Source organism: Neobacillus sp. plas4 (genome assembly GCF_057221695.1).
This window is the reverse complement of the sequence record NZ_CM170152.1, coordinates 545,343-660,685: the sequence shown is the minus strand read 5'-3', so window position 1 is coordinate 660,685 and position 115,343 is coordinate 545,343. Positions and strand designations below refer to the sequence as shown.

The window sequence follows — 115,343 nt, the reverse complement described above, 5'->3', positions numbered from 1 at the left end:
ACAAACGATGTCATCAAGCAAATCTTCCACCATCGTAAGCCGCGGCACCTTAAAGCTGATATCGTTTCAAACCCTGAATTTCTGCGTGAAGGTTCAGCCATTATGGACTTTTATTTAGGAGACAGAATTATCGTTGGTACTGATAACCCTGAAGCTGCAAACATTATGGAACAGCTCTATCTTCCATTAAAAATACCAATCATTATAACGGACATTAGGAGCGCAGAGATGATTAAATATGCCTCCAATGCATTTCTTGCAACGAAAATCAGTTTTATCAATGAAATTGCCAACCTCTGTGAAAAGGTTGGAGCGAATATTGACGAGGTGGTATACGGAATTGGAAGGGATAAACGGATTGGGACATCTTTTCTCCAAGCCGGGATTGGATATGGGGGTTCTTGTTTTCCTAAAGACACAAAAGCATTGGTCCAGCTTGCCGGCAATGTCAAACATCCTTTTGAATTACTCGAGTCGGTCATCAAGGTAAATCAGTCCCAGCATTCCCTTCTAGTAAGAAAGGCAAAGGAAATAATGGGCTCGTTAAAAGGAAAAAAAGCTGCCTTACTCGGACTCGCCTTTAAACCAGAAACAGATGATATCCGTGAAGCAGCCTCAATCACCATTATTAAGGACTTACTTGAAGAAGGGGCTATCATCACAGCCTTTGATCCGATTGCCATTCCAAAAGCACATCAACTGTTAGGAAATTCTATTGAATACAGTACGGATATTCGACAAGCGCTTAAAGACGCAGACTTTGCTGTCATTGCCACCGAGTGGGAGCAAATAAAGCATCTGCCCTTGAATACGTTCGCTGCCTATATGAAAGAACCGATTGTGCTGGATGGACGAAATTGCTATGCACTACGAGAAGTTCAACGATACCCCATTACTTACGTATCGATTGGCAGACCTGTTATTTCAAATGTAAAGCCTATATCTTTAAAATAGAGGGAGAATCCTACCATGAGAATAATTCAATCCTTTTATCACCTCGAATGCAAAGTATTTCAAGGGATTAATAGCCATTTTGATAAGAAGTTTTTTAATCTCTTTTTTCGCACGATAACGCATATAGGAGGAGCATTCTTTATCAGTGTAACGGCCTTGTTGCTTATTATCTTTTCTTCTGGCCAAACTAGACTCGCAGCAATTTCTAGCGCTGTGTCCTTGGCTCTGAGTCATATACCGGTGCAGCTGGTAAAGAAGCTTTTCCCTCGGAAGAGGCCATATTTATCTTTGGAAACCACGAAGATTTTGCCTAATCCATTAAAGGATCATTCTTTTCCATCTGGTCATACCACAGCGGTTTTCTCAGTTATTGTCCCATTTGTCCTGCTTAACCCCTTATTAGCCTTTTGTCTAATTCCTTTAGGGCTATGTGTTGGGATTTCGAGAATCTATTTGGGTCTTCATTATCCATCTGATGTCATTGCAGGAGCTATTCTTGGTGCAAGCTTTGGAAGTCTTTGTTTTTCTTTCTTAATCAACTAAGATGCAGGACTTGTAGAGGAGGGTTTTTATGAAAATTGCTATTTTCACTGATACCTTTTTTCCAGATGTAAATGGGGTTGCACGGACACTCAATCGATTTACTCACTATCTTGAAAATCAAGGGCATTCCTATAAGGTATTCGCTCCTAATTCTGTTCCAAATGAATATGTTTCAGACAATATTCACAGGTTAAAAAGCTTGCCCTTGTTCCTGTATCCCGAATGCCGGGTAGCTTTCCCAAACTTTTTGCAAATAAAGTCAGATATAGAGCAATTCTCCCCAGATTTGATTCATGTTGCAACACCATTTACTGTCGGTCTTTCTGGTGTTTATTTTGCTAAAAAATTAGATATTCCGGTTGTCGGTTCCTATCACACTGATTTCAGTGACTATTTACGGTTTTATGACCTAGAATTCCTTTCTAAACCTCTTTGGAAGTACATGAAATGGTTTCATAGCCCATTTAAAAAACTCTTCGTCCCATCTATGGATACGCTAGAAAAGCTAAATATCCGCGGATTTTCAAACCTGGAAATCTGGCCAAGGGGTGTCGATTGCCAGCTTTATCATCCCAATTATGATAAGGCGAGTGTTCGTCACCGGTACGGTATTTCTAAAAAATTCACCCTTACTTTTGTAGGAAGGTTGGCCCCAGAAAAGGATTTACACACTCTTATGAAAATCGCAAACTCTTTACCTGCTGGGATAAATGAACAGGTACACTGGATAATTGCCGGGGATGGCCCGCTCCTTGAAGAACTTAAAATGATTGCGCCAGCCAATATGACCTTTACAGGTTATTTAAAAGGTGAAGGATTAGCAGAAGTTTATTCAGCTTCAGACTTATTTATTTTTCCATCGCCAACTGAAACCTTTGGCAATGTTGTTCTAGAAGCACTTGCAAGCGGGACACCGGTCATTGGGGCAAATTCTGGCGGAGTGAAAAATATCGTTACACATGGCGGTACGGGGCATTTATGTGAGCCAGGCAATGCAGAGGATTTTCTCCAGCGTATTGTTCTTTTGTTAACGAATGATTCACTAAGGGCTCAAATTGCGCTTAATGCTAGGAGATATGCACTTACTCAAAAGTGGGACCAGATATTCGAAAACTTAGTGAACCATTATTACTCTGTGATCGATGAGCCTGTAAAAAAGATATATGCTTGAAGGTGAGGAGGAGTAGGATATGGATACAGTTTCTCATATTATGATCGGCTTCGGCCTAGGTGCCCTTGCTCAAATGGACCCGATGATTTCAACCGACAGCACCTTATCAACGGCTGTCCTGATTGGAACCGTAGTTGGTTCTAATGCTCCTGATTTCGATTTCATGTATCGTCTCAAAGGGAAAAGCTGTTATTACCGAAATCATCGCGGGTTGTCACATTCTCTGCCGGCCATCTCAATTTGGTCATTACTCATTTCAACCTGTTTACTCATTCCGTTCACTGGCACCTCCTTTTCCCACTTATTTTTCTGGACATTACTTGCTGTATCTATCCACGTCCTTTTTGATTTATTTAACGTAAATGGGACACAAGCATTTCGCCCATTTTCGTCAAAATGGTTTTCCTTAGACTTCCTTCCCTTGGTCGACCCCTATATAATAATGTTTCATATTCTTGGATTCAGCCTGCTGCCTTTCTATGCTCCAGGCAGTGTGTTTTCTGTTATTTACCTAGTAATCGTCTTTTACCTTTTGATCCGTTTGACAGCAGCCCTGCTCTTAAAAAGGAAACTAACACTGCATTTTCAAAATGCCCTGCAAATAAAATTGATTCCTAAAACTTCACCTTTCCAGTGGAGCATTCTGATTGAAACGGACTTGGACTTTTTATTTGGAACTTATTCGCAAAGCCAATTATGGATTGAGCATACGTTTTCCAAAAAAATAGAATACCCGGAGTTAGTTTTATATAGCTGTAAAGATCAGCAGGTAGATAACTTTCTTAGAAGTACTCATTATGCCTTCCCGTTTGTTCAAAAAAGGAAAAGCGGCTATTTCATTTATTGGAAAGATCTTCGTTTTCGCTCAAAGAAATTTTTCCCTAAGCTTGCTATTGTGTTTATTTCATTAGGTAACGAAAAACAGGTTTCTTATTCTGGGAAACTAGTGTCTATTAAACATTACAAAAGGGTAATTAAGAACTTGGCAGCGTCAATAAAGTAAAAATCCTGAGCCACTTTGCGTTTTACTCAAAACGCCGGGTGGTTTAGGATTTTTTGTTATGGAAGCTCTGGTTTTTTAAATACCGGCGGCTCCCCACCTAAGGTTTTTAAAAACGCTAATAAGTCAGCCTTCTCTTGTTCTGTTAAGCCTAGGGGACTCATGAATTTTTGCATAAAAAAGCTCTTATTCGGGTGGTTATCTCCCCCGCGGTTATAGTAGTCTATTACTTCTTCTAACGTGGCTAGACTGCCATCCCGCATGTATGGTGCCGTGTGAGTAATTCCATAAAGGCCAGGTGTACGGATTCTCCCCAGGTCAGTTTCTTGTCCCGTCACAGCTTGTCTGCCTTTATCCTGGGTATTGATACCAATATTGTAAAAATTGTTATCTGAAAGGTTCGGCCCATTATGGCAGGTCACACAAAATGCTTTTCCTGTAAATAATCTCAAGCCGTTGATTTCTTGGCTTGTCAGCGCCTCTGTTTCACCTTCAAGAAACCTATCGTAGGGTGTGTCCTTTACAACGATTTGCCTTTGAAAGGCAGCAAGCGCTTTTGCGATATTTTGTTCAGTGATTCCATCGTTAAATGCCGCTTGGAACTTTTCTTGATAGCCTTGGATCGCAGATAGTTCTTGGATGAGTTCATCTAGCTGTTGGTTCATCTCATTAGGATTTTCAATTGGTCCAAGTGCTTGCTCCTCTAACGAAGCAGCGCGGCCATCCCAAAAATTTGTACTGTAATAGCCTGCGTTTATAACCGTAGGGCTGTTTCTTGCCCCATATCCGCCAGTATACGTATTAAAGGTAGCCTGATTTTCTCCATAGCCCATTCCAGGGTCATGACACGTTTGACAACTAACCTCGTTGTTCCCAGAAAGCCGTGGGTCGAAAAATAGCATCTGCCCCAGTTCAAGTACCTCCGGCTTCATCGGATTGTCCTCAGGAACCGGTACCTCCCCAATTGGAACAAGTGTTGTATGATTGCGGAGACTAGTTAGAAGCTTCTTTGGATCAAGATCACTCGCTTGCGCTGCGGCTTGCTCCTTTACAGGCTGCTTTATTGGTGCCTTAACCTCTTCCTGCCCTCCGCACGCTGATAAACCGATACAAATTAAGGTTGTTAAAACCGTGCCCTTCACTAACCTATTCATAGTAAGAAAGCTCCTCATGTTTTTTATCTTATCACCATTATAAAATTGGGCTTATTAAAAAGGAGCTCCACATTGTGAAGAAATTAGTAAAGTTGTTCCAGGTGTCCGCCTGAGGTGGACACTGTCCACGAGCGGTGCCTGTCACCGTCGGTGACAGGCACCGCATTATTTCAAGATATCAAAGATGATTTTCGCATGGTCAGTGTTATCAATTTGACCCGCGAAGCGTTCGCTTCCCGGTCCGTACGCATAGACGTTTACGTCTTCGCCTGTGTGTCCTTTGGTTGTCCATCCTGTTAAGGAACGCAAGTTTATTATTTCTTTAATGGCGCTGTCTATGGTACTGACATTCATGGTTCTTGCTGCTCTTTCTACTGATTTTATTTCATTCTTTGTTAAAGGCAGGTCGATATACTTCGTTAAGGTTTCTTTGACAGATGCTCCTTCGGCTATTTCCGCGGCCATGTAATTAGGTGTGCGCTTAACCGCTTTTATCACAGAACTTAACCAATTATATTGATCCTGTGCTCCTATCGATAACCCCCCTGTTGAATGGTCAGCCGTTGCAATCACCAATGTGTGTCCGTCCTTTTTTGCAAATTCAATGGCGGCTTTGAATGCTTTCTCGAAATCTTCAATTTCACTCATAGCACCCACAATATCATTGTCATGTGCGGCCCAGTCAATTTGACTTCCTTCAATCATAAGAAAAAAACCATTTTTGTTCTGATTTAATCGTTCTATTGCAGAAGTGGTCATATCATCCAGAGATGGTATGCTTTTAGAACGATCAATCATCTTTGGCAGCCCTTTCGGTGCAAAGAGCCCTAGTACCTGAGGATTATGATCTTTTTCCATTTCTTCAAGGTTCGTAACATAGCTGAATCCGTCTTTGACAAACTCTCTCACAAGGTTCCTATCTTTACGGATAAAAAAATCGGAGCCTCCTCCAAGCATTACGTCAATTTTATGTTTGCCATTTATTAAATCCTGATAATACTCGTCCGCAATGGCATCCATGCTATTCCGGTTGAATACATGAGCACCAAAAGCGGCAGGGGTCCCATGGGTGATGGGGGCAGTAACAACGATCCCTGTTCCTTTTCCTTTTTCCTTTGCTGTTTCTAGGACAGATTTCAATTTTGCGTGATCGCTCCCTATGCCGATTGCCCCATTGTAGGTTTTTACACCAGTTGCCATTGCGGTTGCTGCAGCTGCTGAATCTGTTATATTATAACTTGGGTCATTCGGAAAGGTTGTCTGCTGGCCCACGAGATACGGTCCAAACTCTGTTGATTCAAGCTCGATAGTAGCCGGGTCATCTTTTAAATAGCGATATCCTGAAGTAAATGATACACCCATCCCATCACCAATTAGAAAAATAATATTTCTAATTCCACTACTATTCTCATTTGCTTTACCTATCTCCGGATAGTAGGTTCCTGTGATTAATAAGCTGATAGCAACTAAAAAAATCCATTTACCATGACGTTTCATGAACATAAAATCCCCCCTATATTATCCTGAATCAAATATAATTATTATGGATATAGGGAGTACAAATTATCCACAAAAACACAACTACCGACATAATAGAAAAAAAGGGATTGAGCATGATATGCCCAATCCCTTTTTTGATACAACTGTCCGCCTGAGGTGGAAAGTGTCCACGAGTGGTGCCTGTCACCAAATTTTTTTCGTCATTTTTTACACCAAATCTTATCACTTAAACTCTCTACAAAAACCTTCTATATCTTCAGGTGATGTGACTGTTTTTTCATGTTCTTCTTCATGTGAGAATCTGCAGAAGTAGAACATTTTGTCACGATACTCATTTTCAAATTGATTTATATCTGAGGGGGAGGCAGCTAATTTGCCATAAAGCTCTTTTGGATAATAATTGATTTCAATATTATTGTTTTTAAATTGCCTATCTTTGACCAGTTCCCACAGCTCGTAAATTTTCTGTAACTCTTTCTCTTTTTCAAAAGGCTCTGCAAAATTTACTACATGGATACGTTCGAAGCTCTGAAGAGGATTTTCATTATAAATAGTTTGATAGCTGTCTTCAAATCGATACTTCTTCCCAATCTCATCAGGAAAAGAACCATAAGCATAGATTTTTCCTGCGTCTTGAAAAATAGCTGCAACCGGAGGCAGCATTTCTTTTTTAAACTGTTCTCCCCAATTTTCCTCTTTATAATTGTCTTCTGTTACTTGATAATTCTCAGAAACATTCACCGTGATAGTCATTTCTGCATTAGCCAAAGGATGAATCTGAAGGGTAAAATCACCCTCATCATCGCCTAATATTTTTGTATATTCGACATCATCGATTTCAAACTGCCCGCCATATTTTTCCTTCAGATATTCTAATGCAGCTTTTTCAGCTTTTGGTTCATTTGCTCCATAGTAGACAAAGTCTAAAGCATATACTCCTAACAGTAAAAATGGTGATAAAACGATTAACCCCACTAGTATCCCAATAATCAAAAATACTTTTTTCATATTTTCTCCATAAATAGTTATTTTTTGGAATCCTGTTCTATCATATCTAAATCTTTAAAAAAGTCAAAATAAAATACTTTCTAACAGAAAAAAATCCCTAAGGATACCACTCCTTGGGATTTTTCATTACTTATTTAATCAGAGATAAATCCAAACCGAATGGATTATCCTGAAGATTGCGAATCTCATTTGGAACCGTAACCTTTGTCCTTTTTTCACGTTCAATGGTTGCCAGCACTACCACAACAGAAGCAGCTAGTTCATCCTTTTGATTCAGCACTAGTTGCTTCAGAGTATAACTAGTACTCCCTACCCGTTCAAGCGAAGTTCGAATTTGCAGCCTATCCTTTGAAAAGATTTCCTTCTTAAAATCCACCCTGATATGTACTAATACAGGTTCAACTCCTGCAATACGAATATATTTATACCAATCTGTACGTGCCTCATCCAAATATTCATAGAGTTGCACATTACTAACATGAAATTGGTTTGTTTCCACAACAACTTCTTTTTCAGTATAATCCATGAACCCCATCCCCTCCAATTGTTATCATAATATGTATTTCACTGCACCCAACTGGAATACCTGCAAAAGCCCGACACAGCAGGGAAAAGAATTCTTGTGATAGCCTTTAAAATCTCTTCTCCCCCTTAGCATAACAAACCTAAAACAACTAACTATAAACTAGTTTTGAAACTCTAAATATATATTTCCCTATTAAAAAATGAAGCTCCTAAGGAAACTCCTTAGGAACAACGTCTAGTATTTTTTTAGCCGGCAGTTTTTGCATACTTTAATGGTTTGATTAGACTCATTCTTTTGCGGATATAACAGCTTAATTCTTGTCCTCCCGCACAACGGACAAGTCCCGCGGCCTTTTGATGGCAGATAATTAATCGTTTTGCCCCTATTCCTCTTCGCCATTTCAATCCCCTATTCGTAATTAATCTTGTTTCTTTATCTAATGATGGACTGGCATAAAAATTGTTAGGCATTTGATTGTTTTTGAGACAATTTCTATAAAAGTGTATGCCGAGTGTCCACCTGGGGTTGAAAGTGTCCACGAGTGGTGCCTGTCACCATTTTTTATCACCACTTTTTGTAACCACTTTTTATCACCATTCTATTCTTAATACATAGTGGACTTCCGGTGGTTCATATAATGTTGGGTGGAGGTGGTGTGATGGTGAAGCGAGTGTTGGCCGTGGCGGTGTTTGGGTGTTTGCTTGTTTTGGCTGGTTGTGGCGGGCCTGTTCAGGATGACATTTTGAATTATATAAATGAGGAGTTGAAGACTGCTCAGACACTGGAGGAGAAGGCGGTTTCTGCGTATGTGGGTGTGGCTGGTGCAAACTATACAGATGATCAAACCATGTATGATGCGCTTGTAAATGAAGTAATTCCCACGTATACCGATTTGTTGAACGAATTAGAGACTGTAAGCATTGAAAGTGATGAACTGAAGGAGATACATGCGATTTACCTGTCAGGTGCACAGAAACAATATAGTGCCTTTGAAAAAATCATTGAGGCAATTGAAAAACAAGATTCCGGAATCATTGATGAAGCCAATCAACTTTTAGAAGAGGGGAGCCTTGAAATCGAGGACTATAATGATCAACTAGACGCTCTGGCTGAAGAACACAACGTGGAGATTGAAAAAAAATAACCAAAAAGAGGCTGACACAAAGGGAAAAACCTCTCCCCTCTCGGTGTCAACCTCTTTCAATCACTATCACGGTCTATTACCCTTTAACATAGTATAGATCCATGCTTGATTCAACAATATACTCGGGTTTTTCTGCCCCGCGCTTTGCTTTATGCCCAGCGATATGCTCCGGACTCTTCTCCCAGTTTTTCCAGGATTCTTCAGATTCCCATTGAACCATCACCATAACTTCTTCTTCGCCGCGACGAACCTTTTTTACCAGAATCTGTCTCCCCAGGTATCCAGGCTGCTGTGCTAACAAGCCGCCCCGGTTAGAAAAGCTCTCAACTACCTGCTCACCAAAACCTTCTTTAACAATGATTCTTCTAATTTGATAAAACATTAACTCCCTCATTTCAATAATGGTGACAGGCACCGTACCTCTACTTCAGCAACTTATAATGCTGCTTCGATTTCTTCCGCCATCATTTTTACAGATTGTAATCCGCCTCCGCTTAAGTACCAAGCGTCTGGGTCAAGGTAGATAACTTTGTCTTCTTTATAGGCTGTTGTCTTTTTGACTAGTTCATTTTCGATTACTTTTTCTGCACCAGCTTCTCCGCCTACAGCTGAGTTACGGTCAATAACAAACAATACGTCTGGGTTTGTCTCCATAATGTATTCGAAGGTAATGCTTTGACCATGCGTGGATACTTCAATTTTCTCATCCGCTGCTCCGAATCCAAACACATCATGGATGACTCCAAAACGAGAACTTGGACCATACGCGCTCACTTTTCCTTCATTTGCTAAGACGATTAACGCTTTTTTATCAAGTTGTGAAGCTTTTTTGTTTAACTCCTCTACGCTTGTGTTGATCTCTTCAACAGCGCTTGCGACTTCGTCTTTTTTATCAAAAATTTCACCAACAAGGTTCATATTTTTCTCAAACGACTCCATGTATTTTGTATAATCTAATTCCACATATACAGTTGGAGCAATCTCTGCAAACTGTTCGTATAATTCAGCTTGTCGTGTAGAAATAAAGATAACATCCGGCTGCATAGCATGAATGGCTTCAAAATCTGGCTCTTTCAAGCTTCCAACGTTTGTATATTTTTCACCAGCGTATTTTTCTAAATAAGAAGGAATAGTCGTCTGTGGAACTCCCGTTACTTCTACACCTAATTCATCTAATGTATCTAAAATTCCAAAATCAAATACCACTACTTTTTCTGGATTTTTATTAATTTCAACTTCTCCATACTTATGTTCAATCGTTAATTTCTCCGCTGCTGCTGTTTTTCCATCACTTGTATTTGACTTACTTTCTTCCTTCGCACCGCCACAAGCGGCCAATACAAAAATCATAGAAATCATAACAACTAAAAAACTCCACTTTTTCATATCGTGATCTCTCCTTTTTGCTGTTTTCGCAATGATTGTTAAAAAAGCCTTTAATTATGAACTAAAATATACACAGATACGGCAGCCGCCCATTTGCTGAATCGGAATATCCATATCGTAAATTTCTTTTAATGCAGCAGATTGGATAATCTCCTCTGTTGGTCCGTCCTTCACGACCTTACCGTCCTTCATCGCAACAATTCGATCTGAATAAACGGACGCAAAGTTAATATCATGGAGCACGATGACCACTGTTTTTCCAAGCTCATCCACAAGGCGGCGCAATATTTTCATGATTTGCACGGAATGCTTCATATCTAAGTTGTTTAACGGTTCATCAAGTAAGATGTACTCCGTATCTTGTGCGATAACCATGGCGATAAATGCCCGCTGCCTTTGACCTCCGGATAACTCATCTAAAAAGCTATTCTGCATTTCAGTCAGGTGCATGTATTCAAGTGATTGATCTACAATCCGTACATCTTCCTCCGTTAACCTTCCCTTCGAATAGGGAAAACGTCCAAAAGAAACAAGTTCACGAATTGTAAGACGAACATTCATATAGTTAGACTGTTTTAAAATTGATACCTTCTTAGCAAACTCATTCGACTTCATCTTTTTTACATCGGATTTATCTATTAGCACTTCACCTGTATCCGAATCAAGAAGCCGGCTGACCATGGATAATAAGGTTGATTTACCTGCTCCATTCGGTCCGATGAAGCTCGTGATTTTCCGAGGCTGGATATCAACAGTCACATCTTCTACAACTGTCTTTTTCCCATAAAACTTTGACAATGACTGGACACTAATCATGCAGCTTTTCTCTCCTTTAACAGTAAGTAGATGAAGTAGACTCCACCAATAAAGTTAATAATCACACTTAACGTGGTTGAAAATGTAAAGACACGTTCAACCACCCATTGTCCGCCAACAAGGGCGATCACACTCATGAAAATCGCACCCATTATTAGGACAGTGTGTTTGTATGTTTTGAAAAATTGATAAGATAGATTGGCAACAATTAACCCAAAAAAAGTAATCGGTCCTACTAAAGCAGTTGAGATTGAAATGAAAACCGCCACAATCACAAGCATTTTTTTAACAATCGAATCATATGGAACACCTAAATTAATAGCTGTGTCCCGCCCTAGTGATAACACATCCAAATACTTTAAAAAACGCCAAGCATAAATCATCACAAGCAAGACTATGATAATTGCCAGCCAGACCAAGTCAGAATTGATATTGTTGAAGCTTGCAAACATACGGTCTTGAACAATCTGAAACTCATTCGGGTCAATTAATACTTGAAAGAAAGTTGAGATACTTGAAAAAAACGTTCCAACAATGATTCCGACTAGCAGTAAAAAGTAGATTGGCTGATTGCCCTTTTTAAATAAAAACTTATATAAAAGAAGTGCAAAAATAATCATTACCACAACGGAAATTAAAAAGTTCACCTGTTTATTGACCATAATCATGTGACCAGAACCTAAAAAGAATATGATCAATGTCTGCAAGAGCAGATAAAGTGAATCTAGACCCATTATGCTTGGGGTTAAGATTTTATTATGAGTAATCGTCTGGAAAACAACGGTTGCATAGGCAATCGTGACACCCGTTAACACCATTGCTAACACTTTAATGGTTCGTTTCGGAAGAGCATACCCAAAACTTCCATTTAATTCATGAAATAAATAGATAGCACAAACTCCCGCAGCGATCAACGCGAGAACAACCAATTTTAGTGAATTACGCATATGCCTTCCTCCGGAACAATAGGTATAAGAAAATTCCGCTTCCGATTACACCAACCATGAGACTGATCGAAATCTCATAGGGATAAATTAGAATTCTGCCCAATATATCACAAATCAGAAGGAAGATAGCCCCAAGAAGTGCTGTATGCGGTAAGGTTTTTTGCAAATGATCACCTTTAAAAATCGAGATGATGTTTGGAATAATCAAACCTAGAAAAGGAATGATCCCAACGGTTAAAACAACTGTGGTGGTTACGAGTGCTACTAGGATTAAGCCAATATTGACAACACGCCGATAGGCAAGCCCAAGGTTTTTCGAAAAATCCTCACCCATGCCTGCTACAGTAAAACGATTGGCATAAAAGTAGGCAATGATAAGGATGGGGATACTTATGTAAAGAAGTTCGTATCTCCCCTTCATAATCATGGAAAAATCACCTTGCAGCCAAGCAGACATGTTTTGAATGACGTCAGCTCGATAGGCGAAAAAAGTAGTCACAGAGGACAAGATATTTCCGAACATCATACCAACCAGCGGTATAAAAATAGCGTCTTTAAACTTAATTTTGTCTAGTATTTTCATAAACACAAACGTCCCGGCAAGTGCAAAAGCAAAGGCTACTGCCATTTTTTCAAGCATGGTAGCATTCGCAAACAACAGCATGGAAACAAGAATTCCAAGTCGGGTTGCATCCAGCGTTCCAGCCGTGGTCGGTGAAACAAATTTGTTCCTGCTGAGCTGCTGCATAATTAATCCTGCAATACTCATTCCAGCTCCTGCAAGTAAAATTGCCACAAGCCTAGGCAGCCTGCTTATCAGGAAAATCTGGGTTTCTTCTGATTGAACATCAAACAGGTCCATTGGTGTTATACTGCTTACTCCCACAAATAAGGAGGCAGCAGATAAGACTATTAATGCTAGTAGTAAGTATCGTTTCTTCATAGTAGTCTCCAACATTCTTTTTTCTATGATTCTCACATAAATGAGAATTATTATCATCAATAGACAAAATAAGAATAGTTATAACTGATAACCATCACAACTCTAAATGAGAATCATTTTCACCTATTTACAAAAAAATATCATTGAGAATCATTATCACTCATTATCAAAAAAGTATCCATTGAGAATTGTTTTCACTTAATCTCAAAAATAAACGGCATTGAAAATCATTATCAACGCCCCTTACATTTGATTATAAACAGTGATAATTTTCAAGTCAACAGGTTAGTGAGAACTATTTTCATTAATTTCTGACTAATTTGTGACATAAACAGGTTGATAACCTCGTAAACCTCAAATAGCCGCTTTATGAAATATTCCAATAAATCCTTCATTAATAAAGGTAAATCTATCTAGATGAAGAATTAGTAAATAGGGATATAGTTGCAGGTAATCTACGTAAAGCGTGGACTCTAAATCTAAGAGATTACAAAATGCAGAAAAAGGAGTAGATTTTATGATTAAGAGCCGGCCTAGAGTATTAATCGTCAGTCTCCTTTTAACTTTCCCAATCTATCAAGCTTCTATATCCCCTATTAAAACCAATGCTGAATTTAAATCAAATATTCATATTAATCGAACTGTAGTCGTTTACCATAAGCAGCCTCCCCTCAAGGAAAGTGTCCTCCTTAATGTTCCAGCAATACAACAATTCCCTGAACTGCCTAGAGGCTGTGAAGTAACGAGTTTGGCGATGTTATTAAATTTTGCTGGTGTGCTTGTTGATAAGCTTACCCTCGCTGACGAAGTTCCTAAGGTTTCATATTTAAGCGAAGGATTTTATGGGAATCCCCATCATGGATTTGTGGGAAATATGTATACATATAATGAACCTGGTTTAGCCGTCTACCATGAAGTAATAGAAGACCTCGCAAATCAATACCTGCCAAACCAAATCGATAATATGACCGGAGAACAATTTTCTGCAGTACAAAAGAAACTCAACGAGGGGAAACCGGTTTGGGTGATTGTTGGCAGCAGGTACACTTTTTTACCTGAAGAACATTGGGAAACCTGGAATACAAGTGATGGGGAAATTAAAATCACCTTCAAAACCCATTCCGTTCTCGTAACAGGGTATGACGAAAATAACATCTATTTTAATGACCCCTTCTACCGTGACCAAAACAGATCAGCCAATTTCGAAAACTTTGTAGCCAGCTGGACCCAATTCGGGAGTCAGGCTATAGCGATTAAATAAAATGTGGTGCCTGGCACCCTCTTTTTTTTGTCTAATTTTTCATGAACCGGGAAACCTAGGTAAGAGAATTGGTTTAATAAGGCTGATTTCGTAGAGATTGTTGTTAAAATCTCAAAGCTGATTTTTTAGCGCAGCCTTAAAAGAAAGGAGGAGTTATTTTGGAAGCAAGTTTGAAGGTTGGGGATACTGCACCTGATTTCTCATTGCCTGCAACAACAAAGGACCCGCTGTCACTTTCTGATTATCGAGGAAAGATGAACGTGGTTGTTGCCTTTTATGGGATGGATTTCACACCTGGCTGAATTAAAGAAATTTCCTCTTGGAAAGAGGATTATAAAAGATTTGAACAGCTAAATGCAGAAGTCCTGGGAATTAGTGCGGACCATGTTCATTCACATAGAGTTTTTGCCGCCAGCATGGGGACATTACCCTATCCCTTAGTGTCCGATTGGAAGAGACAAACGATAAAAGATTACAAGGTGTTTAACGAAAAAGGTGAAGTCGCGATTCGTTCTGTCTTTGTTATCAATAAAGATGGAATGATCACCTACATCAACACCTCCTTTAAGGCGGATAAAAAAGACGATTATGAAGCTGTTTTTTCAGAATTGGAAAAGCTGTCAACTCATTAAACAGAAAACATCTCCCGAAAAATTCGAGAGATGTTTTTCCTTTTAGTGAACGAGCTTTAAACCCACCACAGAAAAAACATTGCATATGCTACCATTTGAACGTATCATGCTTATTGATAAATTCTTTTTACAAGGATTGGAGTATGCAAATGAACACGAATAAAGACGGTCTTAAGCCATTCATCTCCCTGATATTATCAACAAAAATCCCTAAGCTTGCATTAGGAATCGGATTAACTGCGAGCCTGATAACCACACTCGCAGGTCTTCTTGTTCCTGTATTGACGAAAAACTTAGTGGATGGCTTCTCACTTTCAACCTTAAGCATTCCGCTCATGATAGGAATTGGTGCAGCGTTTATTTTTCAAGCGGTCATCAACGGGGTATCCATTTATCTGCTTAGTTTTGTCGGACAGAAAATTGTTGCCCGGCTGCGTGAACGAATGTGGGTAAAAATGATTCGATTACCCGTCCATTATTTTGATAAACAATCCAGCGGAGAAACAGTCAGCAGGATTATTAATGATACGAGTGTCGTAAGGGATTTAATCTCTAACCATTTTCCGCAATTCATTACAGGGATCATCTCGATTATTGGAGCGATTATTATTCTCCTTATCATGGATTGGAAAATGACATTATTAATGCTAATATCTGTTCCTCTTACCTTTATGATTATGATGCCCCTTGGCAGAAGAATGGCCAAAATCTCTCGTGGTTTACAAGATGAAACGGCAGCTTTTACGGGGAACATCCAACAGACACTCAGTGAGATCCGTTTAATGAAGGCCTCCACAGCGGAGCAGCATGAAGAAACAAAAGGATTATCGGGAATTGAAAGATTACTCAGGTTTGGTCTTAAAGAAGCACGGATTACAGCTTTAATTGCTCCCACCATGTACCTGGTTGTCATGATCGTGATTGTGATGATTATCGGGTACGGCGGAATGAGGGTTGCCAATGGAACGATGTCAACCGGCTCGCTAGTTGCATTCTTACTTTACCTTTTCCAAATTATTTTTCCCATTACTAGTTTTGCGATGTTTTTTACCCAGTTACAAAAAGCAAAAGGGGCAACCGAGAGAATCATTGATATATTGGAGCTTCCATTAGAAGAAGGACAGGAAGGGGTGGAAATCGACATTACCAATAAGCCCATCCAAGTACAAAATGTTTCGTTTGCCTACAGTGAAGATGAACCTGTCCTTGAAAATGTTACATTTGAAGCACTGCCTGGGGAAATGATCGCCTTTGCCGGTCCCAGCGGCGGCGGAAAAACAACCATGTTTGGCTTGCTTGAACGCTATTACGAGCCAACTTCGGGACAAATACTGGTTGGTGATACCCCTATCACAGAACTGTCAATAAAAACATGGCGCAGTCAAATTGGATATGTTTCACAAGAAAGTGCCATGATGGCAGGAACCATTCGTGAAAATTTATGTTACGGTTTACCGATCGGTAACGCCATTGCAGATGATCGGCTTTGGGAAGTAGCGGAAATGGCGTATGCTGATGAATTTATTCGATCTTTTTCAAATGGATTGGACACAGAAGTTGGCGAACGCGGGGTAAAACTTTCCGGCGGACAAAGGCAGCGAATCGCGATTGCACGTGCCTTTTTACGTAATCCCAAAATATTAATGATGGATGAAGCGACAGCTAGCTTAGACAGCCAATCTGAAGGAATCGTCCAGCAGGCATTATCACGATTAATGGAAGGCCGAACAACCTTTGTGATTGCCCATCGCTTATCCACCATTGTGGATGCGGACAAAATTATTTTTATTGAAAAAGGTCAAGTCACCGGAATTGGAACCCATCACGAATTAATACAATCCCATGATTTATATCGGGAATTCGCTGAACAGCAATTAACGAGCGGAGACCTAGAGCATAATAAAGGTGCGGTAAGCTAAGCTTACTGCACCTTTTTCATCTTAATTCTGGGGTTGGTTCTCAGTTATCTGGACATGCGGGCCTTTATCTTTTTCTTTGAAGAGTGGAACCACCAATAAAGTTCCAATTAGAAACAACACACCAGATACGGTATAAACACCGGATATCGTCAGCGGTATTTTGACAACACCTGAAATTGACATTCCAATCACCATCATTCCCATGAACAGCGGATTAAGTACTCCATTCACACGACCGATAAATGCCTCTTCTGTATATTTTAGTATAATCGTGTTAATTCCAATATGGATACATGGGAAGAACATTCCATTCAAGACCTGCAAAATAATCGTTATCACAAAGCTTGTTGACCAGCCGATCCCCACCGTAAACACCATACTTGCAAAGATCCCAAGGGCTAGGAGCTTTTGCGGAGAGATTTTTTTAGCAAAAGCCATCACGATTCCGCCGCCGGCCAGCATCCCAATCCCATTCGCCATTAACAGCCATTGCATATATTCCTTAGGCAGGCCTAGGTTTTCCATTGTCACAAAAATCATTAATGGTGAAAGCAGCCCAACAGCTAATCCGCATACAGCAAAAATACTGCCCATGGATTTCAAAATCTTATTTGACATCACATAACGGAATCCATCTGCTAGTTCTTTCTTAAAGTTATTTTCAACACCTGCTTTTTCCTTTTCTACATCACGCGGAAGAAACATGAGTACGAGGCCTGAAAGTAAAAACATTGTTCCCATCACACCAATCGATACATAAATTCCATACCTTTGATAGACAAGTGTTCCGATAACGGGGCCAATCACCATGAAGATGGCCATCAACGATTGAAACATTGCCATAACGGATTGCAATTGTTCACCTGGAACATGCTGCTTCAATAGTTTCATGGCAGAAGGCATAGAAAACTGTGATAGAATGGCTGAAACAAGGGTTGCTAAGAAGATCGCCTGCCAGGAACCAAATAAAAGTGCTAACAGCACCAATCCAATCGATACCGCAGATAACATGTCACACCAAACCATTGTAAGTTTTGGCTTCCATCGGTCTGCAAATGTACCTCCAATAAACGAAAAAATAAAGATCGGTGTAAATTCAACAACCGAAATCAACGAAACGTACAGCGGGTCATTATTTGTAATATCAGTAACATATAATAAAATAGCAAAATTTCTAATCCAAATCCCTAACTGAAGCAAAAAGTTCGAACTCATAATGGCCAATACAATTCGATTTGCAAAGATATTTCCTGTTGAAATGGCTGACGAACCATCATTGTTATGCTGCATTGTATTCCTCCCCAAAACTTTAATATAGTTATTTTTGCCAAAATTCTGCATAATCATATCATACTGGAAAATTTATTTCACCAATACCATTGGGCATTTATAGAAAATTTACAATCTATTTACCATTTTAGTTGATAGTACTGTAGAAGATTTGATAAGTTTATGAGAGAAGAGCTTTTTAGAGGTGTTGTCTTATGAAAAAACATTGGGGGATTTCTATAAAAGACTATTTCCTCCACCCCCTCGTATTAATTTTTGCAGTTTTATTTATTAAGATTTATGCTTTTCAGGTTGTCGTTTTTGAGAATAAATCGTTTTTCCATGTGTTATTTGTTGAATTTCCAATGTGGGCACTCTTACTAACTTTTTTAATTGTCTTTTGTAAAAAAAGGACCTGGCTGGCTATTTGGTTTTACAACCTTATCCTATCGGTGCTTTTTATCGTTGTCGTCTACTACACCAGGTATTTTTCAACGGTGCCTTCCTATTATGATGTCAAACAAATTTATCAATCCAATTCCGTTGGCGGTACCGTGGCACTACTCGGTACACCATATGACTATTTATTTTTCTTTGATGTCGTCATCGTTCTCCCGCTGATTTGGTTGCTCAAGAAGAATAGTGCATCGTTTGCTTCTGTAAAAAGATGGGGAATTGGCTTTGGCTGTATCGGGCTAATTATGACGGTTATTGCTTTTCGCTATCCCTTAATTGATGTGTCGTACTTTGCCAAAAAGCATGGCTATATTCAATCACAGTTCGTTCAAGCATATGAAAACAGCCTGGGAACGGCCTTGGCCAGCCAGGAGCGCTTGTCAGAAAAAGAGATTGAAAAACTTAAAGGCAATACGTTTGTCCCTGCTGCACAACACGAAAGCTTTGGTATCGCAAGCAATCGCCATGTATTTATTATCCAGGTGGAATCCTTACAGGAATTTACCATCAATCAAAAAATCAATGGTCAAGAAATTACGCCAAATTTAAATGCACTTTTAAAAGACAGTGCCTATTTCAATAATGTTTACCAGCAAATCGGTGCAGGGAATACATCAGATGCAGAATGGTTAATGCACACTTCCCTTTATCCTGAAGGCATGGATCCAACCGTTAACACAATTGAAGAAACGGAGATCCCTTCTCTTGTAAGGACATTACAAAAGAATGGCTACGGGACTGCGACGTATCACGCTGATGATATTACGTATTGGAGCCGTGATAAATTATATCCAGCACTAGGATTTGACTATATTTACACGAGCAGCGAAATTCCGAATGAGAAAGAAATTGGTTTTGGACCCGCAGATGAAGTGCTATTTACCTTTGTCGAAGAACAACTACCTAAACAGTTGAAAACACACGATAGAATGTATTCCAATATTATTACACTCACAAGTCATACACCGTTTGAAATGCCCGAGGAATATGCGTTTCTGGACTTACCTGAACACTTTAAAGAGACCTATGTCGGAAACTATTTTCAATCTGTTCGATATACAGATGAACAAATCGGGATTTTTATTGACCACCTAAAGAAACTTGGAATCTATGATGAATCAATTATTCTCATTTATGGGGACCATTCAGGGCTGCATGGAGCACCGGTTACAGAAAATGATAAACTCCTTTTAAAAGAAGTATTAGGCCATGAATATACTATGCAGGATCGTTTTATTGTACCTGTTATCTTTGCTGTTCCGGAGCTGTTTAAGGGGGAAACGTACTCCCACCTCGGCGGCCAAATTGACCTTATGCCTACCCTTTTAAACATGCTGGGCATTGAGCATGATACCCAAATGATCGGGCATAACTTGTTTCAATACAAAAAGAACCTGCTTGGTATGCGGTATTACCTCCCAGGGGGATCATTTATTAGTGATAAAACGTTTTACATGGCACCTAGCGCCAAGCTGCCTGCCTCCATCTATGACCGAAAAACAATGAAGAAAACAAAGAATACCAAAGACCTGCAAAAAAGTATCGATAATACGTTAAAACTTATGGAATACTCGGATTATATTCGTAAGGAACAAACAGAAGAATAGCAAAAAGAAGGGCCTAATTGTTATGAGATTAGCCCTTCTTTTTTTCGTTTTCTCATTGGGGGCATGTCCAAGTATGTGAGCCCTCTCCATATCCATTCCAGCGGTCCAAATTGGTAGAATCGAAGCCATACAACACTGAAGACAAGCTGAACCGCATAAACGATTAAACAGACAACAAGAGACTCGAGATAGGTTAGTGCGTCAAACAAGTTAAAAACATAACCTGCTAGATAGATAAAAACTGTCTGAAAGATATAGTTCGTCAATGCCATCCGTCCATAGCTTTTGAGAGGTGCTAACAGCCTTTGAACAATCGGGATATGTAAAAGCAAAATAAGAATACCTGCATATAAAGCCGAAACAGCTGGCCCAATCGTAATTCCAATACTTAAAAACATGTAGGTAGTTTCATCTATTCCCCCCTCAAAAAAACCAATGGGGGTGGATGGAGCATGTTGAATTTGATTAATCATGCCAGCCAAACTCACTAAAAACATAACACCAGTAAACATGGCTACTTTTTTCAACTTCCCTCCAAGTTCTTCAAATATCCGATATTGACCGGCAGCAATCCCCAGCAGTATTAACGGTACCACCATAAACAGTTTAAATGCCATGATACTTAAACCAACGAGGAGGATTAGGCCAATTCCAAGATTCAACTCTTTCTTTATCTTGTAAAATGGGAGTAACAGAAGCCCAGTAACCGCATAAACACTTAAGGCTTCACCTGGATGAAACTTTACATGAAACCATCCCAGGATAAATAACACTGCCATTCTGCGCAAAAACAAAACATAACCATTTTTCCCCTTCGCATTGGCTCTAGAAATAAACAAGTAAAACCCAACACCGAACAGGAATGAAAAAAGCGTATAAAATCTGCCCTCGACAAATAAAAATAGAAACCGTTGATAGCCCGCATTCCAGGATCCAGGCTCCGGAAGTTTAACCGCCATGAGCGGCAGGATATTGACTAGAATGATCCCCAAGAGCGCAAAGCCCCGTAAGTAATCCAAAATATCAATTCGTTTATGACTGTCAGTTGGCTGCATTTTCCCCACCCCGATTAAATTGGTATGAACATATGTATAAGAAAAACAATGAAAAATACCATTGCTGTTGTCAGATGGAATTTCCGCCGAAATCCTGAAGATTTTTTATGGCGTAAATAGCCTGCTGCTAATGTAACGAATAGTATGGCAATCGCTAAATAACCGCTGACTAATTTCAGATTATCATACCCAACAGCCGGCGCAATTTCATATAGGTTAATCGCAGCATGACCAATAATGATTGTTGTCGCTGTGACTGCTATTGAAATATGCCATTTCATCATGGACCTTGAAAACTTCGCAAGCCGTATCTTTACCTGCCTTACGGATGTTTTACGAATAACGAGAAAAATGAAATACATATTGATATTAATCAAAAACAGCAGCATAGCAATTTGTGCTAAAAATTGGGCCGTTACCACTAAACTGCTGTCATGCGGCCGGAAAAACCAGATATAGATCATTGAAAAAACAATTAAACAACTATTTACTGCAATCCAAAGTTTATGGTGCACGCTTATCCCCCTTTTTTCGAGTCAATTTCTTACCTTAGGATGTTATATCTGCGAAAAGTTCATTTTATCTGCGGTAATTCAATTTTATCTGCGTTAATGGAGATTTATCTGCGTTAATCAAAATTTATCTGCGATTGTCTAAAACTCCATTTAATATCTCAATAAACCCATATCTTCATTTCCCCTTGGAAAGTAAAAATCGATAAGTTGTAAATCTTCTTCTAATAAAGTAAGATCAAGCGCTTGAAGGTTGTGTTTTATATGATTAAGATTTTTTGCTTTTGGAATCGTGATAACTCCCTCATGTCTAATAACCCAGTTTAAAGCAACCTGGTATGCAGTTGCACCATATTTTTCAGCTATCTCATCCAATACACTGCGTGCCTTCGTTCCGGATTCAGGGAATCCATTACCTCCAAAAATCTGTGGAGCATAGCCAAATGGAGAGTATACCATTACCGTTATGCCGTGAGTATTACAATATGGAATTACATTATTCTCCACACGCCGGTCATTCAAATGGTAACCCACTTGATTGCATGAAAGAACGTGATTACCCAAAACACTTTGTGCCTCATTCATCAACTTTTGAGTGAAATTACTAACCCCCATATATTTCACTAATCCTTTTTCAACTAACTCCACCATAGCACTCATGGTTTCTTCTATTTGATAATCTCTACTTGGCCAATGTTGTAAATAAAGATCAATATATGTAGTTTTCAGCCTATCTAGACTTCTCTCTGCTGCTTCCATCACACCTCTATAGGAACAGTTCTTTGCTGAGACCTTTGTAGTCAAAAAAATATCTTTCTGGCAATCTTTTATTGCTTCTGCTACTATTCTTTCAGCACCTCCTTTGCCGTATTCCTCGGCTGTATCAATTAATGTGAGTCCATTTTCAATTCCAAATCTTAATGCCTTTATTTCTTCTAAACTTTCACTTTTATTTTCTCCATAGGTCCAGGTACCCTGACCCAGGACTGGTATTTTTTTAATTGTTTTCCCTAAGCTTTTATAGATCATTTTAATCCCCCTCAGCAATAATTTTATCTTTAAACTTGAACAAATTTGATGACCATATCATATTTTATTACTACAATAAGTATAACAAAAAGAAACCGTGGACCACCTACTGTCACGGTCAATATCATCGCGCTTTGTGAAAGAGTAATCCATCCTTGTCAGCCATACAAGCTTGGATTATTTTTTATGTTCCTCTCCACTTGATACCCCTCTTTTCAAAAAATCTATTCACGCGAAATGGATTGTTTTGATATGTTCTAAATTTCGATATACCATATCCCTTTCTGCCGTAATGACTGTTAATTGGTAATTTGATACCTTCTGAAGCAGTCCTATTTTCTCGCTGCTATCGCCTCCATCTATTACCACAAGCTGATTTTCTAACTTTTTACACTGATCTTCAAAACTTCTTGCTAATGGTATCGAGGCCGGGGAGGCAGGGAGTGTCTGGTTGTTGATGGAATAGGGTGCACTATGTTCCGGATAGGGAACTAGCCATTTGACATGATCCATCGAAATAAATACTGTTTTATATATAGGAGAGTAAAAGACAAAGTAATCGTTCATGATACTCGTCAAATAACCATGAATTGTTTTATTCCCAGTTACGTATACCTCGACAAACCTCCCTCTAGCATTATTTAATATTCCACGAAATGAAATTGTAAGTGAATCCGGTTTAAGCGGCTTTTCTTCAGGAAGCTCATACACAAATGAATTTTGGTCCATTTTTGCCTCTTTCACCCTCTGAATATGAACGGTTGGAATATAATAAAACCTTTGACTTCTCCCCACATATAAAACAAGTATATCTAACCCGGAATCGATTAAAGTACCAGTGTAAAAATTCTTCCCGGAAAGCTCAATTTCAATGTTTTTTCCAATTAAATCCTTAAATACACTCATATTACATTCTCCTTTTGATCATTTACTTCTCATTACTGAAGTGCTCCGCCGAATAACCATGAAACCCAATAATATAAGACAACTAAAGTAAACAATGTGGCTGGGGGAATAACAACAAAGGTGATTTTTACATATTCCCACCATGTAATCATGACTTTTCCCTTTCTAACGATGTGCATCCACATTAGCGTTGCAAGTGTTCCCATTGGCAGTAATAATGACCCCATATCACTTCCAATGACATTTGCTAAATAGGAGACTTTTAAGGCTAGCGGGCTAAGATCCATATTCATTAACGTAAGCGTTCCGACCATAAGTGCCGGGTGATTATTAAAGATATTAGAGAGGACCGTTAATAGTGCTCCCATCATCACACTGGCATTGAGCAGGCTTCCTGATACCATTGGACGCATATACTCAATAAGCAAATCTGTCAATCCAATATTATGCAGGCCATAAATAATGACATACATACTAAAGGCGAATACAAGAATATACCAGGGGGTTTTTTTCAGCATATCGACCGGTGATACTTTCAAATAGGCCCATCTCCAGCCTAAAAGGACAAGTGATCCAATCACGGCCATTACCGATACAGGTATGGCAAAATATGATGCGGCAAATAGACTGAGACGTACTGCAAATACAAATAGTAGGACATTTCTCATAAAGCGAGACCGATCCTTTTCGGTGGCATACGTTGGACCAGGTTTAAGCGGATGATATGAGCTTCTCGTCAAGCCGGTTACTTTAACAGGAACAGTTTTTGGTATAACCTTTTTAAAGCGAAGAAACAGAAGCCAAACAAGTAACAAAAGACCAAGCGTTGCTGGCACAAACATCATTGCCGTGTGCAGCCACAAGTCCATTTCCACTATTTTCAGAGCAATCAGGTTGACGATATTGCTGACCCCAATAGGTGCACTAGAAGCAGTAGCAATTAATCCGCCAGATAATAAATACGGTATTTTTTGATGATTTTTTAACCCCATATTGTTCAATAACATTACAAGAATGGGGGTGGTGATTAGAATACTTCCATCATTATTGAAGAAAAGTGTCATGAGAAAGCATAAAAGGTTGACATACCAGAATAACCTTATACCTGACCCATTTGCTTTAGCAGCGAGTTTCTCCGCTACCCAATTAAAAAATCCAAAGCTTTCTAATACAATAGCCATGACAATCGTTGCCATTATGGTAATCGCTGCACCCGAGATTGTTTCCGTAATAATTCCAAGGTCTGTCAGCGAAACACTTCCACTGATTAACACAAAAATCGCACCTATTGTGGCAGGAATGGCTTCGTTAATTCCTCTAGGTCTCCACAGAATAAAGATGAGTGTGGCCACAAATGCTAAAATGGTCATCCAAACCATAGGTTGAATCATATTTACTCGCCTTCCAATCTAGTTAGTTTTTCATGAAGTTTCATGAGATGACTCTACCTCCTCGATGGCCCAAGTCCGCTCTTGTCCCCCCCTTCCATCTATCTCTGTTGTCTGAGTGTACTTTATTTATATGTACTATGAACTGCACCCGCTTTGGGTTTGTACCCTTTTCCGGAATAAATCCACTAGAATCTATGGACAACTATCTTTAATGAATCAACCCAAACCATAGAAATTTACACAAAAATAGACAGACACGAGGATCTCTCATGTCTGTCTAAAAGTAAAAAGGGTAAACACCTATCATGACTAGGTATTTACCCTCTTAAAATAAGCGATTATAAACTTCTATTTATAAGTGATAAAATATTCCGTAATTCAGCGACAGGAACCTGCCCTGGAGCAGAGGCTTTCTTAGCTGATCCAAAAGTCAGTGCTGAACCAAATATTTCTCCAGCTACGCGGCTGATGATACCCCTTCCAGCCATTGACATGGTAATAATCGGTCTGTCAGCATATTGTTCAACCATTGTATTGGTTGCATCTAATAGTAATAATACGTCAGCTGCGGTTTTCGGCATTACTGCGATTTTTGGTAAATCTGCTCCCAATTCCTGTGCCTTTCTTAAACGAGAGATAATCTCTTCCTTTGCCGGCGTCTTGTCAAAATCATGATTCGAAACAATTACATAAACATCATTCTGATGCGCTGTATGTATCAATGATTTAATGTCATGTTCATCGTTAAATAACTCTACATCCACCATTTCAACCTGTCCAGATTCAGCGATTGTCTGATTTAATTGAAAATAGTAATGGGTGCTGACTTCCTTTTTTCCACCCTCTTTGGCGCTGCGGAAGGTAAAAATAAGCGGTATATCTTTTAGTATCGTTCGAATGGCAGCTAGCGCTTCTGTTACCTTCTCTATATCTTCCACTTGTTCAAAAAAATCCACACGCCATTCCACGACATCCAAGTCTACGGTTCTTAAAAATACCGCCTCTTCCTTTAATTGCTCTAGATTTCCCCCTACGATTGGAACACATATCTTTGGTTCCCCTTCTCCAAGCGTAACACCCTTTACCGTTATCGTTTTTCTCATTAAATACTCCCCTCCGCTCCAGCCTTATTTGGTTTCATGTAACTCCCAAGTTAATTTTAGGCTTTCGACAATACTTTCAGCCAATTCCTCCATATCTTGATGACTAATTTCAATGGTTGAGTGAAAATTATTTTTATAGATTTCTTGTCGTTTGTAAAATAACTCTTCAATTTCTTCCATTGACTTTCCATGAAGTACCGGGCGGCTGTCAACAATCAAACCTAGACGGTTCTTCCAGGCATCCCAGGTAATATCTAAATAAAATACAATACAGGAAGAGAGACAAACATTTCTAATTTCCTCTTGAAGGAAAGCTCCTCCTCCAACAGATATAATCTTTAATTTATAGTCACATAGACGTTGAATGAATTCCTTTTCCTTGGCCCTAAAAGCTTTTTCACCAATTTCAGCAAATATTTGAGGGATTGGCATCTTGTATTCTTTTTCAATTTCCTCATCGATATCAATAAAATCTCGATAAAGCTTTTGGGCTACTAACTTTCCAATCGTGGTTTTGCCAGCCCCCATAAAACCAATAAAAACAATATTTTTTTCTTTCCATGAACTGTTTGACAACGGTCTCCACAACTCCCACAGGCAATATTTTGTTTCCATTATAAGCTTTCTAATTGGAGAAAACCATCATGATTATTTTCCGGCTTTTTTTGGGAACATAAGTTTATACAATGATTCTAATGCTAGGAGAAAACATGGGAATGCCCTTTAAAAAAATGCTCTATTACTTAACAAAGTTACGAAATAGAATTTTTTTCCCTCTTTTTATCTTGTATGTTTTAATTGCTGCCTATATTGCTTTATACATTGAGCCAAAAACCTTCGGTACCTATTTAACCGCTATTTATTGGGTGCTGACTACCCTTGCTACGGTGGGTTTTGGAGACTATGCACCTGTTACCCAAATGGGGCAGGCCTTCACTATTATCCTTTATATAACCGGAATTGGACTTGTCAGTGTGTTTATTGGAAAAATGCTAAAAATCGTCACACTTTTCGACAAACTTAAAGTTGGAGGAAAAATGAAATATACAGGAAAAAATCATATTATTCTCATTGGATGGAGTGACAAATCAAAACTTGCCATCCAAGAAATCCTTAAATCAGATAAATCCGTTGACATTGTTATTATTGACGAACTTGAAAATGCTCCAATGGTGGAGAAACAACTATATTATGTCCGTGGTGATGCAACGGAGGAAGAGACACTGCTCCAAGCAAATTTACCAGAAGCGAAAGGGGTTATTATCTTTGCTGATCAAATTCTGCAAGATAACTTTGGCTCTAAAGACCCGCTGCTAGTTGACGGGAAAACAATGCTAATTGCAACAGCGATTACGGCGATTGAAGAGAAGCTTAATACTCCAATCCATGTTACAGCAGAGGTGGTCTACCAAAAACATATTCGGTTATTCCAACATGTAAAGGTAGATGAATTCATTCCAACACAAGAAATGATTTCTCATGCTGCCGTCCGTTCGTTATTTTCTCATGGGGTTACCAATATGTATTCGGAACTGATGAGCAGTCAGTATGAAGAATCCATGTATGAAATCGCAAAACAAGCTGACTGGAAAACATACCGGGATGCCTATTTAGATCTTCTCAATAAAGGGGCCACACTTGTTGCAGACAGAGGGAACCTGCAAATCAACCAAAAACTCGATGAACCCATTCCAGAGGAAGCCCAGCTATTTGTTATTTGCAATAAAGAGGCACTTGGAAAAATAAATCCATCAACCATTACTAAATAAAAAAAAGTGTGAAATCATTGGAACTCCTGATGATTTCACACTCTTTTTGCTTATTACACCAATTTAATTTTATCCTGAGGCTCTTCTAGCTTCATTTGCTCAAGTTCAAGCCTCATTCTTTCGGTTTCGATTAAATAGTTTTGGTGTTTAAGTTTCTCTAATTCTAATTCCCCTTCAATGATTTTGTACTTAATTTTTGATTGCTTCTGAAAATGGCCTGTTAAAATTGCGATAATCGGAATCGAAAATACCATAATAACTGCGATTGTCCCTGTCATCCAAACCCCTCCATGTCTTGTATTAGTTAAATAATACCAAATATTAGAAAAACTTTGTATTAAAATATAGAAAAGCATGGGCATATTCCCATGCTGCTAAGGTTATTTCAGTTGTGTTTTAGGCTTGTTCAGCAAATGCTTCACGGCATAGACCGGGTGATATAGCATCATCCATGGTCCAGAGTATCGCATGACCTTTTTCATTTCCAAACGATAGTTTGGCTTATAACAATGAACAGTACAGTTAGAACAGGCACTTTTTTCTTCGCCAAAACGGCAAAGTGAAAGTCTCATTAAAGCATAGGTTTTTAGGTTATGACAATCCTTGCATACCTCTTGTTGTTGATAGTGCTTCTTTTTACAATAAAGATTAATCATCTCTGTGACAATTTCCTTTTCCTTTTGGACAATAAGGCCATTATTTAATTGCCTCTTCATCGTATTTGAACCCCCCTCTGCATGAATCTCCGTGTTCATACTTAAACGATATCATAGTAAAACACCTTTGGAATTGCTAAACTTCAACAATTTTCTAACAAAATTCAATCAGAAAATTCCTTTGCTTGAATTTTCTTTCTCTTTGACAAAAACCTGTCTCCCTATATATGATAGATAGCAGTGAAAAAGGGTTAACACTACAAGTAAACGAAAAACCCCTAACTCGAAAGGTGGCTTATGATGACAGGAGAACAACGAAAGAAAATTACCATGTTGATGATCAACATGTTTATCGCAATTGGGAGTTTTGGAATCATCATCCCGATTTTACCAGCCTACTTGGAATCGATTAATCAAGGCGGAACTGCAGCTGGACTGTTCATTGCCATCTTTGCAGGCGCGCAGTTCATCTTTTCCCCGATTGCAGGTAAATGGACAGATCAATATGGACGCAGGAAAATGATTATTTATGGACTGGCAGGTCTTACCCTGTCGATGTTTATTTTTTACGCTTCGAATTCGATTGGGGTATTATATGCCTCTCGTGCTGTCGGAGGAATTGGCTGCGCGATGCTGGTACCAGCAATCTTTGCTTATATAGCGGATATTACGACCATTGAGCAGCGTGCCAAAGGAAATAGCTTAGTTTCGGCAGCGATGTCGCTCGGGATTGTCGTGGGTCCTGGAATCGGAGGATTTTTAGCAGAATTCGGTTTGAAATTTCCTATATTAATATCTGCACTAGTTTCACTTGTTTCCGTATTGTTTTCAGTTCTTCTTCTTAAGGAGAGTCAAACAGAGAAATTCGATATGGCAGCTGATTTACACCCTGATGAGTCTATGGCTCGCAAAATCGCCCGTTCAGTGAAAATGCCTTATTTTATTCCACTCATTATTACGCTAGTAATGAGTTTCGGCTTAATTGCCTATGAATCGGTCATTGGATTATACCTTGACAACCAGTTCCACTCTTCCGCTAAGGATATTGCCATCATGGTAACAGCTACCGGAGTGGTCAGTGTTATTGTTCAGCTCTTTGTTGTTGATAAAATTGTTAACCGATTTGGGGAAAGTTCAGTATTGAATGTTTTTATAGCTGTAGCAGCCGCAGGATTTTTGTTTTCACTTTACGCTTCGAGCTACAATCTATTCTTTATTATCTCTCTTTTTATCTTTCTATCAACCTCCATTCTCCGCCCGGTGCTCAACACACTGATTTCAAAGCTTGCTGGCAATGAGCAGGGATTTGCAATGGGAATGAATAATGCTTATATGAGTATTGGCAACGTAATTGGACCGACACTTGCAGGACTTCTTTACGATATCAAAATTACTTATCCCTTTGTGTTGGGATTTGTACTATTAGTGGTTACTTTATTCATTACATTCACGTGGCAAAGACGTTCACTAAGGACAAAAGCTGTTTTATAGTATAAGAAAAGACTGATGCGGGTCTGCATCAGTCTTTTTCTGCTATGAATTGGCTTTTTTATATTGATACATCTTCCACTGGTAATGAATAAAGCAGCCAATACAAAATCCTAAAATCGCTACAAAAGCCGCTATTCCAACCATGATGGTAAACACATATCCTGCGGTTTTCCACCCCAGCAGAAAACTAATGAATCCAACACTCAAACAGAAAACAGCTATCTTCTGGTTAAATTGCTGCTGTTCCCAATCCTCTGGAATATAATCTTTTTGTTTTTTCTTAAGAAAGAGCTTGGCAATATTCATAATTGGATTATATTTAAAAACAATTCCTGATATCCCTGCGAGTAATGGAACAATTAAAAACCATCCTTCAGCAAAAATTAGAGCTAAAACTGCACTAATGAAAATCACCCATTGGTTCGTTCTAACAAGTGGTCTAGGAATGAAACGTACATCTGACAATTAAAACCCACCTTTCTTATTGGTTTTATTAACTTAAGTTTACTTTCTTTACGTCGTATTGTATAGCAATCTAAATTAATAGCTGGCCTATTTTGTTTATTATCTATTTTATCAAAATAGAGATATTATTTTAAAAAAACTTTCTTTTCATCTGTTTGCAGTCCACAATCCCTATTTATCAATGTTCTATACCTTTATAATCTACAATTACCAAAAATAGTTTTTGACAATTGAAAAGAATCAAAAGTATTATTATATAATATATAAGGAGGTAGAATCATGTCGAATTACGATAGACAGAAAATTGTGGATAGTGTCCCTCAGAAAGGATTCTTCGGACATCCAAAAGGGTTATTCACACTTTTCTTTACAGAATTCTGGGAGCGTTTCTCTTACTATGGAATGAGGGCAATCCTCGTCTACTATATGTATTACGAAGTTTCAAAAGGCGGACTAGGACTCGATGAAAATCTTGCTCTTTCCATTATGTCCATATATGGATCTCTTGTTTATATGTCCGGGATTATCGGTGGCTGGTTAGCCGACCGGATTTTTGGTACCTCTAAAGCAATATTTTATGGTGGAATATTTATTATGTTCGGTCATACCGTCCTTGCAATACCCGGCAGCGTAGCCATGTTCTTTGTTTCTATGGTATTGATTGTACTCGGAACTGGTTTGCTGAAACCAAATGTTTCCACTGTTGTCGGTGATCTGTACAGCGAAAGTGATGACCGTCGTGATGCAGGTTTTACCATATTCTATATGGGGATTAACTTGGGTGGATTCTTAGCACCAATCATAGTCGGAAGTGTCATGGGTTATAGCTTCCACTTAGGCTTCGGAATTGCTGCTGTTGGTATGTTCGCAGGACTTATCATGTTTGTAGTAACAAAGAAGAAAAATCTTGGACTTGCTGGTACCAATGTTCCCAACCCACTTTCAAAGGCAGAAAAAAAGAAAACTTTTACTTTGATTGGATTTGGAATAGTCGTCCTAGCTGTCTTATGTGCAGTATTAATTCCAGCGGGAATCTTAACATTTGCAAGCTTTATTAATATCGTTACTTTTCTAGGGATTCTAATTCCTACTATATATTTTGTTGTTATGTATCGCAGCCCTAAAACTACGGCTGTTGAACGTTCCCGTATCATTGCATATATTCCATTATTCATTGCAGCCGTGATGTTCTGGTCAATCCAAGAGCAAGGTTCAACCATTCTTGCCAATTATGCGGATAAACGGACCCAATTAGATTGGTTGGGAATGACGATTTCTCCAGCTTGGTTCCAATCCTTGAACCCATTATTTATTATCATTCTAGCACCTGTATTTGCCTGGATTTGGGTTAAAATGGGGAACCGTCAGCCAACAATACCTCAAAAATTCTCATTGGCACTATTGTTTGCTGGTCTTTCATTCCTCGTTATTCTTTTACCAGCATACCTTGGCGGTACAGATTCACTCGTAAGCCCAATGTGGCTTGTACTAAGTTATTTAATTGTCGTATTTGGTGAATTGTGTATCTCACCTGTTGGTTTATCTGCAACAACCAAATTAGCACCAGCTGCATTTTCAGCGCAAACAATGAGCTTATGGTTCTTAGCAAGTGCTGCGGCTCAAGCTCTAAATGCACAAGTCGTTAAATTTTATACACCTGAAAATGAAATGGCCTACTTCGGTGTCATTGGCGGTGCAGCTATCGTCTTAAGTATAATCCTATTTGCATTAGCTCCGAAAATTCAGGGCTTAATGAAAGGAATTCGATAATCTAACGTAAAAAGCAGTATCTCATTTACTATGGGTTACTGCTTTTTACTTGTTATTTGCTAATAAAATCGCTAAGCTTATCGTACATAATTATTCACTGTAAGCATTCCAGGGGAGGAATTCAAATGAAAACGGTTTATGACTTTACTGTTAAAACAACAAATGGTGAGAGTAAATCACTCAAAGAATACGAAGGAAAGCCATTAATTATTGTTAATACGGCAAGCAAATGTGGATTAACCCCTCAGTTTAAAGGACTTCAAGAATTATATGATAAATACAAAGAGCAAGGCTTAGAGATTTTGGGATTTCCGTGCGATCAGTTTAATAATCAAGAATTTGAAAATATCGATGAAACTACACAATTTTGTCAGTTAAACTACGGAGTAACCTTCCCAATGTTCGCAAAAATCAAGGTAAATGGAGAAGAGGCTGACCCTTTATTCACTTACTTAAAAGACCAGAAAAAAGGACTTCTATCTAAAAACATAAAATGGAACTTTACTAAGTTTCTTGTTGATTCAAATGGAGTGGTTATTGAGCGTTACGCACCCACCACAGAACCTAATAAAATAGAAGATGATTTACTCCATTTATTATCATAATCTAATTAGATAAGATCATCGTGATTACAATAAAAGAGAGCGTTTCGATTGAAATGCTCTCTTTTATTGATATGATTAACAATATGATTTACTCTTGATAAATTTTTTAAGATTCGGAAAGAGGAGTTAATACCATGTCAGCAATTAAGAATGCCTCTTTTGTTAAAAAACCCAATTTAATTATAACTGCAATCGCTTTAGGTGTTATATTAAATCCATTAAATACCACGATGATCACAGTGGCATTGCCGGAAATAAAAAATGAATTTCACCTTACTTCAAAAGATCTTTCCTGGTTAATCGCTTCCTATTTTATGGTAAGTGCCATTTTCCTGCCGCTGCTTGGTAAATTAAGTGATTACTACGGGAGAAAGAAAATCTTTATTACAGGTCTCATTTTAGTTGCTATCTCTTCCTTTACCGCTCCTTTATCTCCAAATATGCCATTTTTATTAGGAATGAGAGCAATTCAGGCTATTGGTACATCTGCTCTTTATCCTGCAGGTATTGGAATGGTTCGATCTTATATTGAAAAGAATCAAAATAGGGTAATCGGCACACTATCTGTATTCGCTACCACCTCTGCCGCATTCGGTCCGACTATCAGCGGACTGTTGATTCAAAAGGGCGGCTGGCCTATTATATTTTATGTGAATTTCCCTATTATCACGATATCTGCGATATTGGCTTTTCTATACATACCCAAGGACAGTAAGGTCTCAGAAAAAGCCTTCAAGTGGGATGGAATTGGAATTATCTTATTTGGTTTATTAATATCCTTATGGATGTTCTTCCTCCAAGCCTTAGAGAATGAACTAAATCTATGGACATTACTAGCATCTATCCTAGTAACCTTTGTATTTTATCAATATGAAAAGAAGAACCAGGTACCTTTTATTAATGTGAACTTTTTGAGGAAAAACCTAAATATAACATTAATTTATATTTTATATGCGCTTTCGACGATCGTTTTTTTCTCCATGCTACTATCGATGCCAACCTATTTACAACTATTACTAAACCTTTCATCAAAATTAACCGGCATGGTTATGCTTTCTATTTCGATATTTGCCATGGTTGTTACTCCAGTTGCAACACGCTGGATGGAGAAGTCAGGTTATTTGAAACCTTTACTTTCGGGTACCGTTATCGGCCTGATCGGTGTTATCTCATTATTGACGATTAACCAAAACTCTCCGATTTCGTGGATATTTATAGTGTTATCGATCCTAGGTTTAAGCAATGGCATATTAAGCATCGGATTACAAACAATACTTTATTCATTTATTTCTAAATCCGACAGCGGCATTGCTTCCGGTTTATTAATGACATCTAGATTTATCGGAAATATCCTTGCTTCTAGTATTTTTGGAGTGATGTTTGCAACTGGGATCAATGATGGTAACCATAATTCAATGACCATAATCTTGTTCATTGTATCTGTTCTTTTACTGCCAGGAATCCTTTATATAACAAAAACAAAACTTTCTACGAAAACAATGAATCATTAAAATACAGAGAGCTTTTGGATGGTTTTCTCTTCTTTGATAAGTTGAGAAGGATACCGGTAAACTTCTGGGGAACGTGTACAAAGCTGTTCCCATGCATCGACACATTGTGGATCAAAATGGGTTCCTATGTTTTCCTTTAGGTACTTCATGGCTTCAAAATGTGTCCATGCCTTACGATAAGAACGTTCAGATGTCAACGCGTCATATACATCCGCAACTGCCACGATTCTCGCATAGAGAGGAATCTCATTTCCTTTCAGTTTATCTGGATATCCACTGCCATCCCACTTTTCATGATGGAACCGAATAATGCTTAGTTCCTCCTTCATAAATCCTAAGCTTCTGCACATATCATAGCCAAACACAGGATGCTTTTCAATTAAGGCCCTTTCTTCATCAAGTAATCTCGCCGGTTTATTCAGTATTTCATCCGGTATTTTTATTTTACCCGCGTCATGAACAAGTCCTCCTTGAACAATTGCCCGCAGTTGTTCAGGTTTCAAGTTAAGTTCCTCCGCTAGCTTTAACGCATACATGGTAACCCTAAAGGTATGTCCTGCTGTGTAGGTATCTTTTTTTTCCGTTGCAGTGACCAAATTTTTAACACTAGGAGAAATACTATTCGTAATCCGTTCAAAAGGGTCATTGGTAAACAAGGAACGAATTGACTCAGCAAGTGTGCCTTGTACAGCATATTGTTTAACCAAGCCGATAATCATCATGATCATGGCTGCAAGTAATAGAAAGTGATAGATCCACCAACTGAATGACCACTGCACCCCTCTTACCATGATTATTTGCGAGACCATTAACCAGCCGGAACTATAAACAATAGCGATTTGCAGAGGAAAGCGTGTGTACCTATATGATTGATAATAACAGGAAATCGTAGCACTACTTAACAGTAAGATGATAAGTGTTACGATGATATTCAACGGATTGGCATTCAGAGGAACGATGTCAACAATTTGCGGAAATAACATTCCGATTGTCCCAAAAACAGTTAAAGCTGCCGTCCATAAAGGTAGGAGCAAGTGCTGCCTCCTTGCGAGAAATTCTACAATTGGATGGTCAGATGACAATGACGATAACCATAGCCAAATAACCGCCAGCAACACACTAAATTGCGAAGAGATTCCTGGCAGGTGCGTGAAACCATGTATGAAATCAGGTGTAGAAAGTCCATGGATTGAAAACATTAATCCAAGAGATAGAAACGCTAATGAGAGAAAACTTACTTGTATATTACGTATTCTCCTCCCAGCAACTCCTACTGCAATAGAAATTATAGCGGCTAATAATGATACTAGACTTACGATATAAAAATGTTCCATTGGTTTAGATAAAAACAAATCCTTAAAATAACCCAAATGAAAAGCCTCAAAAGTTAGATAAGGAACTAAAATGGCAGCCAATGGCCCACAAAAGCTACTACGTTTCATCAAAATTCCCCCGAATTCCATATTACAACTATTATACTGCCAACCCCGGCTGTTCAGTATCATAAACTTTCCAATCTTGGTAACACTACATATAGTCTCTTCCAAAAAAGGAGAAGAAGTATGTTTAATTTTTTTAAAAGTAAAAATACAGAAATAGAAAGTTTGAAAAAGGCATTAGCAAAATCTCATGATTATAAATGCGTTGAGTATTTTAATAAAAAATCTAACATCTCTTTTACTTTGAAATTTTTAGCGACGCTTGTGGATGAAAAAACCGTACAAGATAGTGTACTTCCCTATCTACTTGAAGAGAACTTTAAACAAATTGATGATGCAAAAGAGATTATCCCACTTGCTGATATTACAGTTTCAGAGGATATCTCCCTTATTGAAGAACGGCTTTTTAGCGGCTCTGTGGTGTTAACGGTAAACGGAAATGATAACAGATTTTGTTTTTTAGGAGCACAAAAAGTAATTTGGTTTGCTCTGGTATTCCTTTTACTCGTAATTTATATCGTAAATGGCGGCTTTAGAACCGTTGCCGGAATTGCTTTTTTCTCGATTGTTTTACCATTCTATATCGCCATTTTATTTGTTGTTATTATCCGTTATTCCGACTTTACCAATTTGCTTCCGATTTTCGACCATTCTGTAAAAGAGATACTACTGGGAAGTCGTGATATGACTTTTTCCGTTTTAGGGTTTGAAACATTATTATTTTTTTATCCTTTCATACAAAACCCAGAAAAGGCAAAAAAGTGGGCTCATTTTGGAGTTTTGTTCACAACAATTATATGTGTCTATTTAGCAATCCTTGCCTTTGGCTATTTTTCTGAGGCACAATTGCAAAAGCATGTTTGGCCAACGTTAACCATGTGGAAAATTATTAAAATGCCCTTTGTTGAACGCTTTGAATACATTGGAATCGCAAACTGGAGTTTAGTGATATTACCTAATATATGTATTTCTATATGGAGTGCAAGCAGATTGATGAAGCAAATATTCTCCATTCGCCAAAAAACATCCGTTCCATTCATCTCAATTCTTTGTCTAATCGGTACCTCTTTGCTCATAACAAGAGAACAGATTAATATACTGACTGATATTACCTCAAAGGTTGGTTATTACCTTATTATCATATATATTCCATTATTGTTTGTAGGTACATTCATTGCAAAGAAGGTGAGAACTCGTGAAACCAATTCTTAAAATTTCACGCTATATTTGCCTGCTATTCATCCTAACTGGATGTGTCAAAAAGGAGATTTTAGATGAAATAAGTCTAATTGAAGGTATTGGCTTTGACTATATCGATAAGGAAAACATTCAAGGTACAGTTGTTATCCCCGTCTACCTTCCCGATCAACCACCTAAAAACAATACCTTCACCGCTGAAGCTGAGATTAAGAAATCTATCCTTCAGGACATACAACGCGAGGCTGCAGACCCAATTGTAACCGGAAGTCTTGAGGTGGTTTTATTTAGTAAGACTTTATCGGAAAAGGTAGGAATTCTTCCATTAGTTGATGCCTTTCAAAGAGATCCAGCTGTAGGGGCTGGTCTCTATTTAGCTGTAGTGGACGGGGAAACGAAGAAATTACTAGCTGGTGATTACGGAATAAGAGGAAATGCCGACTATATCTCGAAGTTGCTAGAGCATAATGTCAAAAACGAAGATCTTCCAAAAACAAATCTACAATTGTTTCTAGCTGATTTTTATCAAGAAGGTAAAACCCCCTTCCTTCCACAAATAAAACATATCGGAAAAGGTAAGATGGCAATAAACGGGATTTCCCTTCTAAGGTCTGGAAAAATGGTTGATCTTATCAAACCGGATGAGATGTTTTCTTTCAAGCTGTTAGTAGATAAATACAGTGAAGGAATGCACCGAGTCAAAATTGATAATGGTGAGGCAGCTATAAGAAGCATTCATTCATCCCATAACTATGAATTAACAAAGAGGAACCCAACAGAAATCACAGTCCATTTAAAGGTTGAGGGCGTCATTAATGAATTTACCGGTCAAGAGCTCACGCCTAAATTAATGCATAAACTACAAGAGCAGTTTGAAAAAGATATTCGTAAAGAATGCATTGCCATGATAAACCGTTTTAAAGAAAAAGAGATTGATCCAATCGGGTTTGGTCATTTTGTTAAGACACAGACCAGAAATTTTGATTTTAACAATTGGAGAGAAAATCAATATAAAGACCTTGTAGTAAAGATAAAACCTGAGGTGAAAATCTCTGAATCCGGGGTTATAGAGTAATAAAAAAGCAAGCAGACTTGACCTCAAAAAAAAGGATTTGTCTGCTTGCTCGAATATCTTATACAATTCCAGTTAATAAGTAAACTGCAATGATAAAGAACGCCGCAATTGTTTTAATAATGGTAATCGCAAAAATGTCACGGTAAGATTGCTTATGTGTTAAACCTGTGATTGCCAATAAGGTAATAACAGCTCCGTTATGCGGAAGTGTATCCATACCACCAGAAGCCATGGAGATAACACGGTGCATAACCTCAAGCGGAATATCGAATTGATTTGCTAGTTCAATATATTTTTCCGACATCATCCCAAGGGTGATGGCAATACCTGCAGAAGCTGAACCAGAGATAGCAGAAAGAATGTTAGTTGTAACAGCTCCATTTAGTAATGGGTGACCAAATACTTTGGCAATCCCATCTCTTGCCATACCAAAACCAGGTAAATTGGAAATAACAGCACCAAATCCATATTCTGTAGCTGAGTTCATAATAGCAAGCAGCGCACCTGCAACTCCGACTTTCATTCCATCTTTGAAATTCATGATTACAGGTTTACGATTATAAATAATCGTAGCAATAATCCCGACTAAAAGAGCGATTTCCACAGACCAAATTCCGATCACTTTTGAAGTTTCAATACTAGGAAAATTCATTCCAATTGCTTGGAAGTCGAAACCATTTGGATACCATTTTGGAATAATCGTTGTTAATACTTTGTTTAAAACTGCTACTAATAAAACTGGAACAAAAGCAAAGATCTTACGTCCGATACTTTCTTGTTCCCCTAAATCGATGGTTACTTCACTGTCATCCTTAATTGTTCCGAAGCTGTCATAACCTTCTCCAGCTTTTTCTGCTTTAATACGACGAGAATTTAAATACCACATTCCGAGGACGAAGATAAAGATAGCTCCGATAATCCCAAGTGTAGGTGCAGCATAAAGATCTGTTTTAAAGAAGGTTGTTGGAATTACGTTTTGTACTTGCGGTGAACCAGGTAAGGCGTCCATGGTAAAGGTGAATGAACCAAGTGCAATGGTTCCTGGAATTAAACGCTTTGGAATATTTGATTGTCTGAAAAGATGTGCAGCAAATGGATAGACCGCGAATGCTACAACCACTAAGCTAACTCCACTATACGTTAATATAGCAGCAAGTAAAACGATCGCTAACATACCTCTTTTTTGACCAACGGCTTGGACAATAGTAGAAGCAATGGTTTTCGCAAGTCCTGACATTTCTACTACTTTACCAAAAATTGCTCCTAATAAGAAGATTGGAAAGTATAATTGAATGTATTCAACCATTTTCCCCATAAATACATTCGAGTAAAAAGGCAGAATCCATCCGGGTTCTGTTAAAAGTACAGCAAATAACGCACAAAGAGGTGCAAAAATGATAACTGTGAATCCTCGGTATGCGATGAACATTAGCATTCCGAGTGCTAATAGTATAATTACTAACTCCATGAAATTTTCCCCCGCTCTAGCTAGTAGTTGTCTTTGGTTTAATAACAATTTTTAAAAAATATAATAGATTAATAATTTAAAATATGAGTTAAAACGCTTTCGAAAAAGATAAATAAAGATAATAGCAGTTTAATAGTGGATGAAATCTCACTTTCATCCACTATTAATGAATCCCTAATTAAAAACAGCTACTTTACTTTCAAGTTCTGCAATGGCAGAAGCCACTTTCTCCGCAGAGATTTCCATTGGCATTACATGGATGGATTCCTCTGGAATAACAGCTTTTTGAGCTACTGCTGTAATCATATCTTGAGTCAGATTTTGCACACCAATTTCCGATACAGAAATAGGTAGCCCCCAGTCACGGTAGATTGGAATTAACTGTTCAATTTCATCCCATTTTCCTTCAAGTACTAGTTGAACAAGAATTCCATATGCAACTTTTTCTCCGTGCAATGCATGATGTGTTTCTTCTAAGATCGTTAATCCGTTATGAATGGAATGAGCACCAGCAACCCGGCCATAATAATCGCCAAATCCACCAACTAAACCAGCCATAGTGATAATTGTCTCAACAACCTTCATGAAATCATCATTCAATTTTCCAGTTTTCGCGGCACTTATAGCACCCTTCGAATGCTCGAGCAGCAGATCTTTACACTGCTTTGCAGCAAAATAAGAAATTTGTAAAGGAACAGGCTTGTTATCGATCCCTGACATCTGAACATCTGCTTCATACCACTTCGCAAGTGTATCACCAATACCAGCAATGAGCATATTTACAGGTGCATCAATCAAAATTCTAGGTTCGATCAATACAAGGCTTGCGCTTACAGGATAAACGTCGTATCGAATAAAAGTTCCTGCATCATCATAAAGAACACTAACTGCTGCCCATGGTGAACAATTTGAGGCAAGCGTTGGAACTAAGATCGCTTGGCGATGGGTCTGATTACATGCAGCTTTAACAAGATCAAGAACCTTTCCCCCACCTACCGCGATTACACCATCAAATGAATTTTCCTCAACAAGATTAGCCACTTTGTCTATTTCTGAAAAAGAGCATTCCCCGCCATAGACATATTCTTCAACTTCGATATCGTTCAGATCTGGCCAAAATGGTTTAGCAGCCTCCCATGATTTTACGCCATGAACGATAAGTACTTTTTTTAAGCCTCTTTCGACCAATTTTGATTGCAGCTGATCTAAAACACCTTCACTGAAAATATACTCACTCGGTGCTCCATGTACAGAAAATGATTTCAAAATTCTTCTCTCCTCACTTAAAGGTGATTCATTCTATTTATAAAAAAATTAGAAAACCATTTTTTGAATCATTACGGATTACTTATTTTTTGCTTTTGCAAGTTCTGCTGCTACTTCAACGATCATATCCTCTTGACCGCCAACTACTTTACGTTTTCCTAGTTCAATTAAAATATCACGAGAATCTACGCCATATCTTTCAGCAGCACGTTTTGAATGCAGGGCAAAGCTTGAGTAAACACCCGCATAACCAAGAGTTAAACTGTCTTTTGTAATTTCCTGCGGTACTTGCAATAGCGGAGCTACGATATCTTCCGCTAAATCCATCATTTTATATAAATCTACACCAGTTTTGATTCCCATCCGTTCACAAACTGCGATAAGTACTTCTGTTTGTGTATTACCAGCACCTGCTCCTAGGCAGCGGACACTTCCATCAATACGTGTCGCACCTTCTTCAATTGCTACAAGCGTATTTGCCATGGCTAATGATAAATTGTTATGAGCGTGGAATCCTACATTAATACCTACTGATTGTTTAAGTGCACGAATTCTTTCTCGAACTTGTCCTGGAAGAAGGTAACCCGCAGAATCTACTGCATAAACAGTATCTGCTCCATAGCTTTCCATCAATTTAGCTTGTTCAACTAATTTATCAACTGGTGCCATATGATTCATCATTAGGAATCCAACTGTTTCCATGCCTAGCTCTTTTGCATAAGCAATATGTTGTGGAGCTACGTCTGCTTCTGTAACATGTGTTGCAATACGCGCCATTTTGGCACCTAAATTTGCTGCTTCTTTCAATTCATGCAGTGTACCGATACCTGGCAATAATAGGACTGCAATTTTTGATTTATCTGCAACAGAAACGGCAGCTTCGATTAATTCCATTTCATTTGTGCGGGAAAGGCCATATTGTAAGGAAGATCCTGCTAAACCATCACCGTGTGATACTTCGATATATGGAACATTTGCATCATTCAATGCTTTAGCTACTTTCAATACTTGATCTACTGTAAATTGGTGAGAGACTGCATGACTTCCATCTCGTAACGCAACCTCAGTGATAAGAATATCTCTTTCATTTGTCATTTTCATTTTCCCCTTTCTACAGCTTATACTGTTTCTTTCTTTAATAGATTTTTAGCAAACTCTTCTGCAATTTTCACGCCTGCTGCTGTCATAATATCAAGGTTTCCTGAATACTTAGGCAGGTAATCTCCAGCACCTTCTACTTGAATAAAGATGGTTACTTTATTTCCTTCAAAAATAGGTTCTGTACGAAGCTTGTAACCTGGAACATAGGATTGAACGACTTCTGTCATTTCAGCAATCGATTTTCTAATACCTTCCTCGTCCAATTTCCCTTCTTCTACAAGTGTATACACAGTATCACGCATCATGATTGGAGGTTCAGCAGGGTTTAAGATCATGATAGCCTTCCCTTTTTTAGCCCCTCCTACTACTTCAATCGCACGAGAAGTTGTTTCAGTAAATTCATCGATATTCGCACGAGTTCCTGGACCAGCACTCTTACTTGAAATCGTTGCAACGATTTCAGCATATTCTACTGGGCTTACACGGTTTACAGCATGAACCATTGGAATGGTTGCCTGTCCGCCACATGTAATCAAATTGATATTTTCTTTCTCCAAATGCTCGTCAATGTTAACCGCAGCACATACATATGGTCCAACCGCTGCAGGAGTCATATCAATTACTTTAATGCCTGCCTCTTTTAATACCTTTGCATTATAAAGATGAGCTTTTGCTGAAGTGGCATCAAACACAATATCAGCTTCTAATGTAGGATCTGCTAGAAAACCATCAATTCCGGTGTCTACCCCTGCATAACCCATTTCTCTCGCACGGCGTAATCCGTCTGATTGCGGGTCAATCCCAATCACAGCGGTTAACTCTAATAGTTCAGAGCGTCCGAGTTTAATCATTAAATCTGTACCAATGTTACCTGAGCCAAGAATAGCAACTTTAACTTTTGACAAAATAATTCTCCTCCTAAATATTAATATTTTTTAGTTGATTAGATTTTGCTTCTATTAGATAAATTCATCCTTATACCCTAATGCCTTTGAAATTTCAAATGCCGCCCTTTGAATACCAGCTATCACTAGTGGAAGCTTCTCTTCATCAAGTCTCATCTTTGGTGCGGCGCAGCTAATTGAAGCGATTACATTTCCTTTATGATTGAATATGGGCGCAGCAATACATTTAAGCCCTAACTCAATCTCTTCATCATCGACAGCATAACCAGTCTCACGAATCGAAATCAACTGTTGTTTAATTTCATTAATATCTGTCATCGTGTACTCGGTAAATGCTTCTAAACTCGCAGATGATAATAGTCTATCAGCCTCATTTTCACTTAAGTGGGCAAGAATAGCCTTTCCCACACCGGTACAATGCACAGGTGCTCTTTTACCAGTATGTGAATAGATGGTTAGTGCTCTAGGGCCTTCTACCTTTTCGATATAAATAATTTCATCTCGCTGTAAGGTAACTAAGTGAACGGTTTCATTTAACTCATTCACCAGGTCCCTGATGATTGGTCTAGCTATTTTTCCAACATCGAGATGTTTTGCCACAAAATTACCTAAAGTGAAAAGTTTAATCCCAAGCTTATACTTTAAATCATCTGGGTTTTGCTGAAGATACCCTCTATGTTCTAAAGTCTTGATGATCCCATGAACAGTACTTTTTGATAGGTTTAAATGCTGACTTATCTCTTTGACACTTAGTTCTGGATTCGTGCTCAAAAACAATTCCAGGACATCTGCTGCCCTTTCAATCGATTGAATTAAACGTTCAGACATTACCATCCTTCTCTCGTTCGCCATTATCGAATAGCGTTCGTAAATTTCTAATCGATACTTTTATACTAACCCGCATTTTATTGTATGTCAATTAGTTTAAGTTCATTATTTTGACATAATTTAATAAAAAAAAGAGAACCCAATTCCTTTTTGGGAATTGGGCTCTTTTTGTATATAGATGACTTACAACACTTCAAATTGTTTAAAACCGGTTTGGTCCGGTATAAAGTCTAACTTTTTATCTCTGAAGTAATGACATTCACCATTGTCGATGATAAACGTTAAATCATCCTTCACGATTTTACTATCATTTGACTGGATAGCTGCTTCTAGCGTTAACTTCACCTTCATAAAACAACTTTTACGCATTTGTAATCGGATAAACTTCGCTGAATCTGATTGTTCCAGCCTATTTTTTATTTCGGCAGCAGCTGCTTCTGTTAGTACAATCACTTATTACCCCCCTTTATATCTACATCTTATAGAAAATACGCAGAATATAAGAAATCCATTTAGTTTGAGGATGATTTCTTATATTCTCCAATAACCCCTTAACAATCGCCCTTGGTAAAGTTGGTTCAAGCAGCTCTTGTTTTAACAATTGTAATGATTCCTGTTCAATAGACTCTTTCATTTCTGCCATCTCTTGTTGTATCAATTCAAGAATCTGTTCCTTCGTTACATCTTCACCCAGCGGGTTTTCGAACATCTGGATATGCTCTTTTGTAATAAAGGGTACAGTAGAATTTCTTGCTATGATATTTGTTTTCTCCACTAGCGTTTGTGATAATAAGTCCAAATCTAATGGTACATTATAGAATAAAAATAATTGGGAGTACATACTTATAAATCCTTTGATACAAAATACTAAGTCATATTTTATCTCTTTTATTTCATTTTCTCCATACAAATGCTCCACCATCGAAAGAATCGTTTTCTCCATTAATCTGTCGTAGAAACGGATTTTGAGAATGAAATCTTCATTGAATGATCGAGATTGCTCCTTAATAAGAATTTTTCCAAAATCAGAATGCTTTTGAAAAGAACTAAATATCGCAATATAAAATTCATATAGTAGATTTTGATGATTTGCACTATTCCTGACCAGATAGTCAATATCCGTAGTGAATTGAATCATAAAGTCGTCTATTATCGCAAGGATCAGTTCATCCTTTGACTTAAAAGACAAATAAAAAGCACCTTTAGAAATGCCGCAATGCTCAGTTATTTGTTGGACAGAAGTAGCTTCAAATCCCTGTTTAGCAAAGAGCTCTATTGCTTTTTCCATTATCAATTGTTTTTTCATGGTCTATTCTTCACTCCTAGCTTCTATCATTGACAGATGACCGGTTAGTCAGTATTATAAGTAAATGGGTTAGATAAGTCAATTAAGGGTAGGTGTAAGTGTGAAAGGTTTAGTTAACTTTGTTCTAGGAAACAAACTAGCAGTATGGTTACTTACAATAATTATAACAGTATCTGGTATTTATTCAGGTACAAGAATGAATATGGAGACAATTCCAGATATTTCAATTCCATATCTAATGGTAATGGATGTTTATCCAGGGGCAACTCCAGAGCAAGTGATGGAGGATGTTTCCAAACCTTTAGAGAAAGCGATAGAAAACCTTAAGGGTGTTAAATCCGTTTATTCCAATTCAAATGCGAATATGGCAAGTATTCAAGTAGAATATGAATACGGTGAAGATATGGACGAAGCAAATCGTGCATTAAAATCTGCCTTAGAGGCCGTGAAACTGCCAGAAAATGCACAAGAACCAATTATTACAGCAATCAGCATGAACATGATGCCAGTTGCTGCACTTAGTATAAGCAGTACAACAGAGGATATCGTTGAACTAACGTCCACTGTGGAGGATATTATCCTTCCAAAAATCGAGAAGATTGATGGTGTAGCCTCGGCCACCATTACAGGCCAACATATTGAAGAAGTTCAGCTTACGTATAACGATGTAAAAATGGCTGAATATGGCTTACAAGAAGATACTGTTAAACAAATGATTCAAGCAAGTGATCTTGCCGTTTCATTAGGTCTTTACGAATTCGAAGCAGGCGAACAAGCTGTAGCGATAGATGGCAAGTTCATGACGGCGGACGAATTGAAGGGAATGCTTATTCCTGTAACACCTTCTGCAAACCAGCCGCTGCCATTTGTGAAGCTAAGCGATATCGCTGAAATTGAAGTAGTAGGTAAGGTACAATCGATTTCACGTACAAATGGTGAAGACGCGATTGCTATTCAAATTGTCAAAGGTCAAGAAGCAAACACTGTCGATGTTGTAAATAGTGTGAAGGATTTAATTGACAAAGAAAAGAAAAATATTGATGGCCTTGTTATCGAAGTTTCACTCGACCAAGGTGCTCCAATTGAAAAATCCGTTTCAACGATGGTTGAAAAGGCATTATTCGGCGGTTTAATCGCTGTATTGATTATCCTTTTATTCTTACGTGATATTAAATCAACGATTATTTCAATCGTATCGATACCAGTTTCCATTTTCATGGCATTTCTGCTGCTTAACTGGATGGAAATAACCCTTAATATCATGACACTTGGTGCCGTTACGGTTGCCATTGGACGTGTAATTGATGACTCCATTGTTGTAGTTGAAAATATTTATCGACGACTTCATTTAAGAGAGGAAAAATTGTCAGGTCGTGCGCTTGTCCGCGAAGCGACAATTGAGATGTTTAAGCCCATCCTTTCCTCTACATTAGTTACGGTTGCAGTATTTGCACCTCTTATCTTTGTTGGCGGTATGGTCGGTGAGCTCTTCATGCCGTTTGCACTAACCATGACGTTTGCTCTTGGGGCTTCGTTAGTTGTGGCTATTACCATCGTTCCTGCGTTGTCTCACTTCCTATTTAAGAAAAAATTATATAGTGAGAAGACTGAGAGCAGCCATAAAGAAGCTGGCAAATTGGCTAACTGGTACAAAGGAGTTCTTGGATGGACACTTAATCATAAAGTGATTACCTCCATTATCGCTATTGTGTTATTAGCAGGCAGTTTAGCGTTAACTCCATTAATCGGTTTTAGCTTTATGGGCAGTGAAGAAGAAAAGGTCATGTACTTAACGTACACACCAAAAGCAGGTGAGCTTAAGGATGAAACATTGGCAAACGTTGAAGCAGTAGAAGAAGAAATGCTAAAACGCGATGATATCGACATCGTTCAGATATCTGTAACAGAAAGTGGAGATCCGATGGCCGCTATGATGGGCGGCGGTGGAGACGGTGCGTTAATGTACCTTATTTTTGACCCAGAAATGGAGAACTTCCCTGAAGTCCGTGAGGAAATTGAAGAATATGTGTTTAATATCGGACAGACAGGTGAATGGAAGTCACAAAACTTCGCTCCTACTTCAATGGGTTCAAATGAAGTTAGCTACACGTTCTACAGTGAAGATTTAGATAAACTAAATGAAGCTGTAAAAATGGTAGAAGACGTTCTGAGCACAAATGATCGCTTAGAAGATGTTTCTTCAAGTGCTGAGGAAGCATACGTTGAATATACATTCAAAGTAGCACAAGATGAATTGCTGCAGTATGGTTTAACAACAGGTCAAATCGTCATGATGTTGAACCCAATTTCGACTAAAGATGTATTAACAACAGTTGAAAAGGACGGTAACGAATTAGAAGTAATCGTTCAGCAGGAACAGGCTGCACAGCCAAAATCAATTGACGATATTTTAGCAACACAAGTACCGACAGCATTTGGTACGACAATGCCTTTATCTGAACTAGTAACAGTTGAAAAAGGTACAACACTGAATACACTTGCACGAAGTAAAGGTGAATACTATGCAACCGTATCAGGAACCATCCTTGATAAAGATATATCGAAAGCTACAGCCGAGGTAGATAAAGAAATTGATAAATTAGATTTACCAAAAGGTGTTACCATCGGCGTTGCCGGGGTCCAGGCGGATATGACGGAGACATTCACACAGCTTGGTATGGCTATGCTTGCAGCGATTGCGATTGTTTACTTTATCCTAGTTGTAACCTTCCGTGAAGGTGTCGCACCGTTCGCAATCCTTTTCTCATTACCATTTGCGGTAATTGGCTCATTTGTAGGTTTATTGATTGCGGATGAAACCATCTCTGTTTCAGTCATGATGGGTCTATTAATGTTAATTGGTATTGTTGTAACAAATGCCATTGTACTCGTTGACCGGATTATTCATATGGAACGTGATGGTATGACGATGCGTGAAGCAGTATTAGAGGCTGGGGCAACGCGTCTGCGTCCAATTCTAATGACAGCTATCGCAACGATCGGTGCGTTAATCCCATTAGCGATTGGTCAAGGCGGCGGCGGTTTAATCTCAAAAGGTCTAGGTATTACCGTAATCGGCGGTTTAACAAGTTCAACTTTACTAACATTAATTGTTGTTCCTATCGTTTATGAGGTGTTATCGAAGATATTTAAGAAAAATCGTAAAGACATCATAGAAAACTAATAAAAGCCCTGAAAGGTGAAACGTCACTTTTCAGGGCTTTTATTTTTAATGCCAGACAAACAAAGAGCTTTATCATACATTTCTAAGGTTTTAATATGATTTTACCGGTGCTTTTTCGACTTTCTAGTAAAGTATGTGCTTTAGAGCCATCCATTAAAGAGAAAATAGTTGGCTCTTGAATTGTTATTTTTCCTTCCATTACCCAATCAAATAATTGTTTTGAACGCGCCTTTCTTTCCTCTAACGAAGTAAGAACATTCCAAAGGTCCCCGCCTGTTAATGTTTTTGAAGTATCCATGAGCATCCTAGGATCTACTGGAGCGGGGTCACCCCCTGCCATACCATAAAAAACAACAGTACCTCCAACTTTAGCAGCTTCAAAACTCTCCATTAATGTAGAACCTACAGAATCATAAACAACATCTACCCCCAACCCATTCGTTACCTTCTTTAATTCCTCAATCCAGTTATCACTGTATAAAAACACATGATTAGCTCCGGCTAAATAAGCAGCCTTAGCTTTATCGACTGAAGAAGTAAGCCCAATAACTCGCGCGCCTAATAATTTTGCAATTTGAATAAGAATTTGACCAACTCCACCTGCTGCTGCATGAAGAAGGATTGTTTGTCCAACCTTTACTTCAAAACTATCTTTTGTTAAGTAATGTGCTGTTAAACCTTGAAGTAAGATGGATGAAGCTGTTTCAAAGGAAATCTCATCTGGTAATGGAATGGACTTCTCCAAAGGAACTGCAACTAGCTCTGCATTAGCAAATGGAACATCCGCAAATGCAACCCGGTCTCCAGCCTTTAAGGTGGTAATGCCAGGACCTACCTTTTCTACAATACCTGCACCTTCATAACCCAATATATATGGTGGTTTTCCTGCTAGATGATAATTTCCTTTTCGGCGGTATATATCTGCGAAATTTAATCCTATCGCCTTCATCCTAACCAATATCTCATTTTCACGAATGAATGGTTCTGGGATATCTATGTATTTTAATACCTCTGGTCCCCCGAATGTTTCAAAGATAAGTGCTTTCATTAACAACACTCCTTATATAAAAATTTTAGATTTCATTGTATAGGTTATAAGAATTTTAAACAATATAAACGGACTCACCCCTGTTTGTCACCGATCTTTCACTCCTTACTATTTTTCGAGCACTATCCAATCCCTAATCTTACCGAACTTCTACTCCTTTCTATTTTTCGTACACATTCCGCCCCGATTGTTCTAGTTTAATAAAAAACTGACTCAAGCATTCTGAGTCAGTTACTTTTTGACGATTTGTCTTTTTATAGAAATTTATTTACTCTCTTTTACTACATCAATAATTTCCTTCAAGTCATCCCGTACACTTTCCTTTGAGAGAGCGACATTTGAGCGATGGGCTGCCCGTACAATTACATGTGCAGCTACAGGGGCAGTGAGAAATACAAAGAATATACCAAGAAATAAGCGAATACTAAAATAGCCTTCCAACATAAAAAAGAGAAACGTTCCTACAAGCGTAAAAAGAACGCCCATCGTTGACCCTTTTGAAAGTGCATGTGAGCGGGTGTAAACGTCAGGGAGACGAATTAACCCAACTGCACTTAAAAAGCTGAAGATGGTACCGATCAATATAAACAAAACTGCGATATGTTCACTCGGATTGATTACGTTCAATGACTACACCTCTTTCAATATATCTTGCAAAGGCAATTGTCCCGATAAAGGAAAGGATCCCAATTAATAAAATGACCTCAAAAAATCCAGTGCTTCTAATAAAAACAGAAAAAATTGCCACTCCAGAAATGATATTAATCCCTAATGCATCCAGTGCTTGAATTCTATCTGGAGCAGTCGGCCCTTTTATCAATCGAAAAACAGTTGCAAAAACAGCAAAACTTAGAAATACTAATGAACAAATTAAAATTCCCTGTATCATGCTCGCGTCACCTTCTTAATAGCCTTTTCAAATTTAACTGTGGACTGGATAACTGCATCGCTTGATTCTGGGATATCCATTGCATGTATATAAAACTTCTTGCTATCCGAAGAAACTTCAACTACAACAGACCCAGGGGTCAGGGTTAACAGCAATGCTAGTAAGGTAACCTCTAGATCCCCTTCTAAACTTGTTTCCAACGTAAAAATTCCTGGAGTAATATTGATGGTAGGCCTGAGAATTTGTCGAATCACTAAGATACTAGATGTGAACAATTCATAAATAAACACCAAAAAAAGTTGAACGATTGCTAATAATGTTACCAAATAGAATTTAGTAGGAAGATATCTGCGTAATATATAAAGCACCAATAAACCAAATAGATAACCACTAAAAAATGTTAACACACTCCAATCATCCTGAAGAAACATCCAGATGACACCAATTAATAAATTTACTAATACTTGCATGGGCATGGGTACCACCCCTTTCCATCTATCAAGATAACCATTTTAACTATTGATCAAGATTGCTGCCCAAGACTGCTTCAATATAAAAGCTTGGATTCATTAAGCCATCTACCGCAATATCAACATAAGCATGAATTCCTTCTGCGCCTAATCCGAGCGCAATCGTTAATATGGTAAGGATTCCAATCGGTAACAATAACCCCTTCGTTGTCCCTTTCTCTTTCTCCTCCGATATATCGGTATAGCCCCAAAATCCATTCATAAAGATTTTCATGATGGAATACAAGACCATAATGCTCGTAAGCAATCCGATTCCGCCCAACCAGAAGTATCCTATTTCAAAAGTGCCTTCCGTTATAAAAATTTTCCCAATAAAACCGCTTAATGGCGGTATACCTGACAGGGATAATGCAGAAATAAAGAACATCCAGCCTAATCCGGGGTGTAAACGGATAAGACCGCTGATTTCTTTTAACTTACTTGTTCCGGTAAGGTATATGATGGTTCCACCTAAAAGGAAAATCAGTGCCTTCACAATCATATCGTGAAACAAATAGTATAGGGCTCCCGTCATTCCTTCCGTTGTAGAGGATGCAAGTCCAGCTAATATAAAACCAACACCCACAATAACGTTATACGTTAGAATTCTTTTGATATCCCAGAAAGCCACTGCCCCAATTGCTCCTAACAGCATCGTTACCGCAGCTAATATTCCGATAAATAAATGAGTCACCTCTGGCTCATGATAAAAGACGAGCGTGAAAACTCTTATAATTGCATAGATTCCTACCTTTGTTAACAGCGCTGCAAAGATTGCAGAAATCGCTGTCGGAGGAGCACTATAGGAACCCGGCAGCCAGTAGAATAGAAAAAGGCCTGCTTTTAAACTAAAAACAATTAAAAATAGAATCGCAACCGTCGTCATAAGCCCGCCTTGCCCCGCCTCAGCAACACGTATCGAAAGGTGAGCAAAATTCAACGTTCCGGTCATGGCATAAAGGAATGCGATTGCAACAAGAAATAGAAAAGAGGAGATAATATTAATCAATATATATTTAATAGACTCCCTGAGCTGAATTTTCGTACCTCCTAGTGATATCAACACATAGGATGCAACTAACATCACCTCAAAGCAAACAAATAAATTAAAAATATCTCCAGTGAAAAAGGAGCCATTCACCCCAGTAATCAGAAACAAAAACAGCGGGTAAAAGTAGTTGGCTTCTCTCTCTTTTCCAATGGAGTGAAAAGCATATAATAAACAACATAGTGAAACGATGCTCGTTACCAGAACTAGTAAGCTCGAAAACATATCAGCAACCATACTTACACCAAAGGGAGCTTCCCAGCCGCCTAAATGCAGGGTTTGAATTCCCTTGGTATGGATTTGAGCGATGAGCAAAAGAGTAGAAATGCTTATCGCTATTGTAGTAACAACGCTTAGAAATCTATGCAATTTTATATTTTTTCTAAAAATCACCATTATCATTCCCGCTATAATCGGGATAATGATTGGCAAAACAACCAAATTATTCATTCTCAACACCTCTCAGTTGCTCGGTATCATCCGTGCCTAACACCTTATAAGCACGATAACTCAGCACTAAAAAAAGAGCTGTTGTTGCAAAATTTATCACGATTGCAGTTAATAAAAGGGCTTGTGGCAAAGAATCAGCATAGGTTAGGTTCTTTATCCCAAGAAGCGGCGGACCTCCCTTTTTTAACCCTCCCATCGTAATAATCAATATATTTACTCCATGACCAAGGATGGAGGTTCCTAGAATGATTCTAAATAGGGTTTTCGTCAAAATCAAATATGTTCCAACAGCGAATAATATACCTACAAGGATAGACATTAACGTTTCCATTATCGATCATCACCTATACTCAAAATGATCGTGATCGAGGTCCCAATTACAGCCAACCCTACCCCGATATCAAAAAGCACCGCCGTTGCAAGTTCAGTTTTCCCGAAAATAGGCAGATTGAAATAACCGAATGTCTGTGATAAAAATGGAGCATTAAAAAGCATCCCCCCCACTCCTGTAAGAACAGCAATCAATACACCTACTGCTGCAACTACTTTAAAATCCACCGGTATATTTTTACGAACTGTTTCAATATCAAATGTTAGAAATAAAAGGATTAAAGCTGAGGAAAACGCCAGACCACCGATAAACCCACCACCAGGAAAATGATGACCTGAAACAAAAAGATTGATGGCAAACGTAAAAATGATGACGACTGCAACCTTGGTGACGCTTCGTATGATGACATCATTCGGCACCTTCATGCTTATCCCTCCTCGAAACATTAAGCTTAATTAATGTAAATACACCTAACCCAGCCATGGTTAGTACAAGAATTTCAAGCATCGTATCAAATCCTCTAAAATCAACAAGGATTGAGTTCACGATATTTTTCGCACCCGCCAGCTCATAAGAGTTTTCATAATAACTTGAAATGGACTCAAATAGACGATTCGCATTTGCTGATAAGGCAACCATCGTAACGGTCACACCAACTCCGATGGAAATGAAAGCATTAACTACTTTAAACCGTATACGACTTATCTCCTTCTTCAATTCCGGTAAATGATAAAAGGATAATAAGAATAGGGCCGTAGTAACAGTCTCAACTACCAGTTGTGTTAATGCCAAATCGGGAGCTCTGAATAGAACAAAGAAAAAGGAAACTAGAAACCCGAGCGCCCCAACTGCAACAATGGCAGTCAGCCTGGTTTTTGAAAATAAAACAGCGATTGCCGTACTAATCATGGCCAGCACTAATCCCACTTCAAATAGATTTAAAGGGGCATCAGCAGAGGGGTCAAAGGAAAATCCATCAAAGAACCACATTGCACCGCCGACAACCAGGATGATAAATGAGAATATATATACTAAATAATCACGGATAAATCCTGTCATATATCGCTCTGTAACTAGCTTCGATGAGCTTTCCATTTTTTCCAGCGCAAGATTATACAGACTATTTATCGTAAAATTTTCAGGATATAAGAGATAAATTCGATACCATTTTTTCAAATATACGTACAACAACGTCCCTAGTCCAACAACACCAAGTGTCATAAACAACTCAGTATTCCAACCATGCCATGCACTAATTTTTATATTCAAGTCACCAGCACCAGCAAGCGTTGGCAACACTGCATACAAAGCAGGTTTTAATAAGTAATGTGAAAGGACATTCGGAAAAAAGAAAATAATAATAACAAGGGATCCGAGGATAAGTGGAGATAGTAACATCCCAATCGGAGCCTCATGCACTACCTTACCTAATTTTTCAGGTTTATTCTTCCCTCTAAAGGTTTTAAAAACAAGAATCATACTATAAACAAAGGTAAAGACACTGGCAATCCATGCGATGATGGGTATAGCCAGACCTATTGTCTCTGCATTAAATATCGACATATTTGATGCATTTACTACCGCAGTAAAAAACATTTCCTTACTTAAAAATCCATTAAATGGCGGAAGTCCAGCCATTGCAAAGCTTCCAATCACGGTTAAGGTAAAAGAAATCGGCATAAGGTGCATTAAACCGCCCAGCCTTCGAATATCCCGCGTTCCTGTCTCATGGTCAATAATACCAACAACCATAAACAAACAGCCTTTAAATGTAGAATGATTCACTAAGTGGAAAATCGCAGCAAATATTGCCATAGCATAGACAGAGGAATCCTTACCCACTCCGAAATACAAGGAGGCAGAACCTAAACCAAGGAGGCTCATGATTAATCCCAATTGGCTAATCGTTGAGTATGCTAATAAAGCTTTAAGATCGGTTTGTCTCACTGCATTCACAGATCCATATAATAAAGTGATGATTCCTACTCCCGATACCAGCCAGAACCATTCAGCCACACCACCGAAAACCGGGGTCATACGCGCCACTAAATAAAGACCTGCTTTCACCATTGTTGCAGAATGTAAATAAGCACTTATTGGCGTAGGCGCCTCCATCGCATCTGGTAACCATATGCTGAATGGAAATTGTGCAGACTTTGTAAATGCTCCGATTAATATTAATACCATCCCTGGAATAAACAATGAATGTGAGGAAATATCAGCTGCATTGCTTATCATTTCACGAATACTATAGGTATTCGTAATCATAGAAAGCATAATAAAGCCAGCAAGCATCGCCAGCCCGCCAAAAATCGTAATAAGCATCGATTTTTGTGCACCATATCGTGATTTTTCACGTTCATACCAGTACGCAATTAGCAAAAAGGAAGATACACTTGTTGTTTCCCAAAAGACATATAAAACAAAAATATTATCAGAAAATACAAGACCAAGCATAGCTCCCATAAATAGTAATAAATACACATAGAAATTATGCAGAGCCTCACGGTGTTTAGACATATAGAAAATAGAATAAAGGATTACTAATGCACCAATTCCCGTAATTATTAATCCAAATAGTAAGCTCAATCCATCCATATAGGTGGTGAAGTTAATATTGTAGGCTGGAATCCATGGTACAGTTTCTCTGAAAGTATTCCCTTCTGAAATTTTGGGAATAAATGAAAGTAAATAAACAAATATCACCAACGGAATAAATAGGACAAACCACCCAGTGTGAATACGCGGCGTTAGTTGTTTATAAATGTAGGGGACAGCGATTGCAAATATAAATGGAATCAAAATCATAATGTGTAACGAAGCTGACATCATATCCCTCCCTATAATTGATTAAAAAATCGTATACCTGTAAATAGATTGACTGAAAGTGTGGCATGGGTTATAGTCAAGTTTATTAAAAGTGTTATAGTATCGGATTTCATTTATTCCGATTCCGAGGTGAACAAATAATGAAAAAAATGAAAGAGCGCATGGACGAGAGTATCCTTGTCTGTGTATATTATGGTCCGAATGGCGAACGTCTCATTCAACGCGGCTGTAAAATTGCCAATATGCTTGATTGTCCGCTGTACATTCTCACCGTAGATCCTAATCCATTTGATGATCTGGATGCAGAGAAATCAAACTATATTGCCAGATGGAAACAATTAGCTTCCCAACATAGTGCTGACGCATTTATTATCAAAGATAATGAACACAGACCGATTTCAAAAGTGATTGCTGAAGTGGCAAGAGAAAAAAATATTACACAGATCATACTCGGTCAAACTGCTCAAAGCCGCTGGGAACAAATTGCTAAGGGGTCAATTATTAATTCTTTATTACGTGAAATTCCATTCGTGGACCTTCATATCATATCTGTAGCCCGCTATTTAAAAAATCCTGATAGACATTTCGAAAAAGGAGTTCGTGCTTATCTTGTTAAAGAGCACGACCACTACCAGCTCATTTTTAAACATACAAAGGCTGTTGAATATGAAGGGATTTTCTTCAAGGAATTCGGAACCGATTTTAATAATGGTATTTTCAAATTCATGAAAGACAAGGAAACATTACAAGTCAGAGTAAAAGAGAACATTGTTAAAGACTTAACAAACGTTGATATGGATACGGACTCAACTTCTGACGATGATTACTTATAACTCCTCCACCGAGGGTGGAGTGTAATCCTCCACCCCTTGGGGATGGAGGAAAACTCTCCACCCTTGGGTGGAGGGTTTTTTTATTCTATAAATTCACATCCACTTTAATCAACGGTTTCTCATTTTTACTTATTCCAATATATCTTAATGTTTCTGAAGGTGAATGATGATGATAGATTCCCATTAGAATGGAGATGGCAATTCCTTTCTGATAGGCGTGGTAGCCAAATGTTTTTCTTAATGTATGGGTACCAATTTTACCTGGAATTTCAACCTCTTTTGCAGCGGTATTAATAATGCGGTATGCTTGCTGGCGGGTAATGGGTTGATTATTCTTTTTGGACTTAAACAAATAATCACTATCTTTAAAATCATACATATTCAAGTAATTCTCACACGCGAGTTTAACGTTATTATTTAAATAGTAACCCTTGGTTTCATCACTATTTGTTTCCTTTAAATATAAAAATTCCTTAATCCCCGTTCCATCCCAGATATCCTCGATCTTTATTGAAAGTAAATCACTTATTCTAATTCCTGTATTAATACCAAGAACAAAAAGTAAATAGTCTCTTTGTGACTGCTTTTGTAAAATTTCTTTTATTGCATTAATACTATCAACATCTCTTATAGGCTCAACATACTCCATAAGTTGACCTCCTAGACATCCACAAGTTACCTTAAATAGGTTACATAACTAAACAATAACATATACTATGTAACATTACAAACAATTGATTTGGTATTAAAATGTACTAACCGGTGAATTTAATACCTTCTCGGAGAATAAAAAAAATCACCTGCCTTTAAATCCAGCGGATGATTTCCTTTTCTTGATCACTTATCAAATGCATACTTTTTACTGAATACATAGAGACTTGCTCCGAGTGTAAACACTGAAATATATTTACTTGTGAGAATGAGATAGGAAGTGGTTTGATTATCTAAGGTAATGTGAGGGAGTAGGAAAAGGCCATAAACCACAAGCAGACCAAAAGCGAGGATGGAATATGCATTCTTAAATGCTTTATCTATTATTACCTCACTTTTTTCCTCCTCCGAGTTTGTGAAAATAATAACTGCATATGCAATAACTAATATGATTAAATAGGCTAATCCTATGACCGCATAATGGATGTTCATCATTGACTGCCTCCTTTCCACAACGTGATTAGAAGTAATCTAAAAAAACACAACAAAGCTAAAAAAATAAAAGTCTGTCCAAAAAGGACACTTTAATCCCCATGTGACAAACTCATCTAAAAACATCAAAAGAACCTATGAAAAATGTATTCAATTCTATTGTCGCATAAAATTGAATAAGTTTAAAGTAAATGCACTACGGTGATTGAAGTATGTTTCAAAAAACTAAATGGATAAAGCCCTGCTCAGCGATTCGTCATCATGCAGGGCTTTATCCATAATATTGTTTACTTAGATTACTTTTTATTCACTTCAATAATCTTGTTCGCTTCCTCTACCATGAATTCCTTTGCTTCCTTAACAGAGATATCGTCTAGCATGAATTTAGTAAATCCAGCTTCCAATACATTCTTCTTAAGTTCATTACCATAAGAAATAGCAAGGTCAGATGTGTAAGCACCTTTTACTTCATCATTAAATAATGTGTGTAATAGTGAATCTACATCATAATAATTTTCTTTTCCAGCAACCATTGTATTGATTGTTGCTTCTCCATCAGCATCTTTCCAAGAAGATAAACCTCTTACTTGTGAACCTTCACCTGTTACATACTTCAAGAACTTGTATGAAGCTTCTTTGTGCTTAGAGTTCTTTGAAATAGCTGAGAACTCACCTGCAACGTTCGTGCTTCCAATTGGTGAATCTTCACTCATTCTAGGCATTGGAGCAAATGCTGTTTTGAAATCATGAGGATATTTTTCCACGTTTCCAACATCGGCAACGGTCCAGCTTGCAGTCATTAACATACTTGCTTGTTCGTTAAAGAATTCAGTACGATAGTTTAATTCCGCTCCAATTACATCAGAGAATGGTTTAATCGCACCAGCTTTTTCTAAATCCCTGCGTAATTCAAACCAGTAGTCAAATGATTTATCATCAAAAATAGATTTCTTTTCATCAATCATATAAGGGTGTTCTTTTTCTGCAAAAAGAATTGGGTTTGCATATTCTCCCCAAGTATGGAAGTATACGCCATATCTCTTATCTTTTCCTTCACCTTTAGAAAGCTTTGTTGCGTATTCTTTGAATTCATCCCATGTCCACCCAACCTCAGGTATAGGTAAACCAGCTTCGTCTAAATGATCTTTATTCAATAAGATATACCAGTAGTTTGTTAAGTGTGGCAGCGCATATACTTTACCGTCATATGCTGCATTGATTAAGTACTCTTCTTTAATATCGAGTTTATCTTTCTTAAAGTAATCATCTAATGGCTCAAACATACCGTTTGCAGCACGTAGTACTGCTTGGTCCACGTTAGGAATGGAAACAACGTCAACTTGTTCTCCTGCAGACATTAATACGTCCATACGAGTCATATTATCTACTGCACTTCCACCAGGAATAAGAACCTCGGATTTAACCTTAATATTTGGATTCTTTGCTTCAAAATCCGCAATAATTTTATTAATAGCGGTTTGGTCAGCATCCCAGTTGAAATATTTAATTTCTACTACTTCTTCTTTCTCTGCCTTTTTTCCCTCTGGCTTCTCACTGCTTGAACTTTCCTTAGATCCAGAACATGCAGTTAAAAGCAGAAGAAATAGAACGGAAAGCATGATTAAAAAACGATTTTTTCTCTTCATAGAATTGTAACCCCTTTCATCTTTTGTAATTTTTAAAATACGAGAACGCTTCTTTATAGTAGCGTATATTTTTTTTAAACGATGTGTAAGATTTTTTTATAAATGTGTACTTTTTTTACTATCCTTTTACTCCGCCTAATGAAATACCCGCAATTACATTTCTCTGCAGGATGACAAATACAATTAAGAGTGGCAGGATTGCTGATAACGAAGCCATCATCATTACTGCGTAGTTATCACTGTATTCAGTCTTAAAATATTGCATCCCCAATGTAATAGGATATAGCTTTTCATCGTAAAGGAAGATAAGCGGGTTTTGATAATCATTCCAAACCCAAATAAATTTAATAATACCCACTGTTGCTAAAATTGGACGGCATAATGGAAGCATAATTTTCCAGTAGATTTTAAAATACCCTGCACCATCAATTTTTGCAGCTTCAATGTATTCATCACTGATTCCAACCATATATTGACGCATAAGGAAAGTGAAGTAGATAGAAAACATAGCCATTAAGATTAGACCTTCATGCGTATTAAATAGTCCAAACCATTTAATCATAATATAGCGAGGGACTAAAGTTGCCTGCTCCGGAATCATTAAAAATGCCATTAACAATCCAAATAGAACACTTTTTCCTGGAAACCTAAGCTTTGAGAATGAGTACGCTGCCATCGATGAAACAATGATTGTCACGATTGTTGTAATCGATGCTAATTTAATGGAATTTAGATAAAAGGTTGTAAATGGAACTTCACTCATCCATACCGCTTTAAAATTCTCAACTAAATTCCATCTTGTTGGTATCCACTCAATGGGAAACACCATAACATCGCTTTCATATTTTGCAGATGTTGAAAGCATCCAAATAAGTGGTATAAGAAAGGCAATGGATATGATCGCTAATATGATCGTCACAATGAGTTTGGAGGGATTTTTTTTAAGATCCTCCTTCAACTTGTACATAAAAAATACCTCCTCTATTAATCTGCTTTTCTATTTTGGATTTTCCACATAATAATGGTCAGCACAGCTACAATGGTAAATAGAACCCAAGAAATCGCAGAAGCATAGCCCATCCTAAAGTTTTTAAATCCTTCTTCGTAAATATAGTAAACAAGGACATTCGACGCATGATTTGGTCCACCGTCTGTTAAAAAGGCAACAAGATCAAAAACTTTAAACGAAGAAATCATTAACGTAATCGCTAAAAAGAATGTTGTTGGAGCTAATAGCGGCACGGTTATTTTTATGAACTTTTGGAAAAAATTCGCCCCATCAATTTCAGCTGCTTCATACACTTCTTCAGAAATCGTACTTAAACCTGAAATATAAATGATGACAATATATCCTACTGTATGCCAGATACCTACAATGATAATGGCAGCCATTACACTGTCAGTACTTCCTAACCATTTCGGTGGATCTGAAATTCCGATATTCATCAAGAACTGGTTAATTGGTCCTAAAGATGGATGAAATAGTGCTGCAAAGATTGCTGCAACAGCTACCTGTGTAGAGATATAGGGTATGAAAAATGCAACTTTAAAGAAATCTTTTGCATATGCTTTCGAATGAATAACTACTGCTAAAATTAATGCCAGCACCATTCCCACAGGTACAGTGAAAATCGTGTATAATAGGTTGTTTTTCAACGCCAAAAGAAAGTTATCATCATTTGCTAACCTGATAAAGTTATCAAATCCAATAAATTTTATCGTTTCCATACCACCTATAAAATTCCATTCAGTAAATGCTAGAAACAACGTAAACCCTAATGGGAAAACTCCCATGAGACAAATTCCTAAAAACTCTGGAAGAACAAATAGTATTCCAGCAGCGCTTTCTTTCCGTTTTTCATTCCAAAATGGTCTTTTTTTGTTCGGAGATAGACTGGTGACTTCTTTTTCGCTATTAATATTTACTTCCACTCATATTTCCTCCTTTTCCATGTGATTCCTTATCCAAACTTATTATAGGAGGTTTAGCAACCGTTTTCTGCATATAATTTTTACTTGTTTCCAGGGTCAATAGGTAAAAATAATGCACACTTCTCAAAAACTATCTTTCAATTAAGAAAATACAGTATATAATATGTTTATTAAACAAATGACTGGAGGTTTAGGCATGTACAAAGTAATGCTGGTTGATGATGATGTTCCTATGCTTAAATATCTGGAAAATATCATGAACTGGGAGGAGTTAGGTGTAGAGATCGTAGCTTCAACTTTCTCAAGTGTGAAAGCGCTGGCACTGTTCGAAGAATACCAGCCCGATTTAGTCATAACGGATATTGGGATTCCTCAAATCGATGGATTAGAACTTGCGGTACGTTTTAAAGAAATGAATCCGGCTGCTAGAGTTATTCTCTTAACCTGCCATGAGGATTTTTATTATGCAAAACGAGCCATACAGTTAACTGTAGATGATTACTTAATTAAAGATGAGCTAAACTTAGAACAGCTAAAAGAAAGCGTTCTCAAATCAATCGATAACATAAAGGACTCTATCGATTTTCAGGAGGCGTTAAAATACCAGGATACCATCATCCACAACAAAGACTTATTAAAGCAATCCTTTCTCAAAGATTTAACTGATATTGAATTCAATGAAAAGATTCTCGATTTCAGCCGGAGTTTAGGAATTAACTGGAAATATGACGATTTTATTGTTTGTGCTTCTGCCGTTGATTATTCGACTTGCTCACGAGAACAATTAATAAATAACAGCCCTGAGTTTCATAGTGAATTATTTACCATTGCGGAGGAACTTGCCAAAGATAAAAGTCAATTTACTATTTTACAAGATAAGGACATGAATCTCGTTATTATCTATAATTTTAAGAAAAGTTTTTCGAATAAAGGGGTGGAGGTGTTTCAACATTTTCTTAACAGCATTCGAAAAAGAGTAAAAGAAACCTTACAGCTTGATCTTTACTTTTTTACGAATAGTATTTGCAACAAAACATCATTAGGAAGCAGTATTAACCAACTTACCAAATTAAAATCCAGCGTTTTTTACGAAACTAAGATTCAATCTTTTCAAGAAGTTCATTCAATAAAAAATACGTTTAATTTAGTAGAAGACTCTCTGCTCGACCCTTTTATGAAAGGTTTAAATGATGCCATTCAATACTCTAATTCGGATGAAGTGATAAAATCATTACACAATTTAGAGGACAGTGCCAAAACCCTTCTGCTTGAGCCCAATCAATTAAAAGAAAAATGTGTAAAAATTTTGAATCAAGTATTCAATTCAAGCCAATCTTTTACGAATTTTGAATTATGTTTAAAAAATTCCTTTACCATTCAGCAAATGATCTATTTACTAAAACTAAAGATTTTAGCATGCCTTGACGACTTAACGAATACAAATTACAAACATACCATTAGGAATCCAAAATTAAAAGAGATTGACCAATATATTATAGAACATCTGTCCGAAAACATTACGTCCATAATTATGGCCAATCATCTTCATTTAAATCCCAGCTATTTTTCTCGATACTTTAAGCAGCTAACGGGTGAAAACTTTACCGATTATGTTCATCGCTTTAAAATTCGTATAGCTATTTCAATGCTTACGGAAAGATTTGAAAGTGTTGAATTTATAACATATAGCCTTGGTTATTCCGACCGAACTTATTTTTCAAAGATTTTCAAAAAGTATACAGGAATGAGTCCGGGTGAATATAAAAAAGCAAACGAAAAACAGGTGTTATAACGTGGGAATGTGCATGATAAATGTCGTTCCCTTTTTTTCATTGCTCTTAGCTTCTAAATAGGCAGTCTGTCCATATGTCAGTTTTAAACGCTGTGCAATATTAATGAGCCCGACTCTATCATAGTCAGAGAGTAATTCGTCATTCAACTCCTTGAAAAGAAGATTGAGCGTATCACACTTTTCCTTTGTCATTCCTTTTCCGTTATCTGAGATGCTTATTTGAATTTCACTCTCAATAGTATACGTAGATATGTTTATAATGGCGTTCGGTTCGCGGTCGACAAAACCATGAATAATACTGTTTTCAATTATTGGCTGTATGAGTAATCTTGGTATTTCAACATTCTCTAATCCCTCTTCAATGTCTATCTTCGCAACAATATCTGTCCCATTTCGCATATTCATAATATCTAAATAAGCATTTATTAATTGGAATTCTTGCTTAATGGTATTAGGAACATTCACTCGCATGTAGGATCGTAATAAGCTGATTAATGAATCGATTTTTTTACTATGGAAAGGATCTCCTGTAATACTAAGGTTACATTTAATTGAATTCAGCGTATTCATAAGGAAATGCGGGCGAATCTGAGCACTTAAGGATTGAAGTTCCAGCACCTTTTTTTCTTCTTGCTCCTGCTCAATTTTCTGAATCAGGTCTTTAATTTGATCTAACATTTTATTAAAGGTATTGCCAATCATCGCAATTTCATCTTTTCCCTTAACGTGAAAGCGAACAGAATGATCCCCTCGAACAAATTTCTTTACAATCTTTTCAAACGACTTTAACGGTTTAATTAATCTTTTAGACATATAGATGGAGAGCAGGAAAAATACCAGGATAAATAAAACAATTAAGATAAAAAACAGAAAAAATACCTTTGTGATCGATCCAGTAATTTCTTTCTGGGATATTTCCGAAACCAAGGTCCAATTAACTCGACTGATGTTTTTTTCAACACTAAGTATTTCCTTGTCACTAAAGCTATCTGTCTGTTTGCTGGCTATTTCCGAACCATTTTGATCAAAGAGAACGAGGCGTCCCATTTCAATGCTCTTAAAAATACTAGAAAAATAGGAATGGGGAATACGAATAACTAACGTACCTAAATATTCATTGCTTACATGATGTCGAATAACCCTGCCAAAAAAGTAATCATTCTCAGAGATTTCATCATTATGAATGACACCTAATGATTGGATGGTACTAGTATTCTTTAAATCTACTCGGGATTTAATTTCATCCCAATCAGTTTTTAATTGATCCAATCTCCCCGTTTGCGAGGCATGAATGATGTACTCACTAGGGTTTACAAGAAATATATTCGATTGAGCACCGATCATTTTTGTTTCTAACAGGCTTAAGAAATCCCTTACCTCTTGAACATTTTGATATTCTTGAAAAGTACTGATTTTACTAGAACCTTTTAAACTGTTTAACTTTTCTTTAATATTTACATCTCTTGCAATCATTACGGTAGAAAACGTAATGTCATCAATCGTGTCCGTCAAATCAGTGGCTATAATATTAACGATTTGTTGATTAGAGATGATAACTCTATCGGTCACTTCATTGTTAATAATGACATACGTAATAATCGAACTAATGGTAAATGGAAGGATAATCAAGAATAGTAGTGAGAGCTGAATTCTTTGGTAAAAGGTTAGTATATATTTGAGTTTCACTTCCATCATCCTCGGAAAACGTTATTATTTCATTATCGAAAAGCAGCGTAAAACCCCTAGCTTCAGATATGGGATATAAGCTGTAGTTTATATTTCTTTTTAGGATAAGAGTATGGGCTTGCACTATACATTCTATAATACAACATGGTATAATGAAGTAGTAACGGAACGTTTGTTCTTGCCGGAGAGGTGAACACAATGTATAGTGCATATAAAATACAAATACATCCGGACCATGAATTGTTCGATTACTGTGATTCTCTATGTTATAAAGCGAAGAACTTGTACAACATAACCAATTACTATATTAGACAGGTCTACACCGCTTTAAAAAAAGGAACGAGAAACGAAAATCAACTTCAGGCTTTAACGGATATTGAATTGCATTTACCTAAAATGAATGAGATTCGTCAGAAAAGCTATGAAAAAGGAAAGGTGAACCCTAAGCAAGTAAATAAAAGCGGTAAAATCACTGATGTAAAGTTCAAGCCATTTCAAATGCCCCATCATGAAAAATCATTTATTGGATATGGCTTTGTTGAAGCCTTATTTAAAGTGATGAAACAGATAGATTACACTTCTATGCCCTCCCAGTCCAATCAACAAACGATGAAAAAAGTATATGACGATTGGAAAAGTTTCTTCGAGGCCTCAAAGAAATATAAAATTAATCCTGCCAGCTTTACTGGAAAACCAAAGATTCCAAAATACAAAAAGAAAAATGGACGCACAACGTGTTATTTAACCAATCAAATTACCAAAATTAAAGATGGAAGTGTTCTAAAATTACCAGGAACCCATCTTCTATTAAACTTGGGAAAGTTAGTTCATTTAAAAGCGAAACTGCAACAGGTTCGAATTGTACCTTCCTACAGACGCTATGTAGTAGAAGTTGTTTTTAAAGGTAAGCAAGATAAGGAAATCAACGGTCTCAAAAACAAACTAATGAATTGGTATTTGAGCCGAAACGAGTAATGGGTATTGATTTAGGTGTTGATAACCTGGCAACTATCGTCGATAATACGGGGCAAAAGCCTCTGCTTATCAAGGGAACATGGTTAAAATCAACCAATCAATACTATAACAAATTAAAGGCAAAGTACATGAGTATCATTCGAAATGGTAAAGGTCCAAAAGAAGGGATATTCAATACTAATCGAATGATTTCGTTGGATCGGAAAAGAAATAATCGAGTCATGGATTTTTTGCATAAGGCTAGCGCTAAAGTGGTAGAAATTGCTTTAGAAAGAAACATCGATACCATCATCATTGGAAAGAATGTTGGCTGGAAAGTAGAGGTTACTATGCAAAAGGCAGATAAGCAAACGTTCATCCAAATTCCCTATGCGACTTTCATTGAAATGATTCGATATAAATCTGAGCGTAAAGGTATTCAGGTCATTGATAGGGAAGAGAGCTATACCTCCAAGTCAAGTTTCTTGAATAATGACCCCATCCCAACTTTCGGAGAAGAACACCAAACTACTTTTAGCGGGTATCGAAGCACAAGAGCCTTTTACAAACTTAAAGGATCAAAAGTTATAATTCATGCAGATGTAAATGGTGCCTATAATATCGTACGTAAACATGTAAAGAATGCTTTTGAAGGACTTGAAAGAAGACAATTCCTTCAAGCCCCACAGAAAATCTTCATCATGAAAAATAGACATGCAAAGCTGAAGGCTTCGGCCTGATGTAGTAGCGGGACTTGTGGTAGCCCACGTAAAGACAATGGTGCTTTTAAAGACTATTCTTTCGAAATCCCTAGCTTTAGCTATGGGGATACTCATACTGAAATCTGTTCTGATTTGTCGTTATACTCTTCTATTTTTCCATTCTGCTTTACCTGAATTTTGAGGAACACTCCATACGCGATCTTCATAAGTAAAATCGAATTCACACTAACTCCAAAGAAGATAAATAGAACAGGAAAATATTGAAAAACAACAATGGAAACGCTCGTGATAAACAGCATAAGAATCGCATAATGTGGAAAAGTCAATCCAACTAAGAAAGCGTTTTTAATACTCCGTTTTAGATTCACATCAAAATGAACTAGGACAGGGAAGATAAAACTAACCGTTATCCCAATAATGATCACAACACTATAAAAAATCACCTGAAAAATAGTTTGCAGTTGATTTGGTAATAAATCAAGGTTTGCATGATAGGTATAAAGGATGCTTCCTGCAATCAATAAAAACCATCCTAATAAATTGGACCTTAAAAATTCACTTCGATAACTTTGCCAGAATAATTTTAAGACTGGAACTTCTTCCTCTTTATCCATAATCCATTTCCTGGAAACCGCAAATACTCCAACAGTAGCCGGCATTATACCTAAGATGATTCCTCCCATTAACGTAAAGAAGATCCATAATAAATTGACATAGGCAAGTCTCATGATCCATTCACTTACTCGGTAAAAGCCTCCCATTATCCCTTTCTGTTCCATTATTAAATCTCCTTTCCTGCCAAAAGCCGGGGTCCTTCTTTGGCTAGCTATTCCTACTATTATAATCTTAAATACACTTTTTCCGTATGCAATATTTTTACATGCAGGGTAAAAATATTGCACAAAAAGGTGAAATAGAGTACCAAACCGGTACTCTTCCATCTTATCGAATTATTATATTTAAAAAATATGTCGATTCCATCCATTAAGCTTGGCAATCGCTTCAATAAAGAAATAATCTCCATATATTAACGATACATTAACAAAGTTGCCCTTTGGTTTATGCCCCGTTCCTTCTACTAATATCCCTTGATAATCAGGGTTATTCCAAGTAGCATAGTTATTTGATAATGAGGTCAATATCCTCCTCGCATTATCCAGATAGACACGTTTTTCATTTTGTGGCACGTGATCAGCAATTTCCAATAATCCTGAGGAGGCAATCGCTGCCGCCGAGCTGTCTCTTGGTTCATTTTCAATGGAATCTACACGGTGATCCCAGTATGGAACATAATCTTCTGGTAAGGATGTAATAAATTGGTGCGCGATTCGCTTTGATGCATTTAGGTATTTTTCGTCTCCCGTAAATCGATACATGTTCGCAAACCCGTAAATCGCCCAAGCATTCCCTCTGCTCCATGACGATTCAGGACCAAATCCTTGACCTCCAATAGGTTCAATGAATTCTCCAGTCTCTGCATCAAAGGAAAGGATATGGCAAGTTGAACCATCTTCGCGAACACCATATTTCAGGAAGGTATCAGCATGTTGAATGGCAATATGTTTAAACCGGGGATCATCAGATACATTACTAGCCCAGAACATGAGAGATAAATTCATCATACAATCGACAATAACCCAGCCAGGTGCACGGTCCCATGATTTAATAAAATTTCCTTTAGGGTTAAATCTGCCTGCTAGAAAGTTCGCAGCTAATAATCCCAGACGTTTACTTTCTTCATCGCCGGTAAGCTCATATTTGTATACTGAGGTTAATAGGATTTGAAAGCCTATATCATGGTCAAATTTTTCTGGATGCTCAATAAATGCTCTTTCAATTTTATGATTGCAGCTTTGGGCAAGGTTTTTATATTGTTCATTTTCGGTAAGATCATAGAGAGTCCATAAAATACCTGGCCAGAAACTTGAAGTCCACCAACTTGGCCGGGTGTCATCATATACACCATCGTTACTAGCAACATGGGGCAATTTATCTTGGATTCTATCTAAGTTTCTATATGTTTTTTCTTCAATAAGCTTTTTGGTCTCGAGTGCAAAAATATCCGTCACGTTTTTTCCCCTCCACACTTAACTTTTACTCATCACATACTATCATACCTGTAATGTGACTGAGATTTATCGGGACTTTTATTACAAATTTGTGCACTATTTTTACCTTATTATTTTTTTGTTTGGTTTCCGATGATAGGTGTACTTCGGGATAACCTCTATTGAGGACTAACCCTTTCTGTGCGCTCGTGTGTTTTGTACTCAATACCCTTGATTGAGGACTAATCCTTACGGTGCGCTTGTTAGTTTTGTACTCAATACCCTTGATTGAGGACTAATCCTTACGGTGCGCTTGTTAGTTTTGTACTCAATACCCTTGATTGAGGACTAATCCTTTCTGTGCGCTCGGTAGTTTTGTCGTCAATACCCTTGATTGAGACTAATCCCTTCCCTGCACCAGTTAGTTTTGTCCTCAATATCCCCAGGATTGAGGACATTTTATCAATAAAAAGAAGCGTGAATTCACAGTGGAATTCACGCTTAAAGTTTTTAGTATTCTAGATTTTAGTTTTGTTGAGTATTCTCTACAGCCTGGCTGCCGAGTCTGTCTTTAAGCTGTTGTAAATAAAGGCTTCGAGGGGCGACATGGCGTCCTTCTGCTTCCCAGTAACCATCTTCTCTAATGGAATTGCCCTCTGTCTTAAAGTCACCCGGCTGTCTTTTTCCAATAAGTCCGATGGCATAGTTTTGTGCGGTCGGCGGGCTTTGAACAGCTAATTCACCCGTATGGTTCCAGAACACATAATTCGCTCCTGCCCAGCCATGCCCGGTACCATAATAAGCGCGGTCCATGACATTTGCTTTTCCTTCCACGCTGTCAAATAAACCTCCTGTTGCCCAGCGTTGATGGGGCTCACTTCGAGCAAAGGAATCCACATCGACTGAATCTAAAATGGCATTTGGTCCAGCCATATGTTTATCGAAAATAAACCCATGTCTGGCTGTTTCTGAATGGACTCTCTGTGTTAGGGTCAGCTGCCCCACATAATTAAACGGATACCTTCTAGATCCTGTTATGATACTCACCATATCTTTGTTGGTCGAATCTTGAATGGTCACCCATTTTGAATATCTGCCCACATTGACTAAACTCTTAGTCAAATACAGACCTGTTACATTTCTCATCCAAGCATTTTTTGTATATTCAAAGGTTAGAAAGGTCGATGCTTTTTCTTCATCTGAATAGTATTCAGTACCATTATCATGTTTAGCTGTTACAGATTTATCAAATTCAACTTCCACTCTTAAATCTTCGACCCCGACATTATTTAATCGATTAGAATCATCATATTTGTAAACCTCTCCGCCCCCATATTCACGTTCAATGGCATTGGAGACTGGGGCATCAATGGTGATGGTATTGCCTTTTATAGCTGTAATAACACGGTCGAAATCTAGTGTAAAAGGCTCCCATTGAACGGTCGTTCCCCGGTCTGGAATCCGGTCCATATTGATGTCATGAATCCAGCTGCTGTTTCCATAGCGGCGAATCATGATTGTATCGCCAACTTTAAAGGAGGATGCATTTTCGACATGGAAGCTGGAGCTTCCGACTGATACATATAAATCAGTAACAGCTGTTTTTGTATCAGTAAGTAAAGCAGGGGAAGCAGTTTTATCGCCTACCTCTAAAATATTACGTACTGTCTTACCAGTCGCATACAAAATGGTGTCTTCTTCTCCCTCTCCACTGCCGCGAAGGACCACACCACTGCTGTTAATTTTTAATGTTCCTTCAATTTCATAGGTTCCCTTCTTTAGGACAACTGCTCCTCGGAAACCATTTGACTGAAGTGGCAGATTTGAGACATAATCAATTGCTTGTTGGATATTTTCTGTATCATCCCCTTCTACAGGTACAACCACTACTTGCTCCTGAACAACCGGGATACTGATACCGCCGCCCATATAGCCGCTGTTAGAGTAGTCCATGATCTGGTTTCCTCTAAAATCAGAAGAATATTCAAGTTTTCCTTCCTCGTTTAAAAACGCCATTTTACTTTGATCTTCTGGGAATTGTTCCATATCCATAACACGGAAATGCAATGAATCATACACTCTTTTATCTTCATCCAATTGAATTTCCAGCTGTATTTCATACTTTCCTTCATTGAGGGTTCCAGGAATACTAAGTGTATACTCATCACCTTTAGAAATATGAAGCAGTTTAAACTTATGGACAACTTCATTGTCTTCGTTAACAACCCTTCCACGAATCTTTCCATCACGGTGAGCATTCACCTTTACTTCAGGATATTCTCCTCCTGGCGAAAGGATTGCAGGCTGTCCAATTTGGGTTGGTAATTCCGGATGAATCAATGACGTATCGACAATCCGTGCTTCCGGATCATCTACATCAACAAATACACTGATGCTTTGGGTAATTCCTTCAACTGTTGCCTTTCCAGTGAGGACAGTCACGCCGCCTGCTACAGCAGTAATGGTACCATTCTCATCCACTGTTGCTACCTCTGGCCGGCTGCTAGTAAACTCAATGTTTGCCTCTTGATCAGAGAGTTTTCCTCCATCATATAGATTTCCTTCAATATTAACTGTTTTGGTATCACCTTTTGTCATATCAATATCTGAATCTTTTTCATACTTATCTATTAATTCATCGAATAGATATACTCCTTTTAAAGGGTTTTTGGCTGGCGCCACTGGAGCTTCATCTGTGTCAAAAATCTTCAATTCGTAAATTAAAGGAACGGATGCTTTCTTAGCATGGACGTTTACCTTCAGATAGCGGGCTGTTATTTTTTCAAAATTGGCTTGTTCTTGTTTTGCAACAACCAAACGATTTTCATAAAATGATGACCAATTTTTATTATCATTTGAATAGAACAATTCATATTTTTCGAGAGCATCTAGATTGAAGAGGATTTGTGACTTATTAAAGGTTAGCTCTCTTCCAAGGTCAATGGATAACCAATGTTGTCCATCGTCCCTAAAATCTCCGCTCAATGCTCTCCAATAAGTACTTTCATCTCCATCGACTGCATTGGGGCCAACTGTTCCCCCACAGCTACTGCCACAGAAGGAACTGACAGTTACATCCTTCTTGTAAGCGATATTTATTTGAGCTTTATCCGTATCTGGACCAAAAACATCGACCCATAAACGATACGTTTTTGTTACATCATTTTTCGTTACAGTGATATCCACTGCTGCTGTGCCCTCTCCCTTAGCTGTCATTAGTCCTGTTTCATCTACGGTAACAACGTCAGGTGCACTGCTTTGGAAAGCAGCTTCTTCTGTTACATCTACTAAACTTCCGTTTGCCAATGTACCGATAACCGCTATAGATTTGGTATCCCCAGGAGTGATTTCCAGCCCATTTGCACCAACTGTTTGGTTATTGCTTACTACTGCCAAGGAAGATAATGGACTTAATGATGGGTCGATTTGGCGGTTGTAAACTTCTATCTCAGATAAGATGTTTTGCCCCTGCCTTCCAGTTGCTGAGCTAATAATATCTAAGCTGACTTTGATGTATCGTGCTAGGACCGAGTCAAAACCGGCTGTTTCTTTCGTTGTTAATTCCTGACCTTTTGTCGCTACTTCTACCCACGAAGAACTTGACGCATTCTTATAAGATATTTGGTAGGAAACAATAAAAGAGGTATTTAACCCTTTTAATACTACTTCATTTACTTGAGTCTCTTCTCCTAAATCGATTTCTATCCAAGAATTATGATTATCCGTGACATCTGCGTCTGTTACCGACCAATATGTGGTGCTACTTCCATCAACTGCATTAGTCGCAGCCAATCCGCAGCCAGAACAGTGTGAACTCTTTTGTAAATTTACTGTTTTCCCTAGAGCCAAATTTATCGGCCCTTCTTCAGCGGCCGTACTAGTTCCCATCACTGGCATAAACAAAGATTGAATCAAACAAAAAACAAGCAGGATGGATATGGTCCTTTTGGACAAAATCTTCATGTATTCACTCCCTTTAGTGTAAACGTATTCATTAATAGGTATTAAAAGTGGATCCACTCTTTACAAGTCTAAAATAAACTCACCTCCTTAAAATCGAGGACAAACAAAACTCTTACTTTCCTTTGACAGTTGTTGAGATTAGAGATTCTGGAGATGGAGTAGATTCTAGATGAGGATAGAAGGAATTATTCAGAATTTTCATACCACTCATTATAATTCCTATAAAAATTTGCAAGAGGGATAATTTTGTGTTGATTGTGTAATATTTTTACTGGTTTTTTATTACAACTCAGAAAGGCTGTGTCAGGTTATTGTTGATTTTATTAATTTTAAGAATCATAATAAACGGAGAAAATCCGCTTAATTTGTAATTACTAGAAAAAATAGCTTTAATAGACGGAGAAATTCCGCCTATTGACTCGAAAAACGTGAAAATGGAGGATTTTTCTTTGCATAACCGGAAAACCTCCCCTTATTTACCCCGAAATAGGCTCCATTCTGCATTTAACCGGAAAGTCTCCGCTTATTTTACTTTCACTGGTCACTAGAGCGCATATCAACAGCCTTATTTAACATCACCTTCAGAAATGATCTAAAGGCAATAAGATAGGCAGCCAGTTGGCTGCCTATCTTTATTTAAAACCTCTATTGTGACATTGCCTCAAAACCTTTTAATCTAGCAATGCCTTCAACAAAATAAAAGTCACCATAAATAAGCGGATTATCTACGTATTTTCCATTATGATAATGACTTACTCCATGTAAAATCATTCCATCCTGGGATGGGTCTTCCCAGGCCCCGTAGTTCTTATAAAGAGAATGAAGGATATTTTCACCAGCTGTTCGATAAAGCTTGGATTCAATTGGATCTGCCTTTTCAGCTAATAAGAGCAGCCCGCTTGCAGCAATGGCCCCGGCGGATGAATCTCTGTAAGCTGTAACGTCTTCAGGAATTCGGAAATCCCATACAGGTACATAATCCTCTGGCAGATTGGCGATAAAGAAATGTGCCACCTTTTTAGCGGCCTGTAAGTATCGATCTTCCCCTGTAAAGTGATAACAAAGCGTCATTCCATACAATGCCCAAGCAGCTCCTCTTGCCCAGGCAGAAAATGGTGCATGACCTTGTCCTGCAATATGACCAATACATTCTCCGGTTTCTGAGTCAAACTCAACAATATGGTGAACTGCTCCATCTTCGCGGATAAAATGGGAAAGAACCGTGTCCGCATGTTTCATAGCCACTGCTTTAAATCTTGGATTTTTTGTTTCTTCGGAAGCCCAATACAAAAGGGGCAGATTCATCATTGTGTCAATAATGGACCAGCCTGATTTATCATCGCCCTCTCCCCAATTGTTCCAGGCTTGAATGTAGTTTCCGTTAGCATTAAATCTTCCCATCAAAATGTGAGCAATCAGTAATGCTCTCTTCTTTGACTCTTCATCACCTAGTAGTTTATATCTTGCAACACTAGTTAACTTCCACATAAAACCAACATCATGATGCATGGTGTAAAAGTACTTTATCACTTCATCTAACTTTACTTCGCACTCTTCCGCGATTGCTTTTAGTTTTTCATCTTTAGATTCCTGATAAACCTGCCACAGAAGCCCAGGCCAAAATGCTGCTGTCCACCAATTGGGTCTTTCAAAGACATATTCCCCATTCTCACTCGCATGTGGGAAATTTGCGCCAATTTTTTCAGAAGTTTTCTCTAGCTTATTCTTGATCGTTGACCATGCCCCATCTACCCAATTCAATTGTTCAGTCATTAATCTCATCCTTTCATATGGTAGGGAACAGCCATTCGAATCGTGGTTCCCTTATTTTGTTCGCTAAAAATCTCAATTCCATAGTCATTGCCAAATAACAGTTTCGTTCTTTTTGCCACATTTAATAAACCAATACCATGATTGGTGTTTGGATGTAATTGTTCATCTTCCAATTTAGTTCTAAGCTCTAGTAATCTACCAGGGTTCATTCCAATACCATTATCCCCAACGGAAAGAAATAAAATATCGCCTTTTACTTCTCCTCTAATGATAATTTCAGATTGATCCGTCACTGGTTGAAAGCCATGTTCCATTGCATTTTCGACTAATGGCTGTAAACTTAGCTTTACGATTTCTGCACGTAATAACTGATTGTCTATCTCAATCGATAAGGGAATTTTTTTTTGCCACCTGTGTTCCTGAATGATTAAGAAGTCTTTTACATGTTGTAACTCATCTTCAATCTTAACAACCTCAAGGTTTTGAAGTGAATACCGAAACATATTTGCAAGTGCTTCTGTCATTTCGGAAATCTCTTCTTCTTCTCTTAATATCGCAAAGGAGTTGATGGTTCCTAACGTATTGTATAAAAAGTGAGGATTGATTTGAGCCTGTAAAGCTTGAAACTCAACCTTTTGTTTTTCTAACTCTCTCTTCTGTAACATAATTTGACCTTTTTGATTTTCAAGCTCTGCTTTATAAACTTGATCAATTAGAGAGGCTAATCGCTTCACCATTTTATTGTAATTTTGAACTAAGCTGCTTATTTCATCATTTCCACTTGGTTCAGGTGCTAATTCCCAATTACCTCTCTCCACGTTCTTCATGGTTCTTTCAATCATACGGATGGGTTTAACAATTTTCCAAATGAAATGCTGTGCAAAGAATAATGCCATGATGATGGCGATCGCACCAGAAATCAACACCGTTGTGCGTACAACCGCAATCGGTTCAAATAAGGTTACCCGCGGTACAGCGAGAACAACCTTCCAACCAGTATAGGAAGAAGTATTAAAATGAAAGAAAACCCTTTCATGTTTCCATTCGTCATAGAAATTGTTTACAGATTTATTTGCCAGCTTATTCTTTATAGATTCCTTAACTTTTGTTCCCATATATTCATCATCCGGATGATAAATAATTTGTCCTTCGTCCCCGATAATCATAAAGAAACTATTCTCAGCTAACTTAATTTCTCCCCATGACCTTGTTAGATAAGAAGGTTTTAAGTCCACGGCAATAATACCTTTAGGCTCAAACGTTTTTGCCCCGCGGATTTTCCGGGCCATGGTAATAACCAATCTATTATTATTGATTCTTGGGTAGATAAGAATTTTCCCATCATTCGGTGTCCGTTTATTTAAATCTTGGTAAAATTCCTTTACTGGAAATACGCCTCTAGGTTCATTTGACATGATGTACTTTCCATTTTCACTCATTAGATAAATTTGTTCGATTTCAGGCCTTTCCGTTATAATGCCATTCATACCATCCTTAATTTGGGAATATTCTAGATAGCTTTCATAACTTGATAAAGTATCTCTATCAAGGAATTTCCGCACATCTTGGCTGGTAATCAGCGGCAGTGTCGCCCGTTCATAGTTTTTTAAATATTCATCGATTTGAAGATTTACGTTATTGACGATTTGCTCCAAATATACAGATACTTGATTCTCGATTGTAATTGAAGCTTTACTATAGGTCGTAACAGAGACTAATACCAAGGAAGATAGAATAATCACTGAAAAATAAATAAGCAATCTGTGAAATAAGTTTAAACGAAGAAACCAGAACTTCATTAATTCATCTCCAGCGATGAGATATATTTTGAAGGAGATAATCCGGTATACTTTTTAAACGTTTTCGTAAAATGTGAAAGATCTTCATACCCAAGGCTATTAGCGATTTCGGTGATCTTCATATTACTAGAATCCATAAGCTTCAAGGCTTGTTCCATCCGCAATTGCATACGATATTCAACAAAACTGGTCCCTGTTTCCTTTTTAAAAAGGTGACTAAAATAGGCAGAGTTTAGCCCTAATTTATCTGCGACATCGTCTAAAGTTATTTTTTCACTCAGATTTTCTGATATATATTTCTTTGCAAACTCAATTGGATCAAGCACTTGGCCTTTACGCTGTCTCCGTATTCGTTCAATTAACTCAATACAGTTTTGCTGAAAGCTGTCTATTAGTGCAGCTATATTTGTTCCATTAATGTTTCCTGCATGCTCATCCAGTACGATATTTCCTCTTTTATTCACACGTTTAATAAGATTGGATAGAATATTATTTAACGTATTGTAAAAATAACTAACTTCCATTTCCTTACTAACGAGGATTTCACCCCATGATGACAGAGAGATTTTGACTATATCTTCATTAAGTGTCCAGATAGCCCCCTCCAGGGTATCTATTAAATTCTCCAACTCATTCATATTAAGGAAATGTTCAGTCGGTTTTCGATACTTATCAATGAGACGTACTAGTGTTTCTTGCGCCATCTTCTTAGTAACCGGTTTCAAAAGATATTCTTTTACACCCAGCGTTATCGCCTTCTGGGCATAGCTAAACTCATCATACCCCGAGAGGATTACCCACTGAGTCCTGGTCATCTTTTTACTCCACTTTTCAATGAGCGTTAAACCATCCATTACGGGCATATTAATATCCGTAAATACGATATCAAACTCTTGTTCTTCAAATAATTGATTGGCAATCAGACCGCTATCCGCCTCAAGAATGTCAATCTTAACATCTTCTAACTCTGTATGACTTAATAGATAACTAATTCCTTTACGGACAATCGGCTCATCATCAATGATTAATATGTTGATTGTTATAGAAATAGTAATCGCCCCCTGCATGCCATTATGTTTGTTTGTTTATTAAACGAAATAGCTACTTTATAACATCATTATATCTCTCATTTCAAGTAATCGTCCTAATTTTTCTATTTTTTTGATAATGTTACTATTTAGTTTGAAAGCGGAGAAACCGTTACGGAAACAGCCTTTTTAAAAAACCAGCCTTTACTGCTAAAGGCTGGTTTAAAAGCATATTACTTTCTAGATGTTTCGTAGTATTTGCCTTCTTTATATTGTGCTTTTGCATCTTTAAGGTATTGTTCGCCGCCCAGCTTTTTCCATTCCTCTAATACCTTATCCCAATCATTTACAGGTTCAGCTCCAGTAATCATTTTCACGATATGTCCGTGAAGGAATTCAGAGTGTCCATCTGCATTTTTATCTTCCATATCTGGTTTACCTGTAAAAGTTGTCAAAGGTGGTTCAAACGTAATTCCGCCATTTCCTTCTTTAGCAAGAACATTCTCATACGTGTCTAAAAGTGCTTGTCCTTCAGGTGTTGTTTTTAATAGGCCTTCTGTATATGCTGCATCACCTGTTAACCATAACCAGCCTGTACGGAATGCTTCTTTGTTCACTTCATCTGGTGCAACTGCTTGTTTGTAGTTGATTTTACCGTTCTCTTTTGTATAATCTTCACCTTCAATTCCAAAAGTGAAGAATTCTGTAGCTTCTTCGGTTACCATCCAATCTAAGAATTGAATAATACGTTCCGGATTCTTTGTTTCTGCATTGATAAAGTAGTTTCTAAAAGCTGGATCATAGATAACATATCCACCATTCGTTCCTTCTGTACCCACAGGAGAAGGGATAATTGCAAGTTCTGCATCAGGTACATTTGCCTGTAAGACTTTATTCCAAGAATTAAGGACATTGGCATTTGCTGAGAACATACCGCCCTTACCAGACTGGATGATATCTTTGTATTGATTTGATTCTTGCGTTAAGAATTCCTTGTGGATTAACCCTTCATCGTACATTGTTTTATACGTTTGAATGGCTTTTTTCATATTTACAGAATCAAGATACTTAGGAACTGGATCTCCATCTTTATTTAATTCCATTAGTGGTTGTACATCGTATGCTCCAAAGAATGTATCAGAATAACTTAAGCCTTTTCTTGCTACAAATGGCTGGTCTACACCCATTTCTTTAAATACACGTAATACTTCCAACGTTTCTTCAACAGTTTTTGGTACCTCTAAACCTGCTTTTTCTAGTAAATCTTTCCGAATAAATGTTGCTCTACGAGAAGGATTACTCAAAATTTGTGGAATAGCATAAATTTTTCCATCCGTAAATCTCTGAGTTTCCCATACTTCTTTTGGAATGAACTTCTTCAAATTTGGTCCATATTCATCAATTAAATCATCAAGTGGCAAGAATACTCCTGCTTCAACGGCTTGTACCAATGACTGACCTGAATTCGTGTATTTACCCATACCTTGGACAACATCCGGAATATCACCTGATGCAAACATTAAGTCCATTTTTGTCTTATAATCATTGTGTGGCAATAACTGAATGTCAATATCTGTATTTGTAAATTCTTCAATCTTTTTAACATATGGATCTTCATTGATGTTTGGAGAATTCTCTACATGCGGTATTGCAAGTGTACGGATAGCCATAGAAAATGCTACTTTTTCGTCGGTAACTTTTTTCTTATCATCATCTTTTTTCTCTTCACTGCTTGTATTGCCTGAACTACAGCCGGCAATGATTATAGCTGTAATAATCGCAAGGATGAATGCTAAGAACTTATTGCTCCGTTTTCTCTGTTTCATTCTTTTTCCCCCTAAAATTTTTATTTAATATAGTTAGAAAAGAATAGCCATTTTAAAAATGATTATTCTTTTACAGAACCCAACATGGAGCCTTTCACAAAATACTTTTGCAAGAATGGATAGACTAAAAGGATAGGCAGCGTTGCAAAGATAATCGTTGCCATCTGAATTCCCTCTGGTGAGCTCAAGGCCATTGATGTCAAGTTCGCCTCTGTATCAACCATCTCATTTGAAACAATCATTTGCCTTAGTTTTACCTGAAGCGGGTATAGTCTTGGATCATTGATAAAGTAAATCGCACTTTGATAGCTGTTCCAATGACCAACACCATAAAAAATACCTAATGTCGCTAAAGCAGGCTTGGATAGCGGTAAAATAATTTTAAAGAGAATTCCAAGTTCTCCCAAACCATCTACTCGAGCCGCGTCAATAAGCGTACTTGGGATATTCATGAAGAATGATCTCATGATAAAGAAGTTAAATGCACTAATTAATCCTGGTACTACAAGCGCCCATAACGTATCAATCATTCCAAAGCTTTTAATGACTAGAAAAGAAGGAATTAATGGGACAGAGAAAATCATTGTAAATAATACCATTAATAGCACAAACTTTTTCCCCTTAAACTCAGGTCTTGAGGTTGGGTACGCTAATGAAGCGGTTGCAATTAGGTTTAACAGCGTACCACCTACTGTAACCAGTACAGATACCCCAAAAGCTCTCCAAATCGAGGCATCTTGCATTACATATTCAAAGTTATTAATTGTAAACTCAACTGGCCAGAAGAATACTTTTCCATTTGTAAGAGCTTCTGCTGAACTAAATGATTTTGCAATAATATGCAAGAATGGGAGCAGCATACTTAGGGAAAGTAAGGTGATAAAAACAACATTAAAACTTGTAAATATTTTTCCGCCGAGACTTTGTTTTTGTTTCATGCTTGTCCCTCCTTTTAGTACAAACTGTTCCCGGTAAAGCGTTTACTTAAGAAGTTTGCGATCATAAGCAGAATTAATCCAACCACAGATTTTAACAATCCGATAGCCGTTGTGAAGCTATACTGTGCTTGTTGTAAACCTGCTTTAAAGATATAGGTATCTAGTACCTCTCCATTTACTGAGTTTAATGGATTTAAGAAAACGTAGACCCTTTCAAAACCGAAGTCTAAGAAATTACCAATTTGTAATAAGAACAGTACAGTGAATGTAGGCATGATGGCAGGAATCGTAACGTGCATCGTTTGCTTCCAGCGGTTTGCACCGTCTACCTTTGCTGCCTCATATAATTCTGGATTGATGGCTGTTAATGCCGCTAAGTAAATAATGGTTCCCCACCCAACACTTTGCCATAGTTGCGCAAGAATTAAGATCGGACGAATAAAGTTCTCTGAGCCTAAAAAGTAGATTGGCTCCTTTCCTAACCATACAATTACTTGGTTTACAATCCCCGTTGTTGGAGACAAGATCCCAATAAAAATCCCACTGATGATTACCCATGACAGAAAGTGCGGCATGTAAATAACGGTTTGAACAATCTTTTTGTAAAGTTGAAGCCGCAGCTCATTCAATAAGAGAGCAAGAATTAGAGGAGCTGGGAACATGAGCATATCGTAAAAGCTTAATAACAGAGTGTTTTTTAGTATCCTCATGGATTCCGGATTCTCAAATAATGTTTTAAAGTGTTTCAGTCCCACCCATTCACTGGCGAAGACACCTTTGAAAATGTTGTAATCTTTAAAGGCAATAATGGAACCAACTAAAGGAATGTATTTAAAGATTAGAAAATACAAGATTCCTGGAATGGCAATGATATACAACATCTGGTATTTCTTAAGATGGCGGAGAGTTGAAGTAATCTTGCTTACTTTTGTCGGTGTTTCGTGTTGAATTACATTCTTGTCTAAAACGACATTCGTATCTTCCATCCATGTTCACTCCTTTATCACGATCTTACTAGCGATAGAATTTATATTGTATTCTATCGCTAGTTGATCCTAAAAAAATTAAAACCAATCAGCGTAACCTAGTTCTCTTAAATGGTTGGCAGAAATTTTCAGAGACTCATAAGGGTCCCTGCCGTATGTGTCATCTTGTTCAACAATAAAGTATTCAGACCCATACGCTAATCCCGCTTCTATGATTTCTTTTATATTTAGTGTACCTTCACCTAATTCTGCAAATTCAACGTTGTTATGCACTCTTTGTACATATGTTGCACGATCACTTACACCATTCAAATCTACAACACCGATACGGTAATCTTTTAGGTGCAGCAAGCCAATTCTTCCTGTGTACTTCTTAAGAAGTTCTACAGGGTTTACGCCTGCCCGTGCCACCCAATGGACATCGATCTCAAAACCAAGTAATGAAGAGTTGTTTTTAATGATATCTAATAATAATTCACCATCATATTTTTGGAACTCAACAGCATGATTGTGGAAATAGAATTGAATACCATATTCAGCTAATCTTTCTGACATTAATTCTACTTTTTCTACAAAGTTCAGGATTTTATCTTTGTCTCCCAAAATATCTAATGGAATCATTCCCATACGCAGGTAGTTACAATCAAGCGCTTTGCAATCATCGACAATCTTTTGGAAATGCTCGGTTAGATTATCAGCATTACTGCCTGGCTTTGGATCGATAGCAGCGGAAAGTGCAGCAATTTTAATATCGAAGTCCTCCGCTGCTCGTTTAAATTCAGCAACATTTTCTGCTGTCATTGGAATTTGAGATACTTCGACGGCGCGATAGCCAAGCTCGTGAATCTGTCTCATGGTTTCATAGACACCGTGTTCAGCAACCTTGCCTTTCACCATCATCATCTGTACTGCAAATTTACCCTTTTTCACTTTAGCTGTACCTCCTTAGTTTTGTACCGTAACGCTATTTTCTTCTTCAATCTTTTTATTTAATTCAGCTAAGAATAAATCCTCATCAAGCGGTAATTCTACTTCTTTCCCCAGCCAGCTTGAAAGGTGGATTGCGTTGGCTAATGCCACCCCATGGATTCCGTCACTTCCTGGTGCTACCAATTCAGTGCCATCCAAAATATTAGCTGCGAAGTTTTCTAAAATATTGATATGCTGCTGACCCCATACACTTTGGAATTCAATGACTTCTTCACTGTATATTTTTGAAGGGCCCTCACCACTTGTAAGTTTCTTTATATCCCCCCAGCCTAACGTAGCGCTCATTTCTGGTTCTGACTTATAAAGACGCTTAATCGTAATTTTCCTGCTATTGTCGACGATAATTTTCCCTTTATCTCCTAAAATTTCGAAACGGTCTGTTCCTAAAACATCATGTGTACAAGTAATAAATACTCCAGTTGCGCCGTTTCCATAATCGAGTATGGCGGTTACTTCATCCTCGACTGGGATGTTTCTTTGATATCCGTATTTTAGGTTGGAATAAACCTTCTTAGGCATTCCGCAGATCCATTGAAGTAAATCAATTTGATGTGGTGCTTGGTTGACAAGTACACCGCCGCCTTCGCCGCCCCATGTGGCTCTCCATGCACCCATATCATAATATCCTTGTGGTCTCCACCAGGTTGTAATCAGCCAATTGGTTCGGCGGATATTTCCGATTTCTCCATTATCAATTAACTCTTTTACTTTTTTATAAAGTGGGTTTGTGCGTTGATTAAAGAAAACAGCAAAGGTTAATTCAGGCTTGGTTGCAGCAAAGTCGTTTAATTCTTTTACTTGTTTGGTATAAACTCCCGCCGGTTTTTCTACCAATACGTGAACATCTCTCTTTAACGCTTCAATTCCAATCTCAGGGTGCAGGTAATGTGGTACCGTAGTAACAACGGCGTCCACATTACCACTCTCTAGCATTTCAATATAGTTATTATAGAAAGGTACTTCCGGAAATTTTTCTGCACAATATTCCTTTTTCGCTGGGTCAATGTCACAAAATGCCCCAATCTCCAAGTTCTTGACCATTCCCTCTGAAATAAATCGGCTATAGTTGCTGCCTTGTGCTCCTACACCAATAATTCCCAGTCTCACCTTTTTCATCTTTATTTCCCCTCTCTTTATCTATTTTCAGAAACTATCATTCTGTTTAATTAAGAGTTGTTAGAATAGATTTACTATTGGAATCGTTTACAGTAATTTATATTAAGAATATATCACTTGTAATTCAAATCTCACTTGTACGATATTTAGCTCTATTGTATTTTTTTTAGAATGATACAAATCCCCCTATTGCAAACATAATAAAAAGCGCTAATGGAAATAGCGCCTTTTGATTCATCCTCTATAGTGTATTGCCAGCCCTTTTAAAAAGTTTCGAGCGTATTTATCTAAACACTCTTTGTAATTTTTATGGCCTTCTTTTCTTAAAAAGGCACTTAATTCTCCTTTTGTAATCGTGAGTCCGGCCTTTTCAAATATATCGAGCATTTCCTCACTGGTTAATTGCAGTGCAATTTTCAGCTTTTTTAATAATGTATTATTCATATTTCCACTTTTCTTTACAGGCGCTGCGGGTGTATCAGGCTGCCCAGGTTTTGGATCTTGCTTTCCTCTTTTAAAAACGATAAAGCCATTAAAAAAAGAGTCCAACATCACGTTATTCACTTTTATTTGGTCGGAATATAGTTCTTCCTCATAACTGTCAGGTGATTTTGTAAGTATTTTTTGTATCTCTTCCTTTGTGACTTCCACACCGCCAAGTTCAAATATCTCAACCATATCGGTATCCTTAATATCCAGCGCATATCTTACTCGAATCACTATATCATTATTATCCATAGTTAAACCTCCTATAACCATGCCATTTACATAAGCATTATTCAGTATGCCACAACAAAAAATACTATGCAATAAGCCGCTGACACCTCGGCTTATCACATAGTATTCGCCATTTACTTAATTTCTCGATAAAGATTGATTTCTGTACTTTCTCTAAGTTTTCTTAGTTCTGGAACAATTGTCCTTACATGTTCGCTTCTATTATGTAGATCAAGTGCTTCTTCATCTACCCATTCTTCAATCATAGTAACGATGGTTGGATCATTGATATCCTCATGAAGAACGTAAGAGATACAGCCTTCTTCTTTATTGGTTTCCGTTACAAGCTCTCTCGCAATCTTTATATACTCTTCCTTCTGAACATCTGGTTTCAGTTTACCTTTCGCAACAACTCTTAACATTTTACTTGCTCCTGTTCTATTCTTAATATAGTTTATTTTGTCAAATCGAGCGCCCATTCACCTATGATAACTCTTAAATTTATTCTAGCATTTTTAGTCACACAACTTAAATGATTTATTTTTTATCATCATGTTTCAGATAAGTTGAAGCACCCCGCCCCACATGAGGCATATGATAACTTTGAATTATTGTGAAGGGAAGGAATGATGAGAATGTATCATAATCCTTTATGGTACCAATATCCATACTATATCAACACACCAATAGATAACTCAAACTTTATGCGAAATCAAGGGAACCCCCAAAAGCTATATAAAACAATCCTGGCTAGAATAGAAAAAGAAGTATCCGCCATTGAATTTTACAGCACTTTAGCCAAAATGGCACCGGATCATAAGCAGAAGAATGAAATTCTTCAGGTTTTAGAAGATGAAAAAGCACACTTTCAACAATTAAGCAATCTTTATTACATGGCAACAGGAATGCATCCGGTGTACCAAACTGAAAAAATTCCTATTCATAATTTTCAAGAAGGGGTGCGAAAGGCTTACGAAGCCAAATTAGCAGATTATGAAGAATATCAAAAGGGCTTTTTGCTATCCCAAAATCCACCTGTTCAGGATGTGTTTTTGCGTGCTTCCACGGATGAATTAGAACATGCGAAACGATTGAGCGATATACAATCGTTTAACAGCAGGGAAAATCGTGTGTCAAAAGACCACGGACCAGAACCGTACGTCGTTAATATCGAAACAGCAACAACACAAAACAATACGTTTCGCACTGCTTTATGGACTGGGCAGCATTTACAAGTTACGTTGATGAGTATCGATGTTGGAGGAGATATCGGTTTAGAGATACACCCTGATGTTGACCAATTCTTACGTATTGAACAAGGTCAAGGACGAGTCCAAATGGGGAAAGATAAAAATCAATTAAACTTTGAAAAAAACGTTTCTGACAATTTTTCAATCATGGTACCAGCCGGAACATGGCATAATGTGACCAATACCGGGAATATTCCACTGAGGCTTTATTCCATATATGCCCCGCCAGAGCATCCTCATGGAACCGTTCATAAAACGAAAGCCGAAGCCGAGGCAGCAGAATGACATAGTCAAACATGAAAAAGACTCGCCATGATCATTTGGCGAGCCTTTTTTCAATTTTATCACGAAGTGGCAAACGACGAAGCGTCCCATATTCATTCAATCTCATACAGAGGTTTTTCATGCTTCTTTTGTGTGCTGCTGGCTAGTTAAATTGGTTCCAACATAGGTAATTTCCTTAATCATCACGGAAAGCTCCCCAGTTGGAATTTTTAGCGCCAGCTTTTCTCCAATCCCCCTAAGCAAAAGCTGCTTGCCTACAGGAGATAAAAAAGAAATAAACCCGGAATCAGGGTCGGATTGTTCCGGTAAACAAATGATATAATCCTCAGCTTCATTATCTTCTTCATACCATACAGTGACCTTCGTTCCAATATACACCTTTGAAAAAGAAGAAATCGTCCTATTTCTTTTATTCTTTTCTAGCAGGTCCTCTACCTCTAGCGTGTATAAATTGAAAAAGTGCTTTATTCGTTCCTGCACCGCTGTTGATGAAATATAAAGATTCGTTAGTTCCTTGATATTTTCATCTATATAAACCAATTGTTGTACAAAGTCTTCCTTATTTTGCTGTATACTATGGTTCATAGTAGATAACCCCCAGACTTGGATTAAACCTTTTATAAATTTTTGAAAACCTTTTCATTTTTAAATTCCTCCTTATAAAAAAATAAGACCTGCTGAAATATTGGCATTACGGCATTCCCAATAAAAAGGAAGAAATGCCCTTTATCCAAAAAAGGTCTCAGTTTAATATTAACATATATAGGTAAATAAATCCTATTTGGTACTCGCGGAGGCCAATTCCTCTACAGAATTCATTCCCCTTCCAAATGATCAAACTAGTACAAGAATAGCTGCAACGGTTATCATTCTTTGCATTCCTAATAAATAAATATCGAAAACTTCCCCAAATTTTTTCACCTTACCGGAAAAGTTCCTAAAAATATTGAAATAATAACATTTTTCGTTACCAACGCGGCTAAAATCGTCCATATGGGTGATATCAAAGAAACCCATCCTGTTGCCCTCCTAAAAGCTATAGTAAAAAAGAATATACATAATTTTGCTTCTTTTTGAATATTACGTAATAAATGTTTAGAATTTTTGCTAAATATCCTTTTCAATATATTGAAAAGGCAGGATTCACTTTGAATCCTGCCTAGGAGAGACTAGACTAGGTGCCACAGAGCCAAGCGTGATGCTTGGCTCTGGTAACACTTTCGCTGGGTGTGACAGACTCTGCTCCAAAAGGAAGAACAAGAACCGTCCCCCTTCTTCCCTTATACAATTTCTGCTAGTGTTGGCAATGATGGCTGGGCACCTTCCCTTGTGGTGACGATGGCTGAGACTTTTGTAGCAAACTCTGCTGACTCCAAGTCGCTCATTCCCTTTGTTAACCCGACGGCAAAGGCGGCAATATACGAATCTCCTGCTGCTGTTGTGTCAACCGGAATCACTTCCACTGCCGGTATATGGACTTGAAGGTCGTCGTTAAGTAAATAGGAACCCTTGTCCCCCATGGTAACGATGATTCTAGCTAAGCCTAACGATTTTAGGAAAAGAGCAGCTTCAACAATTTCTTCGATTGTAGCCGTGGACATACCTGTCAGCTGCTGCAGTTCTGTTTCATTCGGTATTAAGGTATGCACCATTCGAAGCATTTTTGCAGGTAACTGCCGACCGGGTGCCGGATTTAAAATTACTTCATTTTGATGTTCAGCCGCAATATTCAAGACGTATTCAACTACATCAAGTGGAATTTCCAGCTGCATGATGATAAAATCACTCTCTTGAATCAATTGAATGCAATCGTCGATATCCGCACAACTTACCTGATGATTCGCTCCAGGGACTAAGACAATATGATTTTCTCCGTCTTGGCTTACATTAATAAAAGCCATTCCTGTCGTGCCTTCTTGCTGTATTTCAGTAACATCGACACCGGCTTGCTTCAAATTATTTAATAGCACCTTACCATGATCATCAGCTCCAACTCGTCCAATCATGGCGACATTTCCTCCTAGTTTCGCAGCAGCAACAGCTTGATTTGCCCCTTTCCCGCCAGGATTTTGTTGAAATTTTGTACTGCTAATTGTTTCTCCAGGATGTGGGAGATGTGGAACATGGGCAACTAAATCCATATTCAAGCTCCCAATGACAAGTATTTTCTTCAATGATCCCACCTCAAGCTTTATTCTACCAATTATTCACATATCGTAAATGATTCATTATCTCATCGATTGACAAGACCTTCTCTTCTAATTGCAGTGATCGGCTGACACGGCTAATATGCGGCTGCTTGAGCATGCTTTCTTCTAACACATCAAAATTCCAAAAGATGTCCCGCTTATTCCCTTCTGAAATCTTCCTGCGATTAGCCATGACAATAACTCGTTCAAAATGATTTACAACGAATTCCATATCATGGGTAATTGTAATCACAGTTTTCCCTTCGGCCATTAACGTGCGAATCATCAACCCTAATCTGTCCAACCCTAGTAAATCCTGACCAGCTGTCGGTTCATCCAGAATAATTACACTCGACTCCATAGCTAGCACGGAGGCGATGGTCACAAATTTCCGCATCGAAAACGGCAAATTGTAGGGATGTTCCTTTAAGTAGGGGACAACCCCCGCAAGTTCAGCCGCCTTCATCACATTTTCTTTGATCTTTTCAGGTGATAACCCCATCCTCTTTGGTGCAAACTCAATTTCACTATACACATCACTGTGAAAGATCTGATCGTCCGGATTCTGAAACACATACCCAACTTTCCGCGAAATTTGCGCGGTCGTATAGTCTTTTGAATTCCAGCCATCAATGATGACATTTCCAGATTCCGGCTTTAATAATCCATTCATTAATTTAACGGTTGTGGTTTTTCCAGCCCCATTTTGCCCTACAATTGCAACAGCTTCGCCTTTACCAAACGACATACTCACATTTTCCACTGCTTTATATCCATTAGGGTAACGAAAGCTTACATCATTCAGCGTTAAGAATGACATATTTGTCCCCCCTTCGCTGCCACTAATCTTTTTACCGTAGTAATCGCCTGCTGTTCCGTCAGTGGAATCCGATCCACTTCCCAATTCTGCTTTTTCATTTCAAGACCCAATAATGCATATTGCGGCAGTGCTGCACCGTATTCTTGCACGCGTTGATCCGTAAGAATCTCTTCGGTCGTTCCTTGCATGACCACTTCACCATCTTGAAAAACAAGAATCTTATCCGCTTTTTCCGCGATTAATTCGATTTTGTGCTCAGCTAAAATAATCGTTTTTCCTTTATGCTTCATCAGTTCTATTATTTTAAAAATTTCTTCCGTTCCCTGAGGGTCCAGCTGCGAAGTTGGTTCGTCAATGACTAAAATTTCTGGCTCCATGACGATGATCGACGCTAGGGCAACCCGTTGCTTTTGCCCGCCAGAGAGCTCCTGAGGATTTTTATCCCGTAAATATTCAATCCCTAGAAGGCCGATTACTTCCTCGACCTTCTGGGTAATCACTTCCACGGCTACTCCTAAATTCTCCAACCCAAAGGCAATCTCCTCAAAAACGGTGTCCTTTACTCCACTGATCTGCGTAAAGGGATTTTGAAAAACAAAACCTATTTTCTGGGCGAGCTCACCCATATCCCACTCACGAATATCCTTCCCATCGATCAGCACATCGCCGCGTAAATCACCTTTATAAAAATGAGGAACAAAACCGCGTAAAACGTTGCAAAAAGTCGTTTTACCGCTGCCATTGGCACCAATTAAGGCGTAAAAACCGCCCTTTTCAACATTTACATTGATGTCCTTTAACACATCGCGTTTTCCAATCGGGTACTTGTAGGATACATTCCTTAGTTGAATAAAACTCATAAAGCAACCCTCCAGACAATGATGACAATGAGTAATAAGAGTAATAGAATTCTTACAACAGTGTCCTTTGTGGTTTTTTCAATCCTGTAGAGGCTTGTTTTTTTGACGGGTGCTGTGAAAGCCCGTGCCTCTAAGGTGATCGCCCGTTCTTCGGTACTGGCGACCGATGTTAAAATAAGTGGGGTCAACGTAGGCAAAAAGGCTTTAGCCCGTACCCGTAAATTGCCCTCTGTTTCAACCCCGCGCGTTTTTTGGGCATCCATAATCGTCATCGATAGTTTCTTCATTTCAGGGATGATCGTCAGTGTCGATAAGACGACGTAGGTTACTTTTGATGGAAGACCAAGCTGTTCTAACGAATAGACAATATCCTTTACAGACGTGATGCGGAAAAATAACAGTAAGGATGACCCGATGGCAGCAATTCTAGATGTCAGTAGTAAACTGAAATCAATCCCTTCCTGCCTCAGCGAAAGGAAACCCCAACTCCATAGGATGGTATCACCCGGATAGAAGAAACTCTGAATTAAAAATATAAACGTACTCAAAACTAGAAGAGTCTTAATCAATAAGCTTAGTAATTCTTTAAAAGCCCTCGCATACAGGGCAAGCAGCAGGCAAAGAGGCACCATTAAATAGCCATACAAATACCCTTTTACAATAAAAACAGAAATAATAATAAATAGCGAAATCAAAAATTTTGTTGTTGGATAAAGATTAAGAAGCAAATTGGTGGATTTTTCCCTCATGGCAAACCCTCTCATTATCATAAACTAGGAATCTAAAAAGTTGGAGCCGTAATTATGCTTAGACAAATAGCGGTCAGACATCTTTTTCACAATCGTATACGTAACTAGTAGTGATAAAATTTTATCAACGCTCTCAACTAGAAGATTGGAGGAAAATACTGATTGCCAAATTCCTTGTCCAGAAGCCAGGAAGATTGCTCTAACCGCAGAAGAGGAGTCTCCAGTTGAACCGCCAAACAGGATAACGCTAATCGGTGTACTAACAATAATGACAATAAAGGTTAAAATGACACCGGCAATGATAGTTTTTCCAACACTCGTAAACATTTTTTTGATAGAAAAATAACCAACTGTCAATCCAATTACCATCGATACAATCGCAAAAGGCAATTCAGTTGGCGCAAATATGGATTTTATGACGTTCGTAAGACCACCGGTAACCATCCCAACCCACGGGCCGGCAATCATCGCAACTAACATCGTGCCTATGGCATCTAAATATAATGGGATACGCAATACTTGCACAAGCTGTGAAATGACGACATTAATCGCCACCCCAATTGGAATCAGCAAAATGGCAATCAGTGTGAAATCATACTTCAGACCTTTTTTCATAAGTTAAATTCCCCCTGGATAAAGTATTTTTAGTAAAAACATAGGATTAAGTTGATTGGTAAATCTGTTAAACTAGTACAGACAATTTCAATTTTCAACCACATTGAACATAGAATCGGTTTAGCTGCATTACTAGAATGGATTATTTCAATTTTTCAATCGCATTGTAGATTAAATCAAGGATTCTTTCGCGGTCCACATCAAATGCTACATTTGCATTCTTTGGCTTACCTGTCCTCCCTTTCTTGTCGACTACGGTTTGCCCTCTTGTGAACTCACCCTTTGTCTCAATTTCGACATTGCAAGGGGAAAAGGTAAATAGGGAAGGATCAATCAGATTAGCCACGGCGCATGGGTCATGCATGGCATCGGCACGCCCATCACGAAAATAAAAATCCAGCATGCTGGCAACTGCTTGACCTGTTTTATTGCCAATATAGCGAATTCGATCAATATCTTCTTTATACATTGGAATTTTATTGGTCACATCTAAGCCAAACATCGTAATCGGAATTCCTGAGTCAAAAACAATTTTTGCTGCATCCGGGTCTACATAAATATTGAATTCTGCTACTGGAGTACGATTCCCGCCATCACATGCCCCGCCCATAATCGACAGCTGGTCAATATTACCCATGACCTCCGGATATGACTTAATCAATAAAGCTATATTGGTAAGCGGTCCAATAGCAACAATGGTCACTTTTTCCGTTGAATGGAGAATCGTATCTTTCATCGCTTCCAGTGCGGAGCGGCTACTAACGGAATAATGCGGTGCGCCTAACTCCACTCCTCCAAAACCTGACTCCCCATGGGCAATATCCGCAAGTACCAATTCATGAATTAACGGTCCTAACGCCCCCCTCGCCACTTCAATTTCCTCACCAACAAAACTGACCAGCTTTAAGGCGTTTGTCGTGATCTTTTCACTCGTTTGATTACCTGCACAAGTGGTAATGAGTTTTAAATCCAGTTCATCAGATGAGATGGCTAGGAGGATCGCAAGTGCATCATCAATTCCAGGATCGCAATCAATAATAATGGGTTTGGACATGTCGGTTCTCCTTTTTCTAGTTTTCAAGTTTTTTGGTACTTTCTCGCAAAATTAGTGTTGGTTCAAGATACAACGTTTTGTTTTTGACATCACCTCCTTGAGTGATTTGTTCCAATAAGATTTTGGCTGAGATTTCACCCATTTCGTAAACGGACTGTTCAATGGTTGTTAACTTTGGATGTAATAACTGGTTATATTTAATATTGTCAAAGCCTACTACTGAAAGGTCATTTGGGATGGTGAGCCCTTTCTCTTCTGCCGCCTGGTAGACACCAAAGGCCATTAAATCGTTAAAAGCAAAAATAGCGGTAATGTCTTTTTCCGCCAATAATGTTTTGGCTGCCAGGTACCCGCCATCCATTTGGTAATCTGCAGCTAGTATCAGGTCTTGATTAAATGGAATAGCCGCTTCTTTGAGAGCCCTCTTATATCCATTCAACCGCGCCTTCGAGTTTGGAAATTGCGCTGGCCCCGTTATACATCCAATTTTGGTATGAGAAATATCCAGTAAATGTTTTGTCGCAAGATAGCCAGCATTTTCGTTATGAATTGAAACACTGCTAAACTTCTGGTCTTCAACGCCACGGTCAAGCAGTACTAATGAAATGTTCTGGTCTATCATGATTTCTTCTAGTCGTAGGATATTTTCGGCACAAGAATAGGTAAAAATGATGCCATCGACATTTTTTTCCTTCAATAAACTTACATACTCTAACTCTCGTTTTGGGTCCCCATCGGTATTACACAAAAAGACATTATAGGCATGCAAGTTGGCAAAATCCTCCACCCCCCTAACAAGCTCGGGGAAGAAAGGGTTTCGAATATCCGGAATAATGAGTCCGATGGTCTTCGTTTGTTTCGTAATCATACTTCTAGCAATCGAATTGGGCCGATACTCAAGCTCTTCAATAATTTCTAGAACCTTTTTCCGGGTGGACTCCCCAATTCCCTCACTCTTTTGATTAATCACACGAGAGACTGTGGTAATAGAAACATTCGCCTTCCTGGCAATGTCCTTTATCGTGATCGCCATAGAAAAACCCCATTTTCAGATTTAAGAAAACGTTTTCGTAAAACGTTTTCCTAATTATAGAGTTATTTTCAGAATTTTGTCAATATTGTCATGATATATTTCTTAAATGAGGTCTTGACACCCTTCGTAATATATAATTCTTAAAAAAAAAAGAGAACCTTGAAAGTTTTTCCACTTCAAGGTTCCCTCTTTAAAATTACCCTGCTATATTTACAGCACCTTACTTAAGAAAGCCTTTGTTCGCTCATGCTGTGGGTTAGAGAATAATTGGTTTGGTTCATTTTCCTCTACAATATACCCTCCATCCATGAAAATAACACGATCTCCAACTTCCCGAGCAAATCCCATTTCATGTGTAACAACTACCATCGTCATGCCTTCCTTTGCAAGCTGCTTCATTACTTCTAAAACATCCCCAACCATTTCCGGGTCAAGTGCAGAGGTCGGTTCATCAAAAAGCATAATTTTTGGATTCATTGCCAGTGCTCTTGCTATCGCAACCCGTTGTTTTTGTCCCCCAGATAGTTCGCCTGGGTAGCTATTTGCTTTTTCTCTTAGTCCTACTTTATCTAGTAACTCAAGCGCTAATTTTTCCGCTGCAGTTTTCTCTGTAGAATGAATTTTAATTGGGCCCAAAGTGATGTTTTCTAAAACGGTTTTATGAGGGAACAGATTAAATTGTTGAAATACCATTCCAACCTCTTGTCTTACTTTGTTAAGATCGACCTTTTTGTCCGTTATATCATGGCCATTGATGACTACCTGACCACCCGAAATTTCTTCCAATCGATTGAGACAGCGAAGGAATGTACTCTTACCTGAACCTGAAGGACCGATGACACAAATAACTTCTTTTTCCTTTACTTCAGCATTAATATCCTTTAAAACCTCTAGGCTTCCAAATGATTTTCTTAAGTTTTTTACTGTAATCATGCTCACCGAAGTTCAAACCTCCTCTCTACGAAATTAGCAAGAAGTGTTAACAAGTAAATGACAAGGAAGTAAATGACACCCACAACCAACCAAATCTTAAAAGCTTCAAATGTTGCTGATGCCTGGATTTGTCCTTGTTGTGTTAAATCGGCAATACCAATGACCGATAAAAGCGAAGTATCTTTTAAGCTAATGATTGATTGATTCGTTATGGTTGGGAGCATTCTTCTAAAAGCCTGCGGGAGCACAATAAAGCGCATCGTTTGCGCACTAGTAAAGCCAATCGATCTTGCCGCTTCCGTTTGTCCCTTATCAATAGATTGAATTCCCGCTCTTATAATTTCAGCAAAATAGGCCCCTGCATTGATCGCAACCGTAATGATTCCTGCTGTCGTACTGTTTAAGGAAATAAACTGAAGTGAATTTATACCGAAATAAATAAAGAACAATTGCACAATAAATGGCGTTCCTCGAATGGCGTCTACATAAGCCTTTGCAATCCAGTTTAAGATCTTAAGAGGTGCAAGTCGCAGCAAAGCAATCAATAACCCTATTAAAAAACCTATTATTATAGCAATCAAAAAGATATAAAGTGTTACTTGAAGCCCTTTTAATAACATTGGCAAAGCAGCTGCAATAATATCCACCCTTTTCATCCCCTTTCAAAAAGAAGGCGCGCTAGCTTTAAGCACGCCTTAAAATGGTATTTTATTCTCCAAGATAAGTTTTTAATATTTTATCATACGTTCCATCTTTTTTAAGCTCAGCAAGCCCATTGTTAATTTTCTCCAACAAATCCTGATTTTCACCTTTCAGTACAGCAATTCCGTACTGATCTCCGTTTAAACGATCTCCCACAAGTTTTAATCCAAGATCCTTCTGGGCAATAGCATAAGAGATAACAGGGTAATCTTCAATTAGAGCATCTGCATTTCCATTAGCTACTTCTTGGAACATCGCAGGACTATCGTTAAATTGTACAACTTCGATTCCTAGTTTTGAAGAATTATCTACTGCATATTTCGCACCCGACGTACCTTTTTTAACCGCAACTTTTTTCCCTTTAAGGTCATCAACTGATTTAATCGTTGAATTATCCTCTTTAACAACAACAATTAATCCGGCGTCAAAATACGGTGATGAGAAATCTACAATCTTTTTTCTATCCTCGGTAATACTCATTCCTGCAATAGCCACATCAAGCTGGCCCGCTTGCATAGCTGGAATGATCCCCCCGAAGTCCATTGGAGAAAGTTCAATTTTAAACCCTTCGTTTTTCGCAATCGCATTAATTAATTCGATATCGATACCCTTATACTCGTCTCCTTCTTTAAATTCAAACGGAGGGTAAGTGGTATCTACTCCGACTTTATATACTTTTCCACTATCTGCATTCTCCCCTGCTGTTTCCTTACTTCCGCAAGCAGCGATAAAGAGTGTAAGAATTAAAAACAAACTAAATAAACTTAATTTCTTCATTTAAGGCACCCCTTGTTTTTAGATAATTTTCAATATAAGTAATACTCTATTAATATATCATTATATTAGGCAATATAGAAGTACAAATTTTTGGCATAAAAATGCATTTTATTTAATAAATATTACCACCTCAATAATAATAAGCATTTTATAGACAAATAAGAAATTCAACTAATTTAAAATGTCCATGAAAAAGTGAGCATATTATTCTGTTTTTTAATATTCTATCTATAATATTTTGATATAAAAAAATATACTTGATTTAGCTTCTATAGACACAAGTAAAGAGCCTGAGGTTCATTCAGGCTCTTTACTATCAATATTATTTAATTGGTCGAATCATGAATTCAAATTCCATGTCTTCATTTGCCTTCACTAGATGTTCTGGGTAAACTGGCGCTCCCCAGCTATCATCACCGCCGACGCCCATTTGTCTGCCCGCTACCGTAACAACTGTATAGTGGACGTTAGGCAGTTCGTAAGGATGTGCTGCATTCTCTAATTCAAATGCAGTATATGGTGAAAAATTACATTCAACTGGACGAGATGTAGAAGATATTTTAATACCATGTCCGTCACTGTTTGTGAGGTTTACCCAGCGTACTCCAGTACGATTGCCAGACTCTTGGGGTCTTACGTATCCCGATAGATTATCTGCAACCCTATTGGTAAACACGCCAAGTCTTGCCCCGGCTGCGCGATCTGAATAATTCTCTTCAGGTCCCATTGCGTACCATTCTAATTGGTCGTAATCGGCTGAAACCTTGAATGAAAGTGCAAAAATCGGCATTTGCGGAAGGTTATCAGCACCATGATAGAGTGATTTAACATGCACACTTCCATCTGCTAATACTGTAAAAGTATTTTTGACTTCGATTTCTGAATGAATCGAAAACTTATAGGTAAACGTAACCTCTACTTTGTCTTTTAGTTCTTTTACATCTAACCCTGTAGATTGCCGTGCAAGACTGGCTGCATACCAGCATCCTGAGGTAAAGCCTTGAGAAAATCCTTTGTCATTATCGGTCGTTGCCCTCCAAAATAGTGGAAGCAGTGGTGCTTCAATCATCTCTCTGCCGCCATATTTCATCGAAATCAGACTTTTGGCCTTTCTACAAAACATAATGGAAAAATCAGTTCCATGCACACCAATGTTTTGAGTTCCATATGCTACCCTTAGATTTCCACTAGGAACCTGAGCATTTTTTTGGATATCCTCAAACACATATTGGCCAAAGGCAAGTTCATAACCAGCATCCGCCCAAAGCTGTTCCTCTTTTAGCTTCAATGATGTGTGGATGACATATTCACCAGCTTTATTTAGTAATTCTGCCGGCCAATTAAATTCAACACGACCTTCACTTTGCGGCAGGATCACCACCTGGTCCTGATTCCGATACAATTCTTTCCCCTCTAGGAATAGAATGTATTCCAAATAATAGGCAGATGTATCTTCAAATAAACTTTCATTACGAATGTCAACACCGGATTTATCCACATTCAGCTTTATATTCTGGTATAAATATTTTACTTCCTGCATTTTTGGTGATAGTTCTCGATTGGAATAGACAATCCCATTTGTACAGAATCCATAGTCTGAAGGACGGTCCCCAAAATCTCCTCCGTATGCAAAAAACTCTTGACCATAGCGATCCTTCTTTACGAGCGATTGATCAATATAATCCCAAATAAATCCACCTTGATACATCGGATATTTATTTTCAAGTGCCGTATATTTGTCCATGCCTCCAAGAGAATTCCCCATCGCATGCATATACTCACAGCTAATATAAGGTTTTTCCGGGTTATTATTCAAATATCCCTCAATATCTGCCGGCTTCGCATACATCCTGCTTTCCATATCACTAGTTTCGTTATAGTCACGATTATGGAATACACCCTCATAATGCACAAGACGGCTTGGGTCAACAGATTTGAAGTAACGGGAAACATTTAGGATTACCTCACCAGCATATGACTCATTACCACATGACCAGATCAAGACTGATGGATGGTTCTTATCTCTTTGGACCATGGAAACGGCCCGGTCTAAGACAATGTTCTGCCATTCTGGTTTGTTGCCGGGAATATTCCGTGAAGGCTCAACCACGCCCATCCATTGCCATGTACCATGTGTTTCCAAATTCATCTCATCAATCACATAGATTCCGTATTCATCACATAACTCGTACCAATAACTTTGATTTGGATAATGAGAAGTACGCACTGCATTGATATTGTTTTGTTTCAATGTTTTAATATCCCAAAGCATGTCTTCTTTTGTAATCGCACGGCCACTACGGCAGTTGAATTCATGACGGTTTACACCTTTGAAGACAATTCTTTTACCGTTAAGCAGCATGATTTTATCAACAAGCTCAAACTTTCGAAACCCAACCTTTTGGGGAATGACTTCGACAAGTACTCCTGAAGCGTTATAGATTTGGATATACAGTTTGTACAAATAAGGGTTTTCTGCACTCCAAAGTTTAGGAGCCTCCACTTCCATCGAGACTGAACTTTTTTCACCAGTAAGTTTGCTGCTTTTTTTCGCTGCAATATTTCCTTTTTCATCACAAAGCTCTGCTATTATTTTGGATCCTGCGGGAACGTTTGACAGAAACGTTAGATCTACTTTAAGCTCCCCGTTCTTATAGGAAGAGTCAAGATCGGTATGAATGTGGATATCTTGTGCATGAATTTCAGGTACGGTATAGAGATATACGTCCCTAAAAATACCCGAAAATCTCCAAAAGTCTTGGTCTTCAAGCCAGCTGCCAGTACTTCGCTGGAATACCTCAACCGCAAGTTTATTCTCTCCTGTTGATAAAAAAGGAGTTAAATCAAATTCAGCAGGGGTAAAGCTGTCTTCGCTGTAACCAACAAATTCTCCATTTAACCAAATAAAGAAAGCGGACTCTACACCTTGAAACGAAATATAAACAGGCTTGTTTTCCATAGTTTCAGGCACTTCAAAATACTTCACATAGCTGCCAACTGGGTTAAAATCCTTTGGGATTTCCGGCGGGCTTACATCTCTATGCCCATCCCATGGATAGATGGTATTCACATATTGCGGCGTTCCATATCCTTGTAACTGGATATGCCCTGGAACTTTGATATTCCCCCAAGCCGAGCATTCGAAGTCACGCTCATAAAAACGCTCAGGTCTTGAATCAGGATTAATGGAATAATGAAATTTCCAATTTCCATTTAAATCATGACGCATTTTCATTGCAGAAGCTTCTTTCGCTTCCTCCATTGTTGCGTAGTACACATGATCAGAATGGGCCGGAACCCTGTTAACGGCAAACACATTTAAATCAGTAAGCCAATCGATTGATGGCGTTTGGGCTTGTGTATTTTCTTTGATTTGTGTATTTGTCATTCCTACTCTTCCTTTCTATTCATCTATCAAACGTTTTTTATTTATTTTACCGATCCCATCATCCCTGCAACGAAATGTCTTTGGAGCAAGAAGAAGAGCAGTGCCGTCGGTAAAGTTGCAATTACAATAGATGTCATAATAATTCCGAAGTCTGGTGCAGCACTTGAACCAAGATTCGATATGAGCAATGGAATGGTGTGGTTTTCAGGAGACTGCAGCACAACGAGCGGCCATAAATAATTATTCCAACTTGCCATGAATGTAATAATCGCTGCTGCTGCATATGTTGTTTTCATCGTAGGTACATAAATTCTGAAGAAAACACCAAGCTCTGTTAATCCATCAATCCTTCCAGCTTCAAGCAGCTCTTTTGGAAACATCTTTGTATTTTGTCTAAAGAAAAAGATCAAAAAAGCTGTTGTAATGCTTGGTAACATAGCAGATGTTAATGTATCAATCCCAATTCCAGGTGCAAATTGCGAGATTGTCCCAAACATTCGGAATAACGGTACCATTAGTGCTGCAAAAGGAATCATCATTGATAAAAGCAATATATTAAAAATGATATCCTTTGACTTACTTCTATATATTTCAAAACCGAAACCAGCAAGAGATGCAATGATTAGAGATAAAATGGTAGTCGTAATGGATATAATTACTGAGTTTATTAAAGCTGGAACAAGATCTACCGTACTCAAAAGATTCTGGAAGTTCTCTAATAAATGAGTTCCAGGTAATAATCTTCCATTTGTAACGTCGACAGATTTATTGGTTGCACTAACAATCATCCAGATAAATGGAAAGATAGAGATAATCGTTAAGATTGATAAAGTAATATAAATGAAAATTCTTTTAATATTATGCATTTTTATCACCTGCTACTTTGAACTGAATGATTGAAAAGATGACGATCATGATAACAATTGCATATGAAACAGTCGCCGCGTAGCCAAAATCAGGAGTATATTTGAATGATAGATTATAAATATACTGAGAAATTGTTATTGTTGCATTCCCTGGTCCACCCTTTGTAATATTCATAACCTCATCAAACAATTGTAGTGTACCAATAGTTGATGTAATAGATGTAAATAGGATAATTGGCTTTAGCATTGGAATTGTAATTTTAAAGAATTGTTGAAATGCATTTGCACCATCAATTTTTGCCGCTTCATATATTGAGTTATCCACATTTTGAAGAGCAGATAGATAGAAAATCATATTGTAGCCTGTCCAACGCCATGTTATTGCAATAATAATGGTTATTTTTGCCCAAAAGGGATCTGTCAGCCATTGAATCGGCTCTGATATAAGAGAAATATTTATAAGCATTTGGTTAATGACGCCGTCTGTTCCAAATAAGTATTTGAATACTACAGAATACGCTACAAGTGATGTAATACATGGTAAAAATATTGCCGTACGGAAGAATCCTTTTAGTTTCAATTTCTTATCATTTAATAAAACTGATATAAACAGCGCCAGAACGATCATGATAGGAACTTGAATAAGGAGATAGATTACAGTGTTTTTCACTGCGGCTATAAATGTCGGATCTGTAAATAACCGAACGTAATTATCGAAACCTACAAATTGTAGATTTAGACCCGCACCTGATTGAAAAGAGAGAATAAGTGCTTGAGCCATTGGATAAAAATAAAATAAACAAATCATCACTGTTGCGATTGAAATAAAAGACCAGCCAATCAGTCCATTTTTAAAACGAAGTTTGTTCGTATACTTTCTTGGTTTCTGCTGTAGGTTCTGCTTCGTAGTTGTCGTTATCAATTTTTTCAACTCCCTGCTATCATCTATAAAAAATAGCCCCGGAACGGCTCACCCAACACTTGTTACAGCTCTGTTGTACCGTAGAGAAGCCGGCGAGTTCCGAGGCTTAATCTTGCATTTATCCTATTTCGTATAAAATAGATAAGAGATTAAATTCAAGGCTATTATTTAATTTGCGTTTCCGCTTGTTGTTGTGCTTCCTTTAATACTTTATCAAGGTCTTGACCAGCCAGATAATTCTGCATAGCAACAATTAATATATCCTCGATCGCATATGTGTGCATACCATAGTTTACTTGTGGAATTTCTTCAGCCCACTTTGAAAAATCTGAAATAATAGTCTGACCACCGAAATACTCATCTTCTGTCTTATATGCTTCTCCTTCTGAAGCTGGGATATAAGTACCGATAGCACCGACATCAGAAACTAGTTTTTGATATAAATCTACATTCGAACCAAAAGTCTTTGTAAGGAAATCAACTGCATTCTCTTTTCCTGGTACATCTAAAACATACCAAGACGCACCACCCAAGTTAGAAGCATTTACAGATTTCATACCTGGAAGACTAGGATGCGGCGCAACTGCCCATTTTCCTGATTGTGAAGCTTCCGCTTTGATTGAAGGTGTCATCCAGTTACCAGTTGTTACTGTTGCAACTTCGCCGCCATTAAATGTAGCTAAGTACTCATTCCAGTCTGAATGGAAATTCATTAAGTCATTATCCACAAGTTCCTTATAAAGTTCAAAAGATAGTTTAAGTGCTTCATTATTATCTAAATCAGGCGTAGTACCGTCTTCCTTCATATACCACTTACCTGCTGACTGAATCATTGTCCGAATAATCGCTAATTCATTCGGGTCGGTGGTAAGCAATCTTTTACCCGTTACTTCTTTTACTTTCTTTCCAATTTCAATGTATTCTTTCCAATCAATGTTTTGTAAATCCTCAACTGTATACCCTGCTTTTGTTAAATAATCTGTTCGAACATATAATCCAGTTACTCCAGTATCAAATGGCAGTCCGTAGGTTTCACCATCTACACTTGTTGCTTCCACCTTGTATTGAACAAAATCTTTCGTTTCAAAAGATCCTGTTAACGGATGGAACATATCTGGATATGCTTGAAGGAAACTTTTTGCACGATAATCTTCAATTAGCACAATATTTGGCAACCCTTTAGTAGTTCCAGAACTTAGAGACGTATTTAGCTTTTGAACAATGTCATCTTGAGCATTTTCAATAATATTCACTTTAAGGTCCGGATTCTCAGATCCGTAAGCTTCTTTCGCTAATTCTAATGCTTTAATATTAAATTTTGGATCCCATGCCCAAACGGTAATTTCATTTGCATCCTTTGAGCCTTTCTCTAATTCAGTACCATTTGAAGACCCAGAAGAACAGGCAGCCAACAAAAGCATACTTACCATCAGCAAAGCTAATAGTTTCTTCATCTATATTCCCCCTAAGATTGAATATTTTACCTTGTAAGCGTTATCCCCTTACAATTACTATGTTATCATCACTTAGAGAGCGCAAGTTAGGACGATATTTTTGTAAACTTGTGATATTTTTGTAGATTGCATGCGCTTCCAATTGCTTACTTGGACTATTTTTTGTTTCTATGACTATTTTTAGTTCTTCTCCATCGGAATGGAAATACGAACCTTTGTCCCTTCACCTATTTTACTTGAAATTGAAACACCATAACCATCACCATAAATCAACCGAATGCGCTCATCGACATTTCGGACACCTATCCCGCTAAACTTCTCCCTTTTGCGCTTCGTTTTCGGAAGTTTATTATCTGGAGATACTTCCATACCATCGCCATTATCCATTACCTCACATACAAGGGTTTCCCTTTCCTTCCATACGAGGACATTAATCGTTCCCCCACTCTTTTTATTGAAACCATGAAAGAAGGAATTCTCAATAAAAGGCTGCAAAATTAATTTAGGAATTTGAATCTCGTTACACTCGGGCTCTACGAAATAATTTACTTTTATACGTTCACCATAGCGTTTCTGATTAATTAAGGCATAGCTTTTTACATTGTCAATTTCTTGCTTTACAGTAATCGTCTCACTAATATTACCTATTGTATTTTGTAATAGGGAGATCAACGCATTAACCATTTCAGCTGCTTCTTCTTTACCACCTTGCTGTACCATAAATTTGATTGAAGTTAACGTATTATATAAAAAATGTGGATTGATTTGCTGCTGCAATGCAGCTAATTCTGCATTTCGCTTTTGCTTTTGGATAAGTACAAGCTTATCAACATACTCATGAAGCTCATCAAGCATAGAGTTGAAGGCTTGACCAATTTGTCTCGTTTCGTACGTACCTATCACAGGTATATAACGATCAAATTCATTCTTTGGGGTATTTTCAATTTGCTTTACTAGATTTGACAACGAGTTTGTTACCTTTCTAGAAGCAAAAAATACAATGATAATGGCTAAAAAAATGAATAGTATACAGATGAGTACAATTGACTTTTTATCAATAATATTTTCAAAAGCAGCTTTCTTATCAATTAAATTTACCAAATACAAATCAAAGGTAGGTAAATACTCAATCATGATAATATGGTCCGTACCTTGAAAATCTGCATCCATATAATTTTTTTGTTGTTCCTCTAGCTGGGCTGCATAATTCAAGAGCACTGCTTCTTTATTTCCAATCAAATCAGTACGATTACTCGATAAAATAGTACCAGACTGATCCATCACCAACACATCATTACCTAGGCTTGTATAGCTGTTATAAAATTTTCTAAAATCCTTTTCTTGAATTGTAAAGTACATCGTTCCATAAATGTATTTTGAAGTTGGCTCCATAAATGCCTTTGAAGCAACAATCGCCCTATCACCCTGTGTTTGATCTTTTGGTTGTTCTAGATGAAATAACAATTTTTTAGGGTGCTTGAGTGTGTTTGTGGTAATGAAGTGATTCTGCAGCACTTTATCAGATTTTGCCCATGAAGGCCTTTCTGGTACTGCAAAACTAACCCCATTCAAACCATAAACCAAAATCTCAACATCATAGGCTTCTACACTTGTTTTGATCGTGTCCATTTGTTTTTTTACATTATAATAATAGTTGCCCAACATTCGGTTTGAGTGCGTACCCGTTAGAAAACTCTTAATCGTTCCGTTATTCATAAGGTTATTTGAAGCGATAACAATCGAGTATTGAAACGTACCTAAACTCTCCTTTATCTGCTCCATAACCTTGCTATTGTTAAAAGTAAACCGATCAATAAAAAACTTCTCTGACATACGGAATGTGGTCCAGGTTATTAGTATCGATATTGTAATAATAATTATTACGGTGATAAGAAACATCTTACTAAATAGGCTGTTGCGTCTAAATTGTTCGGTTTTTATTCTCATATACATCCCATCTTTAATTTTAAGTGTGTTTTCTTCTAAATTTACTTGGCGACATTCCATTTATTTTTTTAAATACTTTACAGAAATAGCTGTGATCTGAATAACCTACCATGCCGCTAATTTCTGAAATGGGTGCAGAACCCTTAAGCAGGAGCTGAGAAGCTTTTTGTATTCGAACCTTATTTAAATACTCAATGAATCCTTCTTTATTATGTGTAGAAAAATAGTTAGATAAATAGGAAGGGTTAAAATGAAAATGTTCTGCCACATCTGCAAGGCTCAGTTGATCCGCATAATGGTCCTCAATATATTGCAGGATTTTCTTCATATTCAAATTACTAGATTGATTTCTCTCGGAATGTACGTGTTTGTTCACCTGGTCAATAAATTTATTTAGCTGTTCTATGGTCTCGTTAGATGAATCAGCCTCGTTAATTGCTCTAAAATACTCATACTTAGAGCTCACAATTTCAGCTACATCATATTCCAAGTTATTAAGAATGACAGTAATGGTAAAGATGATATTTTCAAAAAATGATTTAAATTCGAATACATCCGTAGTGTAACATTTTGAAAATACAGATACATATTCCTGTAAATAACTGAAAGCTTCCTGAAAACGGCCATGCTTACATTCTTTTGTGAACCACTCATAGTTAAATGCTTCAATGGTTGGTATTTCTCCGTGTAAATCCTGTTCTCTTAAAAGAGGGATGTTTGGAAAGTAAAATCTATATTGCAGTAATTTTGCTACCCTTTCATTATAGGCGGCCCCTATTTGTGATAAATTAAAAAATGGTTCACTTAAAACAAAGCCCGAGTCTGTATGAGTTTCCGCGACTCCTTTTGCGAAATCAATGACATCCTGTGACTTGTCCTTGTTTACATTAAGAACAAGCAGTGTTTCATTCTTATCAGTGGTAACGGCATGATACGCTGCTTGGGCTATATAAGATTGGTACTGCTGCGTGATAGTATCTTGAACTTTAATGAGGTCCCCTCTAGCTATATTTCCATTAAACACTACACCTAATAAATAAAAGCTTTCATAGGGAAATACCCGAGCTAATAGCTCTCTATCATATTCACTTTCATAACCAGATAGTAACTTTTCAATTACAGTATTAATAGACATTTGCTCCTGCCGCTTTGCCTCAATTGTATTAGCAGCTGGTCGTCTCCTCGCTGCTTTTTGGAGCACTTCTAAAAGCGTATTCGCATCGAGCTTGGGCTTTAATATATAATCAACCACTCCACTTTGAAAGGTAGAACGAACGTAGTCAAATTCCCCATAACTACTTAGTATAATGATTTCGATATCTGGATATTTCGATTTAACGATTCTAGTTAATTCTTCCCCATCCATAATCGGCATGACAATATCAGTTAAAACAATGTTTGGATGAGTTCGTTCAATGATTTCAAGTGCTTCCTTACCATTAGAGGCTTCTCCTACAATATGAAAGCCTTCTTGCTCCCAATTAAGGTAATGTTTGATGCCTTGTCTTATTAAAATTTCATCATCTACAATAACAATTTTACTTAATTCTTTCGTTGTCATATGCTCACCCCTGACGCAAATCATATCATATTTACAAATATTCACTCATTTATTATACACATCAAACGCAAACAGCCCAATCATGGTTAGATTGGGTATTGTATATGAATGGCTTGGAATATTAATTATGAATCTAAAAAATAGATTAAAATTGTTCGATTGGATAGATAGATTGAATGGAATAGTGAATAGGATTAGTGTTAAACTTTATTGTCTAAAAGTCCAAGAATTGAGAAAAAAATTGGGTTTTGAAGATATTTTTCAGGTTTTCAGATTTACAATACTAGAATGACTTTTCGGGAATAATAATGGTTAAAACAAAAGAGAGGACATTATATAAATATGGATAATACTGCTGCGGTTGAGTTTGTTAATATCAGTAAATCTTTTGATGCTAGATATGTAGTAAAGAATTTAAATTTAACCTTGCCAAAGGAAAAAATCACAACCATTATTGGACCATCCGGATGCGGGAAATCAACTACACTTAAAATGATTAATAGGTTGATTGAACCCAATGATGGAAAAGTCTTTATTGATGGTATGGATATCAGTCAAATGGATTCTGTGAATCTTCGTAGAAATATAGGATATGTGATACAGCAAATTGGTCTTTTGCCTCTTATGACAATTGAAGAGAATATTTCACTTGTTCTTCGATTAAAAGGAGCAAAAAAAGACGAAAAAATGAGGAATCGAGTGACAGAACTTTTAAATTTAATCGGTCTTGAACCTGAACAATATCGAAATCGTTATCCACATGAATTGAGCGGAGGTCAGCAGCAAAGAATCGGAGTAGCAAGAGCTCTTTGTGCGGATCCTTCGATAATTTTGATGGATGAACCGTTTAGTGCCCTTGATCCGATTAGTCGTATTCAATTACAAGATGAGCTCATTTCTTTACAAAAGAAATTGAAAAAGACGATTATCTTTGTTACTCACGATATGGAGGAGGCATTAAAAATATCCAATCAAATTGTACTTCTTAAAGATGGTGAACTCATTCAAAGTGGTGAACCCATTGATCTACTTCGTCAACCTAAAAATGAGTTTGCCCGCAAATTTATTGGAGAAAAATACTTTCAAGATTCATTTATCCATCAAATGAATTCGCTGGATGATCAAGAGAGTGTACCAAGATGATGAGTTGGGCAGAAATTTTTTCAAAAACCGGGGAACACCTTTACTTATCCTTTACAGCTCTCTTTATTGCTTGTTTGATTGCTATTCCTTTAGGAATTTACTTTGCAAATCATGACCGGATCGCAACGCCGGTAATTAGGGTTGTGCAGGTTATTCAAACCATTCCCAGTCTTGCATTGTTAGGTTTTATGGTTCCCATTTTTGGAATTGGGACACTTCCAGCAGTTGTCGCTTTAGTCCTTTACTCTCTATTACCAGTTTTACAAAATACGTTTACTGGAATTCAAGAAGTAGACAAGTCCCTCATTGAAATTGGAACAGGTATGGGAATGACAAAGAGACAAATTCTTTGGCTAGTCCAATTACCTATGGCACGAAGCTTCATTATGGCCGGTGTCCGAATGGCTGCCGTTCAAACCATTAGTGTTGCTACGATTGCCACATTTATTGGGGCTGGAGGATTAGGAGATTTAATCATGAGAGGAATAGGGATGTTTGACACGGCAATCATTTTAACTGGAGCCATACCGACAGCTTTACTTGCTATTTTCTTTGATCGATTCCTGCTATATATTGATAATAAATTAACACCTAAAGGATTACGTAAAAAAAATAAAAAAATAAATATTCAGGAGAATTAAAATGAATTCAATAAAAAGATTTAATTCGAATTTTACTCGTAAAATGATGGCTGCTTTGACCGGCTTAACCATTCTTTTTAGTATTGTTGGATGCAGTGTGGGGTCAGATACCATTACGATTGGCGGAAAAGACTTTGCTGAACAAGATATCCTTTCGAATATGCTAAAACAATTGATTGAAAATGAAACAGATATAAATGTGGAATTAAAGACCGGTCTTGGTGGTACTATTATTTGGCCAGCTTTAGAAAAAGGAGAAATTGATGGCTACGTAGAATACACTGGAACTGGATTACAGTATATTTTAAAACAAGAGCCTGTAGCTGATGCAGAAGAAACATATAACATAGTAGCAGAAGAATTTCCTAAGAAGTTCGGAACTACATGGTTAGAGCCACTAGGATTTAGTAATACTTATGTCGTTACGATGCGAAAAGACCAGGCTGAAGAACTCGGTATTAAAACGATCTCCGATTTAGCAGCTAAATCGGATCAGTTGATTTTTTCAACTGGACAAGATTGGCTTGGACCTCTTTTTCCGGATTTTAAAAAAACATATAATGTAAACTTTAAAGAGATTATCTCGATGGAATATGGATTATGGTATTCTTCCCTTCTAAATAAAGAGGTGGATGTGATTATTCCTTACTCAACAGAAGGGAAACTTGCGAAGTATGATTTAGCTCTTCTTGAAGATGATAAACATTTTTTCCCTCCTTACGATGCTGTACCTATTTTTAAAGATGAAGTCCTTAAAAAACATCCTGAAGTGAAAGAAGTAGTAAACAAATTAGCTAATAAAATTGATGAAACAGAAATGCAAAAATTAAATGCAAAAGTTGAAATCGACAAAGAAGACCCTGCAAAAGTAGCAGAAGAATGGTTAAAAGAAAAAGGTCTTATTCAATAAGATGAATGGAAAAGGGAGGTAGGACCGCTTATCTTCTTTTTCAGACAAAATAGAGGCTGTCCCATGGGACGGCCTCTATTTTTCTGACTGACTCCATTCCAACCATCCGCCATCATATACACTGATATTAGGCCATCCCATTAGATGAGCAATAAAGAATGCTTCACTAGCCCTCCAGCCAGTACCACAATAAAAAATGACCTTTTTTTGCGGAGTAATTCCTGATTCCTCCCATAATCCTCTTATTTTTCTTAGGCTTTTGAGTTCTCCATTTTTTTCTTCAAAGTCTTCCATATGATATGGATCTGAACCAGCATAACCCCAAACAGAATTTGGGATACAACCCTTTTCTTTCATATAATCATACCCAGTGGTTTTACCAGTGTATTCGTTCCAACTACGAACATCAACCACAATAGAGTCTTTATCAAATAGACTTTTTTCAACATCACTTCTTGTAGAAAGATAGTTTGATTTCGGGTTTAAACGATTTATGGGACCTTTGTTTACTCGTATGATCGATGGATGTTCTTCAACATCATATCCAAGGGCTTTCCACGCATTGATTCCCCCATTAACCAAACGAACATCTTCTACACCTGCGTACATGAATGCCCACGCAGCCCGAGCGGAAGCCATTAGTTGTTGTCCGTAAATAATAACGGTGGTTTCATTAGAAATACCTAATTTATGTAAAATGATTTCTAGTTGTTCAATTGAAACAAGATTCCACAATGGTCCACCTTCTATTAAATTTGTATCTAGATAAATGGAACCCGGAATAAATCCATTCGTATAATCAGTTTGATTACCAAACCCAACAAAAACAATAATATATTTTTGGTCCGTTTGATATCTGTGACCATCTATAAGTCTCTTAAGCTCGACTGGTGAAAGTAACTTATGTTGATTTTTAAAATGCACTTTATCCCCCTCCTTTTTTCATTATGATCCAAAACGGTGGTTTTAAACAAACTAAGATATTATACTTAATAAAAGACCTAAGGGAGCGATACTGGATGAATGTTGAATTGGATATTGAATCAATACAGTGGATAAAGTCAAAGGGCAATCAATTGACCGTAAAAACGCTTGAGGTAAAGGCTTGTTGTGCTCCAGGTGTCCAGGAGTTAGTTGCAGTACCAGGAAAACCCAAAACATTAAGCCAATATAATGAGGTTATAGTCGACAATATATCAATCTATGTACAAAAAAGTATTAGAGGCAAGGAAAAACTTATACTTAAATTATCAGGTTTCAGTTTCTTAAAATCTATTTCCGCAAAGCTTCAATGAGGATTCTCCTATAAAAAAAACAGCACCCATTCATCAAGTAGAATGGGTGCTTGTTATTTATGCTACTTCTCTTTTCGATTGTTCTACTAATACATGTTGCGGAATCTTCCAAAGATTACTCCATTTGTTTATTGAAGTAACCAAAATGATTAAACCAAGGATGAGCATTGTAATGGATAGAATACCGTTCAATACACTGAATCCAGGATTATCTGCATTTAAATAGACGTTCTTAACCATCCAGTAACCTGCAACATTTACGGTTACAAATAGGTAAGCTAGAGGGATTAGACATGTCAACATGTACCAGCGCTTGTCAGCAATCTTGAGGATTACTGTTGCTCCGACGATGAGTCCGATAGATGCCATTAATTGGTTCGATACACCAAATAGCGCCCAGACAGAACTGATGTCCCCTGAGAAAAGAAGATATCCCCAGACGAAGCAGGCTAATGCACTGGCAAATATATTTGCACCGATTGAATCTGTTCGTTTTAAAGGTTTAATAAAGTCTCCAAAGAAATCTTGAATAAGATAACGAGCAACCCTCGTTCCTGAATCAATCGCAGTTAAGATAAAGACCGCCTCAAATAGAATGACAAATTGATAGAAATAAGAGGCTAACTTCGCGAAAAATGGAACTGCTGTGAAGATGTACGTCATCCCTACGGCAAGGGTAACGGCTCCCCCCGTTCTTCCTTCAAGGTCCATTCCCACTTTTTCCTCGAGTTCGTTAAGTTCAACTGTTTCCATTCCAAGTGTTGCGAATTTCTCTGGTGTTGAATTGATTGCAAAATAATCTCCTGGCTGCAGCGAGATGGCAGCAATTAAAGCCATAATTGCAACTAAACATTCTACAAGCATTGCTCCAAAAGCAACACCTTTAATGTCGCCCCAGCGGCTGATCATCTTAGGTGTCGTACCAGACCCAACGAATGCGTGGAATCCTGAAATTGCTCCACAGGCAATTGTAATCGAGATAAATGGCCAAACTGGACCAGCAATAACAGGACCACCGCCATTAATAAATTCTGTAAATGCAGGAAATTGAACTTCTGGGTTTACAATGAATACCCCAATGATTAAAGCTGCGAAAACCCCGATCTTCATAAATGTACTTAAATAATCACGTGGTGCAAGCAATAACCAGACTGGTAATGCTGCTGCGAAAAATGCATAGATTGGTAAAATAAGTGCAAGCGTGCTTTTTTCAAGTGTTAACAAATCACCTAACCATGTACCTTGAATATTCGGTCCCCAAAGGATTGCTGCCATGATTAGAATGAAACCGACAGTTGTAGCTAGTTTTAAATTGCCTGTCTTTTTATGATACAATCCAACACCCATTGCAATCGGAATGGTGATCCCTACTGCAAACGTTCCCCATGGATTTCTTTCAAGTGCGCCCAATACAACCATTGAAAGACCTGCCATTGTAATAGTGATAATGAATAACATCGCTAAGCCTGTACAAAATCCTGCGACAGGACCGAGTTCTTCCTTTGCAACTTCTGATAAAGACTTTCCTTCTCTTCGCATTGATGCAAAAAGAACAACCATATCGTGGACAGCTCCACCAATGACTGCACCAATTAACAGCCAAAGCAATCCTGGTAAATAACCAAATTGTGCTGCCAAGATTGGACCAACCAACGGGCCGGCTGCAGCAATCGCAGCAAAATGGTGACCAAATACCACCCATTTATTTGTGGGTACATAATCTTGTCCATCTTCTAATTTCTGAGCAGGTGTCGGCTTTGACTCATTAAGCTTCAAAACCTTTGCTGCCATAAATGTGCCATATAAACGATAAACGATTAAGAGGATACATATTGATCCAACTACAATTGTAATCGCATTCATTATTTACTCCCCCTCCATTTCTTCTAATCTACTATTATTATCTTACAAAATGAAAACGCTATTATCCCACTTTCAAGATAACTTGCATAAATGGAGAGGTGAATTGCAAAAAACGACAGATGAAATACAATAATGGACATATGAAATAATTTAAAACCCTAAAATCTGCTTTAATTCTTTTATATAGGTCCGGCTGACTGGAACTTTTGAGCCGTTCTCCATGATTAAATTATAGGTAGAGTTAAACCAAGGCTCTATTTCTACGATATGATCGATGTTTACAATGAAACTGCGGTGGACACGAAAAAATTTAGGTAACTTCTTCTCTAATACAACGAGCGCCTCACTAACTTTATACTTTTGGTCCATTGTTTCAATCGTACACTTACCATCGCTGGATTCTAAATATACAATGTCAGCATTGGTTAATAAAATAATTCTATCATCGACAGGGACAGCAATTTTTTCATTTTGGTTGTTTTTCACAGGGGAATAAATCGGGAGATCCTGATCCCCAATTTTTTTCATCCTTTTGATTTTTTCCAATGTTTTTCCGATTCGTTCTTCATCGAAGGGTTTTAATATATAATCCACCGCATTTAATTCAAAGGCCTGATACGCAAACTCATCGTAAGCTGTCGCAAAAACAATCGCTGGAGCCGGGTTAAGGTTTTCTAATTGCTTTGCTAACTCCAATCCGCTATCTTCATCCAGTTCAATATCTAAAAAGACAAGATCTGGTTTTAGTTCAAAAATATCTGCTGTGGCTTCCTCGATACAATCACTTTCACCTATGACCCCCACCTGCTTGCTGCGAATCAGTAAGTATTTTAATTCATCTCTTGCTAATGGTTCATCATCCACTATGTAAGCTTTCAGCATTTTGATCAAAAACTCCTTTATAGTCGAGCGGAATGGAAATCGTTACTGTTGTTCCATGGTCCACTTGACTTTTTATCGTTAAACAGGCTTTGCCATTATAAATTCCTTTAAGACGTTCATTTATATTAAAAATAGCTGTGCCATTTCCTTTTTTAGAATTTACAATTTGCTTACCAAGCACTTCTATCCTCTCATCAGGAATGCCTTTTCCATTATCTGCAACAATAATTTGCAATTGATTATTTTCGGAGAAAATCCGAATGGTAATTATCCCTTCAGATTTACTTCGGGGAAAGCCATAATGAATCGCATTTTCTACTATTGGCTGCAGGGTAAACGGCGGAATCATTATCTTTTCGAGACCTGGTTCAATTTGAAAATCGATGAAGTACTTATTTGGAAAACGGGTCTGTTCCAATGATAGATAAGCCCTGACATTCGTCAATTCCTTCTCCAGCGGGAGGAGCATCTGCCTGGCACCTTGGAGATTTCCGCGAAAAAATGAACTGAGCTCCAACAGTAATTTACGAGCTTTATCCGCATCTGTACGGCAAAGTGCTGAGATGGTATTGATACTATTAAATAAAAAGTGCGGATGGATTTGTGCCTGTAAGGCTTTAATTTCCGCATCTTTCAATAGCTTCGTCTGTCTTTCTGCTTCTGCAAGCTCCAACTGTGTAGAAAATAGGTTTGCAAGTCCCTCCGCTAGCTCCTGCTGCACCCTATCTAATTTTTCAGGCTTAGTATAGTACATTTTTAATGTACCGACGATTTTATTTTTAACCTTTAGCGGCAGCACAATAGCTGCTTCTAAAGGACAATTATTATGAATACAGAGAATTTCTTTCTTCGATCTTGCAACTGAAATCCTGCCGTATTCGAGCACTTTTTTTGTCAAACCAGTCTCCGGTTTTAACTTAGGAATATGGTGATCTGAAGCAGCGCCGACATGAGATAGAACTTGATGGTCATCTGTAATTGAAACCGCATCAGCAGCGGTTAATTTCAGCATAATTTCCGCTATTTCCCTGCACGAATGGAAATTTAAGCCTTGTCGAAAATATGGCAGAGTTTGATCGGCAATAAAAAAAGCCTGGTTGGTTTGATTTGCACGGGTAACCTCTTTATCACGTTTAATTGCGCTTATAATGAACATAAACAGCAATGTACCCAATCCATTGCCGAATATCATCGGGAAGCTAATGAACTGTACAAGACTCCATGCTTGTTCAAACGGTTTAGCAAATACAAGGATGAGTAACATCTGTACGGATTCCATTATCATGCCTATCATTACAGCAAATCTAGCAGTAATTTTTTTCCCCGTTTGCATTCTTTTTTTTCCAAAGTGACCTGCGATAATTCCAGCTAAGATAGTAGAAATTCCGCATGCAAATGCGGTGAAGCCGCCAAGCGTGTAACGATGGACTCCAGCAACCAATCCCGCACCAACACCAACGATCGGGCCTCCAAGCACTCCTCCAATGACCACTCCCATTACTCTTGTATTTGCCAGCGCGCTCTCTTGTTCTAATTCCGAAAGCCACTCTGCTCTATCAATGGAATTATGATGAACTTCAATCCCTGTATAATTACTAATGATCCCAAAGGCACCAAAAAGTAAAATAAGCAGGATTCTCTCATTTGTCTTGTGCTCAGTTTGAATAATATGACGAAATGGCTTCATTTGCGAAAGCAAAAAAGCAACAATGACAATGATTCCGACCTTTTCAAGCATTATTGCTGCTAAATTTAACATTTCCATCCATCCTTTATTTTCTACACATTTATTAGGTTACAGGCAGAACATCGTCCATCCACCTTTTTATTAGATCTCTTTGAGCTAGAAATGACAATCGGTTTTATTTTAACATAATTTTAGAAATACTCTATCAACCTATTATTATTATCGAGTAGAAGGCGATCCGCAAAATTTTATTTCTATTAAACGTTTGATAACGCTTTTAAGGAAAATAAAAAAACCTAAGTCCATATCTATAAAGGACTTAGGTGGTATCTACCCCATTAAAAATCATTTTTATAGCACTCTATTTAATCGTTTCCTTTACCGCTTCGATTACTTCATCCGTTGTTTTCATTTGTAGGGCTTTTTCTGCAAGGTTCTTCATTTCTGCTTTGGAAAGACGCAGGATTTGGGAACGTGCCTTTAAGATAGATGATGCACTCATAGAGAACTCATCAAGCCCCAACCCTAAGAGAAGTGGAATCGCTGTTTCGTCTCCTGCCATTTCACCGCACATACCTGCCCATTTACCTTCAGCATGCGCCGCATCAATCACCATTTTCACCAATCTTAAAATAGATGGACTGTATGGCTGATATAAATAAGAAACACGCTCGTTCATACGGTCTGCAGCCATTGTATATTGGATTAAATCATTTGTACCAATGCTGAAGAAATCCACTTCTTTCGCAAACTGATCCGCTAAAACAGCAGTAGAAGGAATTTCCACCATGATCCCCAGCTCGATCTTTTCTGCAACCTGTTGACCTTCAGATAAAAGCTTTTGTTTTTCATCTTCAAGTAGTGCTTTTGCTGAACGGAACTCATCCAGTGTAGCAATCATCGGAAACATAATTTTTAAATTTCCATAAATACTTGCCCGCAGCAAGGCTCGAAGCTGGACTCGGAACATATCCTGCATTTCTAAGCATAATCGAATCGCCCTAAATCCAAGGAACGGATTCATTTCTTTCGGCAGTTCTAAATACGGCAGCTCTTTATCTCCGCCGATATCAAGTGTGCGAATCACGACAGGCTTTCCTTCCATACCCTCTAATACCGTTTTAAAAGCAGCAAATTGCTCCTCTTCTGTTGGAAGCTGGGTGCGCCCCATATATAAAAACTCAGTTCGATATAAGCCGACGCCTTCGCCTCCATTTTCGAGCACTCCCTTGAGATCCTCCGGATTACCAATATTGGCAGCGAGTTCTACATGCTCGCCATCTTTTGTTATAGTCGGCTCATTAACCAGCTTAGCCCACTCGGCCTTTTGCGCCTCGTATGCGGCCTTTTTCATGTTGTATTCCTTGATAACCTCTTCCGTTGGATTGACAATTACCACTCCACTAAGACCATCAAGGATAATAATATCGCCATTATTAATGTCTGCCATGACTGTTTTTGTTCCAACAACTGCTGGAATTTCCATGGATCGAGCCATAATCGCCGAATGAGAAGTGCGGCCGCCAATATCTGTTGTAAAGCCTTTAACAAACTGACGATTTAATTGAGCAGTATCAGAAGGTGTTAAATCCTCTGCAATAATAATAACCTCTTCAGAAATCAAGCTTGGGTTAGGGATGGTCACCCCTAAAAGATGAGATAATATTCGCTTGGCCACATCGCGAATGTCGGCAGCTCGTTCTCTCATATATTCGTTATCTAATGCTTCAAACATTGATACGAACATATCCACTACCTCTTGTAATGCAAACTCTGCATTGAGGTTCTGTGTTTGTATTTTATCTTTAATTTGACTAATGAGTTCAGGATCATTTAGGACCAGCAAATGTGCTTCGAATATTTCAGCCTTATCCTCGCCAATTGTCTGGGAGGCATGCTCTTTAATTTTCTCAAGCTCTTCCTTAGAAGACTTAAGCGCCTGTTCAAGGCGTTTCACTTCTTGATCAAAATTTGCGATCACCTTTTTTTCTACCTTTAACTCTGGATTTTCTAAGCGGAAAGCCTTTGCGATGGCAATCCCGCTGGATGCAGCAATCCCTGAAATTTCTTTTGTTAACACTTCATTCGTACTCATTCTGCAAGACCTGAAGTTTTTAGAGTATTTTCTAATACACTTAGGGCATTTTCTTCATCTGAGCCCTCAGCAGATATTTTGATTACTGCACCTTTTGGAATCCCTAATGACATAACACCCATAATAGATTTTAAGTTTACTGATTTGTTGTTGTATTC

General features: G+C 37.8%; 105 protein-coding genes (2 of these 105 cut by a window edge). 26 read left to right on the top strand and 79 right to left on the bottom strand.

Features of this window, described 5'->3' with window-relative positions; genetic code table 11:
* The 4 genes in view from AC2TFD_RS03190 to AC2TFD_RS03175 are tightly spaced (at most 28 nt apart) and all read left to right on the top strand, a layout consistent with a single transcriptional unit that may run on beyond the window.
* Nucleotides 1-954 carry the 3' portion of a UDP-glucose dehydrogenase family protein gene (locus tag AC2TFD_RS03190; RefSeq protein ID WP_335514569.1) on the top strand. 375 nt of this gene lie to the left of the window's left edge, so only the last 954 of its 1,329 coding nucleotides appear in the window; its start codon lies off the left edge, out of view; it ends in the stop codon at nucleotides 952-954.
* Between the two features lie 15 nt (nucleotides 955-969).
* A complete protein-coding gene (locus AC2TFD_RS03185; RefSeq protein WP_335514566.1) occupies nucleotides 970-1,497 on the top strand; it encodes a phosphatase PAP2 family protein in 528 nt (175 codons plus the stop codon).
* Nucleotides 1,498-1,525: 28 nt separating this feature from the next.
* Nucleotides 1,526-2,668 carry a glycosyltransferase family 4 protein gene (locus AC2TFD_RS03180; protein ID WP_335567370.1) on the top strand — a complete coding sequence of 381 codons (1,143 nt, stop codon included), beginning with the start codon at nucleotides 1,526-1,528 and terminating at the stop codon, nucleotides 2,666-2,668.
* A gap of 19 nt (nucleotides 2,669-2,687) precedes the next feature.
* Complete coding sequence (locus AC2TFD_RS03175) at nucleotides 2,688-3,671, top strand: metal-dependent hydrolase (protein ID WP_335514559.1); 984 nt, start codon at nucleotides 2,688-2,690, stop codon at nucleotides 3,669-3,671.
* 56 nt (nucleotides 3,672-3,727) lie between these two features.
* Here the strand turns inward: AC2TFD_RS03175 and AC2TFD_RS03170 are convergent, their stop codons facing one another.
* From AC2TFD_RS03170 to AC2TFD_RS03155, 4 genes are all read right to left on the bottom strand, one after another.
* Nucleotides 3,728-4,822, bottom strand: coding sequence for a cytochrome-c peroxidase (locus AC2TFD_RS03170; protein ID WP_484674965.1), 1,095 nt, complete (start codon nucleotides 4,820-4,822; stop codon nucleotides 3,728-3,730).
* 165 nt (nucleotides 4,823-4,987) lie between these two features.
* Complete coding sequence (locus AC2TFD_RS03165) at nucleotides 4,988-6,325, bottom strand: alkaline phosphatase (protein ID WP_484674964.1); 1,338 nt, start codon at nucleotides 6,323-6,325, stop codon at nucleotides 4,988-4,990.
* Between the two features lie 219 nt (nucleotides 6,326-6,544).
* On the bottom strand, nucleotides 6,545-7,330 hold the full coding sequence (locus AC2TFD_RS03160; protein WP_484674963.1) for a hypothetical protein: 786 nt from the start codon (nucleotides 7,328-7,330) through the stop codon (nucleotides 6,545-6,547).
* Between the two features lie 130 nt (nucleotides 7,331-7,460).
* Nucleotides 7,461-7,856, bottom strand: coding sequence for an acyl-CoA thioesterase (locus AC2TFD_RS03155; RefSeq protein ID WP_484674962.1), 396 nt, complete (start codon nucleotides 7,854-7,856; stop codon nucleotides 7,461-7,463).
* 658 nt (nucleotides 7,857-8,514) lie between these two features.
* On the opposite strand from AC2TFD_RS03155, the gene AC2TFD_RS03150 reads away from it, so the two are divergent.
* The gene (locus tag AC2TFD_RS03150; protein ID WP_484674961.1) at nucleotides 8,515-9,000 is read left to right on the top strand and encodes a hypothetical protein; all 486 of its coding nucleotides are present in this window, start codon (nucleotides 8,515-8,517) and stop codon (nucleotides 8,998-9,000) included.
* A 76-nt stretch (nucleotides 9,001-9,076) separates the two neighbouring features.
* On the opposite strand, the gene AC2TFD_RS03145 is transcribed toward AC2TFD_RS03150, so the two are convergent.
* From AC2TFD_RS03145 to AC2TFD_RS03125, 5 genes are read right to left on the bottom strand one after another with little or no spacing between them, the layout of a single operon-like run.
* Entirely contained in the window at nucleotides 9,077-9,382 is a 306-nt protein-coding gene (locus AC2TFD_RS03145) for an antibiotic biosynthesis monooxygenase family protein (protein WP_335514545.1), read from the bottom strand.
* A 53-nt stretch (nucleotides 9,383-9,435) separates the two neighbouring features.
* A complete protein-coding gene (locus AC2TFD_RS03140; RefSeq protein WP_484674960.1) occupies nucleotides 9,436-10,386 on the bottom strand; it encodes a siderophore ABC transporter substrate-binding protein in 951 nt (316 codons plus the stop codon).
* A gap of 54 nt (nucleotides 10,387-10,440) precedes the next feature.
* Complete coding sequence (locus tag AC2TFD_RS03135) at nucleotides 10,441-11,202, bottom strand: iron ABC transporter ATP-binding protein (protein WP_335514539.1); 762 nt, start codon at nucleotides 11,200-11,202, stop codon at nucleotides 10,441-10,443.
* Complete coding sequence (locus AC2TFD_RS03130) at nucleotides 11,199-12,149, bottom strand: iron chelate uptake ABC transporter family permease subunit (protein ID WP_335514538.1); 951 nt, start codon at nucleotides 12,147-12,149, stop codon at nucleotides 11,199-11,201. Before AC2TFD_RS03130 ends, AC2TFD_RS03135 begins: the two co-directional genes overlap by 4 nt.
* Nucleotides 12,142-13,092, bottom strand: coding sequence for an ABC transporter permease (locus AC2TFD_RS03125; RefSeq protein ID WP_484674959.1), 951 nt, complete (start codon nucleotides 13,090-13,092; stop codon nucleotides 12,142-12,144). The genes AC2TFD_RS03130 and AC2TFD_RS03125 overlap by 8 nt, the downstream gene beginning before the upstream one ends.
* Before the next feature lie 517 nt (nucleotides 13,093-13,609).
* Between AC2TFD_RS03125 and AC2TFD_RS03120 the strand changes: the two genes are divergently transcribed.
* The 3 genes from AC2TFD_RS03120 (at nucleotide 13,610) to AC2TFD_RS03110 (ending at nucleotide 16,904) form a co-directional block, all read left to right on the top strand.
* Nucleotides 13,610-14,353 (top strand): C39 family peptidase, encoded by a 744-nt coding sequence (locus AC2TFD_RS03120; RefSeq protein WP_484674958.1) that lies wholly within the window; start codon nucleotides 13,610-13,612, stop codon nucleotides 14,351-14,353.
* Between the two features lie 158 nt (nucleotides 14,354-14,511).
* On the top strand, nucleotides 14,512-14,985 hold the full coding sequence (locus AC2TFD_RS03115) for a redoxin domain-containing protein (protein ID WP_484674957.1): 474 nt from the start codon (nucleotides 14,512-14,514) through the stop codon (nucleotides 14,983-14,985).
* Between the two features lie 143 nt (nucleotides 14,986-15,128).
* On the top strand, nucleotides 15,129-16,904 hold the full coding sequence (locus AC2TFD_RS03110; RefSeq protein WP_484674956.1) for an ABC transporter ATP-binding protein: 1,776 nt from the start codon (nucleotides 15,129-15,131) through the stop codon (nucleotides 16,902-16,904).
* 21 nt (nucleotides 16,905-16,925) lie between these two features.
* Here the strand turns inward: AC2TFD_RS03110 and AC2TFD_RS03105 are convergent, their stop codons facing one another.
* On the bottom strand, nucleotides 16,926-18,194 hold the full coding sequence (locus AC2TFD_RS03105; protein WP_335514526.1) for an MFS transporter: 1,269 nt from the start codon (nucleotides 18,192-18,194) through the stop codon (nucleotides 16,926-16,928).
* A 194-nt stretch (nucleotides 18,195-18,388) separates the two neighbouring features.
* Between AC2TFD_RS03105 and AC2TFD_RS03100 the strand changes: the two genes are divergently transcribed.
* Nucleotides 18,389-20,236 carry an LTA synthase family protein gene (locus tag AC2TFD_RS03100; protein WP_484674955.1) on the top strand — a complete coding sequence of 616 codons (1,848 nt, stop codon included), beginning with the start codon at nucleotides 18,389-18,391 and terminating at the stop codon, nucleotides 20,234-20,236.
* A 20-nt stretch (nucleotides 20,237-20,256) separates the two neighbouring features.
* Here AC2TFD_RS03100 and AC2TFD_RS03095 read toward each other — a convergent pair whose 3' ends face one another.
* From AC2TFD_RS03095 to AC2TFD_RS03065, 7 genes are all read right to left on the bottom strand, one after another.
* Entirely contained in the window at nucleotides 20,257-21,291 is a 1,035-nt protein-coding gene (locus AC2TFD_RS03095; RefSeq protein ID WP_335514520.1) for a DUF418 domain-containing protein, read from the bottom strand.
* Nucleotides 21,292-21,305: 14 nt separating this feature from the next.
* Nucleotides 21,306-21,806, bottom strand: coding sequence for a hypothetical protein (locus AC2TFD_RS03090; protein ID WP_484674954.1), 501 nt, complete (start codon nucleotides 21,804-21,806; stop codon nucleotides 21,306-21,308).
* Between the two features lie 150 nt (nucleotides 21,807-21,956).
* Entirely contained in the window at nucleotides 21,957-22,832 is an 876-nt protein-coding gene (locus AC2TFD_RS03085; protein WP_484674953.1) for an aldo/keto reductase, read from the bottom strand.
* A 228-nt stretch (nucleotides 22,833-23,060) separates the two neighbouring features.
* Entirely contained in the window at nucleotides 23,061-23,738 is a 678-nt protein-coding gene (locus AC2TFD_RS03080; RefSeq protein WP_335514514.1) for a DUF2642 domain-containing protein, read from the bottom strand.
* Between the two features lie 32 nt (nucleotides 23,739-23,770).
* Nucleotides 23,771-25,129, bottom strand: coding sequence for an arsenic transporter (locus tag AC2TFD_RS03075; protein WP_335514512.1), 1,359 nt, complete (start codon nucleotides 25,127-25,129; stop codon nucleotides 23,771-23,773).
* 338 nt (nucleotides 25,130-25,467) lie between these two features.
* Nucleotides 25,468-26,232, bottom strand: a complete 765-nt coding sequence (gene aroD / locus AC2TFD_RS03070) for a type I 3-dehydroquinate dehydratase (RefSeq protein ID WP_335514509.1) — start codon at nucleotides 26,230-26,232, stop codon at nucleotides 25,468-25,470.
* Between the two features lie 24 nt (nucleotides 26,233-26,256).
* Complete coding sequence (locus AC2TFD_RS03065) at nucleotides 26,257-26,760, bottom strand: shikimate kinase (RefSeq protein ID WP_335514585.1); 504 nt, start codon at nucleotides 26,758-26,760, stop codon at nucleotides 26,257-26,259.
* A gap of 188 nt (nucleotides 26,761-26,948) precedes the next feature.
* Here AC2TFD_RS03065 and AC2TFD_RS03060 point away from each other — a divergent pair, with 188 nt between their 5' ends.
* Entirely contained in the window at nucleotides 26,949-28,001 is a 1,053-nt protein-coding gene (locus AC2TFD_RS03060; protein ID WP_335514506.1) for a potassium channel family protein, read from the top strand.
* A gap of 53 nt (nucleotides 28,002-28,054) precedes the next feature.
* Here AC2TFD_RS03060 and AC2TFD_RS03055 read toward each other — a convergent pair whose 3' ends face one another.
* On the bottom strand, nucleotides 28,055-28,279 hold the full coding sequence (locus AC2TFD_RS03055; protein ID WP_335514503.1) for a hypothetical protein: 225 nt from the start codon (nucleotides 28,277-28,279) through the stop codon (nucleotides 28,055-28,057).
* 102 nt (nucleotides 28,280-28,381) lie between these two features.
* A complete protein-coding gene (locus AC2TFD_RS03050; protein ID WP_335514500.1) occupies nucleotides 28,382-28,717 on the bottom strand; it encodes a nitrous oxide-stimulated promoter family protein in 336 nt (111 codons plus the stop codon).
* Nucleotides 28,718-28,957: 240 nt separating this feature from the next.
* Between AC2TFD_RS03050 and AC2TFD_RS03045 the strand changes: the two genes are divergently transcribed.
* Complete coding sequence (locus tag AC2TFD_RS03045; RefSeq protein WP_335514497.1) at nucleotides 28,958-30,148, top strand: MFS transporter; 1,191 nt, start codon at nucleotides 28,958-28,960, stop codon at nucleotides 30,146-30,148.
* A 42-nt stretch (nucleotides 30,149-30,190) separates the two neighbouring features.
* On the opposite strand, the gene AC2TFD_RS03040 is transcribed toward AC2TFD_RS03045, so the two are convergent.
* Nucleotides 30,191-30,613: a DUF4395 domain-containing protein gene (locus tag AC2TFD_RS03040; RefSeq protein WP_335514493.1), complete on the bottom strand. Its 423-nt coding sequence runs from the start codon at nucleotides 30,611-30,613 to the stop codon at nucleotides 30,191-30,193.
* Between the two features lie 279 nt (nucleotides 30,614-30,892).
* On the opposite strand from AC2TFD_RS03040, the gene AC2TFD_RS03035 reads away from it, so the two are divergent.
* The 3 genes from AC2TFD_RS03035 to AC2TFD_RS03025 all read left to right on the top strand — a co-directional run bounded on the left by AC2TFD_RS03035 (nucleotide 30,893) and on the right by AC2TFD_RS03025 (nucleotide 34,499).
* Nucleotides 30,893-32,383, top strand: a complete 1,491-nt coding sequence (locus tag AC2TFD_RS03035) for a peptide MFS transporter (RefSeq protein WP_335567354.1) — start codon at nucleotides 30,893-30,895, stop codon at nucleotides 32,381-32,383.
* Between the two features lie 125 nt (nucleotides 32,384-32,508).
* Nucleotides 32,509-32,988 carry a glutathione peroxidase gene (locus tag AC2TFD_RS03030; protein ID WP_335514485.1) on the top strand — a complete coding sequence of 160 codons (480 nt, stop codon included), beginning with the start codon at nucleotides 32,509-32,511 and terminating at the stop codon, nucleotides 32,986-32,988.
* A gap of 134 nt (nucleotides 32,989-33,122) precedes the next feature.
* Complete coding sequence (locus tag AC2TFD_RS03025; protein WP_484674952.1) at nucleotides 33,123-34,499, top strand: MFS transporter; 1,377 nt, start codon at nucleotides 33,123-33,125, stop codon at nucleotides 34,497-34,499.
* Here the strand turns inward: AC2TFD_RS03025 and AC2TFD_RS03020 are convergent.
* The gene (locus AC2TFD_RS03020; RefSeq protein ID WP_335514479.1) at nucleotides 34,496-35,941 is read right to left on the bottom strand and encodes an HD-GYP domain-containing protein; all 1,446 of its coding nucleotides are present in this window, start codon (nucleotides 35,939-35,941) and stop codon (nucleotides 34,496-34,498) included. The genes AC2TFD_RS03025 and AC2TFD_RS03020 overlap by 4 nt on opposite strands.
* A 120-nt stretch (nucleotides 35,942-36,061) precedes the next feature.
* Between AC2TFD_RS03020 and AC2TFD_RS03015 the strand changes: the two genes are divergently transcribed.
* Nucleotides 36,062-37,150, top strand: a complete 1,089-nt coding sequence (locus tag AC2TFD_RS03015) for a GerAB/ArcD/ProY family transporter (protein WP_484674951.1) — start codon at nucleotides 36,062-36,064, stop codon at nucleotides 37,148-37,150.
* Complete coding sequence (locus AC2TFD_RS03010) at nucleotides 37,134-38,210, top strand: Ger(x)C family spore germination protein (protein ID WP_335514472.1); 1,077 nt, start codon at nucleotides 37,134-37,136, stop codon at nucleotides 38,208-38,210. Before AC2TFD_RS03015 ends, AC2TFD_RS03010 begins: the two co-directional genes overlap by 17 nt.
* A gap of 58 nt (nucleotides 38,211-38,268) precedes the next feature.
* Here AC2TFD_RS03010 and AC2TFD_RS03005 read toward each other — a convergent pair whose 3' ends face one another.
* From AC2TFD_RS03005 to AC2TFD_RS02975, 7 genes are all read right to left on the bottom strand, one after another.
* Entirely contained in the window at nucleotides 38,269-39,678 is a 1,410-nt protein-coding gene (locus tag AC2TFD_RS03005) for a GntP family permease (RefSeq protein WP_335514468.1), read from the bottom strand.
* Nucleotides 39,679-39,852: 174 nt separating this feature from the next.
* Nucleotides 39,853-40,944 carry an iron-containing alcohol dehydrogenase family protein gene (locus AC2TFD_RS03000; RefSeq protein ID WP_335514466.1) on the bottom strand — a complete coding sequence of 364 codons (1,092 nt, stop codon included), beginning with the start codon at nucleotides 40,942-40,944 and terminating at the stop codon, nucleotides 39,853-39,855.
* Between the two features lie 78 nt (nucleotides 40,945-41,022).
* Entirely contained in the window at nucleotides 41,023-42,039 is a 1,017-nt protein-coding gene (gene dmpG / locus AC2TFD_RS02995) for a 4-hydroxy-2-oxovalerate aldolase (protein ID WP_335514462.1), read from the bottom strand.
* 23 nt (nucleotides 42,040-42,062) lie between these two features.
* Nucleotides 42,063-42,950 carry an acetaldehyde dehydrogenase (acetylating) gene (locus AC2TFD_RS02990; RefSeq protein ID WP_335514460.1) on the bottom strand — a complete coding sequence of 296 codons (888 nt, stop codon included), beginning with the start codon at nucleotides 42,948-42,950 and terminating at the stop codon, nucleotides 42,063-42,065.
* Between the two features lie 54 nt (nucleotides 42,951-43,004).
* Nucleotides 43,005-43,778 (bottom strand): IclR family transcriptional regulator, encoded by a 774-nt coding sequence (locus AC2TFD_RS02985; protein WP_335514457.1) that lies wholly within the window; start codon nucleotides 43,776-43,778, stop codon nucleotides 43,005-43,007.
* 183 nt (nucleotides 43,779-43,961) lie between these two features.
* On the bottom strand, nucleotides 43,962-44,231 hold the full coding sequence (locus tag AC2TFD_RS02980; protein WP_335514454.1) for an iron-sulfur cluster biosynthesis family protein: 270 nt from the start codon (nucleotides 44,229-44,231) through the stop codon (nucleotides 43,962-43,964).
* A gap of 19 nt (nucleotides 44,232-44,250) precedes the next feature.
* Nucleotides 44,251-45,084: a TetR/AcrR family transcriptional regulator gene (locus tag AC2TFD_RS02975; RefSeq protein ID WP_335514451.1), complete on the bottom strand. Its 834-nt coding sequence runs from the start codon at nucleotides 45,082-45,084 to the stop codon at nucleotides 44,251-44,253.
* 100 nt (nucleotides 45,085-45,184) lie between these two features.
* Between AC2TFD_RS02975 and AC2TFD_RS02970 the strand changes: the two genes are divergently transcribed.
* Nucleotides 45,185-48,268, top strand: coding sequence for an efflux RND transporter permease subunit (locus AC2TFD_RS02970; protein WP_335514448.1), 3,084 nt, complete (start codon nucleotides 45,185-45,187; stop codon nucleotides 48,266-48,268).
* Nucleotides 48,269-48,350: 82 nt separating this feature from the next.
* Here AC2TFD_RS02970 and AC2TFD_RS02965 read toward each other — a convergent pair whose 3' ends face one another.
* The 8 genes from AC2TFD_RS02965 to AC2TFD_RS02930 form a co-directional block, all read right to left on the bottom strand.
* The gene (locus AC2TFD_RS02965) at nucleotides 48,351-49,316 is read right to left on the bottom strand and encodes a quinone oxidoreductase family protein (protein ID WP_484674950.1); all 966 of its coding nucleotides are present in this window, start codon (nucleotides 49,314-49,316) and stop codon (nucleotides 48,351-48,353) included.
* Between the two features lie 264 nt (nucleotides 49,317-49,580).
* Nucleotides 49,581-49,943 carry a monovalent cation/H(+) antiporter subunit G gene (mnhG, locus tag AC2TFD_RS02960; protein WP_484674949.1) on the bottom strand — a complete coding sequence of 121 codons (363 nt, stop codon included), beginning with the start codon at nucleotides 49,941-49,943 and terminating at the stop codon, nucleotides 49,581-49,583.
* Nucleotides 49,921-50,205 (bottom strand): Na(+)/H(+) antiporter subunit F1, encoded by a 285-nt coding sequence (locus AC2TFD_RS02955; protein WP_335519196.1) that lies wholly within the window; start codon nucleotides 50,203-50,205, stop codon nucleotides 49,921-49,923. The genes mnhG and AC2TFD_RS02955 overlap by 23 nt, the downstream gene beginning before the upstream one ends.
* Complete coding sequence (locus AC2TFD_RS02950) at nucleotides 50,202-50,681, bottom strand: Na+/H+ antiporter subunit E (protein WP_335519193.1); 480 nt, start codon at nucleotides 50,679-50,681, stop codon at nucleotides 50,202-50,204. Before AC2TFD_RS02950 ends, AC2TFD_RS02955 begins: the two co-directional genes overlap by 4 nt.
* Before the next feature lie 40 nt (nucleotides 50,682-50,721).
* Complete coding sequence (locus AC2TFD_RS02945; protein WP_484674948.1) at nucleotides 50,722-52,212, bottom strand: Na+/H+ antiporter subunit D; 1,491 nt, start codon at nucleotides 52,210-52,212, stop codon at nucleotides 50,722-50,724.
* Nucleotides 52,205-52,543 (bottom strand): Na(+)/H(+) antiporter subunit C, encoded by a 339-nt coding sequence (locus tag AC2TFD_RS02940; protein ID WP_335519188.1) that lies wholly within the window; start codon nucleotides 52,541-52,543, stop codon nucleotides 52,205-52,207. The genes AC2TFD_RS02945 and AC2TFD_RS02940 overlap by 8 nt, the downstream gene beginning before the upstream one ends.
* Entirely contained in the window at nucleotides 52,543-52,968 is a 426-nt protein-coding gene (locus tag AC2TFD_RS02935) for a Na(+)/H(+) antiporter subunit B (protein ID WP_335519185.1), read from the bottom strand. Before AC2TFD_RS02935 ends, AC2TFD_RS02940 begins: the two co-directional genes overlap by 1 nt.
* Nucleotides 52,952-55,375 (bottom strand): Na+/H+ antiporter subunit A, encoded by a 2,424-nt coding sequence (locus tag AC2TFD_RS02930; protein ID WP_484674947.1) that lies wholly within the window; start codon nucleotides 55,373-55,375, stop codon nucleotides 52,952-52,954. The genes AC2TFD_RS02935 and AC2TFD_RS02930 overlap by 17 nt, the downstream gene beginning before the upstream one ends.
* Before the next feature lie 137 nt (nucleotides 55,376-55,512).
* Here AC2TFD_RS02930 and AC2TFD_RS02925 point away from each other — a divergent pair, with 137 nt between their 5' ends.
* Nucleotides 55,513-56,205 carry a universal stress protein gene (locus AC2TFD_RS02925; RefSeq protein ID WP_335510578.1) on the top strand — a complete coding sequence of 231 codons (693 nt, stop codon included), beginning with the start codon at nucleotides 55,513-55,515 and terminating at the stop codon, nucleotides 56,203-56,205.
* Nucleotides 56,206-56,290: 85 nt separating this feature from the next.
* Here AC2TFD_RS02925 and AC2TFD_RS02920 read toward each other — a convergent pair whose 3' ends face one another.
* From AC2TFD_RS02920 to AC2TFD_RS02900, 5 genes are all read right to left on the bottom strand, one after another.
* Nucleotides 56,291-56,854, bottom strand: coding sequence for a tyrosine-type recombinase/integrase (locus tag AC2TFD_RS02920; protein WP_484674946.1), 564 nt, complete (start codon nucleotides 56,852-56,854; stop codon nucleotides 56,291-56,293).
* Between the two features lie 188 nt (nucleotides 56,855-57,042).
* Nucleotides 57,043-57,351 carry a hypothetical protein gene (locus tag AC2TFD_RS02915; RefSeq protein ID WP_484674945.1) on the bottom strand — a complete coding sequence of 103 codons (309 nt, stop codon included), beginning with the start codon at nucleotides 57,349-57,351 and terminating at the stop codon, nucleotides 57,043-57,045.
* Between the two features lie 293 nt (nucleotides 57,352-57,644).
* The gene (locus AC2TFD_RS02910; protein ID WP_335509244.1) at nucleotides 57,645-58,994 is read right to left on the bottom strand and encodes an ABC transporter substrate-binding protein; all 1,350 of its coding nucleotides are present in this window, start codon (nucleotides 58,992-58,994) and stop codon (nucleotides 57,645-57,647) included.
* 118 nt (nucleotides 58,995-59,112) lie between these two features.
* On the bottom strand, nucleotides 59,113-59,961 hold the full coding sequence (locus AC2TFD_RS02905; protein WP_335509246.1) for a carbohydrate ABC transporter permease: 849 nt from the start codon (nucleotides 59,959-59,961) through the stop codon (nucleotides 59,113-59,115).
* 17 nt (nucleotides 59,962-59,978) lie between these two features.
* A complete protein-coding gene (locus AC2TFD_RS02900) occupies nucleotides 59,979-60,926 on the bottom strand; it encodes a carbohydrate ABC transporter permease (protein WP_335509248.1) in 948 nt (315 codons plus the stop codon).
* Between the two features lie 196 nt (nucleotides 60,927-61,122).
* Here AC2TFD_RS02900 and AC2TFD_RS02895 point away from each other — a divergent pair, with 196 nt between their 5' ends.
* Nucleotides 61,123-62,718, top strand: coding sequence for a response regulator transcription factor (locus tag AC2TFD_RS02895; RefSeq protein WP_335509251.1), 1,596 nt, complete (start codon nucleotides 61,123-61,125; stop codon nucleotides 62,716-62,718).
* On the opposite strand, the gene AC2TFD_RS02890 is transcribed toward AC2TFD_RS02895, so the two are convergent.
* Nucleotides 62,713-64,404, bottom strand: a complete 1,692-nt coding sequence (locus AC2TFD_RS02890; protein WP_484674944.1) for a cache domain-containing sensor histidine kinase — start codon at nucleotides 64,402-64,404, stop codon at nucleotides 62,713-62,715. The genes AC2TFD_RS02895 and AC2TFD_RS02890 overlap by 6 nt on opposite strands.
* A gap of 198 nt (nucleotides 64,405-64,602) precedes the next feature.
* Between AC2TFD_RS02890 and AC2TFD_RS02885 the strand changes: the two genes are divergently transcribed.
* Together AC2TFD_RS02885 and AC2TFD_RS02880 are read left to right on the top strand one after the other, a co-directional pair.
* The gene (locus AC2TFD_RS02885) at nucleotides 64,603-65,379 is read left to right on the top strand and encodes a hypothetical protein (protein WP_335509255.1); all 777 of its coding nucleotides are present in this window, start codon (nucleotides 64,603-64,605) and stop codon (nucleotides 65,377-65,379) included.
* A complete protein-coding gene (locus AC2TFD_RS02880) occupies nucleotides 65,379-66,098 on the top strand; it encodes an RNA-guided endonuclease TnpB family protein (protein ID WP_335509257.1) in 720 nt (239 codons plus the stop codon). Before AC2TFD_RS02885 ends, AC2TFD_RS02880 begins: the two co-directional genes overlap by 1 nt.
* Before the next feature lie 92 nt (nucleotides 66,099-66,190).
* On the opposite strand, the gene AC2TFD_RS02875 is transcribed toward AC2TFD_RS02880, so the two are convergent.
* The 13 genes from AC2TFD_RS02875 to AC2TFD_RS02815 all read right to left on the bottom strand — a co-directional run bounded on the left by AC2TFD_RS02875 (nucleotide 66,191) and on the right by AC2TFD_RS02815 (nucleotide 83,686).
* Nucleotides 66,191-66,859, bottom strand: coding sequence for a YesL family protein (locus AC2TFD_RS02875; RefSeq protein ID WP_335509259.1), 669 nt, complete (start codon nucleotides 66,857-66,859; stop codon nucleotides 66,191-66,193).
* Between the two features lie 180 nt (nucleotides 66,860-67,039).
* Nucleotides 67,040-68,149: a glycoside hydrolase family 88 protein gene (locus AC2TFD_RS02870; RefSeq protein ID WP_335509261.1), complete on the bottom strand. Its 1,110-nt coding sequence runs from the start codon at nucleotides 68,147-68,149 to the stop codon at nucleotides 67,040-67,042.
* Between the two features lie 504 nt (nucleotides 68,150-68,653).
* Complete coding sequence (locus AC2TFD_RS02865) at nucleotides 68,654-72,091, bottom strand: discoidin domain-containing protein (protein WP_484674943.1); 3,438 nt, start codon at nucleotides 72,089-72,091, stop codon at nucleotides 68,654-68,656.
* Between the two features lie 645 nt (nucleotides 72,092-72,736).
* Complete coding sequence (locus tag AC2TFD_RS02860) at nucleotides 72,737-73,864, bottom strand: glycoside hydrolase family 88 protein (protein ID WP_484674942.1); 1,128 nt, start codon at nucleotides 73,862-73,864, stop codon at nucleotides 72,737-72,739.
* A gap of 5 nt (nucleotides 73,865-73,869) precedes the next feature.
* Nucleotides 73,870-75,663 (bottom strand): sensor histidine kinase, encoded by a 1,794-nt coding sequence (locus tag AC2TFD_RS02855; RefSeq protein WP_484674941.1) that lies wholly within the window; start codon nucleotides 75,661-75,663, stop codon nucleotides 73,870-73,872.
* On the bottom strand, nucleotides 75,663-76,730 hold the full coding sequence (locus AC2TFD_RS02850; protein WP_484674940.1) for a response regulator transcription factor: 1,068 nt from the start codon (nucleotides 76,728-76,730) through the stop codon (nucleotides 75,663-75,665). Before AC2TFD_RS02850 ends, AC2TFD_RS02855 begins: the two co-directional genes overlap by 1 nt.
* Before the next feature lie 194 nt (nucleotides 76,731-76,924).
* Nucleotides 76,925-78,517 carry an extracellular solute-binding protein gene (locus AC2TFD_RS02845; RefSeq protein ID WP_484674939.1) on the bottom strand — a complete coding sequence of 531 codons (1,593 nt, stop codon included), beginning with the start codon at nucleotides 78,515-78,517 and terminating at the stop codon, nucleotides 76,925-76,927.
* A 62-nt stretch (nucleotides 78,518-78,579) separates the two neighbouring features.
* Nucleotides 78,580-79,455 carry a carbohydrate ABC transporter permease gene (locus AC2TFD_RS02840; RefSeq protein WP_484674938.1) on the bottom strand — a complete coding sequence of 292 codons (876 nt, stop codon included), beginning with the start codon at nucleotides 79,453-79,455 and terminating at the stop codon, nucleotides 78,580-78,582.
* A gap of 14 nt (nucleotides 79,456-79,469) precedes the next feature.
* Nucleotides 79,470-80,441, bottom strand: a complete 972-nt coding sequence (locus AC2TFD_RS02835; protein ID WP_484674937.1) for an ABC transporter permease — start codon at nucleotides 80,439-80,441, stop codon at nucleotides 79,470-79,472.
* 78 nt (nucleotides 80,442-80,519) lie between these two features.
* Entirely contained in the window at nucleotides 80,520-81,371 is an 852-nt protein-coding gene (locus tag AC2TFD_RS02830; protein ID WP_484674936.1) for a sugar phosphate isomerase/epimerase family protein, read from the bottom strand.
* 15 nt (nucleotides 81,372-81,386) lie between these two features.
* Entirely contained in the window at nucleotides 81,387-82,547 is a 1,161-nt protein-coding gene (locus AC2TFD_RS02825) for a Gfo/Idh/MocA family protein (protein WP_484674935.1), read from the bottom strand.
* Between the two features lie 234 nt (nucleotides 82,548-82,781).
* Nucleotides 82,782-83,285, bottom strand: a complete 504-nt coding sequence (locus AC2TFD_RS02820) for a YehS family protein (RefSeq protein WP_335516011.1) — start codon at nucleotides 83,283-83,285, stop codon at nucleotides 82,782-82,784.
* Between the two features lie 113 nt (nucleotides 83,286-83,398).
* Nucleotides 83,399-83,686, bottom strand: coding sequence for a putative quinol monooxygenase (locus AC2TFD_RS02815; protein WP_484674934.1), 288 nt, complete (start codon nucleotides 83,684-83,686; stop codon nucleotides 83,399-83,401).
* A 204-nt stretch (nucleotides 83,687-83,890) separates the two neighbouring features.
* Between AC2TFD_RS02815 and AC2TFD_RS02810 the strand changes: the two genes are divergently transcribed.
* The gene (locus tag AC2TFD_RS02810) at nucleotides 83,891-84,799 is read left to right on the top strand and encodes a cupin domain-containing protein (protein ID WP_484674933.1); all 909 of its coding nucleotides are present in this window, start codon (nucleotides 83,891-83,893) and stop codon (nucleotides 84,797-84,799) included.
* 117 nt (nucleotides 84,800-84,916) lie between these two features.
* Here AC2TFD_RS02810 and AC2TFD_RS02805 read toward each other — a convergent pair whose 3' ends face one another.
* From AC2TFD_RS02805 to AC2TFD_RS02720, 18 genes are all read right to left on the bottom strand, one after another.
* Nucleotides 84,917-85,384, bottom strand: coding sequence for a GreA/GreB family elongation factor (locus AC2TFD_RS02805; RefSeq protein ID WP_335567342.1), 468 nt, complete (start codon nucleotides 85,382-85,384; stop codon nucleotides 84,917-84,919).
* Nucleotides 85,385-85,633: 249 nt separating this feature from the next.
* Nucleotides 85,634-85,816 (bottom strand): hypothetical protein, encoded by a 183-nt coding sequence (locus AC2TFD_RS02800; protein WP_484674932.1) that lies wholly within the window; start codon nucleotides 85,814-85,816, stop codon nucleotides 85,634-85,636.
* Between the two features lie 263 nt (nucleotides 85,817-86,079).
* Nucleotides 86,080-86,973, bottom strand: a complete 894-nt coding sequence (rbsK, locus tag AC2TFD_RS02795; RefSeq protein WP_335518278.1) for a ribokinase — start codon at nucleotides 86,971-86,973, stop codon at nucleotides 86,080-86,082.
* A gap of 22 nt (nucleotides 86,974-86,995) precedes the next feature.
* Entirely contained in the window at nucleotides 86,996-87,808 is an 813-nt protein-coding gene (locus AC2TFD_RS02790; protein WP_335518281.1) for an energy-coupling factor ABC transporter ATP-binding protein, read from the bottom strand.
* Entirely contained in the window at nucleotides 87,796-88,668 is an 873-nt protein-coding gene (locus AC2TFD_RS02785; protein WP_484674931.1) for an energy-coupling factor ABC transporter ATP-binding protein, read from the bottom strand. The genes AC2TFD_RS02790 and AC2TFD_RS02785 overlap by 13 nt, the downstream gene beginning before the upstream one ends.
* Nucleotides 88,665-89,417 (bottom strand): energy-coupling factor transporter transmembrane component T, encoded by a 753-nt coding sequence (locus tag AC2TFD_RS02780; protein ID WP_335518288.1) that lies wholly within the window; start codon nucleotides 89,415-89,417, stop codon nucleotides 88,665-88,667. Before AC2TFD_RS02780 ends, AC2TFD_RS02785 begins: the two co-directional genes overlap by 4 nt.
* Nucleotides 89,418-89,441: 24 nt before the next feature.
* A complete protein-coding gene (locus tag AC2TFD_RS02775; RefSeq protein WP_335518291.1) occupies nucleotides 89,442-90,032 on the bottom strand; it encodes an ECF transporter S component in 591 nt (196 codons plus the stop codon).
* Between the two features lie 142 nt (nucleotides 90,033-90,174).
* Nucleotides 90,175-91,086, bottom strand: a complete 912-nt coding sequence (locus AC2TFD_RS02770; RefSeq protein WP_335518294.1) for a nucleoside hydrolase — start codon at nucleotides 91,084-91,086, stop codon at nucleotides 90,175-90,177.
* A gap of 16 nt (nucleotides 91,087-91,102) precedes the next feature.
* Nucleotides 91,103-92,119, bottom strand: coding sequence for a LacI family DNA-binding transcriptional regulator (locus AC2TFD_RS02765; protein WP_484674930.1), 1,017 nt, complete (start codon nucleotides 92,117-92,119; stop codon nucleotides 91,103-91,105).
* A 210-nt stretch (nucleotides 92,120-92,329) separates the two neighbouring features.
* Complete coding sequence (locus tag AC2TFD_RS02760) at nucleotides 92,330-93,058, bottom strand: amino acid ABC transporter ATP-binding protein (RefSeq protein WP_484674929.1); 729 nt, start codon at nucleotides 93,056-93,058, stop codon at nucleotides 92,330-92,332.
* Nucleotides 93,055-93,699, bottom strand: a complete 645-nt coding sequence (locus tag AC2TFD_RS02755; protein WP_335518303.1) for an amino acid ABC transporter permease — start codon at nucleotides 93,697-93,699, stop codon at nucleotides 93,055-93,057. Before AC2TFD_RS02755 ends, AC2TFD_RS02760 begins: the two co-directional genes overlap by 4 nt.
* Before the next feature lie 61 nt (nucleotides 93,700-93,760).
* Nucleotides 93,761-94,531, bottom strand: a complete 771-nt coding sequence (locus AC2TFD_RS02750; RefSeq protein ID WP_335518307.1) for a transporter substrate-binding domain-containing protein — start codon at nucleotides 94,529-94,531, stop codon at nucleotides 93,761-93,763.
* A gap of 322 nt (nucleotides 94,532-94,853) precedes the next feature.
* Nucleotides 94,854-97,919, bottom strand: a complete 3,066-nt coding sequence (gene lacZ / locus AC2TFD_RS02745) for a beta-galactosidase, LacZ type (RefSeq protein ID WP_484674928.1) — start codon at nucleotides 97,917-97,919, stop codon at nucleotides 94,854-94,856.
* Nucleotides 97,920-97,960: 41 nt separating this feature from the next.
* Complete coding sequence (locus AC2TFD_RS02740; protein ID WP_335512304.1) at nucleotides 97,961-98,785, bottom strand: carbohydrate ABC transporter permease; 825 nt, start codon at nucleotides 98,783-98,785, stop codon at nucleotides 97,961-97,963.
* The gene (locus AC2TFD_RS02735) at nucleotides 98,778-99,629 is read right to left on the bottom strand and encodes a carbohydrate ABC transporter permease (RefSeq protein WP_335512328.1); all 852 of its coding nucleotides are present in this window, start codon (nucleotides 99,627-99,629) and stop codon (nucleotides 98,778-98,780) included. The genes AC2TFD_RS02740 and AC2TFD_RS02735 overlap by 8 nt, the downstream gene beginning before the upstream one ends.
* Before the next feature lie 242 nt (nucleotides 99,630-99,871).
* Nucleotides 99,872-101,161 (bottom strand): ABC transporter substrate-binding protein, encoded by a 1,290-nt coding sequence (locus AC2TFD_RS02730; RefSeq protein ID WP_484674927.1) that lies wholly within the window; start codon nucleotides 101,159-101,161, stop codon nucleotides 99,872-99,874.
* A gap of 180 nt (nucleotides 101,162-101,341) precedes the next feature.
* Nucleotides 101,342-103,108, bottom strand: a complete 1,767-nt coding sequence (locus AC2TFD_RS02725) for a cache domain-containing sensor histidine kinase (RefSeq protein WP_335512306.1) — start codon at nucleotides 103,106-103,108, stop codon at nucleotides 101,342-101,344.
* 19 nt (nucleotides 103,109-103,127) lie between these two features.
* Nucleotides 103,128-104,669, bottom strand: a complete 1,542-nt coding sequence (locus AC2TFD_RS02720; protein ID WP_484674926.1) for a response regulator transcription factor — start codon at nucleotides 104,667-104,669, stop codon at nucleotides 103,128-103,130.
* 342 nt (nucleotides 104,670-105,011) lie between these two features.
* On the opposite strand from AC2TFD_RS02720, the gene AC2TFD_RS02715 reads away from it, so the two are divergent.
* From AC2TFD_RS02715 to AC2TFD_RS02705, 3 genes are read left to right on the top strand one after another with little or no spacing between them, the layout of a single operon-like run.
* Nucleotides 105,012-105,812: an ABC transporter ATP-binding protein gene (locus tag AC2TFD_RS02715; protein ID WP_484674925.1), complete on the top strand. Its 801-nt coding sequence runs from the start codon at nucleotides 105,012-105,014 to the stop codon at nucleotides 105,810-105,812.
* Entirely contained in the window at nucleotides 105,809-106,453 is a 645-nt protein-coding gene (locus AC2TFD_RS02710; protein WP_484674924.1) for an ABC transporter permease, read from the top strand. Before AC2TFD_RS02715 ends, AC2TFD_RS02710 begins: the two co-directional genes overlap by 4 nt.
* A gap of 1 nt (nucleotide 106,454) precedes the next feature.
* Nucleotides 106,455-107,363, top strand: coding sequence for an ABC transporter substrate-binding protein (locus tag AC2TFD_RS02705; protein ID WP_484674923.1), 909 nt, complete (start codon nucleotides 106,455-106,457; stop codon nucleotides 107,361-107,363).
* 75 nt (nucleotides 107,364-107,438) lie between these two features.
* Here the strand turns inward: AC2TFD_RS02705 and AC2TFD_RS02700 are convergent, their stop codons facing one another.
* Nucleotides 107,439-108,287 (bottom strand): sulfurtransferase, encoded by an 849-nt coding sequence (locus tag AC2TFD_RS02700; RefSeq protein WP_484674922.1) that lies wholly within the window; start codon nucleotides 108,285-108,287, stop codon nucleotides 107,439-107,441.
* Between the two features lie 95 nt (nucleotides 108,288-108,382).
* Here AC2TFD_RS02700 and AC2TFD_RS02695 point away from each other — a divergent pair, with 95 nt between their 5' ends.
* A complete protein-coding gene (locus AC2TFD_RS02695) occupies nucleotides 108,383-108,658 on the top strand; it encodes a CC/Se motif family (seleno)protein (RefSeq protein WP_335512318.1) in 276 nt (91 codons plus the stop codon).
* Nucleotides 108,659-108,715: 57 nt separating this feature from the next.
* Here AC2TFD_RS02695 and AC2TFD_RS02690 read toward each other — a convergent pair whose 3' ends face one another.
* The 5 genes from AC2TFD_RS02690 to AC2TFD_RS02670 form a co-directional block, all read right to left on the bottom strand.
* Entirely contained in the window at nucleotides 108,716-110,521 is a 1,806-nt protein-coding gene (locus AC2TFD_RS02690; RefSeq protein WP_335512319.1) for a carbon starvation CstA family protein, read from the bottom strand.
* A 150-nt stretch (nucleotides 110,522-110,671) separates the two neighbouring features.
* Complete coding sequence (locus tag AC2TFD_RS02685; protein WP_484674921.1) at nucleotides 110,672-111,403, bottom strand: LytR/AlgR family response regulator transcription factor; 732 nt, start codon at nucleotides 111,401-111,403, stop codon at nucleotides 110,672-110,674.
* Nucleotides 111,378-113,162 (bottom strand): LytS/YhcK type 5TM receptor domain-containing protein, encoded by a 1,785-nt coding sequence (locus AC2TFD_RS02680; RefSeq protein WP_484674920.1) that lies wholly within the window; start codon nucleotides 113,160-113,162, stop codon nucleotides 111,378-111,380. Before AC2TFD_RS02680 ends, AC2TFD_RS02685 begins: the two co-directional genes overlap by 26 nt.
* Nucleotides 113,163-113,451: 289 nt before the next feature.
* Complete coding sequence (gene ptsP / locus AC2TFD_RS02675; RefSeq protein WP_484674919.1) at nucleotides 113,452-115,185, bottom strand: phosphoenolpyruvate--protein phosphotransferase; 1,734 nt, start codon at nucleotides 115,183-115,185, stop codon at nucleotides 113,452-113,454.
* A protein-coding gene (locus AC2TFD_RS02670) for a phosphocarrier protein HPr (protein WP_335512323.1) crosses the window boundary here: on the bottom strand, nucleotides 115,182-115,343 show its 3' portion. 105 nt of this gene lie beyond the right edge of the window; the window shows 162 of its 267 coding nt (coding positions 106-267); the start codon falls outside the window, past its right edge; the stop codon is at nucleotides 115,182-115,184. Before AC2TFD_RS02670 ends, ptsP begins: the two co-directional genes overlap by 4 nt.

Excerpts from the sequence above, each read along its gene's own strand:
- AC2TFD_RS03185 (WP_335514566.1), top strand. The coding sequence starts at position 970 with ATGAGAATAATTCAATCCTTTTATCACCTCGAATGCAAAGTATTTCAA.
- AC2TFD_RS03180 (WP_335567370.1), top strand. The coding sequence starts at position 1,526 with ATGAAAATTGCTATTTTCACTGATACCTTTTTTCCAGATGTAAATGGG.
- AC2TFD_RS03175 (WP_335514559.1), top strand. The coding sequence starts at position 2,688 with ATGGATACAGTTTCTCATATTATGATCGGCTTCGGCCTAGGTGCCCTT.
- AC2TFD_RS03170 (WP_484674965.1), bottom strand. The coding sequence starts at position 4,822 with ATGAATAGGTTAGTGAAGGGCACGGTTTTAACAACCTTAATTTGTATC.
- AC2TFD_RS03165 (WP_484674964.1), bottom strand. The coding sequence starts at position 6,325 with ATGTTCATGAAACGTCATGGTAAATGGATTTTTTTAGTTGCTATCAGC.
- AC2TFD_RS03160 (WP_484674963.1), bottom strand. The coding sequence starts at position 7,330 with ATGAAAAAAGTATTTTTGATTATTGGGATACTAGTGGGGTTAATCGTT.
- AC2TFD_RS03155 (WP_484674962.1), bottom strand. The coding sequence starts at position 7,856 with ATGGATTATACTGAAAAAGAAGTTGTTGTGGAAACAAACCAATTTCAT.
- AC2TFD_RS03150 (WP_484674961.1), top strand. The coding sequence starts at position 8,515 with ATGGTGAAGCGAGTGTTGGCCGTGGCGGTGTTTGGGTGTTTGCTTGTT.
- AC2TFD_RS03145 (WP_335514545.1), bottom strand. The coding sequence starts at position 9,382 with ATGTTTTATCAAATTAGAAGAATCATTGTTAAAGAAGGTTTTGGTGAG.
- AC2TFD_RS03140 (WP_484674960.1), bottom strand. The coding sequence starts at position 10,386 with ATGAAAAAGTGGAGTTTTTTAGTTGTTATGATTTCTATGATTTTTGTA.
- AC2TFD_RS03135 (WP_335514539.1), bottom strand. The coding sequence starts at position 11,202 with ATGATTAGTGTCCAGTCATTGTCAAAGTTTTATGGGAAAAAGACAGTT.
- AC2TFD_RS03130 (WP_335514538.1), bottom strand. The coding sequence starts at position 12,149 with ATGCGTAATTCACTAAAATTGGTTGTTCTCGCGTTGATCGCTGCGGGA.
- AC2TFD_RS03125 (WP_484674959.1), bottom strand. The coding sequence starts at position 13,092 with ATGAAGAAACGATACTTACTACTAGCATTAATAGTCTTATCTGCTGCC.
- AC2TFD_RS03120 (WP_484674958.1), top strand. The coding sequence starts at position 13,610 with ATGATTAAGAGCCGGCCTAGAGTATTAATCGTCAGTCTCCTTTTAACT.
- AC2TFD_RS03110 (WP_484674956.1), top strand. The coding sequence starts at position 15,129 with ATGCAAATGAACACGAATAAAGACGGTCTTAAGCCATTCATCTCCCTG.
- AC2TFD_RS03105 (WP_335514526.1), bottom strand. The coding sequence starts at position 18,194 with ATGCAGCATAACAATGATGGTTCGTCAGCCATTTCAACAGGAAATATC.
- AC2TFD_RS03100 (WP_484674955.1), top strand. The coding sequence starts at position 18,389 with ATGAAAAAACATTGGGGGATTTCTATAAAAGACTATTTCCTCCACCCC.
- AC2TFD_RS03095 (WP_335514520.1), bottom strand. The coding sequence starts at position 21,291 with ATGCAGCCAACTGACAGTCATAAACGAATTGATATTTTGGATTACTTA.
- AC2TFD_RS03085 (WP_484674953.1), bottom strand. The coding sequence starts at position 22,832 with ATGATCTATAAAAGCTTAGGGAAAACAATTAAAAAAATACCAGTCCTG.
- AC2TFD_RS03080 (WP_335514514.1), bottom strand. The coding sequence starts at position 23,738 with ATGAGTGTATTTAAGGATTTAATTGGAAAAAACATTGAAATTGAGCTT.
- AC2TFD_RS03075 (WP_335514512.1), bottom strand. The coding sequence starts at position 25,129 with ATGATTCAACCTATGGTTTGGATGACCATTTTAGCATTTGTGGCCACA.
- aroD (WP_335514509.1), bottom strand. The coding sequence starts at position 26,232 with ATGAGAAAAACGATAACGGTAAAGGGTGTTACGCTTGGAGAAGGGGAA.
- AC2TFD_RS03065 (WP_335514585.1), bottom strand. The coding sequence starts at position 26,760 with ATGGGGGCTGGCAAAACCACGATTGGAAAGTTAGTAGCCCAAAAGCTT.
- AC2TFD_RS03060 (WP_335514506.1), top strand. The coding sequence starts at position 26,949 with ATGCCCTTTAAAAAAATGCTCTATTACTTAACAAAGTTACGAAATAGA.
- AC2TFD_RS03055 (WP_335514503.1), bottom strand. The coding sequence starts at position 28,279 with ATGACAGGGACAATCGCAGTTATTATGGTATTTTCGATTCCGATTATC.
- AC2TFD_RS03050 (WP_335514500.1), bottom strand. The coding sequence starts at position 28,717 with ATGAAGAGGCAATTAAATAATGGCCTTATTGTCCAAAAGGAAAAGGAA.
- AC2TFD_RS03045 (WP_335514497.1), top strand. The coding sequence starts at position 28,958 with ATGACAGGAGAACAACGAAAGAAAATTACCATGTTGATGATCAACATG.
- AC2TFD_RS03035 (WP_335567354.1), top strand. The coding sequence starts at position 30,893 with ATGTCGAATTACGATAGACAGAAAATTGTGGATAGTGTCCCTCAGAAA.
- AC2TFD_RS03030 (WP_335514485.1), top strand. The coding sequence starts at position 32,509 with ATGAAAACGGTTTATGACTTTACTGTTAAAACAACAAATGGTGAGAGT.
- AC2TFD_RS03025 (WP_484674952.1), top strand. The coding sequence starts at position 33,123 with ATGTCAGCAATTAAGAATGCCTCTTTTGTTAAAAAACCCAATTTAATT.
- AC2TFD_RS03020 (WP_335514479.1), bottom strand. The coding sequence starts at position 35,941 with ATGAAACGTAGTAGCTTTTGTGGGCCATTGGCTGCCATTTTAGTTCCT.
- AC2TFD_RS03015 (WP_484674951.1), top strand. The coding sequence starts at position 36,062 with ATGTTTAATTTTTTTAAAAGTAAAAATACAGAAATAGAAAGTTTGAAA.
- AC2TFD_RS03005 (WP_335514468.1), bottom strand. The coding sequence starts at position 39,678 with ATGGAGTTAGTAATTATACTATTAGCACTCGGAATGCTAATGTTCATC.
- dmpG (WP_335514462.1), bottom strand. The coding sequence starts at position 42,039 with ATGACAAATGAAAGAGATATTCTTATCACTGAGGTTGCGTTACGAGAT.
- AC2TFD_RS02985 (WP_335514457.1), bottom strand. The coding sequence starts at position 43,778 with ATGTCTGAACGTTTAATTCAATCGATTGAAAGGGCAGCAGATGTCCTG.
- AC2TFD_RS02975 (WP_335514451.1), bottom strand. The coding sequence starts at position 45,084 with ATGAAAAAACAATTGATAATGGAAAAAGCAATAGAGCTCTTTGCTAAA.
- AC2TFD_RS02965 (WP_484674950.1), bottom strand. The coding sequence starts at position 49,316 with ATGAAAGCACTTATCTTTGAAACATTCGGGGGACCAGAGGTATTAAAA.
- AC2TFD_RS02955 (WP_335519196.1), bottom strand. The coding sequence starts at position 50,205 with ATGATACAGGGAATTTTAATTTGTTCATTAGTATTTCTAAGTTTTGCT.
- AC2TFD_RS02950 (WP_335519193.1), bottom strand. The coding sequence starts at position 50,681 with ATGCCCATGCAAGTATTAGTAAATTTATTAATTGGTGTCATCTGGATG.
- AC2TFD_RS02945 (WP_484674948.1), bottom strand. The coding sequence starts at position 52,212 with ATGAATAATTTGGTTGTTTTGCCAATCATTATCCCGATTATAGCGGGA.
- AC2TFD_RS02940 (WP_335519188.1), bottom strand. The coding sequence starts at position 52,543 with ATGGAAACGTTAATGTCTATCCTTGTAGGTATATTATTCGCTGTTGGA.
- AC2TFD_RS02935 (WP_335519185.1), bottom strand. The coding sequence starts at position 52,968 with ATGAAGGTGCCGAATGATGTCATCATACGAAGCGTCACCAAGGTTGCA.
- AC2TFD_RS02930 (WP_484674947.1), bottom strand. The coding sequence starts at position 55,375 with ATGATGTCAGCTTCGTTACACATTATGATTTTGATTCCATTTATATTT.
- AC2TFD_RS02925 (WP_335510578.1), top strand. The coding sequence starts at position 55,513 with ATGAAAAAAATGAAAGAGCGCATGGACGAGAGTATCCTTGTCTGTGTA.
- AC2TFD_RS02920 (WP_484674946.1), bottom strand. The coding sequence starts at position 56,854 with ATGGAGTATGTTGAGCCTATAAGAGATGTTGATAGTATTAATGCAATA.
- AC2TFD_RS02915 (WP_484674945.1), bottom strand. The coding sequence starts at position 57,351 with ATGATGAACATCCATTATGCGGTCATAGGATTAGCCTATTTAATCATA.
- AC2TFD_RS02910 (WP_335509244.1), bottom strand. The coding sequence starts at position 58,994 with ATGAAGAGAAAAAATCGTTTTTTAATCATGCTTTCCGTTCTATTTCTT.
- AC2TFD_RS02905 (WP_335509246.1), bottom strand. The coding sequence starts at position 59,961 with ATGTACAAGTTGAAGGAGGATCTTAAAAAAAATCCCTCCAAACTCATT.
- AC2TFD_RS02895 (WP_335509251.1), top strand. The coding sequence starts at position 61,123 with ATGTACAAAGTAATGCTGGTTGATGATGATGTTCCTATGCTTAAATAT.
- AC2TFD_RS02885 (WP_335509255.1), top strand. The coding sequence starts at position 64,603 with ATGTATAGTGCATATAAAATACAAATACATCCGGACCATGAATTGTTC.
- AC2TFD_RS02880 (WP_335509257.1), top strand. The coding sequence starts at position 65,379 with ATGGGTATTGATTTAGGTGTTGATAACCTGGCAACTATCGTCGATAAT.
- AC2TFD_RS02875 (WP_335509259.1), bottom strand. The coding sequence starts at position 66,859 with ATGGAACAGAAAGGGATAATGGGAGGCTTTTACCGAGTAAGTGAATGG.
- AC2TFD_RS02865 (WP_484674943.1), bottom strand. The coding sequence starts at position 72,091 with ATGAAGATTTTGTCCAAAAGGACCATATCCATCCTGCTTGTTTTTTGT.
- AC2TFD_RS02860 (WP_484674942.1), bottom strand. The coding sequence starts at position 73,864 with ATGACTGAACAATTGAATTGGGTAGATGGGGCATGGTCAACGATCAAG.
- AC2TFD_RS02855 (WP_484674941.1), bottom strand. The coding sequence starts at position 75,663 with ATGAAGTTCTGGTTTCTTCGTTTAAACTTATTTCACAGATTGCTTATT.
- AC2TFD_RS02850 (WP_484674940.1), bottom strand. The coding sequence starts at position 76,730 with ATGCAGGGGGCGATTACTATTTCTATAACAATCAACATATTAATCATT.
- AC2TFD_RS02845 (WP_484674939.1), bottom strand. The coding sequence starts at position 78,517 with ATGAAACAGAGAAAACGGAGCAATAAGTTCTTAGCATTCATCCTTGCG.
- AC2TFD_RS02840 (WP_484674938.1), bottom strand. The coding sequence starts at position 79,455 with ATGAAACAAAAACAAAGTCTCGGCGGAAAAATATTTACAAGTTTTAAT.
- AC2TFD_RS02835 (WP_484674937.1), bottom strand. The coding sequence starts at position 80,441 with ATGGAAGATACGAATGTCGTTTTAGACAAGAATGTAATTCAACACGAA.
- AC2TFD_RS02825 (WP_484674935.1), bottom strand. The coding sequence starts at position 82,547 with ATGAAAAAGGTGAGACTGGGAATTATTGGTGTAGGAGCACAAGGCAGC.
- AC2TFD_RS02820 (WP_335516011.1), bottom strand. The coding sequence starts at position 83,285 with ATGGATAATAATGATATAGTGATTCGAGTAAGATATGCGCTGGATATT.
- AC2TFD_RS02815 (WP_484674934.1), bottom strand. The coding sequence starts at position 83,686 with ATGTTAAGAGTTGTTGCGAAAGGTAAACTGAAACCAGATGTTCAGAAG.
- AC2TFD_RS02810 (WP_484674933.1), top strand. The coding sequence starts at position 83,891 with ATGATGAGAATGTATCATAATCCTTTATGGTACCAATATCCATACTAT.
- AC2TFD_RS02805 (WP_335567342.1), bottom strand. The coding sequence starts at position 85,384 with ATGAACCATAGTATACAGCAAAATAAGGAAGACTTTGTACAACAATTG.
- AC2TFD_RS02800 (WP_484674932.1), bottom strand. The coding sequence starts at position 85,816 with ATGGGTTTCTTTGATATCACCCATATGGACGATTTTAGCCGCGTTGGT.
- AC2TFD_RS02790 (WP_335518281.1), bottom strand. The coding sequence starts at position 87,808 with ATGTCATTCTTAACGCTGAATGATGTAAGCTTTCGTTACCCTAATGGA.
- AC2TFD_RS02785 (WP_484674931.1), bottom strand. The coding sequence starts at position 88,668 with ATGAGTTTTATTCAACTAAGGAATGTATCCTACAAGTACCCGATTGGA.
- AC2TFD_RS02780 (WP_335518288.1), bottom strand. The coding sequence starts at position 89,417 with ATGAGGGAAAAATCCACCAATTTGCTTCTTAATCTTTATCCAACAACA.
- AC2TFD_RS02775 (WP_335518291.1), bottom strand. The coding sequence starts at position 90,032 with ATGAAAAAAGGTCTGAAGTATGATTTCACACTGATTGCCATTTTGCTG.
- AC2TFD_RS02770 (WP_335518294.1), bottom strand. The coding sequence starts at position 91,086 with ATGTCCAAACCCATTATTATTGATTGCGATCCTGGAATTGATGATGCA.
- AC2TFD_RS02765 (WP_484674930.1), bottom strand. The coding sequence starts at position 92,119 with ATGGCGATCACGATAAAGGACATTGCCAGGAAGGCGAATGTTTCTATT.
- AC2TFD_RS02750 (WP_335518307.1), bottom strand. The coding sequence starts at position 94,531 with ATGAAGAAATTAAGTTTATTTAGTTTGTTTTTAATTCTTACACTCTTT.
- lacZ (WP_484674928.1), bottom strand. The coding sequence starts at position 97,919 with ATGACAAATACACAAATCAAAGAAAATACACAAGCCCAAACGCCATCA.
- AC2TFD_RS02740 (WP_335512304.1), bottom strand. The coding sequence starts at position 98,785 with ATGCATAATATTAAAAGAATTTTCATTTATATTACTTTATCAATCTTA.
- AC2TFD_RS02730 (WP_484674927.1), bottom strand. The coding sequence starts at position 101,161 with ATGAAGAAACTATTAGCTTTGCTGATGGTAAGTATGCTTTTGTTGGCT.
- AC2TFD_RS02725 (WP_335512306.1), bottom strand. The coding sequence starts at position 103,108 with ATGAGAATAAAAACCGAACAATTTAGACGCAACAGCCTATTTAGTAAG.
- AC2TFD_RS02720 (WP_484674926.1), bottom strand. The coding sequence starts at position 104,669 with ATGACAACGAAAGAATTAAGTAAAATTGTTATTGTAGATGATGAAATT.
- AC2TFD_RS02715 (WP_484674925.1), top strand. The coding sequence starts at position 105,012 with ATGGATAATACTGCTGCGGTTGAGTTTGTTAATATCAGTAAATCTTTT.
- AC2TFD_RS02710 (WP_484674924.1), top strand. The coding sequence starts at position 105,809 with ATGATGAGTTGGGCAGAAATTTTTTCAAAAACCGGGGAACACCTTTAC.
- AC2TFD_RS02705 (WP_484674923.1), top strand. The coding sequence starts at position 106,455 with ATGAATTCAATAAAAAGATTTAATTCGAATTTTACTCGTAAAATGATG.
- AC2TFD_RS02695 (WP_335512318.1), top strand. The coding sequence starts at position 108,383 with ATGAATGTTGAATTGGATATTGAATCAATACAGTGGATAAAGTCAAAG.
- AC2TFD_RS02690 (WP_335512319.1), bottom strand. The coding sequence starts at position 110,521 with ATGAATGCGATTACAATTGTAGTTGGATCAATATGTATCCTCTTAATC.
- AC2TFD_RS02685 (WP_484674921.1), bottom strand. The coding sequence starts at position 111,403 with ATGCTGAAAGCTTACATAGTGGATGATGAACCATTAGCAAGAGATGAA.
- AC2TFD_RS02680 (WP_484674920.1), bottom strand. The coding sequence starts at position 113,162 with ATGTTAAATTTAGCAGCAATAATGCTTGAAAAGGTCGGAATCATTGTC.
- ptsP (WP_484674919.1), bottom strand. The coding sequence starts at position 115,185 with ATGAGTACGAATGAAGTGTTAACAAAAGAAATTTCAGGGATTGCTGCA.